The following is a 108,358-nucleotide window of genomic DNA, read 5'->3' as shown; positions in this document are numbered from 1 at the left end:
CGAAGCCGTCGCCGGCCGCTTCCCCCAGGTCTCCGGCCTCGCCTTCGCTTGGGATCCGGCCAAGCCAGCAGGCAGCCGGGTGGTCTCGGTCACGGTCGACGGCAAGCCGCTGGACGACGCCGCCGTCTATCGCGTCGCCACCAACGACTACATGGCCGGCGGCGGTGACGGCTATGCCGCCTTCACCAAGGGCAAGGTGCTGATCGACAGCTCGGCCGGCCGGCTGATGGCGACGGTGGTGATGGACTATGTGACCGCGATGAAGACCGTGGCGCCGAAGGTCGACGGCCGCATCCGGCGGATCTCGTCGTGACCGTGGATATCGGCGGCACCGCTCCGCCGGTCCTGGGCCTGGCCCTCGGTGGCGGCATCGCCCGTGGCTGGGCCCATATCGGCGTGCTGCGGGCGCTCGACGCTGCCGGGATCCGGCCGCAGGTGGTGTGCGGCAGCTCGGTCGGCGCGCTGGCCGGCGCCGCCCATCTCTCCGGCCGGCTCGACATGCTTGAATCGTGGGCACGTGGGCTGAACCGGGAGCGGATGGTCTCCTATCTCGATTTCGGCCTCGGCCTGCCGGCCCTGATCAGCGGCCGGCGGCTCGGCCGGCTCCTGGACCAGAGCTTCGGCGACCTGCGGATCGAGGATCTCGGCGTGCCCTTCGGCGCGGTCTGCGTCGACCTCTTCACCGGGCATGAGGTCTGCCTGCGCGAGGGCCGCGTCTCGGAGGTGCTCCAGGCCTCCTACGCCCTGCCCGGCGTGTTCCCGCCGCGGCGCATCGGCCGCCACATGCTGGTCGACGGCGCCCTGGTCAACCCGGTGCCGGTCTCGGTCTGCCGGGCGCTCGGGGCCGAGGTGGTGATCGCTGTCAACCTCAACGGCGACATCATGGGCCGGACCCGTCTGCCCGAGGGCGGCTATGCCCGCATCGCCGGCTTCGACATCCTCGAGCTGATGCCCGCCGGCGGCCTCTTGAGCGGCATCAACGGCGTCGCGCGCAAGCTATTCCGGCGCGACCCGGACATGCCGAGCCTGTTCGGGGTGATGATGGCCTCGCTCAACATCATCCTCGACCGGATGGGCCGCACGCGCTTGGCGGCGGAACCGCCGGACGTGTCGATCGACCCCAAGCTGGGCCATATCGGCAGCGCCGAGTTCGACCGGGCGGCGGAGTTGATCGAACTCGGCTACCAGGCGGCGGAGGCGGCGATCCCCGACATCCGCGAGGCGCTGCGCGTCACCTCCTACGGTCTGGCGCCGGAGGCGTCGCCGGCCGGGTAACCGCGCCGGCTTTGCTTGGCGCCGCCTCTCCCGCGGTCCGCGGGTCGAGCACTCATTCACTCAACAGAAACGTCATCGCGAGGCGTGCAGCGCCGTGGCGATCCAGAGGACCACTGGATTGCCACGCCCCCGTGAATCGACACCTGTGACTTGCGTTACACGGGTGGCCGGGCCGGTCATGTCACCGTGCGAATTGAAGACAAGACAGCAGCCGCTTCGTTCGTTGTCGCAACTTCGGGATATCCGGATGGATCCCGACCAGCAACAGGGAGGAGCAGGTGCGTCACGGCAGGACATGTGTCCGCTTTGCGATCGCCGCAGCGTCGGCGGCGCTGTCGGTGCAGGCCGCTGCGCAGCAGACGGCATCGACCGCCTCGTCGTCCAGCATGCCTGATTCCGAGGCCCGGCCGGCCTATGGGACGGTTTCTCTGGTCGGCGGTTTCCCTGTCGATCCGTACCCGATCGGCGTTGTTGCCGGCGGTCCGTATTCCGCCGCCGCGCTCGGCACGGACTGCATCGGCAACATCACCCCCACCCAGGCCGACGCCAAGATCGAGTTCGCGAACGGCCACCGCCCCTTGAGCATCTATGCGGCGGCGGGCTCGGATGTCGCCCTCATCGTCCGCACGCCACTCGGGAGGTGGATCTGCGTGGACGACACGGATGATGGCGGCACCAATCCCGCAATTACCTTCGAGAGCCCCTCGAACGGCACCTATGCCGTCTGGGTCGCGGCGGTCGACGCCTCGAACCGTCCGGTTCCGGCGGTGCTGGTGATCAGCGAATTTCCTCCGATCTGGTGAGGATACGTCATGCCTGCCAAGACCATACGCTCCGCGATGCTCCTGGCGTTGATCGCCGCGGGCTGCGCCCAGGTCCCCCAGCAGAAGCCATTCCCCGACTACATCAAGGTGCCGGACGAGCAACTGGGGGCGGGCGCACAGCAACCGATGGGGTCCGGCCCCGACCCTTCGGACGCCGCCGAGATATCCGCTTCGGCCAGCCTTCTTGCCCGCAAGGCCCAGATGACCCGGTCGACGCTGGACCTGGCGGTCGTCACCACCCGGTCGCGCCTGACGCGGCTCAAGCAGCAGATCGTGCAGGCCAAGCAGGCTCTCGACGAAAGCGGGGGGCGCCGCGCCCATCCGGAGCAGTACGCCGCCTTGGACGAGGCGCAGGGCCAGATGAACCTGGCCCTCGCCCGGACGCGCGCGTCGACCAGCCGCCAGGCGGCAACGGTGCCCGAGCAGACCTCGACCGTTCGCGATCTGGGACACCTGATCGCCTCGGTGTCCGGCGTCGTCGACACGATCAGCAGCGGCTCTACCGCGCCCCCCGCGGCCTTGACGGCCGAGGTCGCGATCGCAGCGGCCCCTTCGGCCGCCCCGCCGGCTGGCGCTTCGCCGCTGGCGGCTCAACCGGGACCGGCCGCGCCGTCGGGCGGAACGCCAGCCGGCACTCCCCCGCAGCCGGGCCCGCCGGGGACCGTCGCAACGCCGGCTGTACCGCCGAACACCACTGCCGAGGCCGACCCGGTCTATGCGAGGCTGCTGGCGCGTGCCAAGCCGTCACGGCCTTTGCAGACGACACCGCAGGCGACGGTTCCGCCCGCCGACGGCGCTGTCGGCACGCCCTAGCTGCAGGGTCTGATCAGATCGTTCGGGTTTGCCGCCGGCCTGGTCAGGCCGAAGGGCGACAACGCATAGCGACTGCGACCTGGCGGGTGTTCAGCGTCGGGGTCCCGCCTGACCGAGCGACCGAGACGCCTCCCGATCCGGCGGCACGCGATCTCAAGCGGCGGGAATTGTCCGGCCATCCTCGCCCGCAACGAAGTAGCGGCTGGGCGGCGCACCGAGCAGGCGCTTGAACATGGTCGTAAAGGCGGCGGCGCTGTCGTAGCCGAGGTCGAGGGCGACGGTGGTCACCGGCTCGCCCGCCGCCAGCCGCGGCAGGGCGGCGAACAGGCAGGCCTGCTGCCGCCAGGCGGAGAGGCTGAGGCCGGTCTCCTGCCGGAACAGCCGGGTGAAGGCGCGGCGGCTCATGCCCAGCACGCCGCACCAGTCGTCGATCGTGTCGTGCGGCGTCGGCCCCTCGAGGAACCGCCGGCAGCGCGCCGCCAGGGCCGCATGGCCCGGCAGCGGCAGGTTGAGCGGCAGCACCGGCATCCGCGCGATCTCCTGCAGGATCAGCGCCATGACCAGCCCGTCGCGACTGTCGGGGTCGTATTCCAGCGGCAGGTCGACGGCCTCGATCAACAGGCTGCGCATCAGCGGCGACACGCCGACCACACGGCATTCCGTCGGCAGGCCCGGAACGGCATCGGCCTCGACATAGACGCTGCGGACGCTGACGGCGCCGATCAACTGGACATCGTGGGTGATGCCGCCCGGGATCCAGACCCCGCGCTCCGGCGGCACCACCCAGCGCCCCTGCTCCGTCCGGACCAGGAGCACCCCGTTGGTGCCGTACAGCAGCTGCGACCGCCGGTGCCTGTGCGGCAGGATCGCATAGTTCGCCGGGTAATCATTGCCGATGGCGATGATCGGACGAGGCGTGGCCTCGTAGTCGGGCGGGGCAGCGTTGCGGACCATGGCCCACTCTCGAAGACGATTGACCAAAGCACGAAAGCAGGCTGCCGCGAAAGGCGTATCTTTGCCCGAACCGGAGGCACTCTCGCCTCCGGGTGCCTCTGTGATGGCCGCTCAGCGGTCATCGGGACGATCGGGAATGACGAGTGGAACACTGGGCCGCAGGCCCGAAACCGACGGAACAGTCTTCACAATCCTGGCCGCGATCAGCTTCAGCCACCTGCTGAACGACATGATGCAGTCGCTGCTTCCGGCGCTCTATCCGATGCTGGCCTCGGATTTCGGCCTCGATTTCGGGCAGGTCGGCCTGATCACCTTCGTGTTCCAGCTCACCGCCTCGATCCTGCAGCCGGCGATCGGCCTCTACACCGACCGCAACCCGCAGCCTTATTCGCTTCCGGTCGGCATGGGCTTCACCCTGATCGGCCTCGTCGTGCTCTCGGTCGCCCCGAGCTTTCCGCTGCTGCTGCTGGGCGCGGCGCTGGTCGGGATGGGCTCCGCCGTCTTCCATCCGGAATCCTCGCGCATCGCCCGGCTGGCTTCGGGCGGGCGGCATGGGCTGGCGCAGTCGCTGTTCCAGGTCGGCGGCAATATCGGCTCGGCGATCGGGCCGTTGCTGGCAGCCTTCATCGTTCTGCCCCGCGGTCAGGCCAGCATCGGCTGGTTCTCCGCCGCCGCCCTGCTGGCCATCCTGGTGCTGACCGGCGTCGGTGCCTGGTACCAGCGGCAGCGGCGCAACCTGGCGGCCAAACCGCGCCGCACGGCGCCCCCCGTCGATCTGTCGCGCGGCAAGGTGGGCCTGTCGCTCGGGATTCTCGGCCTGCTGGTGTTCTCGAAATACGTCTACCTGGCCAGCCTGACGAGCTACTTCACCTTCTACCTGATCCAGACCTTCGGCGTGTCGGTGCAGGAGGCGCAGATCCACCTGTTCATCTTCCTCGGCGCCGTCGCCGTGGGGACGGTGGCAGGCGGCCCGATCGGCGACCGCTTCGGCCGCAAGGTGGTGATCTGGGGGTCCATCCTGGGCGTGCTGCCCTTCACGCTGGCCATGCCCTATGTCGGGCTGACCGGCACCGTGATCCTCAGCATCGTCATCGGCCTGATCCTGGCCTCGGCCTTCTCCGCCATCGTCGTCTATGCGCAGGAGCTGGTGCCGGGCAAGACGGGCACCATCGCCGGCCTGTTCTTCGGCTTCGCCTTCGGCATGGGCGGCATCGGCGCCGCGGTGCTGGGCGAGATCGCCGACCTGACCAGCATCGGCTTCGTCTACCACCTCTGCTCCTTCCTGCCGCTGATCGGGCTGCTCACCGCCTTCCTGCCGGATCTGGAGCGGCCGCGGCCGGCAGTCGCCGGAGCGCCGGCGGAGTAGCACACGCCCCGGGGGCAGGCAGTCCCAGCCCGCCCCCGGCCGCCCCTCATCGGGGCTTCGACGCGTCGGAATTCGAGCCTAGCGCCGCAGCTGCTTCTTTGATAGAGCGGCAGGACAATCGTCTTATCCTGCGGTGCACCATGTCGATCGGCTACCGGAAAGACATCGATGGATTGCGCGCGGTCGCAGTCGTTCCGGTGGTTCTATACCACGCTGGCATATCCCTTCTGGGCGGCGGCTTCGTCGGCGTTGACGTCTTTTTTGTCATCTCTGGATATCTGATTACTTCGATACTTGCGAACGATATAGAGACTGATCGCTTTTCCATTGTGTCGTTCTACGAGCGGCGAGCCCGGCGCATCTTTCCAGCGCTGTTCACCATGATGCTGATCAGCAGCATTGTCTTCACTATAATTATGCTGTCGTCCGACCTTCTGGCCTTTGCAAAGAGCATCATCGCCGCGGTGTCATTTACATCAAATATTCTATTTTACAGGGAGTTTGGATATTTTGCAGTGTCGTCCGCCTTCAAGCCGCTACTCCACACCTGGTCATTGGCAGTGGAGGAACAGTTCTACATCTTGTTCCCAATCTTGCTCTATGTCCTGTCCAAGGCAGGACGATGGAAGCGAAACGCAACGCTGACGGCCATTGTCGGCCTGTCCCTCGCCATCAACGTCTGGGGCATCGCCTATCATCCCAACGCCACCTTCTATCTCCTCCCAGCCCGGGCCTGGGAACTGCTGCTCGGATCCCTGCTGGCGCTGAACGTCATTCCCGCCCCAGCGACGCGCGGCCTGCGCGAGATCGCCGCCGCGCTGGGCCTGGCGCTGATCGCCTATAGCGTGCTGACCCTGACGTCGGCCGATCCGTTTCCGGGATGGAATGCCGCCCCGCCCTGCATAGGGGCGGCGCTGATCATCTGGGCGGGAGCCGGTGGAAAGAGCCTCGGCGGCCGCCTGCTGGGACTTAGGCCGGTCGTGTTCATCGGCAAGATCTCCTACTCGCTCTATCTCTGGCACTGGCCGATTATCGTCTTCGTCAAGTACAGCACCAGTCGAGAGCTCTCGGAGGGCGAGACCGGCCTGGTCATCACATTGTCGCTTGCGGCCGCCGTCCTGTCGTGGCGGTACATCGAGCAGCCGTTCCGCGGCAGGGGCAGCCCGTTCAGTCGGCGCTGGATCTTCTCGTGCTCTGCCGCGGCGACAGCGCTGCTCCTGTCGATCGGGGCCGCCACATACGTGGCCAAGGGCTGGCCGCAGCGCTTCCCGGAGGCGATCCCGATCATCGAAAAATACGCAGCCTACAAGCCGGGAGGCGAACTGCTCCGGAGTCGTACCTGCTTCCTGCACGAAGACCAGTCGTTTGCGGAGTATCCGGTCGATACCTGCTACGGCGGCGAGGCGCCAGACATTCTAATCTGGGGCGACAGCCAAGCCGCCCAACTCTACCGTGGCTTGTCCGTCAAGGCTGCCGACGCAGCTCTGTCCGTCGGTCAAGCCACATACGCTGCCTGCCTGCCCGTCCTTGGGCTCGATCACAATACCTATCCCGGCTGTGCAGAGTTCAACGATCGCACTGTCGACCTGATCCGGTCGAGACCTCCGAAGACCGTCGTTCTCGGTGGCCGCTGGGAAACGCTGCAGGATCAACGTGATGTCTCGAAGCTTGAGGATACAATCGCCGCGCTTCGTAAGATTGGCGCTGCGGTCCTCGTCGTCGGCCAATCGCCCTCCTTCTTTGCGCCGGCCTATGCTCTCTACATCCGGGGCATGCGCTCCGGTTCCACGGATGCTCCTGTCGCAGGGAATGACCACACGGAGATCAACCGGTGGATAGCCGATGCTGCTGATCGGGGTGGCGCCAGCTTCTTCGCCCCCGACAGCCTGTTTTGCAACGGCACCATGTGTCGAATCCAGACAGATGGAACGCTGCTCTTTTGGGATCGCCTGCATCTGACGATCGAGGGGTCGGAATACGTCGGAGCGAAACTTTTCGAACAGTACGGCGCAGAGTTGTCGCTACAGGCGCGGGCCAAGCTGTAGGCACGGCGGCGGACGCCACCCCGGGCTGCAGCCTCGGCAGTTCTGCTGCAGGACAACGAAATGGATGCGGCTGTGCCGGGCTCCGGTTCGGTCTATCTTGATCCCTGTTGCCCGTCGATCGGCGGACGGGGGGTCCCAATGGCTCTGTGGGAGCGGCACCGGCGACACGCGCCGGCATGGGTGATCTGGGCGGCAGCGTGCCTCGGGCCTGCGGCGGCGTCGGCGCATGACAGCTGGATCAGCCGCGGCGGCTACGTCGAATACGGCACCACCAATCACTGCTGCGGCGAGAAGGACTGCACGACGTGGCCGCGTGCTGATATCGAGGAGAGCGACGACGGCTACCGGATCCGCTCGACCGGCGAATTCGTGCCACGCTTCAAGAGCCAGAGCAGCGAGGACGGCGACTACTGGATCTGCCGCAAATCGACCAATGCGATCCGCTGCTTCTTCGCACCCTCGCCGGGGGCGTAGGCACAGATCCGATCTACGGCAGAAGAGAGAATGGTGCCCAGGGACAGAATCGAACTGCCGACACGGGGATTTTCAGTCCCCTGCTCTACCAACTGAGCTACCTGGGCGCCGTTGGTCTCCGCGGTGCGGAGGCCGTGCTTATAGGAAACCGAACGCCGCCTGTCTAGCGCTGATCTTCATCCGGCTGCAATGTTTCCTCGGGCTCGTCCTCAGGTTTCGCCGGGATCGAGTAAGCCTCTGAAAACCAATGGCCGAGATCGATATCGGCGCAGCGGCGCGAGCAGAAGGGGCGGTATTGGTGCACCGTCGGCTTGCGGCAGATCGGGCAGCGCCCGCGGGTTTCGGTGGTGGTCGTGGTCATGGTCACCAGAATCGGATCAGAGGGGCGCGGCTTCAAGCCCATCCGGGCTCAGCCATGCACGACATCGGCCAGGGCCTGGCCGCGCCGCTCGCGCGCCAGCTCGGCCAGGCCGAGCGGCGACAGGGATTCGCCGAGCTGGACCCGAAGCGGGTCCTCGGCCAGCGCGGCGCGGAAGGCGTTCAGCAGCGCCGCCCGGTCGGCACCGCGGCGCATCGAGATGAAATCGACCACCACGGTGCCGCCGATATTGCGCAGGCGCAGCTGGCGGGCGATCTCCGCCGCCGCCTCGCGATTGGCGCGGAGATGGTCGGGGGCGCGGCCGCCATCGACGTCGATCACGGTCAGGGCGCGCGTCGCCTCGATGGTGATGCTGCCACCGGAGGGCAGCGGCACCGTCGGCGTCAGCAGTGTGTCCAGCGCGTCGCCCAGCGGCGCCGCGCCGGCGGCGATGCGGGGCGCCAGATCGGGCACCACCGCCGCGGCCCAGCGCTGCAGCGGCAGCAGAAGGGCGGCGCCGTCGACGATGATGCGGGCGGCGTCCGGGTGATCCAGGATCAGCCGGCGGGCGGCGCCCGGAGAGGGTTCCAGCAGCGCCGGTGCCCGGGTCGCCTCGGCGCGGTCGGCGATCGCCTCCCAGCGCCGTTCCAGCCGAGCCGCCTCGGCCAGCACCAGGTCGACCGCCATGCCGGCGGCCGCGGCGCGCACGATCCAGCCGCCGGTCAGGCGCTGCTGCCATTCCCGCTTCGCCGCGGGCCCGAGCCGATTCGACACGGCCACGCCGGCCGAGAAGGGCAGATGGATCAGGCCGGCACCGGGCAGCGCCACGTCGCGGGTCGCCTCCGCCCCCTTCTCCGCCCGCGGATCGGCGACGATCTGGACGATCACCGGCGCGCCGGCCCGCAGCGACTCGGCCTCCGGCCCGCGCAGCGGCAGAAAGGCGCTGCGGCCGGTGCCGATGTCGAGGAAGGCGGCGGCGGAGACGCGGTCGACCCGCTCCACCCGCGCCAGCATCACCGCGCCCGACAGGCTCGGCCGCGACAGGCGCTCGGCGGCGAGGTCGGTCAGGCGGCCGTCGATCACCACGCCGGCCAGCAGCAGGCCGCCCGTAGAGGTGATCTCGACCGCCTTCACCAGCGGTAGCCCGCGCCGCGCAAGAGCTGCGAGGTCTCGAACAGCGGCAGGCCGACGATGTTGGAATAGGAGCCTTCGATCGCCCGGATCAGCGCCGCCGCCCGCCCCTGGATGGCGTAGCCGCCGGCCTTGCCGCGGCCCTCGCCCGAGGCGACATAGGCGTCGATCTCGTCTGGCGTCAGCCGCTTGAAGACGACGATGCTCTCCACCAGCCGCAGCCGCGTGGTGCCGTCCGGCGCGATCAGGCAGAGGCCGCCATAGACCCGGTGCCGACGGCCGGACAGCAGCTCCAGGCACTGCCGCAGCTCGGCGTCGGTCTCCGCCTTGGGCAGGATGCGCCGGCCGCAGCCGACCACGGTGTCGGCCGCGAGGATGAAGACGCCGGGCGCCCTGGCCCGAACCGCCTCGGCCTTGGCCTGGGCCAGGCGCTTGGCGTGCGGGCCGGGCAGCTCGCGCTTCAGCGGGGTCTCGTCGAGATCGGCCGGCAGGACCCGGTCCGGCATGATGCCGATCTGGCGCAACAAATCGAGACGCCTCGGCGAGGCCGAGGCGAGAATCAACGAGTCGATCGCACCCGTCCGATCCGGACCGGGCACGGCTGTTACTTGAAGCGGAAGGTGATGCGACCCTTGGTCAGGTCGTACGGGGTCATCTCGACATTGACCCGGTCCCCCGCCAGCACCCGGATGCGGTTCTTCCGCATCTTGCCCGAGGTGTGCGCCAGGACCTCGTGGTCGTTGTCCAGCTTCACCCGGAACATCGCGTTCGGGAGCAGCTCGGTCACCGTGCCCGAGAACTCGATCAAATCTTCCTTGGCCATCCATGCTCGCCATGTTGGGAATCCGCCCAAGAAGTGGGCGACCGTCTTTGTCGGGTCAAGATGTTTGTGCGGCTCCGTGCCGCGGTCCGGCCATGTTTGAGCGACCGCAGCAGGCCGCTGTCACGCCCGTTCCTTCTCAAGGTCGCCGAAGCGCTCGCGGATGCGGGCCAGGAGCAGGTCGCGGACCTGACGGAACGCGGCCATCCGGGTCTCGCGGTTGCCTTCGATCGCGGTCGGGTCGAAGGTGTTCCAGAACTCCAGGTCGCAAGCCGTGGTGCGGGTCATCTCCACCGCCCGGTGCTGGGCCTCGGGCGACAGCGAGATCACCAGGTCGAAATTGTCGTCCTCGAGGTCGTCGAAGCTCTTCGGCCGGTGGCGGCTGAGATCGATGCCGATCTCCTGCATCACCGCCACCGTGAAGGGGTCGAGCTCGCCCGGCCGCACCCCGACGCTGTCGACGAAGATCCGCGACCCCGCCACATGCTTCAGGATCGCCTCGGCCATCGGCGAGCGGATCGCATTGTGGGTGCAGGTGAAGAGGACGCTGGTCGGCCCCGCCATCGGTCACCCGCGGATCTGCAGGACACAGAGCAGCGTGAACAGCCGCCGCGCCGTCGCGTGGTCCATGGCGATCCGGTCGGCCAGCCTTTCGCCGAGCAGCGTCGAGCCCTCGTCGTGCAGCCCGCGGCGGCCCATGTCGATCGCCTCGATCCGCGACGGCGGCGCCGTCTTGATCGCGGCGTAGTAGCTTTCGCAGACCAGGAAATAGTCCTTGATGATCCGGCGGAAGGGCTGGATCGGCAGCGCGATCCGCTCGATCTCCTCCCCCGAATCGACCGTGATCTCGAAGACCAGCCGGTTCTCCTCCATGCGCAGGCGCAGGCGGTAAGGTCCGGACGGGCCCTCGACCAGGCGGAAGCTGTTCTGCTCGATCAGGTCGTGGATCGCGACCCGGCGCTCATGCGCCACTTCCGGCGACCGGCGGACCGCCGCGCTTTCGTCGATCACCACCTCGACGAGGCGCCCCTCCTCCGCATCGCCGGCCGCGCGGTTCATCCGGCCGCCTTCAACCGCTGCGCGATCGAGAGAGCATGCGCCTCCAGCCCCTCGGCCCGGGCCAGGCGCACCGCCGCCGGTCCGATCCGGGCCAGCCCGGCCGCGCCGCAGCGCACCAGCGTGGTGCGCTTGACGAAGTCGAAGACGCTGAGGCCGCTGGCGAAGCGGGCGCTGCGCGCCGTCGGCAGCACATGGTTCGGCCCGGCGACATAGTCGCCCACCGCCTCCGGCGCGTGGCGGCCGAGGAAGATCGCCCCGGCGTGGCGGACGCGGTTGGCCAGACGGTCAGGATCGGCGATCGCGAGCTCGAGATGCTCGGGCGCCAGCCGGTCGACCAGCGGCGCCGCATCATCGAGCGATCCGACCACGATCACGCCACCCTGGTCGCGCCAGCTGGCCCCCGCGATCTCCGCCTTGGGCAGCCGCGTCAGCACGCGGTCGACCGCCGCGGTCACGGCATCGGCGAAAGCGGCGTCATCGGTGATCAGCACCGACTGGGCGTGGGTGTCGTGCTCGGCCTGGGACAGGAGGTCGACCGCGATCCATTCCGGGTCGTTGCCGGCATCGGCCACCACCAGGATCTCGGACGGGCCGGCGATCATGTCGATGCCGACGGCGCCGAAGACCTGGCGCTTGGCCTCGGCGACATAGGCGTTGCCAGGCCCGGTGATCTTGTCGACCGGGCGGATGCTCTCCGTGCCGTAGGCCAGGGCCGCCACTGCCTGGGCGCCGCCGACGCGCCAGATCTCGGTCACCCCGGCCCGCTCCGCCGCGGCCAGGACCAGCGGGTTCAGCACACCGTCCGGCGCCGGCACCGCCATGGCGATGCGCCCGACCCCCGCCACCTTGGCCGGGATCGCGTTCATCAGCACCGAGCTCGGATAATTGGCGAGGCCGCCGGGCACGTAGATGCCGACCGCGTCGATCGCGGTCCAGCGGGCGCCGAGGCCGATTCCGTCCTCGTCGACATAGGACAGGGCCGGCAGCTCGGTCCGTGCATGGAACGCCTCGATCCGCTGCGCGGCCAGGTCCAGGGCCTCCAGGGTCTCCGCATCGACCTGGGCCCGGGCCGCGGCGATCTCCTCGGCGCTGATGCGCAGGGTCTCGGGCGTCAGCCGCACCCGGTCGAAGCGTTCGGTGAAGTCGATCAGCGCCGCATCGCCGCGCGCCCGGGTCTCGGCCACGATGGCGGCGACGGCGCCGGCGACATCGGCATGGGCCCCGCGGCGGGCGGAGACGAAGGCGTCGAAGGCCTCGGCGAAGCCGAGCGAGCGGGCATCAAAGCGCAGCGGCATGGACGGCATTCCGGAAACGGTCGATCCAGCCGGCGATCTCCTCCGGCCGGGTCTTGAAGGCGGCGCGGTTGACGATCAGCCGCGAGGTGATGTCGGCGATGTGCTCTATCTCGCGCAGCCCGTTCGCCTCCAGCGTCTTGCCGGAGGAGACGAGGTCGACGATGCGGCGGCACAGGCCGAGCGAGGGCGCCAGCTCCATCGCGCCGTTCAGCTTGATGCATTCCGCCTGCACCCCGCGGGCGGCGAAGTGGCGGCGGGTCACCGCCGGGTATTTGGTGGCGACGCGGATATGGCTCCAGCGCCGCGGGTCGTCGGTCTCGGCCAGGTCCACCGGCTCGGCCACCGCCAGGCGGCAGGCGCCGATGCCGAGGTCGAGCGGGGCGTAGAGCTCGGGATAGTCGAACTCCATCAGCACGTCGTTCCCGGCGACGCCGATCTGCGCCGCGCCGAAGGCGACGAAGGTGGCGACGTCGAAGGAGCGCACGCGGATCAGCCGGATATGCGGATGGTTGGTGGCGAAGGACAGGCCGCGATGGCGCGGGTCGTCGAAGGCCGGCTCCGGCTCCAGCCCGGCCTGCGCCATCAGCGGGCGCAGCTCGTCCAGGATGCGGCCCTTGGGCAGGGCGATGGTCAAAGGATCGGGTACGGTCATGGGCCGGCTTCCGCGGGAATGGCCGGCACCATAGCCGAAAGCGGCGCCGCGAGACCAGAAGAGGCCGCGACTCGCCCATGCGCGAAGATCAGCCTTTGAGATCGACTCCCGTCCCCTGCCCCGTCATGGCGAGGCGCGCAGCGCCGTGGCCATCCAGGGGCCGGTGCGAGCGGCCCTGGATGGCCACGCCCCTTCGGGGCTCGCCATGACGGTTAAGATTTCGGGCGGCCAGTATCGAATCCCGGAAGCACCGGCAGCCGCTATCCCTGCCCCGCCGCCGCGAAGGCGCGGCCGATCAAGGCCTTGGCATCCTCCTGGATCTGCCGCAGGTGATCCTCGCTGCGGAAGCTCTCGGCGTAGATCTTGTAGACCTCCTCGGTGCCGGAGGGCCGGGCCGCGAACCAGCCATTGGCGGTCGCCACCTTGATGCCGCCGAAGGGCTGGCCGTTGCCGGGCGCCTTGGTCAGGGTCTGCGTCACCGGGTCGCCGCCGAGCTGGCTTGCCCCGAGCTCTTCCGGCGTCAGGGTCTTGAACACGCGCTTCTGCTCGCTGCTCGCCGGCGCGTCGGTGCGGGCGTACCAGGCGGTGCCCAGCTCCTGCGTCAGGCCGGCATAGAGCTCGCTGGGGTCGCGGCCGGTGACGGCGGTGATCTCCGCCGCCAGCAGGCCGAGGATGATGCCGTCCTTGTCGGTGGTCCACACCGTGCCGTCCATGCGCAGGAAGGAGGCGCCGGCGCTCTCCTCTCCGCCGAAACCGACTGAGCCGTCGCTCAGTCCGTCGACGAACCACTTGAAGCCGACCGGAACCTCCAGCAGGCGCCGGCCGAGCTTGGCCGCGACGCGGTCGATCATGCTGCTGCTGACCAGCGTCTTGCCGATGGCGCTGTCCCGGCGCCAGCCCTTCCGATGCTCGAACAGATAGGCGATCGACGCCGCCAGGAAGTGGTTCGGGTTCATGAGGCCGGCGGTGCGGGTGACGATGCCGTGCCGGTCGGCGTCGGTGTCGTTGGCGAAGGCCACGTCGAACTTGTCCCGCAGCCCCAGCAGCCGGGTCATGGCGTAGGGCGAGGAGCAGTCCATGCGGATCTTGCCGTCCCAGTCCGCCGTCATGAAGCGGAAGGTCGGGTCGACGATGTCGCTGACCACGGTCGCGGCGATGCCGGTGCGGTCGATCAGCGGCGCCCAGTAGCGCACGGCGGCGCCGCCGAGCGGGTCGATGCCGATCTTGACGCCCGCGGACCGGATCGCCTCGAGGTCGATCACGGTGCCGAGATCGCCGACATAGCCGTCGACATAATCGTGGCGATGCGTGGTCGCCGCCTTCAGGGCGCGCGGATACGGCACCCGCTGGATACCATCCAGCGCCTTCTCGATCAGCTCGTTGGCCGTGCGCTCGATCCAGCCCGTCACCTCGGTGTCGGCCGGTCCCCCGTTCGGCGGGTTATACTTGAAGCCGCCATCCTCCGGCGGGTTGTGCGATGGCGTGACCACGATGCCGTCGGCGAGGCCCGAGCTGCGGCTGCGGTTGTAGGTCAGGATCGCGTGCGAGATGACCGGGGTCGGGGTGTAGCCGCCGTCCCGGTCGATCATGGTCTCGACGCCGTTCGCCGCCAGCACCTCCAGGGCGCTGGCCAGCGCCGGCTCGGACAGCGCATGGCTGTCGATGCCGATGAACAGCGGCCCGTCGATGCCGGCGCGCTTACGGTAAAGGCAGATCGCCTGGGTGATGGCGAGGATATGGACCTCGTTGAAGCTGCCGGCGAAGGCCGAGCCGCGATGGCCGGAGGTGCCGAAGGCGACGCGCTGGGCGGGGTTGGCCGGATCGGGCCTGGTCGTGAAATAGGCCGTGACCAGCCGGGGCAGGTTCACGAGATCGGACGGATCGACGGGCTTCCCTGCGATCGGACTCACCATCTGCACCCTCCCCAGGCTGACGTCGGATCGACCGGCAAGTTGCGCCAGCCGGCAGCTCCTGTCGAGAACGCGGCCGCCGGATCGATGTTCCTGCTACCTCGATTTTGCTTTCGTCCGCCCGGCGGCTGGAGGCAAATGGATGAGAGCAGCAGGGGCGAGGCCTTGGACGGGATCGAGAGCGCCGAGGGCAGGACGCGGGTGCGCTGGCAGCGCGACCCGGAAGGCATGCGCCAGCGCATCCTGGATGCGGCGCTGGCGGAGTTCACCCGGCACGGCTACGGCGGCGCGCGGATCGACCGCATCGCCGCGGCCGCCGGCGCCAACAAGCGCATGCTCTACTACCATGTCGGCAACAAGGAGACGCTGTACCTGGCGGTGCTGGAAGCGACCTATGCCCGCATCCGCAGCGCCGAGCGGGCGCTGAATCTGGAGAGCCTGGCGCCGGACGCTGCGATCGCCCGGCTGGTGGAGTTCACCTGGAGCTATTTCCTGGAGAACCCCGAATTCATCATCATGCTGAACCAGGAGAATCTGTACCAGGCGCGGCACTTGCGGAAATCGCCCAATGTCCGCCCCCTGCACTCGCCCTTCGTCGAGATGATCGGCGAGGTGCTGGACCGCGGCGTCGCCGCCGGCGTGTTCCGGGCCGGGATCGACCCGGTGCAGCTCTACATCTCGATCGCCGGCCTCGCCTATTTCTACGTCTCGAACCGCTGGACGCTTGGCGTCATCTTCGATCGCGACCTGTTCGAGGCGAAGGCCCGGCGCGAGCGCCTCGCCCACATGACCGACCTGGTGCTGTCCGCGCTGCGGCCTTGACGGACGGCAGATCCGAGCCACGCTTCGGCTCTTGACCGAACGATCGCTGCACAGCAGGATTTTAACCAACGAGTTAATTTCTGTCGGGCCGTTCAGAAGCCCGAGACCGGGAGACGCCGATGGGATCGCAAAGCGCCCGTGACCGCGCCCCAAGCCGCGCGTTCAACCTGCTGCAGGCAGGCTGGGTCAGGCCCGTCATCCTGCTGCTGATCATCATCGTGCTGTGGGACCTGGCGATCCGGATCTTCCGCCTGCCGCCCTATCAGGTGCCGGCGCCCTGGGACGTGATCGTCACCCTCTGGCGCGACGGGCCGGAGTTGCTGTCGCAATCGGTGCCGACCACTGTGGCGACGGTGCTGGGCTTCCTGCTGTCGGCAGTCATCGGCATCCCGATGGCGATGCTGATCGCCGGGTCGCGCACGGTCGAGGCCTATCTCTACCCGCTGCTGGTGTTCTCGCAGTCGATCCCGAAGGTGGCGGTCGCGCCGCTCTTTGTCGTCTGGTTCGGCTTCGGGCTCGAGCCCAAGGTGATCTCGGCCTTCCTGCTGGGCTTCTTCCCGGTGGTGGTGTCGGCGGTGCAGGGCTTCAAGTCGCTGGATCCCGACACGCTCGACCTGGCCCGGGCGATGGCTGCCAGCCGCTGGCAGATCTTCCGCATGGTCGGGCTGCCGCAGGCGATGCCGGCGATCTTCTCCGGCCTCAAGGTCTCGGTCACGCTGGCGGTGGTCGGGGCCGTGGTCGGCGAGTTCGTCGGCGCCAATTCCGGCATCGGCTTCGTGCTGCAGCGCTCGATCGGCAATTTCGAGCTGCCGACCATGTTCGCGGCGCTGGTGATCCTGGCGCTGCTCGGTGTGGTGCTGTTCTGGCTGATCGACCTGATCGAGCGCCTGGTCATCCCGTGGCACGCCAGCCGGCGGCGCGAACTGATCGTCGCCGCCTGAGGCGGCGCAACCAAACACAAAGGGGAGGAAAAACGATGGTCCGGAGCCTGCTGATTGCCCTCGGCATCCTGCTCGCGGCCGGCTCGGCCCAGGCGGCCGACAAGGTCGTGCTGATGCTGAACTGGTATGTCTATGGCGAGCACACGCCGTTCTTTTACGGCAAGGCCAAGGGATTCTACGCCGACCAGGGCATCGACCTGGAGATCCAGGAGGGCCGCGGCTCGGCCATGACCGCCCAGGCGGTCGCCGCCGGCACCGTCGGCTTCGGCTATTTCGACGTGCCGACGATGATCAAGGCCGCGGCCAAGGGCGCGCCCCTGGTCTCGGTCGGGGTCCTGCTGCAGAAGAGCCCGATGTCGGTGATGGGCTTCGCCGAGAAGAACATCCGCAAGCCCGAGGACATCAAGGGCAAGACCGTGGCCACCACGCCCGGCGATTCGCTGTCGCAGATCTGGCCCTTCTTCCTGCAGAAGACCGGGCTGACGGAGAGCGACTTCCGCACCGTCTCCGGCGACGCCCAGACCAAGCTGAATGCCGTGATCAACGGCCAGGCCGACCTCCTGCTGGGCTATTCCATGGACCAGAGCATGAAGATCAAGGACGCCACCGGGAAAGACGTCTACCCCATCATGTTCGCCGATTACGGGGTCAACATGGTGTCCTCCGGCATCGTCGTGCAGAAGGAGCTGCTGACTGAGAATCCCGACCTGATCCGCCGCTTCATGGCGGCGACGACGCAGGCGATCGAGGCGGCCGAGAAGGCCCCGGCCGAGGCCACCGCCGCGGTGCTGGCGGCGCTGCCCAAGGCCGGCAAGCCGGAGACGCTGCAGGAGGGCTTCGAGCGCACCGTCCCGCTGTACCGGACCGAGGAGACAAAGGGCCAGCGGCCGTTCCGCGTCACCGACGCGAACATGGCCGAAACCGTGAAGCTGCTGATCCAGTACGGCGGGGTCGACGCGTCCGCCGCGGCCGATCCGAAGACCTTCTACACCAACGAATTCCTGCCGAAGTGAGCAAGGGGCGGCGCGTGATGAGCAGGCCGAGGCTGCATCTGGTCGCGACGGCGGAGGCGGCGCCTCGGCCCGCCGTCATCGCCGTCGAAGGCGTGTCCAAGACCTATCGCACCCGCGACGGCGAGGTGCCGTCGCTGGCGCCGCTCGATTTCACCATCGGCGAGGGCGAGTTCCTGGTGCTGGTCGGCCCGTCCGGCTGCGGCAAGTCCACCCTGCTGCGGATGATCGCCGGGCTGCTGCCGCCCAGCACCGGCCGGATCCGCCTCGGCGGGCGCGAGGTCGACCGGCCGCATGGCGACGCCGGCATCGTGTTCCAGAACCCGCTGCTGCTGCCGTGGCGCAGCGTGCTGGCCAATGTGATGATGCCGGTCGAGGTCAAGCGCCTGCCCCGCGCCCCGCATCTGGACCGCGCGCACCAGCTCCTGCGCATGGTCGGGCTGGGGGGATTCGCCGACAAGCTGCCCTGGCAGCTCTCGGGCGGCATGCAGCAACGGGTGTCGCTGTGCCGGGCCCTGGTGACCGATCCGGCGATCGTGCTGATGGACGAACCCTTCGGCGCGCTCGACGCCATGACGCGGGAGCGGATGAATGTCGAGCTGCAGCGGATCCAGCGCGAAACGCGCAAGACCATCCTGCTGATCACCCATTCGATCCCGGAGGCGGTGTTCCTGGCCGACCGGGTGCTGGTGATGACCGAGAGGCCGGGGTCGATCGCGGCGATCTACGACGTGCCGCTGCCCAAGCCGCGCTCGCTCGATGTCATGGGCGATCCGCAATTCGTGGAGCTGACCCAGCGCATCCGCGGCCATTTCCGCGCCCAGGGCGGGCTGGACTGACCGATCGTTCGGTTAATCGTCGGGGTGCCGCGGCCGCTGCGGGGTCGGCCAGGGTTCGCCGCGATCCTCCAGGAGGACGTCGACGCCCTCGCCGACCAGGCGCAGGGTGACATCATCGGCGAAGCTGAGGAGGATGCCGCCCTCCTCCGCGATGATCGCCAGCAGGTCCAGCATCCGCGCCCGGTCATGGAGGTCGAGATTCCGGCTCTGGACCGAATCGATACCCTGGAAGCGCACCCCGCACAGGGTCCGATGCCAGAACTCCTGCCCTTCGATGAGCTGCGCCGGCCGCTCCCAGCAGAAGCGGTTCACCGCCATGACGAAGCAGCGCTCGGGGCGCAGGAAGGTCATGTCGTGCACCGGCACGATCGCGTCCTGCAGCGCCGCGGAGAGGACGGCGAGGTCCTCCGCGTCACGGGCGCGCAGGCGCAGGCGGACGGGCGCGTCGGACGGCATCTCAGTCGCTCTTGAGCCGGGCGACGTCGGCGCCGCAGGCGGCCAGCTTCTCTTCCAGCCGCTCATAGCCGCGGTCCAGATGGTAGACCCGGTTCAGCACCGTCTCTCCCTGGGCCACGAGGCCGGCGATGACCAGCGACACGCTGGCGCGCAGGTCGGTCGCCATCACCGGGGCGCCGGTCAGCTTCGGCACGCCGCGCACCAGCGCCGAGGCGCCGTGGATGGTGACGTTGGCCCCCATCCGCATCAGCTCGGGCACATGCATGAAGCGATTCTCGAAGATCGTCTCGGTGATCATCGAGGCCCCCTTGGCCACGGTCATCAATCCCATCATTTGGGCCTGAAGATCCGTCGGGAAACCCGGATAGGGCTCGGTCATCACGTCGACGCCGATCAGGTCGCCGCTGCGGCGGACCTTGAAGCCGTCCACCGTCGGCTCGAACTCGACCCCGGCGCCGCGCAGCGCGTCGGCCGCCGCCTCGATCAGGTGCAGGCTGGTGCCGACCAGCTCGACCTCGCCGCCGGTGGCGGCCGTGGCCATGACATAGGTGCCGGTCTCGATCCGGTCGGCGACGATGCGGTGCGTCGCCCGGCCCAGCCGGTCGCGGCCCTGGATCCGGATGGTGTCGGTCCCGGCCCCCTCGACCGCGGCGCCCATGGCGTTGAGGCAGGTGGCGAGGTCGATGATCTCCGGCTCGCGCGCGGCGTTGACCAGAACCGTCTCGCCGCGGGCCAGGGCCGCCGCCATCATCAGGTTCTCGGTGGCGCCGACCGACACTTTCGGGAACACGATGCGGGTGCCCTGCAGGCCGTTCGGGGCGCGGGCGTTGATATAGCCCTCGCTGACCTCGATCTCGGCGCCGAGCTGCTCCAGCCCCATGATGTGCAGGTCGACCGGCCGGGTGCCGATGGCGCAGCCGCCGGGCAGCGACACCTTGGCATGACCCTCGCGCGCCACCAGCGGGCCCAGCACCAGCACGCTGGCGCGCATCTTCCGCACCAGGTCGTAGGGGGCGGTGGTGCTGCGGATGCGCCGGGCCGTCAGCTCCATCACCCGGCCCTGGGCCCCGTCGGAATCCGCGCCGTTCAGCGAGATCTCGACGCCGTGCTGGGCCAGGAGGGTCGCGAGGGTGGAGATGTCGACCAGATGCGGCAGGTTGGTCAGGGTCAGGGGCTCGTCCGACAGCAGCGCCGCCGCCATCAGCGGCAGGGCCGCGTTCTTCGCCCCGCTGATCGGAAGCCGGCCCCGCAGGGGCCGCCCGCCCCGGATACGAATCTTGTCCATGATGGCTCCCCCGGACCCTGGAATGAGGTGACGCTAAAGCTTCGGCAGGGTGACGCCGCGCTGGCCCATATACTTGCCGGCCCGGTCGGCATAGGACACCTCGCAGGGCTGGTCGCCCTTGAGGAACAGGAACTGGCAGGCGCCCTCATTGGCGTAGATCTTGGCCGGCAGCGGCGTGGTGTTGGAGAATTCCAGCGTCACATGCCCCTCCCATTCCGGCTCCAGCGGCGTGACGTTGACGATGATGCCGCAGCGGGCATAGGTCGACTTGCCGAGGCAGATCACCAGCACGTCGCGCGGGATGCGGAAATATTCGACCGTGCGGGCCAAGGCGAAGCTGTTGGGCGGGATGATGCAGACCGGGCCCTTGCGCTCGACAAAGCTCTTCGGATCGAAGTTCTTGGGGTCGACCAGCGCGCTGTCGACATTGGTGAACACCAGGAACTCGTCGGACACGCGGGCGTCGTAGCCGTAGCTCGACAGGCCGTAGGAGATCGTGCCTTCGCGCTTCTGCTGCTCGACGAAGGGGTCGATCATTTTGTCCGCCAGCGCCCGCTCGCGGATCCAGATGTCGGACATGATCGCCACGGTCTAACCCCTCGCCTGATCCTCGTCGCGGCCGGGCTCCCGGCCCTCCGCGCGCACCTTCTCCTCGACCGCCGCCCGCCCCCGGCTCTGCGCCTTGCGCCGCGCCAGATTGGCGCGCAACGCTGCCGCCTCGCGCTCCTGGCGCGACGCGGATGCGGGCTTGGCGGTCGGGGGACGACGCTGATCGGTCATTTCGGCTTTGGTATGGCCGATGCGACGCCGTTACGCAACCGGAGCAGAACGGGGGCGGCGCGGAACGGCGGATGATGTGGGCTTCGAACGGACGCGGCTGCGATCATCCAAGCAGCCGCGCGGCCGCCGCGGATGCATCCGGGTGATCATGACTCATGATGTCGACTGACGCCCGTCGCTGGTGCTGCCGGTGAGGATTGAACTCACGACCTCTCCCTTACCAAGGGAGTGCTCTACCACTGAGCTACGGCAGCCCCGCCTTCGAGGCGGCGCGGAACCTGCCATAGCGTCGGGGGTGGTGCAAGCGCTTTTCGAGCTTGGCTTCGATCCGGGCCAGAGAATGAGGATTCGCCTGGGGTTCCGCCCTCAACTCACCCTGCCATGCCGACGGCCGGCCGCAGGGGGGGCAGCGTACGGCCGAGATCGCGCGCGGCGCGCTCGGCGTCCGGTACGGAGCGGAAATCCTGTCCCTCGAGGTGCTGGAACCGGGAATCGGATGCATAGAAGCGGAAGCCGCGCTTCTGGGCGACGACAATGCCGACCGCCTCGCCCGCGACCTCGATCGTGAACGCTTCGGAACGAACCATGGATGGACCTCTGTGACAGCGGCGCCGGACAGGACGGGGCGAACGGGGAACGCGACGTTTGTACCGTCAGTTCCGCCAGCGCCCGGCCGAATGGTCGGAGGTCAGGAGGGTCGGTCTGAGTTCGATCGCCAACATGTCATCCTTCCGTGTCCTGCCGCGTCCTTCGAAGAAAGCGCACGGCTCCTCGCCCTCTCCGGGGCGCGACTCGTCTGCTGGCATCAAGTGCTCGGCGGCCTTGATCGGGGACCGCTCTTGCCGCCGACCCTCGCTCACCCGGCCTTGACTGTCAACGCCTAATACGCGCTAGCGGTGAATAAAATTTCTTGTCAAATGAAATTCATATTAAACCGAAGTATTACTCCACGATCATTCGTTCAAGAGTCTCCAGCCGATCGGCTTCCGCGGCCGGCTTGTCCCAGCGGATGCGGTGGATCCGGGGGAATCGCATCGCGACCCCCGATTTGTGGCGGGTGGAGCGGTGGACGCTGTCGAAGGCGACCTCCAGTACCAGTCGGGGCTCGACCTCGCGCACCGGGCCGAAGCGCTTGACCGTGTGGTTGCGCACCCAGCGGTCGAGCTGCATCAGTTCCTCGTCGGTGAAGCCGAAATAGGCCTTGCCCACCGGCACCAGCCGGTCGCCCTCCGGCTCGCCGCGCCAGCAGCCGAAGGTGTAGTCGGAATAAAAGGAGGACCGCTTGCCGTGGCCGCGCTGGGCATACATCAGCACGGTGTCGAGGGTCAGGGCGCCGCGCTTCCACTTGAACCAGGGCCCCTTCGGCCGGCCGGCGACATAGTCGCTGTCGCCGCGCTTCAGCATCAGCCCCTCGATCGCCTGGGCCCGGGCGCCGTCGCGCAGCGCCGCCAGCTCGTCCCAGCTCTCGAACGGAACCATCGGCGACAGGTCCATGCGCGGCGGCCGCTCCCGCGCTATCCAGGATTCGAGGCGGACGCGGCGGGCGTCGAAGGGCAGCGGCCGCAGATCCTCCTCGCCCTCGAACAGGATATCGTAGAGCCGCACCCAGGCCGGGTACTCCTCCATCATCCGGGCGGTGATCACCTTCCGATTCAGCCGCTGCTGCAGGTCGTTGAACGGCGCCACCGCACCGTCCCGCGCCACCAGCAGCTCGCCGTCGAGCACGGCGTGGAAGCGGATGGTGTCGGCCAGGTCCGGGAAGGCGCCGGTGACGTCGTCGCCGCTGCGCGAATAGATCCGCGGCGGCCGGTCGCCGCGGCCGACCACCTGCACCCGGATGCCGTCCCATTTCCATTCCGCGCGATAGGCGGCGGGGTCCAGCCCGGCGACGTCCTCGGCCTCCAGCGGATGCGCCAGCATCAGCGGCCGGAAGGTGATGCGGTCGCCGAGCTGTGGCTTCGGCCCCTGCCCCGACAGCCAGATGAACAGCTCCTCATAGGGCGGCTCCAGCGCGTGCCACAGCTCCTCGATCTCGTCGACCGGCTGACCGCCCCATTCCGCCAACGCCACTTTGGTCAGCCGCGCCGAGACGCCGATGCGGAGATTGCCGGTGATCAGCTTCAAGAGGGCAAAGCGCTCCGACGCCCCCATCGAATCGAGCCAGCGCTCGACCAGCAGCGGCGCCGCGGCGCGCGAGGTGGCGCGCAGCTCCTCCACCACCTCCGTGATGGTCGGCTCGCGGTTGGCGCCGGGCTTCGGCGGCCAGATCAGCGCCACGGTCTCGGCCAGGTCGCCGACGAAGTCGTAGGACCAGCCGAACAGCGCCTCGTCGACCCGTTCGATCGCCAGGTTGCGGATGGTCGAGGCCTTGGCGGCGGCGAAGGTCAGGGTGCCGGTCAGTGCCGCCAGCGCCCAGCCGCGGTCGGGATCCGGCGTGTGCTCGAAATAATCGGTCAGCAGCCGGATCTTGCCGTTGCGCGAGGGCATGTAGACCAGCCCCTCGATCAGCGCGGCGAAGGGCTTCATGCGCTGTCGTCCTCCTCGAAGCCGATCAGCGCCAGCGCCCGGGCGGCGCGGCCGGATTTCCGGACCTGATGGATCAGCGCCTCCTCGCGGCCATGCGTCACCCAGACCTCGCCGGCCTCGACCTCCTCCATGGTGGCGCAGAGCTCGTCCCAATCGGCATGGTCGGAGATGACGAGCGGCAGCTCGACCCCGCCCTGCCTGGCGCGCTGGCGCACCCGCATCCAGCCGGAGGCGGCGGCCACCACCGGGTCCGGCAGGCGGCGCGACCAGCGATCAGCGCCGGCGGAGGGCGGCGCCAGCACGATCTGCCCGGCCAGCTCGGCCCTGGAGGCGACGGTGGCCGGCAGCAGCGGCCCGAGCGGCACGCCGAGCGATTCGTACAGCTCGCACAGCGCCTGCAGCGCACCATGGATGTAGATCGGCCGGTCCCAGCCGGCCTGACGCAGCAGGCGGATCACCCGTTGGCATTTGCCGAGGGCATAGACGCCGACCAGATGCGCCCGTTCCGGGAACAGGGCGATGGAGTGCAGCAGCTTGCCGACCTCCTCCCCGTCCGGCGGGTGGCGGAACACCGGCAGGCCGAAGGTCGCCTCGGTGACGAAGACGTCGCAGACCACCGGCTGGAAGCTGCGGCAGGTCGGGTCCGGCCGGCGCTTGTAGTCGCCGGACAGCACCACCCGGCTGCCGGCATGCTCCAGCACGATCTGGGCCGAGCCCAGCACGTGGCCTGCCGGCACGAAGGTGACGTCGACCTCGCCGATCCGCATGGTTTCGCCCAGCACCGCCGGCTGCAGCACCCGGCCTGCATCCGCGCCGTAGCGGGCGCGCATGATCGCCAGCGTCTCCGGCGTCGCCAGCACCGCGCCGTTGTGCGGCCGGGCATGGTCGGAATGGCCGTGCGTGACCAGCGCCCGTTCGACCGGCCGGACCGGGTCGACATGGAAGCCGCCGGGCACCACCAGCAGGCCCTCGGGCTGGACTCGGATCCACTGGTCGGGGCGCAGGGTCGGCATGGCCTCAAGGATATGGGACGGATCGAGGCGGCGCCAAACGCGGAGCTAGTTCAGCGACGCCACCGGAATCGGCTTGCATTTCATGTCCTCGCCCTCGGCCCGCTTGGCCAGCCAGACGCCGGCGAACTGGTCGGCGAAGTACCATTTGCCGCTGAACTCGGACCCGCCGTCGCGGAAGGCGAAGGTCACGGTACCGATTCCGAACTTGTCGCTCCAGGTGAAGCGATAGAGACCGCCGCCCAGGGATTCGCCATCGCTGAGCTGGCCGTCATAGGGCCCGGCGGTGGAGTCGACCACGTGATAGCAGCCGCCGCGCCGCTCCGGCATGAAGGTCAGGAGCGAGGGGGACAGCACGCCGCCCGACGTGACCTGCCCGCGATAGGTGCCCGACGGCACGGGCTCATCCTCGGCCAAGGCGGGGCAGGCCAGGGCGAACAGCAGCAGCACGATCAGGGTGGCGACGCGTCGCATGGCCGGGATGCTGCCGGTTGCGGCCGCGCTAGGCAACCCCGGATCTTGCGTTTCGCCGGAGGCGGACGCAGGGTGCGGCCCGATCAACGAGAGACCGCATGACCCTGCCCGTCTGGTGCTTCGGCGCCGCCCATATCGACCGCCAGGCCCGCGCCCACCGCGCCGTGCGCCTGGGCACCTCGAACCCGGTGACGATCCGCACCAGCCTGGGCGGCGTCGCCCGCAATGTCGCCGAGACCTTGGCCCGGCTGGGGCTGCCGGTCGGTCTGGTCAGCCGCATGGGTCACGATCCTTCGGCCGAGCGGATCCTGGCGGAGATGGCGCGGCTCGGCCTCGACCTGTCCCAGGTCACGCGGTCGGAGACCAGCGGCACGGCCAGCTACACCGCGGTGCTGGAGCCGGGCGGCGAGATGGCAGTCGCGATCGCCGATATGGGCATCTATGACGAGATCGGGCCGGAGATTCTGGCCCCGGCCCTGGCGGCGGCGCAGCCGGCCGCGGCCTGGTTCGTCGACGCCAACCTGCCGGCCGAGGGGTTGGCCGCGATCCTGTCCCATCCGGGCCGGCCTGCGCTGGTGGCGGTCGACGCCGTGTCCTCGCCGAAATCCGAGAAGCTGCGCGGCCTGCTCGGCCGCATCGACCTGCTCTGCCTCAACCGCGACGAGGCCGAGGCGATCACCGGCCAGCCGGTCATCGATGAGGCGACGGCCTGGGCGGCGCTGCGCCGGCTGCGTGCCGAGGGCGTCGGCCGGGTCGTGCTGAACCGCGGCGGCGCCGGCGCCCTGATCGCCGACGCGGCGGGAGAGGCCGTGGTCGCCGCTTGCCTGGCCGAGGTGGTCGACGTCACCGGCGCCGGCGATGCCGCCGCAGCCGGCACCCTCTACGGCCTGGTCACGGGCCTCTCTCTGGCCGATGCAGCCGGGCTCGGCCGCGCCGCCGCGGCCCTGGCGCTGGAGGCGCCGACCGCCGTCCCCGAAACCCTGACTGCCGACGCGCTGCGCCGGCGCGCCCTGATCTCCGCGTGAGGACCATGATGAACCGCTTCCTTGCCATCGCCCCCGAGGTCTCCGCCGCCCTGGCCGCCGGACGCCCGGTGGTGGCGCTGGAGAGCACGATCATCTCGCACGGCATGCCCTATCCGCAGAATCTGGAGATGGCGCGGCGGGTGGAGGCGATCATCCGCGAGGAAGGCGCGGTGCCGGCGACGATCGCAGTGGCCGACGGCCGCATCCATGTCGGCCTCGACGACGTTCTGCTGCGGCGGCTGACGACGGCGAAGGACGTGGCCAAGCTGTCGCGCCGCGACATGGGCGCGATCCTGGCCTCGGACGGGCTCGGCGCCACCACGGTGGCGGCGACCATGATCGGTGCCCATCTGGCCGGCATCCGGGTGTTCGCCACCGGCGGCATCGGCGGCGTGCATCGCGGCGCCGAGACCAGCTTCGACATCTCCGCCGACCTCGAGGAGCTGGCGCGCACCCCGGTCGCGGTGGTCTGCGCCGGCGCCAAGTCGATCCTCGACCTGCCGAAGACGCTGGAATATCTGGAGACCCGCGGCGTGCCGGTGATCGGCTACGGCACCGACACCCTGCCCGCCTTCTTCTGCCGGTCGAGCGGCCTGCCGCTGGCGCTGCGCCGCGACACGCCGGAAGAGGTGGCGGCCGTGCTCGCGGCCCAGGCGGCGCTGGGCCTCCCGGCCGGGGCGGTGATCGCCAACCCGATCCCGGAGGCGCGCGCCCTGCCCGAGGCGGAGATCGACGCCGCCATCGCCGGCGCCTTGGCCGATGCCGAGCGCGAGGGCATCGCCGGCAAGGCGGTCACGCCCTATCTGCTGGCCCGGATCGTCGCCTTGACCGAAGGCCGCAGCCTGACCGCCAACATTGCGCTGGTGGAACACAACGCCCGCGTCGCGGCGCGGATCGCGAAGGCCTGGGCCGCGATCGGCTGATCGGCGTCAGAACCGCCAGGACAGGGTGAAGGCCCCGTACTGGGTGAACTGGTTCTTCTGCTCCTCGAACTCCCGCGTCCGGTAGACATGGGTGTAGGCGATCCGGATGTCGTCGATCTGGATCGCGAGGCCGAGCTGCAGGTCGCCGACCAGCGGGTTCTTGGTGACGTGCGGGCTGTCCTCGAAGGTGTTGCCGTCGAGGAAGATGTTGCGGGCCACGGCCCGCCCCTCGACGCTGGCGAAGAGATACCAGCTGAAGCCGCTGGTCGGGATGAAGAAGTCCGATCCCGGCACGCTCGGCCGGATCCGCGGCGGCCCGTAATCGGCCGGCAGGTCGAAGCCGAGCCGCGCCGTGGCGCCGACCGAGGCCTGGGTCAGCACGTTGCCGAGGCTGGCACCGACATAGGGCGAGACGTCGAAGCCGATGCCGAGCGGCGCGGCGACATAGGCGCTGCGCCAGGTGCGCTCGTAGCTCAGGATCACGCCCGGCTCGTTGTGCAGCTGGTGCTTCCAGCCGCGCGCCTTCTGCGAGTCGATGATGCTGTGCACCGTGTTCTGCACCTGCTCGCCGAGGGCATAGGGACCGACGACGCCGATCTGCAGCTCCAGCCGGTCCAGCCGGTCGCCCGAATCCGCCAGGACCGCGGCGCTGCCGTAGAGCCAGGCGGCGTAGGGCCGGTCGTTCGGGTCGGGCTCGCTCCGCGAAATGTCCTTCGGCGTGTACAGGCTCTGGCCGAAGGAGAGGGTCGACCGGATCGGCGCGGCATCGGGGAACAGCGGAAAGGCGCGCGCCGCGTTGGCCAGCCAGTCCGGCGTCCAGGTCTCCGAGCTCGTGAAGGCGAAGCGGAAGCCGTTGGTATAGCCACGGTCGGTGTTGGCGAAGACGTCGTTTTCCAGGCTGAAGCCGATGAAGGCCCCCGGATCCTCCTGCAGCGGGCGCGGCGCCTGCGGCGTCGAGGTCACGATCGCGGGCCGCCTCGGTTCGGCCGGAGCCTCCTGCGCCTGCCCTCCGGCCGGGAGCAGAACGATACCGAGCGCGGCCGAAGCCGAACACCACCAGACGCTGGTGCGCAGACCCATGCTGTCCCCTTCTCTCTCGATCCCGCCGCGCTTCGGCGGGCGTCCTGGCAAACGGAACGACACGACGGCCCAGTGGGTTCCCAGCGGCTGACCAGGACAATAACACGGATAATGGGACTGTCGCCCTCAGCGCGGGCGCTGCATGCTGAAGACGGTGTCCAGCACGCCGTAATCCATGTAGCCGAGGCGCGAGATCGCGCGTCGGGCCGACAGGTCGATGCGGCCGTCGATGATCACCTTGTCGTCGATATGGATCGACACCACCTCGCCGATCACCACGGCGCCCGGCACGGGCTCGCCGGCCGCGGTGGTCAGCGGCACCGACCGGACCCAGCGGCATTCCAGCGCCGCAGCCGCCGCCGCGACCCGCGGCGGCTTGACCAGCCGCGACGGCGCCATCTCCAGCCCGGCCACCTCGGCCTCGCTGACCTCCGGCCCGACCGAGGCGGAGGTGGCGTTCATCGCCTCGCGCAGGTCCCAGGTGACGAGATTGGCCACGAACTCGCCGGTAGCCTCGGCATTGCGCTGCGAATCCTTCGGCCCGCTCGGCGCGAACATCACCATCGGTGGTCGGTCGGCCACTGCGTTGAAGAAGCTGTAGGGCGCCAGGTTGACCACGCCGTCCGGGCTGATCGTGCTGATCCAGCCGATCGGCCGCGGCACCACCAGCGCCTTGAACGGGTCGTGCGGCAGGCCGTGATTGCGCAGCCGGGGTTCGTAGTCCATGGTCTAGTTTTGTGGCTCGTTGTCGTTCTCGCGGATGGTGTACCAATTTGCTCCATATAAATGAAGATGCACTATGAGCTTTTCCTCGGGCGAGAAATCACCCTTCTTACCTGTTGTATAACAGATCGGTTGGTCTGCTTCGCAATATGCTCTACAAGAGAAATCGAACCCTTTGCGAGCCTCTTTCCAACAGTCTCTTCACCGATTGAACCGTGCGCTATTTTGTGCCGTAATGTAAGCAAATCTTCAAGTTTTTGAACGTACTTCGAAGTTGTCCATCTTCCCGTCCCCCAGTTAGCAGAGCAATCTGCTAAACCTAATACCGATGAATACATTTTCCTTATGTTATCGTGATTCGGCGTATTCAGCGAGTTCGCTCTATGTCGTGCGTACTCAATATACTTTGTGCGCCACCCTCGCCCGGAAAGACTCCAGATTTCGGACTTAGTTGTGCCGTTTAGTTTTGACCAACCATTTTTTTCATATAAGAAAGTGACCATAGATTCTCGAACATTTTCGGGGATCACTGAGGGCGAAGCTGCTTTTCGTGCTATATGACCAACGGCGCCTTGAAGAAGGTCTTCAACGAAACCTTCCCAAGCCGCCACAGTCAGTATAATAGCACTCCGATTCAGAGCGTCATATCCATGTCGCCTTCCGCGTGAGTTTCCCGTACATTCTTCATGTATTTCAATTAATCTCCTCGCGTCCCCCAATCTGATATTCAGTCTGTCAAGCGCAGGGATGACAATTACTGGGATCTTTATTATTACCATGATCACCTCTACATTTTCATTATGAAATCATCAACAAAAACCGCATCTGCACTCAACCGCTTAATACAGAACGCCTCTTGTAGATTTGGAATTTCACTCCACACCAACTGCAATATCGAGGATAATACACTCTGGCAGAACGATCTTCTAGTCCGCGTAGATAGAGGAAAGTCATCCTGAGCTTCTACTGCCCGGGCGCCTGACGCAGCCGCAGCAGCCTTGCCACAGGCAGCGCGACGGCGGCGAGGCCGAGCAGGATCAGCACCATGCCGAGCAGCCGGGCCGGACCGAAGCGCTCGCCCAGCACCAAGGCGGCGGAGGCGGCGCCGAAGATCGGCACCAGCAGCGAGAACGGCGCCACCGTCGCCGCCGGATACAGCTTCAGCAGATGGCCCCAGATGCCGAAGCCGAGCAGCGTGGTCGGCACCGCGAGATAGAGCACGGTGCCAATCCCGGTCCAGTTGACCGAAGCCAGGGCGTGTCCGATCGCCGCCGGCCCCTCAATCGCGGCGGACAGGGCCAGGAGCGGCAGCGGCGGCACCAGGCTGAGCCAGACGATCATCGGCAGCATGTCGACTTTGCCTGCGCCACGCAGCAGCACATTGCCACAGGCCCAGCTCAGCGCCGCAGCCAGGGTCAGGGCCAGCCCGATCGCGGTGACGTCGCCGCCGCCCGCGGTCGAGGCGATCACGGCGAGCCCGGCGAAGGCGATGGCGCCGCCGCCGATCTGCCGGCCGGTCGGCCGTTCGCGTAGCGCCGCGGCCGCCACCAGCATGGTGAAGAAGGCCTGCGACTGCAGCACGATCGAGGCCAGCCCGGCCGGCATGCCCAGCAGCATGCCGGGGAACAGGAAGGCGAACTGGCCGACGAAGAGTGTCAGGCCGATCGCAATCATCCGCGGCCAGGGCACCTGCGGGCGTGGCAGCAGGACCACCGGCAGCGCCGCCAGGATGAAGCGCAGGGCGGCCAGCAGCAGCGGCGGGAAGCTGCCGAGGCCGATGCGGATGACGACGAAGTTGAAGCCCCAGATGGCGGCCACCAGCAGGGCGAGCAGGATGTGGCGGGGTTTCACGGTACGGCGCTCCGGTCGGACGCTGCGGTCGTCCCCGGCATCCTCGGGCTCCGGCCCGGGCCTTGGCAAAGCCGGAACGCGCGCGACGCATGACGCCGGCTCCGGCCTGCCATGCGTCCGCCCAGCGCGTCCCTAGAATCCCACCCTGGACGATCGCGCCTTGGCGTCGCGGAATCGGATCGCGACGATCTCCGACCGCAGGATGACGGTTTCGCTGGCGTCGTGGGTCAGATAGACGAGGTCGCGCGCGGTCCGGACGCTGTGGGCGGCGTGCTCGTGCCCGCCCCGGGTGAACAGCACCAGCGACGCTCCGGCGCCGGCGGCTCTCAGCTTCTGTGCGTATTCCTCGATGAGCGCTGCGTCCATGGCCTCCTCCGTTCCTGCCCCGTCCGGGCTTCGACGGTTTCCGCCATGATGTCATCCTCGGCGCGCCTGTCGAGACCATGCCGCACCGAACCGTGTCGGGTCTGGGCGTCGGCCGTCGCTCAGAGCACGACGCTGATCGCCAGCGCCAGGAAGCCGATCGCCGCCAGGGCGGCGCGGATGACGTGCGAGCGTTCCCATTGGTCGCGATAGGCCATCCAGCTCTCCTCGCCCGGATCGGCCGATCCCGCGCGCCGCAGCGGGTCGCGGGCGAAGAAGCTGGCGCCGGCCCGACCCAGGGTCTCGTGTCGCAGCCAGACCTGGTTCACCGGATGGGTCACCAGCCAGTAGACGGCGTGCATCGCCACCAGGGCCAGCAGGGCGGCCGCCACCCACCAGAACGCGGCGCCGTCCACCGGCGTCATCACCAGCAGGATCAGCACGGCGACGATGCAGGCGACCTCGCCCAAGCCGCCGACCCAGGTGAAGCCGGGATAGTAGATCGGCTGGACCGCCAGATACGCCTCCCGGCCGAGGCGCATCTTGCCGGGCCGTTCGAGCGCATGCGCCAGCGCCGGCGTCAGGGCCAGAGCGACCAGGCACAGGCTGACCACCTGCAGGATCGGGAGCATGCCCCGCCTCCTCCGGCATCCGCTGCGGCGCCGGTCGGCGGCGCCGCCTCTGGAGGCAAACAGGCCGATGCTGCCTGAAGTTCGGTTGCGGGTTGATCTGCGTTGCCGGGCCGGCGGCTACAGCACCGTCGAGATCCGCCCGACGACGCGGGCGGCGATGCGCGCGGCGGTGTCGAGGAAGGCGCGGAAATCCATGTGGCTCTCGGTGCCCGCGAGATCGCTGAGCGCCCGCACCACCACCGCCGGCACGCCGAAGCGCTCCGCCACCGCCGCCACCGCTGCGCCCTCCATCTCGATCGCGACGCCGTCGAACTCCCGGTGCAGCCGCTCGCGCTCCTGCGCGTCGTTGAGGAAGATGTCGCCGGTCAGGACAGTGCCGAAGATCAGCCGGGACTGGTGCGGCTCTCCGCCAGTCGCGGCCGGGCCAAATCCGCCGATGTCAATGCCTTCGAGCGCGTCCTTGATCTTTTCTCTGAGCTCCTGGCTCAGCGCGTATCCGGTCTCCTCCGGAAATCCCGGCAGCGGCGGCACGCCGGGCTGGTACGGCTTCAGCCGGCCGCCGACGCGGGCGCCGTAATCGTGCATGATCAGCCGGTCGGCCACCACCACGTCGCCGATGGAGAGGTCGGGGTCGAGGCCGCCGGCGACGCCGGAGAACAAGAGCGAGCTGCAGCCGAACTCCTGCAGCAGCAGGGTCGCCACCATGGCCGCATGGCTCTTGCCGATGCCGGCCTCGACCGCCACCAGATCGCGGGTGCCGAGACGGCCGAGCCGGAATCGGCAGCCGGCGATCTCGCGCTCGGTGCGCACCACCAGATCGTCATGGGCGGCCAGCTCCTGCGGGATCGCCGCCATCAGCCCGATCGGTCCGTCCGCGCGCATCGCTGTCCTCCGCTGTTCGTCCCGCCCCTTATGCGCCGGTCCCGCAACCGGCGCAAAGGGTTACGGCCCTCAGGAGAGGCCGAACGCGGGCTGCCGGCGGCGGCCGATCAGGAGATATCCCGCGATCAGCAACACGAACCACACCGGGGCGACATACAGCGCAACGCGGGTCGACGGGTCGAAGCCGAGGAACACCGCGACCAGCACCAGGAACGCCACCACCAGCCAGTTGGCGACCGGCGCGCCCGGCATGCGGAAGCCGACCGGCGCGGCCTGTCCCCTGGCCACGGCGCGGCGGTAGCCGAGATGGGCGATCATGATGATGCCCCAGGTCCACAGGCTGCCGACCAGCGAGATGCTGGTGACCCAGACGAAGGCTTCTTCCGGCACCAGGTAGTTCAGGACGACGCCGATCAGCATCACCGCGGCCGAGGCGGCGATGCCGGCCACCGGCACGTGGTTGCGGCTGACCCGGGCGAAGGCGCGCGGCGCCTGGCCGGAGCGGGCCAGGGTGAACAGCATGCGGCCGTTGCTGAACAGCCCGCTGTTGCAGGACGAGGCGGCGGCGGTGATGACCACGAGGTTGATCACGTCGGCCGCGGCGGTCAGCCCCAGCTTGTCGAACACGAAGACGAAGGGGCTGGCGTTCGGGTCCAGCTGGGTCCAGGGCAGCAGCGCCATGATCACCGCCAGCGCGCCGAGATAGAAGATCAGGATGCGCCAGATGATGCCGTTGGTGGCGCGCGGCAGCACCCGGGCCGGGTCCTCGGCCTCGCCGGCGGTGACGCCGATCAGCTCCACCCCCTGATAGGCGAACATCACCATCTGCAGCGCCAGCACGGCGCCGAACAGGCCGAAGGGCAGGAAGCCGCCATGCGACCAGAGGTTTGAGACGCCGGCCCCCTGCCCCAGGTCGCCGATGCCGAAGACGATCACGGCGAGGCCGCCGAGGATCAGCGCGACGATGGTCACCACCTTGATCAGCGCGAACCAGAACTCGAGCTCGCCGAACAGCCGCACCGCCACGATATTGACCAGGGTCAGCACCGCCAAGGTCACCAGCGCCGGCACCCATTGCGGCACCTCCGGCAGCCAGTAATGGACGTAGACGCCGACGGCGGTGATCTCGGCCATGCCGATCACCACCCACATGAACCAGTAGGACCAGCCGGTGGCGAAGCCGGCGAAGGGGCCGACGAACTCCTCGGCATAGGTGGCGAAGGATCCGGCCACCGGCTTGTGCAGCAACAGCTCGCCCAGCGCCCGCATGATGAAGAAGATGGCGAGGCCGCCGATGGCATAGCTCAGCAGCAGCCCCGGCCCGGCCTTGGCGATCGCCTTGCCGGAGCCGAGGAACAGCCCGACGCCGATGGCGCCGCCGATCGCGATCATGTGGATATGGCGGCTCTTCAGCCGGCGGGCGAGATCGCCGCCCTCGGCCGCATCGCCGGACGATTGGCTCACATGGCCCATCGCACTTCCTCCTGATGTCTTCTTCGGGCCTGAAGCCCGTCGGCCAGCATTTTAGGAGAGGCGCCAAAAAACGCATCCAGCTTGCCCTATCCTTTTATGTCTTATTACTGTGCAGACCGGAACAACGACACACTGGCACCATTGGGAATTGATGATTTATTTTCTCCGATGAAAGCGGGTCGAACCAGAACAGCAGAAATCCGGGCGCCATTGTCTCGATTCATTTTGGTCCATAACGAGCGGACCGAAGCAGCCGATTCGGTAAGAGCGGCGAGAACAAACACTAAACGCTTGCACGGCCGAGGGGCATAGGCTGATCTGGTGTGGTGCCGTGACGGCTGGATGTCGAGACCCATGACCGCGCTGGCGGAGATCGCCGAACCGCTGCTGCCGCCCGCCTTCGCCGGCTGGTTCCGGCACAAGGGCTGGACGCCGCATCCGCATCAGCTGGAGATGGTGGCGGCGGCGCGCGACGGCGCCCATGCCCTGCTGATCGCCCCGACCGGCGGCGGCAAGACCCTGGCCGGCTTCCTGCCGACGCTGATCGAGCTGGCGGAGCGGCCGCGCGAGGGGCTGCACACGCTCTACATCTCGCCGCTCAAGGCCCTGGCGGTCGACATCCACCGCAACCTCGAGCGGCCGATCGCCGAGATGCGGCTGGCGGTCCGGGCCGAGACGCGCACCGGTGACACGCCGCAGATCAAGCGCGAGCGCCAGCGCCGGCACGCGCCGCAGCTGCTGATGACGACGCCGGAGAGCCTGGCGCTGATGCTGTCCTATCCGGATGCGGGCCGGATCTTCGGCAGCCTGCGTTGCATCATCATGGACGAGCTGCACGCTTTGGCCGGCACCAAGCGCGGCGACCTGCTGGCGCTCGGCCTGGCCCGCCTCGCCGCCCATGCACCGGAGGCCCGCCGGGTCGGGCTGTCGGCCACGGTGGCGCATCCGGACGCGCTGGTCGCCTGGCTGTCGCCGAGCGGCCGGCCCGACCCCGCCCTGGTGCGCACCGTGCGCGGGCCGCCCGGGATCAAGCCGGTGGTCGAGATCATGGTGGCCGAGGGCCGCTTGCCCTGGGCCGGCCATATGGGCACCTATGCAGCCGCCGAGCTGTACGAACGGATCCGCAAGGCCGGAACCACGATCCTCTTCGTCAACACCCGGGCGCAGGCGGAGCTGGTGTTCCAGGCGCTGTGGCGGATCAATGAGGAGGTGCTGCCGATCGCGCTGCATCACGGCAGCCTGGCGGCGGAGCAGCGCCGCAAGGTCGAGGCGGCGATGGCGCGGGGCGAGCTGCGCGCCGTGGTCGCCACCTCCTCGCTCGACCTCGGCATCGACTGGGCGGCGGTCGACCTGGTGATCCAGATCGGCGCGCCGAAGGGCGCCAGCCGCCTGCTGCAGCGCATCGGCCGGTCGAACCACCGCTTCGACGCGCCCTCGGTCGCGGTGCTGGTCCCGGCCAACCGCTTCGAGGTGCTGGAGTGCCGCGCCGCCTCCGACGCGATCGAGGCGATGACGCTGGACGGCGACCCGCCCGCCCCGGGCACGCTGGACACGCTGGCGCAGCACCTCCTGGGCTGCGCCTGCTCCGCCCCTTTCGATGCCGATGCAATGTATGCCGAGGTGCGCCGGGCCGCGCCCTATGCCGGCCTGCCGCGCCGCGACTTCGACGACGTGCTGGAGTTCGTGGCCCATGGCGGCTACGCGCTCCGGACCTACGACCGCTTCCACCGGCTGAAGCATGACGCCCAGGGCCGCTGGAAGGTGGCCAGCGCCGTCGTGGCCCGGCAGTACCGGATGAATGTCGGCACCATCGTCCAGGAGGAGATGCTGAAGGTCCGCCTCTCCGGCGGCTTCGGCCGCGTGCTGGGCGAGGTCGAGGAGTATTTCGCCCAGGGTCTGGTGCCTGGCGACACCTTCATGTTCGCGGGCCAGCTGCTGCGCTTCGAGGACATCCGCGAGATGACCGTGATCTGCAGCCGCGCCGCCCGCGGCGAGCCGAAGGTGCCGGCCTATGCCGGCGGCCGCATGCCGCTGACCACGCAGCTGGCAGATCGGGTACGGCGCCTGCTCTCCACCCCCGCCCACTGGCCCGGGCTGCCGGACGACGTACGCGAATGGCTGGAGCTGCAGCGGTACCGCTCCGGCCTGCCCGGCCCGGGCGAGCTGATGATCGAGACCTTCCCGCGCGGCGGCCGGCACTACATGGTCGCCTATTGTTTCGAGGGCCGGCAGGCGCACCAGACGCTGGGCATGCTGGTGACCAAGCGGATGGAGCGCGCCGGGCTGGGGCCGATCGGCTTCGTCGCCACCGACTATGTGCTGGCGACCTGGAGCCTGGAGCCGGTGACCGACCCGGCGCCGCTGTTCGACGAGGACATGCTGGGCGACGACCTGGAGGCCTGGATGGGCGACTCCAGCCTGCTGCGCCGCACCTTCCGCAACGTCGCCGTGATCGCCGGGCTGATCGACCGCCGCTCGCCCGGCGAGCGCAAGACCGGACGCCAGGTCACGGTCAGCGCCGACCTGATCTACGACGTGCTGCGCCGACACCAGCCGGACCATGTGCTGCTGCGCGCCACCCGCGCCGACGCGGCGCGCGGCCTGGTCGATCTCTCCCGTGTCTCCCTGTCGCTGAAGCGCGCCCGACGCAAGCTGACGCATCGCGCCCTCGACCGCATCTCGCCGTTGGCCGTGCCGGTGCTGCTGGAGATCGGCCGCGAGAGCGTCGCCGCCGGCGCCATTGACGCGATGCTGGAGGAAGCCGCCGCCGAGATGATCGCCGAGGCCGCGCCGAAGCGGGGCGAGAGAGGGAGGCGGCGGGCGTAACTCCCTTTGTGGCCAGGGCTCGGCTTTGCTAAAATTGCATCCTTCGGGGCGAGGAGAGCCCATGGAACGGCCGGAGGTCCAGCGCAGGCTGGCGGCGATCCTGGCGGCGGACATGGCGGGCTACAGCCGGCTGATGGAAGCCGACGAGACCGGCACACTCGCGCGGCTGAAGACCCATCGGCTCGAGCTGATCGACCCGGCGATCGCCAAGACCCGCGGCAGCATCGTCAAGACCACGGGCGACGGCCTCCTGGTCGAATTCGCCAGCGTCGTCGACGCCCTGGCCTGCGCCACGGAGATCCAGCGCCGCATGGCCCGGCGCAACGCCGACGTCTCGCCGGCGCGCTGGATCCAGTTCCGAATCGGCATCAATCTCGGCGACGTCATCGTCGAGGACGGCGACCTGTTCGGCGACGGCGTCAACGTCGCGGCGCGGCTGCAGACGCTGGCGGAGCCCGGCGGGATCTGCGTGTCCGGCGCGGTGCGCGACCAGGTGGGCGACCGGCTCGACATCGGCTTCGAGGATCTCGGCGAGCAGACGGTCAAGAACATCTCCCGGGCGATCCGCGTCTACCGGGTCCGGCTCGACCCGACGGCGGCGGAGGTCCCGCCCAGCGCCGCCGCCAATGTTCCGGCCGCGACCAAGCCCTCCCTGGTCGTGCTGCCCTTCGTCAACATGAGCGGCGACCCGGAGCAGGAGTTCTTCGCCGACGGGCTGACCGAGGACATCATCACCGAGCTGTCGCGCTTCCACGACCTGCTGGTGATCTCGCGCAACTCCGCCTTCGTGCACAAGGGCAAGGCGGTGAAGGTGCAGGACGTCGCCCGCGAGTTCGGCGTCCACTACGTGATCGAAGGCAGCGTCCGCAAGGCGGGAGGCCGGGTGCGGGTGACGGTGCAGCTGATCGACGCCGAGACCGACCGTCACATCTGGGCCGAGCGCTACGACCGCGACCTGGCCGACATCTTCGCCATCCAGGACGAGGTGACGGCCGCGATCGCCGCCACCCTCCCCGGCCGGGTCGAAGCCGCGGCGCGCGACCGGGCCAAGCGGAAGACCACGGACAATCTGGAAGCCTATGAATGCCTGCTGGCCGGCAAGGTGCTGCACCACCGGTCGACACGCGAGGACAACGCCCAGGCGCTGGCGATGCTGGACCGCGCCATCGCCCTCGACCCGAAATACGCCCATGCCCATGCCTGGCGGGCCTGTGTGCTGGGCCAGGGCTGGGTCAACGGCTGGTGCGCCGACCGCGACGCCACCTGGGACGCCGTGGTCGGCGCGCTGGAGACCGCCGTCGCCCTCGACGACAACGACGCCGATGTCCATCGCATCCTGGCGGCCGTCGCCCTGACGCGGGACGAGTTCGACCGATCCGTCTACCACCAGGAGCGGGGGCTCGGTCTGAACCCGAACTATGACCTGATCGTGGTGCAGCAGGGCGAAATCCTGACCTGGCTCGGCCGGCCGGAAGAGGGCATCGACTGGATCCGCAAGGCGATGCGGCTCAATCCCTATCACCCGGAACGGTTCTGGAGCCATCTCGGCCGGGCCTATTACACCGCCCAGCGCTATGCCGAGGCGGTGGAGGCGTATAGCCACATCAACCGCCAAGACCACACCCACCACGCCTTCCTGGCCGCCGCGCTGGCGCAGATGGGCGACGCCACGGCCGCCGGCGCCCATGCGCAGGCGGTGCTGCGGATCGAGCCGGGATTCACGGCGGAAGGATTCCTCGCGACCCTGCACTACAAATATGACGAGGACCGCGCGCATTGCCGCGACGGCCTGCTCAAGGCCGGGCTGCCGGGCTGAAAAGGATCGTCAGGCCAGGTCGTCGAGCGCGACGCCGAGGGCGTCGGCGATCTTGCGGAGCGTCGAAACCGTCCCCTCGCGCTTGCCGCTTTCGATCTGACTGATGTAGGCGGTGCTGACATCGGCCTTTTCAGCCAGTTGCTGCATGGAAAGGCCGCGATGTTCGCGCCAGACGCGCACGGCATTCTCGCCGCCGATCAGCCGGTCGACCATGGAGGAGGGCAGCATCTCTTCATCACCGGAAGCCAGCTTGCGCTTGGCCTCGTCGTAAGCCGCGACATCCTCGTGCTCCTCGGCGGCCTCGACCAGGCGGTCATAATCGGCGCGGGGCAGAATGACCATCTCCTCGCCGCCGGGGGTGGTGAAGTGGGTTGCAGCGCCCATCTTGAGCCTCTCAGCCATACGCGCCGCCGCGCGGCAGGATTGCCAGAATCGCGATCACTCTGCCGTCCTCATCGAAGATCACCCGCCAATCACCGACCCGAAGGCGATAACCAGGCCGACCTTGCAGCTTCTTGACGTTGTTCGCCAGACTGGCCGGGTCGGCTGCGTATTGCTCGATCTTGCCGCGGACGATCCTGGCGGTATTGGCCGGCATGCGGGCCAGCGCCTTGGTCGCTGCCTTGGTGTAGATGATTGTTTTCATGACAATCTATAGCAGATCGTCAATTTTTGCTATTAGCAATATGCTATCCGTGCAGATTCGCTCTGTCATCAGGTCACGAGAAGTGCCCTGCCCCAGCGCACCGGATTCGATAGGATCGATCCGTGCGGCGGAATCGGGGAGAGGCGATGGCGGAGGATGCGGAGAGGCAGGAGCGCCTGGCCAGGGCCAAGGCGGCGCTGGCGACCGACGCCTCGCCGGCCAGCCGGGCCCGGATCGAGGCCGGCTACGAGGCGCTGTGCGTCGACCTGGTCAGCGAATGGGTGCTCGGCGAGCCGCGCTACGAGAGCCAGGGGCAGCAGGCCGAGGCCTGGATCGCCCGCTTCTACGACAGGCTGCACAGCGACGAGCAGCCGGACGCCAATCGGATCTATGCCCGGTTCCAGCTCGGCCTGCCGCGGGCGCAGTACCTGGCGCGGCTGCTGCGGGCCCGCCGCACCGCGCAGTGGCGGGCCGCCGCCCGGGCGGAGCTGCGCCAGGTCCTGGAGCAGTCCGAGGCCGATGCCCGCGCCGCGGCTGCGGCCGGCCGGGCCCAGGTGCAGCGCTTCGAGCTCAGCCTGTCGCGCGGCGGCTATGACGAGCTCGTCACCCTCTATGATTCGGTCGCGGCGGCGGTGACCAATGGCGGCCGCCCGGCGCCGCCGGCGAAGAAGCCCTCCTCGCCCACGCTCACCTGGTTCTCGATCACGGCGGAGACGATCCTGGCCCTGCTCGACGCCCTGCGCCGGGAGGACCGGCCATGACCCCGGTCAACCCGCTGTCGCTGCTCAGCCCGCTGCTGACCTTGGCCGGCCTCGTCGGCAGCTTCTTCTACATCCAGCTCAGCCAGTGGCTGCGCGACCTGCTGGCGCTGCGCCAAAAGATCGAGCTGAACCGCTTTGCCGGCGACGAGGTGCAGAAGCGCGCGATCGTGGAGTGCCGGATCGAGTACCACCGCCTGGCCACCTGGCACACCACCGCGGTCAATCTCAGCGTCATCGGCTTCGTGCTGTTCGTCCTCGTGCTCGGGCTGCTGATGATCCGTGAGGCGGCAAGCGACCCGATGCACGGCTACATGGCCACCGCGCTGTGGGTCTTCCTGGTCCTATTCGTCGGACTCGCCTCCGTACTGCTCTGGCTCGGCCACAGCAAGGCGAAGGAGATTGGAGAGATCCTGGATGCGATCGCGCCGCAGCCGAAGGGCTAATCGGGACGCAGCATCGGAGCGGTTCCGTGGTCGCTCCGCCGAGGGCGGACCGTGCCGCCGAGCTCACTCACGATCGCCGAAAAACCCGAGACCAGGCACCGGCGATTGGATCTTCCGGCGCTCCTCGGCCGGAGTCTCCGTCAGCGCCGCGGCCAGGGTGGATTGCAGCAGCGTCTGCAGCGCCCCGGTCCGGGCCCGGACCTCGGCCATGGCCGCGTCCAGCGCGGCGCGGTCTAGCGGATCGGCCCGCATCAGAGCGAACATGCGCTGCCGCGCCTCGCGCAAGCCCTCGACCGCCGCCCGCAGCTCCGCCCGGTCCTGCAGCAGCCGGCGCAGCACGTCCCGGCGCAGCTCCGGCGGATAGGGCCGCATCACCGAGGCGGTGGCGGCCTCCACGCGACGGTCGAGCCAGCGCCCGGCCAGCCAGGCGCCGCCCGCGAACAGGTTCAGGCACAGCGAGGCCGCCAGCGCGATGGCGAGGATGAGCGTGGTCTTCCGGCGCGGCGCGGTGGTCACAGCAGGCCTCCGGCGTCGCCCTGGCCGGCGGCCAGACCGAGGACCGCGAGCGCCATGTCGAGATCGGCGCGGCCGGGCAGCGTCGCCAGCACCAGCACGGCGCCGGCCGCGAGGGACAGCAGCGAGGCGCCGGCGCTCGCCGCCCAGAAGCGCCAGCCCGGCCGCCAAGCCCCCTCCTCCGCCTCGACGGCCGCCAGGATCCGGCCGATCTCCGCGGCGCCGAAGGACGGCGGGCGGACCGCGTCGCCGACTGCCTCCTCGAAGGCCACGAACTTCGCCAGGATGGCCACAGCCTCCGGGTCGTCGGCCAGAAGCCGCCTGGCGGACTCGGCCAGCTTGGGCGGCCAGCGGTCGAGATCGGCCCCGAAGCGGAGCAGCGCATCGTCCAATTCGGCCCTGGTCATGGCCCCGTCTCCCTTTCCTCGATCATGGCCCGCAGCGTCCGCCGGGCGCGGACCAGAAGCTGCTCCGCCGCGCCCTCGCTGACGCCCAGGATGGATGCGATCTCGGCATTGCTCCGCCCGCCCTGGACGGCCAGCAGCAGCGCCAGGCGCTGCCGCTCCGGCAATGTCCGGATCATCCGGGCGACCGCGGCGAGACGGTCGCGGCCGGCCAGCCCGGCCAGCGCGCCCGGCGCGTCGTCGGCCGGCTCCGGCGCCTCCGCGAAAGGCAGCCAGCGTCGCAGGCGCCGCCGCCGCGCCTGGTCCAGGCAGCGATTGGCAACGACCCGGTACAGCCAGGTCGTGAACGCCGCCTGGCCGGGCGTCCAGGCGTCGGGCCGCCGCCACAGCATCAGGAACACGTCCTGCACGATGTCGTCGGCCTCCGCCGCCCGGCCGCCGAAGGCCAGGGCCAGCCCCCGCACCCTGTCGCCATGGCGGCGCATGAGGGCGGCGAAGGCGCGCCGATCCCCATCGGCGATGCGGGCCAGCAGATCCGCATCGGCCAGCGCCTCCTCCCCCTCCGCCATGCCGCCATTCCGCGATTTGTCAGAACCGGCGCCAGACCCGCCCCACGGCAAAGCCGCGGCCGGCAGGCCCGGTGACGGTGCGATAACCGTAGCTGCGGAACGGGCCCTGAACCACCCCGCCGGAGCGGGACCAGGACCGGCCGCCGGGGCCGACGGCCTGCACCGAACGACTGCAGGAATGGGCGCCGCACTGCCCGGTGATCGTCCGGGTCCCTCCGTTCGGCCCGGTCCAGCTGCGCGACCAGTCGTCGGCGGCAGCCGGGTCGGCGGCCAGAAGCATTCCGGCCGCCGCCACGGCCGTCATGGTGAGCTTGATCATGATTCCTCCTCTCCGCCCGTCTCAGCGGGCCTGCCCGAGGGCCGCCGCGAACTGCGTCCTGGTGACGCCGCGGCCGGTGGTGTCGAGACGGTCGAACCAGGATGTCCCGGCCACGAACTCGTCATGCGAGACCAGCCCGTCGCGGTTCCGGTCCAGCGCGGCCAGGCGTTCGCCCTGCCCTCCGGCGAAGCGCTCGAACCGTCTGGCGCGCGACTGGGCCTGGTTCCGGGCCGCCTCGGCCTCGGCGGCCGTCAGCACGCCGTCATGATCGGCGTCGAGGCGGTCGAACATGCGGCTGCGGGCGGCCTGGACCTCGGCCCGGGTCAGGACGCCGTCGTGATCGGCGTCGATGCGCTCGAACATCCGGTCCGCGAACCGGCCCGGCTGCTGCGCCTGGGCGGCGTCGCCGCCCAGGACCGCCGCAGCCAGGGCGATGGCGAGCCTTCTGGCGATGTGCATGACTGCTGTCTCCTCCGCTTTGCGTCCGGGACATCCGGATCACGGGCCCTTGAACGCCGCCGGGTGGAGGTCCCTACGCGGATTTTTTGCCGACGCCGGGAGCAAGAACAGAAATCGAACAAGAGCATTGCCTCGGTCGCCGGTTCGGGGCTACATCCGAATGATGCCGACGCGAACCATCCTGCTCCGCGACCACGCCTTCCGCCCCGACCCGTCGGGGGTGCTGTGGTGGCCGGAGCGGCGCTGGCTGCTGGTCGCCGACCTGCATCTGGAGAAGGCGACGGCGCTGGCGCAGCGCTCGCGCCGCCTGCTGCCGCCCTATGACAGCACCGCGACCCTGGCCCGGCTCGGCGCCGCGATCGACCGGCTGGATCCGGCAGCCGTGGTCGCGCTCGGCGACAGCTTCCACGATTCAGAGGGCGCCGACCGCCTCGCCGCAGACGATCTGGCGATGCTGACCCGACTGGCGCGGGGGCGCGACTGGACCTGGGTCCTGGGCAACCACGATCCGGACCTTCCGGCGACCCTCCCCGGCGACCGGACCGAGGAGCTGCGGCTCGACGGCTTGGTCTGCCGCCACGTCGCCCGGCCGGGCGACGCCGGCGAGATCTCCGGCCATTACCATCCCAAGGCGGCGGTCGACGGCCGCGCCGGCCGGGTGACCGGGCGCTGCTTCGTCGCCGACAGCGACCGGCTGGTGCTGCCGGCCTTCGGCGCCTATACCGGCGGCCTCGACGTGCTCGACCCCGCCATCCGCGGGCTGCTGGCCCCGGCCTTCCATGTCTGGCTGATCGGCCGCGCCGGGCTGCACCGCTTCCCCGGCGCCCGCCTGTCGCCGATCGCGCTGCGGTTCGTCGACGGCGTCGCCTGAGGGCTCTCTCCACAACGGGAAGAGCCGTCATGGCGAGCCCCGAAGGGGCGTGGCCATCCAGGCGGCACCGTTGTCTGGTTCACGCCCCGGCGCGGAATCCTCGTCAGCGATCCGCCAGGATCGAGCGCACCAGCGGCAGAGTGATCGAGCGGCCCTGGGCCAGGCTGGCGGCGTCGATGGCGGCGACCAGCCGCCGCGCCTCGGCGAAGCTGCGCTCCATCCGCGCCAGCATCGCTTGCACGATCTCCGGCCCGACCGCGAGCTGGCGGTCGGCGAACAGCTTGGCCAGCACCTGCGCCAGCAGCACGTCGTCGGGCTCGCCGAGGCCCGCCGCTGGCGCCGCCTTCAGCCGCGAGGCGAGGTCGGGCAGCGCGACCGGCCAGCGCGCCGGCGGCTCGCGCGCCGCCAGCAGCAGGAAGCCGCCGGCCTCCTTCAGCAGGTTGTGCAGGTGGAACAGCGCCCGTTCCGCCGCCGCGTCGCCGGCCACTTGGTCGGCGTCGTCCAGCGCCACCGCCCCGTCGGCCGCGAGCCCGGCGGGATCCGCCGCGGCCAGCTCGGCCCCGGTCAGACGCCGGGCTTCGGCGCGCTGCGCCCAGATGCCGAGCAGATGGCTCTTCCCCGCCCCCGGCGCGCCGTGCAGGGCCAGGACCGGTCCCGGCCAGTCCGGCCAGCGCGCGATCCAGTCCGCGGCCTCGCGGTTGCTGTCGGCGACGATGAAATCCTCGGGCCCTAGGGCGGGGGGTAGCGACAGGTCGAAGACGAACTGCGCCACCTCTCCGGAACGCTTGCTCATGAGACGGTGGGAAGATCCATGTCCGGCGGATCGGCGGGCGGCTGCCGGTACAGCGCGCTTTGTCGATAGCGTTGCAGGGCGAACCGCGTCAGCACGCCGATCACCGCCGCCACCGGCACCGCCAGCATCACGCCGGTGAAGCCGAACAGGCTGCCGGCGGCGAGCAGCGCGAAGATCACCCAGACCGGATGCAGGCCGACGGAATCGCCGACCAGCTTCGGGGTGACGAAGTTCCCCTCCAGGAACTGGCCGAGGATGAAGATGCCCAGCACCAGCGCCCACATCGTCCAGTCATCGTATTGGACGAGCGAGATGCCGACCGAGCTGACGAGGCCGACCAGCGAGCCGACATAGGGGATGATCGACAGCACGCCGGTCACGAGGCCGACCAGCAGGCCGAAATTCAGCCCAACCATGCTCAGGGCGATGGCGTAGAACAGGCCCAGCAGCAGGCAGACGGTGAGCTGGCCGCGGATGAAGCGCGACAGGGTCTGGTTCACCTCGCGCCCCAGGCCGCGGATGGTCTCGCGATGCGCCACCGGCAGGTTGTGGTCGATCACCCCGACCATGTGGTCCCAGTCGCGCAGCATGTAGAAGGCGACCACCGGGGTGATGAACAGCAGCGACAGCAGATCGATCAGTGCCATGCCGCCCTGCCACAGGCTGCCGAGCACGGTGCCGACCCAGGACACGGCAGTGCCGACATATTGGCTGACCGCCCGCTGGATCTCATTGAAGTCGGATTCCGAGACGCGGTGGCGCAGCTCGGCGATCAGCGGCTGCAATCGCGCCCCGGCGCGCGCCACGTAGTCGGGCACGGCCGAGAGCAGGCCGGTGAGCTGGTTCACCAGGATCGGGACCACGATCAGCATCGCCAGGATCGCCAGCAGCACGAACAGCAGCAGCAGCACCGTCGTCGCCAGCCAGCGCACCATGCCCAGGCGCTGCAGCCGGTCGCACACCGGGTCCAGCAGATAGGCGATGATCATGCCGGTGACGAAGGGCGCCAGCACGCCCCGCAGCAGCCACACCAGGAGGCAGAAGACGACGAAGCCGATCAGCCAGAATCGGATTTGGACCGATCCGTTCACGCGTGCGCCCCGACCGGGGTGAAGAAACGGCGGATGGTCTCGCGCAGATAGCCGATCGCCGAGAGCGTGGTGGTCGCCGCCACCACCCAGATCAGCACGGCGATGGCGCCGCTGGCGTCGACATGAAGCCCGGGCGCCGCCATCACCAGCACCACCAGCGCGATCTGCATCACCGTGTTCAGCTTGCTGATCATCGACGGGGTCAGCGAACGGGTGCCGCGGCCGGCGAAATGCAGCACCACCACACCCAGCACCAGGCCGATGTCGCGCGCCACCACCAGCGCCACCAGCCAGACCGGCAGCGCCGCCATCCAGGTCAGGGCGAGATAGGTGCCGACCAGCAGGGACTTGTCGGCGATCGGGTCGAGATAGCTGCCCAGCGCCGTGCGCGCCTGCAGCCAGCGGGCCAGGATGCCGTCGATGGCGTCGGTCAGCGCCGCCGCCGCGAACATCCAGAAGGCCGTGACCAGGCGTCCGTCCAGGATCAGCCAGATGGTGACCGGGGCCACGGCGAGCCGGGCCAGGCTGAGCAGGTTCGGCAGGTATCGGACCAAACGGCGCAAGGGGACCGACCTCGATGATGAAGGTGTCGTCACGCCAGGGTTACATCCCGCCAGTGCGATGCAGCTCGAGCGACTGGGCGCCCTGCTGCACCGCCAGGCCCTGCTGCGCCAGGATCTGGTTGAGCTGGGTCTGGTCGCCCGGGAAGCGCAGCTCCAGCACCGCCTGCCGCGCCGTCAGGCTGACCAGAGAGGACGAGACCACGCCGCCGAGGCGGGTCAGCCGGCCCTGGACGTCGTACCAGTCCGCCGGCGCCGCGATCGGCACCACGACGGTGACGGATCCCCGCGCCGCGAAGCCCGGCGCGGCCCCGGGCTGCGGCAGGGTCCCGGGCGCGCCGGGCGTCGTCGTGGTGATCTGCGGTGCGCCGCCGCCCAGGAGTTGCTGCACCCCGGCGCTGCGGAAGGTGTAGGCCAGGGTGGCGGCGTAGCGCCCGGGCGAGGCCTGCTCGGACTTCACCTGGAAGCTCTGCACCAGCCGCTCGACATCGGCGTCGGACATGCCGGAGACGCGGCCCGGATCGGCGCCGATCTGCTGCAGCAGCAGCTGCAGCGCCTTGCGCGGCCCCTGGGCGAAGGCCTTGGTGCGGGCCTCGGTCGCATTCGCGGCCGTCGCCTCGACCGCGACATTGTCGACGGAATAGCCGGAGGCGCTGCCCGCGATCGGCGCCCCGCCCGGCGTCGGGGTTTGGGCGCGGACCGGCGCCAGCCCGGCACAGAGCACCGCAGCCGCCAGAGCCAGGGTCGATCCGATGCGAAGCATCATTGCAAAGCCTTCCGGTTCCGCTATGGTCCGCGCCCATCCGCACGGATAATCCGCCTTTATATAGCACCCCTCTTTGCGAGGTCATCATGTGCCCGCCGGTCGACCCCAAAGACAGCTCCGACGCCTATGCCCGGGCCGGCGTGAACATCGCCGAGGGCGAGGCCTTTGTCGGCGACATCAAGCCCCTGGCCGAAAGCACCCGCCGGCGCGGCATGATGGAGGGGCTGGGCGGCTTCGGCGCGCTGTTCGACCCCAAGGCCGCAGGCTTCCGCGACCCGATCCTGGTCGCCGCGACCGACGGCGTCGGCACCAAGCTGAAGGTGGCGATCGAGACCGGCCGGCACGACACGGTCGGCATCGACCTCGTCGCCATGTGCGTCAACGACCTGGTGGTGCAAGGCGCCGAACCGCTGTTCTTCCTCGACTATTTCGCCTCCGGCAAGCTCGACCGCTCGGTCGGCGTCGGCGTGCTGCGCGGCATCGCCGAGGGCTGCCGTCAGGCCGGCTGCGCCCTGATCGGCGGCGAGACGGCGGAGATGCCGGGCATGTACGCCGCCGGCGACTACGACCTGGCCGGCTTCGCCGTCGGCGCGGTCGAGCGCGACCAGGCCCTGACCGGCCGCGACGTGCGCGCAGGCGACGTGGTGCTCGGCCTGGCCTCGACCGGGGTCCATTCCAACGGCTATTCGCTGGTCCGCCGCACCGTCGCCGAGGCCGGCCTGTCCTGGGACGCGCCGGCGCCCTTCGCCAACGACACCTCGGTCGGCGAGGCCTTCCTGACTCCGACCCGAATCTATGTGAAGAGCACACTGGCCGCGGTCCGCGCCGGCGGCGTTCACGCCATGGCGCACATCACCGGCGGCGGGCTGACCGAGAACATCCCGCGGGTGCTGCCGGACGGGCTGGGCGTCGCCCTCGACGCCGGCGCCTGGCCCCTGCCCCCGGTGTTCCGCTGGCTGAAGGCGCAAGGCGGCCTCAGCGCGGCGGAGATGGCCCGCACCTTCAACTGCGGCATCGGCATGGTGGTGATCGTTGCGCCGGACCGGGTCGAGGCGCTGTCGGCCCTGCTGGCCGGAGAGGGACAGACCGTGCACCGGATCGGCCGGGTCGTCGCCGATGCGTCCCATTCGGTGGCGATCGCAGGCGCGGAGGCGGCATGGGCCGTCTGAAGGTCGGTGTCCTGATTTCGGGCCGGGGCAGCAACATGGCGGCCCTGGCCGAGGCCTGCGCCGCGCCGGACTTCCCGGCCGAGATCGCGCTCGTGCTCTCCGACATCCCCGGCGCCGGCGGCCTGGCCACGGCATGCGGGCGCGGCCTCGCCACCGCCATGGTCGACCGCAAGGCCTATGGCTCGAAAGCCGAATTCGAGGCGGCGATGGACGCGGCGCTGCGCGCCGCCGGGGTCGAGCTGATCTGCCTGGCCGGCTTCATGCGGGTGCTGAGCGCCGATTTCGTCGGCCGCTGGCACGACCGCATCCTCAACATCCACCCGTCGCTGCTGCCGGCCTTCCCCGGCCTCGACACCCATGCGCGGGCGCTGGCCGCCGGGGTCAAGCTGGCCGGCTGCACCGTCCACATCGTCCGTCCTGTGGTCGATGACGGGCCGATCCTGGTCCAGGCGGCGGTCCCGGTGCTCGATGGCGACGACGCCGCCAGCCTGGCGGCGCGCATCCTCGTGGAGGAGCACCGCTGCTATCCGCTGGCGCTGCGCTGGGTGGCCGAGGGGCGGGTCAGGATCGAGAATGGCCGGGTCCGGATCGACGGCGTTGACGCCGCCGCAGGGGCGCTTCGCAACCCCTTGTGAATCCTTGTCACAAAGGCCAATCGACGCTGCGACAATTAAACCCTATTTCACTGGACAAGGCCGGGGGGCATCCGTAAATGGTGCCCTCGATCGCAAACATACGAAAGCGGATGAGGATGGGCGCGATGGCCAGCGAAGGCTCGAATCAGGTTCCGGATGAACTGCTGGCGCCGCGCAAGCAGATGTATGCCAGCTTCGTCCGATTCAGCACCTGGGGCATCGTCGCCGTGGCCATCCTGCTGATCGGCATGGCGCTGTTTTTGCTCTGATTTCGCCGCCGGCAAGAAAAAGGGCCGGTCCCGCGGGACCGGCCCTTTCTGTTTGCAGCGATGGCGCCGGATCAGCCGACGATCTCGGTGCCGGCGAAGAAGAAGGCGATCTCGATCGCCGCGTTCTCCAGCGAATCGGAGCCGTGCACCGAATTCGCCTCGATCGACTCCGCGAACTCCTTGCGGATCGTGCCCGGGGCGGCGTTGGCCGGATTGGTGGCGCCCATCACCTCGCGGTTGCGGGCCACGGCGTTGTCGCCCTCCAGCACCTGGACCACGACCGGGCCCGAGATCATGAAGGCGCAGAGGTCATTGAAGAACGGCCGCTCCTTGTGCACGGCGTAGAACGCCTCGGCCTGGGCGCGGGTCAGCTGGATCCGCTTCTGCGCGACGATGCGCAGGCCGGCTTCCTCGAACTTGGCGTTGATCTTGCCGGTCAGGTTGCGGCGGGTGGCGTCCGGCTTGATGATGGACAGGGTGCGCTCGGCCATGGAGTCCTCGGTTTTCAGGCGTTGGCGATCGGAATTGCGCGGCCTTATAGACGGGCGGCCCCGATCCGGCAACCGGAGCGCGCGAAATCCCGATTCCCGTGTTATCACCGCGGCGCCATGCTTCAGATCCAGGACGTCACCATCCGCATCGCCGGCCGCACCCTGCTCGACTCCGCCTCGGTGTCGGTGCCGGCGGGGCACAAGGCCGGGCTGGTCGGCCACAACGGCACCGGCAAGTCGACCCTGCTGCGCGCCATCCGGCAGGAGATCGCGCTGGACGGCGGGCAGATCGGCATCCCGGCGCGCTGGCGCATGGCCAGCGTGGCGCAGGAGGCGCCGTCCGGCCCGGTCAGCCTGCTCGACACCGTGCTGGCCGCGGACACCGAACGTGCCAGCCTGCTGGCGGAGGCCGAGACCGCCGAGGACCCGCACCGGATCGGCGAGATCCACACCCGCCTCGCCGACATCGACGCGCACACCGCCCCGGCCCGCGCCGCCACCATCCTGGCCGGGCTCGGCTTCGACACCGAGGCCCAGGCGCAGCCGGTCGGCGACCTGTCCGGCGGCATGCGCATGCGCGTGGCGCTGGCCGCGACGCTTTTCCTTCAACCCGATCTTCTGCTTCTCGACGAACCCACCAACCATCTCGACCTCGAGGCGACGCTGTGGCTGGAGGGCTGGCTGAAGGCCTATCCGCACACCGTGCTGATGGTCAGCCACGACCGCGACCTGCTGAACCGGGTGGTCGACATGACCATCCATCTCGAGGCCGGGAAGCTGACCGCCTACAGCGGCGGCTACGACCAGTTCGAGCGCACCCGCCGGATGCGGCTCGAGCACCTGGCCGCGCTGCAGAAGCGGCAGATCGCCCAGCGCGCGCACATGCAGAGCTTCATCGACCGGTTCAAGGCCAAGGCCACCAAGGCCCGCCAGGCGCAGAGCCGGATGAAGGCGCTGGAGAAGATGGAGCCGATCGTGGCGCTGGTCGAGGACCAGTCGATCAGCTTTGACTTCCCGCAGCCGGAGGAGCTGTCGCCGCCGATCCTGGTGCTGGACAAGGTGGCGGTCGGCTATGACGGCCAGCCGGTGCTGCGCAATGTCGACCTGCGGATCGACATGGACGACCGCATCGCCCTGCTCGGCGCCAACGGCAACGGCAAGTCGACCCTGGCCAAGCTGTTCGCCGGCCGGCTGCAGCCGATGGGGGGCGAGCTGCGAAAGTCCTCCAAGCTCAAGGTCGGCTATTTCGCCCAGCACCAGGCGGAAGAGCTGGACCTGTCGCTGAACGCCATCGCCCAGGCGCGGCGGGTGATGCCGAACGCGACCGACGAGAAGATCCGCGCCCATCTCGGCCGCTTCGGCTTCGTCCAGCGCCGCGCCGAGACCCGGATCGGCGACATGTCGGGCGGCGAGAAGGCGCGCCTGCTGCTGGCCCTGATGGCCCGCGAGGCGCCGCAACTGCTGCTGCTCGACGAGCCGACCAACCATCTCGACGTCGACAGCCGCCAGGCGCTGGTGCAGGCGTTGAACGAGTATGACGGCGCGGTGGTGCTGATCACCCACGACCCGCATCTGATCGAGCTGACCGCCGACCGGCTGCTGCTGGTCAAGGACGGCGCGGTGCGGCCCTTCGACGGCGATCTCGACGACTACCGCCGCCTCCTGGCCGAACAGCGCCGGCAGGAGCGCGCCGGGCGCCAGGCCGAGAAGGTCAGCCAGGCCGACCGCAAGGAGCAGCGCCGCGCCGCCGCCGAGGCCCGCGCCCAGCTGGCCCCGCTGCGCCAGGAGATCCGCGAGATCGAGAAGCGGATCCAGGGGCTGGAGCGGGAGAAGCAGAAGATCGAGGCGAAGCTGGCCGACGGCGCGCTCTACAGCAACCCGGCCGCGGCAACCGAGCAGCAGATCGCGCTGCACGAGGTCCAGACCAGGCTGGACGCCGCCGAGGAGGCCTGGCTGGAGGCCAACGGCAAGCTTGAGGAGGCGCAACAGCTCGCGGGGTGACGGCTTAGGTCGGCTCCGGCCAGCGGATCAGTCCGCGGGTGAAATCGCGCCAAGCCGCGGCCGTGCTCCAGCGGTCGAACATCAGGGTGTGCAGCCCGGCGCTGACCAGCAGGATGACGGCGGCGGCGAAGACCACGTCGCTGAAGAAATGCCCGCCCATGCCGACGCGCAGAAGGCCGAGCGCGCCGCCCAGCGCCATCGATCCCCAGAAGATCCGGCGGCGGCGCCGCGCCGGCACGACATAGGCCGCGCTGTGGACGACGAAACCTATGGTGGGGTCGCCGGCGACGAAGGAGCAGTTGCGGCGGCACTGGTCGGCCGGGACCAGCGGCGGCGTGAAGGCGGCCGTCCCGCCGAAGGCCTCGACCTGGCGCGGCCGTGCCCGGCCCCAATGGTCCTTCAGCACGGCATTGGCCACCAGCCCCGGCCCGATGGCGAGCGCCAGGAGCATGAAGGTCCAGCGCCGGGCGTCGAGCCCGAGCAGCCGCCGCTGCCGCAGCCATGTCCAGACGGCCGCAAGCAACAACAGGACGGCGGCCATGCGGACCAGGATCTGCACCGCCTCGTGGATCGCCTCCGCCAGGGGCGCGCCGGCCCAGGCGAAGCCGCTGCCGGGGGTGTAGAACCAGCCGGAGACGACGAGGTCGATGCCCGGCGCGAGGACCAGCACGGCACCGACGGTGACCGCGAACCAGAGTGCTGTCCGGGGCGTCACCCGCCCACCCGCTGCTTCTCGCTCCAGGCCCCGGCCTCGTCCTGCTGGTAGTAGACGAGCGTGTGGCCGGCGTCGCGGAAGCGTTTCCAGCGGCCGCGGGCCGCCTGCACCGCCTCCGGGTCGTTGCCGTCGAACAGGTCGCACACCGTCGCGAAGGCGCCACCGCCGTCCGACTCCGCGCCGTCGCCCAGGAACAGCACCTGGGCGCCGTTCGGGTTCTCGACCTGGTCAGTGATCCAGACCGGCTGCTCCTCGGCGAAGCCGTCGCGCCGGGTGCCGTGCGGCAGGAAACCCTCCTTGGAATAGGTCCAGAGATAGCCGGCCAGACTCTCCGCCCGCTCCTCCGAGCCGACGCAGACAACGGCACGCCAGCCGCGCTGCAGCGTCCGCTCGAGCAGCACCGGCAGGGTCTGCTCGAACGTCCGCGCGGTCAGGTGATAGAACCGGATCTCGGCCATCAGCCTTCGTGGTTGTCGGCCACGAACCGATCCAAGAGGCGGACGCCGAAGGCGGTGGCGCCCTTCGGCACGGTCGGCGTGTCCTTGCCCGACCAGGTCGTGCCGGCGATGTCGAGATGGGCCCAGGGCACCTTGTTGACGAAGCGCTGCAGAAACTGTCCGCCGACGATCGAGCCGGCATCGCGGCTGCCGGTGATGTTCTTCATGTCGGCGATGTCACTGTCGATCTGCTTGTCATAGGCGTCGCCCAGCGGCATGCGCCACAGCTTCTCCTCCACCGCCTTGCCAGCGGCGATCAGCTTCTCGGCCAGCGCGTCGTCGTTCGAGAACAGCCCGGCATGCTCGTTGCCGAGCGCAATGATGATCGCTCCGGTCAGGGTGGCGAGGTTGATCATCGCCTTCGGCTTGAACCGGTCCTGCGTGTACCAGAGCGCGTCGGCCAGCACGAGCCGGCCCTCGGCGTCGGTGTTCCAGACCTCGATGGTCTGGCCGGACATCGAGGTGACGATGTCGCCCGGCCGCTGCGCGTCGCCCGAGGGCATGTTCTCGACCAGGCCGAGCACGCCGACGGCGTTGACCTTGGCCTTGCGCAGCGCCAGCGCCTTGAACAGCCCGGTGACCACGCCGGCGCCGCCCATGTCCCACTTCATGTCCCACATGCCCTGGCCGGGCTTGAGCGAGATGCCGCCGGTGTCGAAGGTCACGCCCTTGCCGACGAAGGCGATCGGCGCCTCGGCCTTGCGCTTGCCGCCGGCACCCTTCCACTGCAGCACCACGAGCTGGCTCTCGCGCGTCGACCCCTGGCCGACGCCGAGCAGCGCGCCCATGCCGAGCTTGCGCATCTGCTTCTCGCCCAGGATCTCGACCTCGACGCCGAGATCCTCCAGCTCCCTCGCCTTTGCGGCGAAGCTCTCCGGATGGAGGACGTTGGCCGGCTCGGACACCAGCTCGCGGGTCAGGAACACGCCCTGGGCGACCGCGTCGGCGCGGGCGAAGGCCTTCTTCGCCGCCGCGGCGTCACCGGTCTGCACCGTCAGGTTCTTCAGGGTCGGCTTCGCCTCGGGCTTCTCCTTGGTGCGGTAGCGCTCGAAGCGCCAGGCGCGGAGGCGGGCGCCGAAGGCGAATTCGGCGGCCGCGACTCCCGCGCCCTGGCCGGGAAGGACGATGCCTTCGAGCTGCGCCGTCGCCGCGGCGGCGCCGGTGCCGTTCAGCAGCGCCGCGACCGAACCGCCCGCCCGCTGCAGCCGCACCGCGTCGACCTCCTCCGGCTTGCCGAGGCCGAACAGCACGATCTGGTCGGCGCCGACGCCGTCGATACCGTACAGCGCCAGAGTCTCGTCGCGGCCGCCCTTGAACTTCGGCGCGGCCTTCAGCGCCCGGGACAGGGCGCCCTTCGATCGCCGGTCGACCGCGGCGGCGGCGTTCGACAGCACGCCGTCGGCGAACACGCCAAGGACCAGGACGCCGGCTTCGACGGAAGCGGGCGGGGCGAAGGAGATCTGCATCTTGTCGTCTTCCGGGCGATTTCCGATAACCGCGGCAAGCCGGCGGAACCCGCAAGGTAACAGCGGGTTTCACAACCGTCACCGGTCGAAACGGCCCCGCCGCCCGGCTGCGACCTCCTTAGCGGTCGCGGCGGCGGGCCGTCTGATGTAGAAGATCCGCCCGACCCGCCTTCGGCACAACAGGCCTGTCCGCACCCGATGCTCCGTTCCCCCACCCTCTACGCCTATATCGTGCGGCAGTTCCTGTTCTGGTTCCTGGCCGTGCTGCTGGTGCTGAGCGGCGTGATCGCGGTGTTCGAATTCGTCGAATACGTGCGCCAGGTCAGCTCCATCCCTGAGCTGCCGGTGAGCCTGGCTTTCACCCTGGCCGCCTTCAAGCTGCCGAGCGACGTCGAGATCCTGTTCCATTTCGCCGTGCTGATCGCGGCCATGGTCACCTTCTGGCGCATGACCCGCAGCCGCGAGCTGGTGGTCGCCCGCGCCGCCGGCCTGTCGGCCTGGCAGTTCCTGGCGCCGGTGATCGCCGCGGCGATGGTGCTGGGCGTGGTCAAGATCACGCTGGTCAACCCGATCTCTGCGGCGATGTACAGCCGCTTCGAGCGCCTGGACCTCGACTTCCTCGGCGGCACCGGCGACGTGATGAAGGTGGCCAAGACCGGCTTCTGGCTGCGCCAGAAGGACGAGGACGGGATCGTCGTCATCCATGCCGAGAAGGTCGGCAGCAACGGCGACCAGCTGCAGAACGCGATGTTCCTGCTGCTGAACCCGGACGAGAGCTATCGCGGCCGGATCGATGCCGCCAGCGCCCAGCTGCAGGACGGCAAATGGGTGATCAGCGACGCCTGGGTGATGAACGGCGAGACGCCGGCGCAGCATGTCGATACCACCTCGATCCCGAGCAACCTGACCCGCAACGGGATCCAGGAACGCTTCGCCTCGCAGCAGACCATCTCGTTCTGGGACCTGCCGGACTACATCCGCAACCTCGAGGCCACCGGCTTCTCCTCGGTCCGCTACCGCATCGCCTACCAGTCGCTGCTGTCGCAGCCGCTGCTGATGGCGGCGATGATCCTGGTCGCCGCGGCCTTCAGCCTGCGGCCCGGGCGCCGGGTCGACACTGTGCTGATGATCGTCGGCGCCATCGTCACCGGATTCTCGATCTTCGTGCTCGGCGACATCGTCGCGGCGCTCGGCCGCGCCGGGACGCTGCCGGTGCCGATGGCGGCCTGGGCCACCTCCTGCGTCGCCCTCATGTTCGGCGCCGCCGCCCTGCTGCACCTTGAAGACGGCTGATCCCGGCTGCTTTTGCCTTGAGTCGGCCAAACTCACGTGCTGTATCTGCGCCTTTCAACAGCGAGGCCGTGTCGCCCTCATGATCCGTCGTCTGTCGGCCCCGATCGTCGCCCTGGTCCTGGCCATCACCTCCCTCGTCGCTCCTGCCGCCGTGGCGCAGACTCGTCCTGCCCCGGCATCCGCCGTCGGCAAGATCGCCGCGGTGGTCAATGACGATGTGATCACAGTGGCCGACCTGCAGATGCGCCTCAGGCTGGTGCTGATGAGCAGCGGCCTGCCGGCGACGCCGGAGAATCAGCAGCGGCTCCTGCCGCAGGTGCTGCGCCTGCTGATCGACGAGAAGCTGCAGGGCCAGGAGGCCAGGCGCGCCGGCATCAGCGTGCCCGCAGAGGATGTCGACCGGGCGCTGGGGGCGATCGCCAGCCAGAATCGCATGTCGACGCAGCAGCTCTTCGGGATGCTGAAATCCACCGGCGTACCGCAGACCGCGCTGGAGGATCAGGTTCGGGCCCAGCTCGCCTGGCGCCAGCTGGTCCAGCGACGCTTCGTCTCCCAGGTCGAGGTCTCGGACACCCAGGTCGATGAGGTGGTGGAGCGGCTGAAGGCCAATCAGGGCAAGCCGCAATACCTCGTCGCCTCGATCTTCCTCGCGGTCGACCAGGACGCCGGCGAAGGCCAGGTCAAGGCCTTGGCCGACCGGCTGGTCTCGGAGATCCGCCGCGGCGCCCCCTTCCCCGCCGTGGCGCGCCAGTTCAGCCAGGCCGCCGGCGCCCAGACCGGCGGCGACATGGGCTGGGTGCTGGCGGGGCAGCTCGAACCTGCGCTCGACCAGGTGCTCAGCACCATGCAGCAGGGCCAGGTGTCGGCCCCGATCCGCACCCTGGGCGGCTATAACATCCTGCTGCTGCGCGACAAGCGGACGGTCAATGTCAGCACAGCCGGCGGCGTCAAGGTCCGCCTGAACCAGATCGTCGTCCCGGTGCCTCCGACCGCGCCGCGCAATCGGGTCGAGACCGTTGTCGCGCAGATGCGCAACGACTTCTCCGGCGTGAACGGCTGCGAGGCCTTCCGCGCCAAGGCCAGGGAGCTGGGCGTGACCGCCAATCCGGATCTCGGCGACGTCCTGCTCAGCCGCCTGCCCGACGTCCTGCGCCAGGTGGTCAGCGCCCTGCCGGACGGCCAGGTCAGCAGCCCGGTGCGGGTGCCGGACGGTGTTGCCGTGATGATGGTCTGCTCCCGCGAGGATGCCGGCGGCGACGGCGTCGACCGCGACCAGATCCGGAGCACCCTGGCCGAGCAGAAGCTCGACATGATGCAGCGCCGGCTGCTGCGCGACCTGCGCGGCAACGCCTATATCGACATCCGGCTCTGAGCCCGTCCCGCGACAGCCTGCGCGACGCCATCGCCGCCCTGCCGCCGCTGCGCGAGGTGATCGCGCGGCACGGCCTGGCGGCGAGGAAGTCGCTCGGCCAGAATTTCCTGCTCGACCTCAACGTAACCGCCCGGATCGTCCGCGAGGCCGGCGACCTGGCCGGCGCCCATGTGGTCGAGATCGGGCCCGGCCCCGGCGGTCTGACCCGGGCCCTGCTCGCCTCCGAGGCCGACAGCGTGACCGTGATCGAGCGCGACCGGCGCTTCCGGCCGGCGCTCGAGGAACTGGCGGCCGTCGCCGGCGACAGGCTGCGGATCGTCGAGGCGGATGCGCTGCAGACCGACATCCCGGCGCTGGTGCCGGCGCCACGCGCCGTTGTCGCCAACCTGCCCTACAACGTGGCGACGCCGCTTCTGATCGGCTGGCTGCGCCGGATCGACGAATTCCGGTCGCTGACGCTGATGTTCCAGAAGGAGGTGGCGGACCGCCTCGTCGCCGCGCCGCGCAGCGGCGACTATGGCCGGCTGTCGGTGATCGCCCAGTGGCGGGCCGAGGTCGATCCTCTCCTCACCCTGCCCGCCCGCGCCTTCACGCCGTCGCCGAAGGTCGATTCGACCGTGGTCCGGCTGCGGCCGCGCCGGGACCGGGAGGACGTGCCGTTCGAGGCGATGGAAGCGGTCACGGCGGCCGCCTTCGGCCAGCGCCGGAAGATGCTGCGCGCCAGCCTGCGCAGTCTGGGCGGGGCCGAAGCCCTGCTGGCCGAGGCGGACCTGCCGCCGACCGCCCGGGCGGAGGAGATCGACGTTGCCGGCTTCATCCGCCTGGCCCACGCCGTCGCGGCCCGCGAGGCCGGCTGATCGGCCAACGGCGCATCGTCGAGGCTGCCTGAAGGTCGCGGCGCCCTCGACCTTCGCTGCAACACTTCCAAGATAATCTTTGCGCGGGTCGGCTTCGACGCGATGGACGTCCGCAGCCCGCCCCGATTGCCGGAACTGACGCGCCCTCGCGCCTCGGAGGACCTGTCATGAACGATACGCAGCATCCGGAGACCGCGGATCCCTCCATTCCGTTCATTGAGCGGATCGGAGGCTACGCCGGCGTCATCCATTACGTGACCGGTGCCTATCCCGCCCTGTTCTTCCCCCTCCGCCGGCTGGGGGGAAAGATCGGAATCGGCCCGGCAGTGGCGCGCGACACCGATCTCGTCATCGAGGGATTTCCGCGTTCCGGCAACACCTTCGCCGTCCATGCCTTCCGGCTGGCGCAGCCCCATCCGGTGAAGACGGCCGATCATATCCATGTGCCGGCCCAGGTGATCCGGGCGGCGCGCTACCGCGTGCCGACCTGCATCCTCGCCCGGCGCCCCGAGGACGCGGTGCGGTCGCTGGTGGTCAAATATCCGTTCCTGAACCCGCGGCATGTCCTGCGGGGCTATGCCGGCTTCTATGAGCGATGCCTGCCTTACCGGGAGCATTTCGTCGCCGCCACCTTCGACCAGGTCGTGGCGGATTTCGGCGGCGTCATCGACCGCATCAACCACCGCTTTGGCACCAGCTTCCACCGGTTCCAACCGACCGAGGAGAATCTCCGCCGCGTCTTCCAAGGCATCGATGACCAGAACGCCGAAGAGTCGGTCGATCCGATCTTCGGCAGCGCCCGGCCCAACCACTCGAAGGAGGCGGCAAAGCTCCGCATCCACCTGCGCGAGGACGATCCGCTGCTCGACCGGTGCCGGGCGGTCTTCGAGATCTATCGGCTCCTCGCCCGCGACGTCGACACCGCGGAGGTCGCCAGCCGGGCCAGGGAGCTGCGCATCCGGACGTGGCGGATGGTCTGGTGAGCCGTCAGCTCACTTCACAACAGAGAACTCGTAGCGCGTATCCTGGAACACGAATACGTATTCGTTCAGTCCTTCGCGCGTGCCGCCAGGGTTGCGGAACAGTGCGCCGCAGCTGCCAAGGAACCTGGGATAGGCGCCGCACAGGAAGTTGGACTGCGTCCAGCTTTGCCCTTCTCGGCGTTGCGAACCAATGTCAATGGTGGTTCGCCCGTCGGTTTCGGTGATGCGGCGATAGTCCGCCTCGTCCGGCGCAACCCGCCGTCCCCGGAATTCGTGACCGAAAACCAGGGACCTGATTTCCGCGCTCGTCAGCCGGTCCTGCGGGCGGAGGTCGATGCGCTTCGGTACATCTGGCACGCCCGCTTTGCGCAGGCCCTCGATGAGCCGCTCGGCATCTAAGGGGTTCTTGAACACGAATTTTTCCAGCGCGTACACGATCGTGAGTTCGTCCGGCCCCATATCGTTCAGAATCGGTCGAAGGACGTCATGCGCAGCCGCGGCCTCCGCGCTCCGCCCGAGATGACCGGCCGCCGCGATCCGCGTGACCAGCCCCCAGAAGTTGGCCCAGCGTCCGCCGGTCTTGGGGTCGATCCTCGCGAGGGAGGCAATCGCATCTTCGAAACGGTCCATACCGAAATAGGCGAGGCCTGCGAGATAGTGTCGCCAGCCAGTCCAGCCGGGATCAACCCGCATTGCCGCATCGACGTATTTGAGCCCTTCCTCCGGGCGCCCATTGAAGATGAGCGCGGCGCTCATATCCTCGTAGCTCCATGAATCACTAGGATCGAGGGCAATGGCAGTCTGCATCGCCGCGATCGCCTCGTCAGATTTCCGCTCACGAACCAGCAAATGAGCAAGGATCTGATAATAGGTGGGCGAGGGATTCTTGGCGGCCGCTTCGAGATGTCGATAGAGCTTGTCCAACAACTGCGAGCCCGACAGCCCGAGCGCTTGTTCTCTTGGGTAGTCGGTATTCCAGTATATCCAGGCCAGCGCTGCATCGGCTCGGCCGAACTTCGGATCCAGGGCGAGCGCCTGCTCATAGAAGGCGACGGCCTTGACGAAATCCTCCGGCGTGTCGCGCAGCTCATGTTCAAGTCCGCGAAGATAGAGGTCGTAGGCAGCGGCGTTGCTGGTGCCGCCGGCGATCTCCTTATCCGCATGGCTGACCAGCCGCACCTTCAGCGCGCCGGCGACGCTCGCGACCACCTTGTCCTGCAACGCAAATATATCGGCCCATGGGCCGTCGAAGCGCTCGGCCCAGATGTGCCCGCCGGTCTGGGTATCGATGAGCTGGGCGTTGATGCGCATGTCATCGGCCACGCGACGGGTGCTGCCTTCGAGGAGATAGCGCACGCCCAGTTCCCTGGCGATCTGGGCCGGTGGTGTCGCCTTGCCCTTGTAGGTGAAGGCGGCGTTGCGGGAGATGACGAAGAGGCCGGGAATCCGCGCGAGCTCCGTCGTCAGATCTTCGGTGAGTCCATCGGCAAGATAGCCCTGCTCAGCATCCGTGCTCAGATTCGCAAAAGGCAGTACGACGATGGATGGCTTGTCGGCCAGTGGGAGCATGGCCTTCTCGACCGGTGCGGCCCCGGGATCCGCATCCCATAGAGGCCGCCATGCCGTGACGCCTGCAGCCACCATGACGATGAGACCGGCGGCGACGGCTGCCGGCCAGCGCCACCAACGTGGCGCTTTTCGCTCCCGGATGGTCTTGCCGGCGGCCTTCGCGTCCATCACCACTCGATAGACCCGGATGGGCTCGGAGATGTTCTTGACGCGCTGCTCCCCTAGAAATGCAAAGCCGAAGGGGAGCTTCGTCTTCACCTGATCGTAAGCGGCTCCGGCGATGGCGATGCCCCCACCCTCAGCCAACTGCTGCAGTCGGGCAGCGATGTTGACGCCGTCGCCGTGGATGTCCTCGCCCTCGACGATCACGTCTCCCAGATTGATGCCGACGCGATAGAAAAGGCGTTCATGCTCCGGCGCCCCGGCGTTGCGCTCAGCCTTGGCACGCTGTACGTCGGCTGCGCAGCGCAATGCATCGACGACGCTGTGGAACTCGACCAGCAGCGCGTCGCCCATGGTCTTGACCAGCCGACCATGGTGCTCGGCGATCTTCGGCTCGAAAACCTCGTGCAAATCGGCCTGGAACCGGGCGCGTGTGCCTTCCTCGTCGGCTTGGCTATGGCGGCTGTAGCCGACGACGTCGGCGATCATGACGGCGGCGAGCCTGCGCTCCATGCCACCTGTCCCCCAGCTGGCCCGGAGATGAACCCGGGCGAAGCCCGACGAGTATGGGCCATACCATCAGGTGTGGAAATGGGTTTCGCTTCCCGCAGTGCGGGCGCCTGCAGGCCCGGCTCGCGCCCCTTAGAGCTTGGCCTGCAGTGAGCGGACGAAATCCGGCAGGCCGGTCTGGCGGCTTCGGCGCAGTCGTTCCGCCGCCAGGATCGCCTGGACCTGGGCGATGCTGGCGTCGAGATCGCGGTTGACGATCACGTAGTCGTATTCCGGCCAGTGGCTCATCTCGTCCGCCGCCTTGGCCATGCGGCCGGCGATCACCGCGTCGCTGTCCTGGGCGCGGGCGCGCAGCCGCTGTTCCAGCGCCTCCACCGTCGGCGGCAGCACGAAGACGCTGACCAGATCGGTCCGCGCCTTCTGCGCCAGCTGCTGGGTGCCCTGCCAGTCGATGTCGAAGATGACGTCGCGGCCTTCGGCGAGCGCCGCCTCGACCGGGGCACGCGGCGTGCCGTAGGCGTTGCCGAACACGCGGGCGTATTCCAGCAGCGCGTCGTCACGCACCATGGCGTCGAAGGTCGCCTGGTCGATGAAGTGGTAATGCGTGCCGTCGACCTCGCCCGGCCGTTGGGCCCGGGTGGTGACCGAGACCGAGATGGTCAGGTTCGGATCCTGCGCCAGCACGGCCCGGGTGATCGAGGTCTTGCCTGCCCCCGAGGGCGAGGACAGGACGAGCATGAGCCCGCGCCGGGGAATCTCGGTGGTCATTCGATGTTCTGGATCTGCTCGCGGAACTGTTCGATCACGGCCTTGAGGTCGAGGCCGATCCGGGTCAGCGCCACATCCGCCGCCTTCGAGCACAGGGTGTTGGCTTCCCGGTTGAGCTCCTGGCACAGGAAATCGAGCCGGCGCCCGACGCCGCTGCCGGCGGCCAGCAGGCCGCGCGCCTGGCCGATATGGGCGTCGAGCCGGTCGAGCTCCTCGCGCACGTCGCAGCGTCCGACCAGCAGCGCCAATTCCTGGGCCAGCCGATCCTCCGGCAGGGGCGGCCGCGCCTCGAGCAGCAGGTCGAGCTGGGCCTTGAGCCGCGCCTTCAGCGCTTCCGGCTGGGCCGCGGCGCTGGCCCGGGCGCCGCCGACCAGCCCGGCGATGTGATCGATCTGGGCGGCCAGCACGTCGCGCAGCCGCCCGCCCTCCTCCAGCCGCGCCGCCTGCAGGTCATCGAGCAGCGGCGCGATCGCCGCCGCCGCCTCGGCCTCGACGGCTCTGTTCAGCTCGGAGGAGACGGCGTCGCCGCTCTCGACCACACCGCGGACGCCGAGCAGCGCGTCGACCTGGATCGGCGCGGTCTCGCCGTTCAGCTCCCGCACCAGGGTGACGAGCTGGTCCAGCACCTCGCGATTGATGCGCAGCGCCGGCGCCGCCTCGCTGCGGCCGAGCGACAGGTTGAGGGTGACGTTGCCGCGGCGGAAGCGCTTGGCCAGCTCGACTCGCGCGATGGATTCCAGCCGCTCGAAGCCGGCCGGGGTGCGCAGGCGCAGGTCGAGAGACTTGCCGTTGACGCTGCGCGCCTCCCACACCCAGGACAGCCCGTCGATGCCGCCCTCCTTGCGGGCGAAGCCGGTCATGCTGGAAAGCCGGGCCGAGGCGGTCATATCCTGGGTCATGGGGGGCTTATAGCCGTCGCCCGGACGGATCGCCAAAGGGAAATAGCCATTTTGCCGAGCAGAGATCCATGACGGCGCCGGCCGCGATCCTGATCACCGGCGCCTCGAGCGGGCTCGGCGCGGCGCTGGCAAAGGCCTATGCCGCACCCGGCGTGCGGCTGGTGCTGCTCGGGCGGAACCGGGAGCGGCTGGAAGCGGCGGCCGAAGCGACGCGAGCGCTCGGCGCCGCGGCGGAGACGGTGGCGGTCGATGTCACCGACCGGGCGGCGATGGCGGCGGCGGTGGTCGCGGCCGACGAGGCCGGGCCGCTCGACCTCGTCATCGCCAATGCCGGTGTCGCCCCGGGTGGGGCGGAAGGCGCGGACGCGGCCGAGAAGGGACGCCGGATCCTCGCGGTCAATCTCGACGGCGTGCTCAACACCGTCGACCCGATCCGGCCGCGCATGGCGGCGCGCGGTGCCGGCCAGATCGCGCTGATGAGTTCGCTGGCCGGCTTCCGCGGTTTTCCCCGCATGGGAGCCTATGCTGCCTCCAAGGCGGCGGTGAGGATCTATGGCGAGGCGATCCGGGCCGAGCTGCGGCCGCGCGGGGTGCGGGTTTCGGTGATCTGCCCCGGCTTCGTCCGCACCCCGATGACCGACGGCGCCGATTTCCCGATGCCGATGCTGATGGAGGTGGAGGACGCCGCCGCGGCGATCCGGCGCGGCCTGGCGGACAACAGGCCGCTGATCGCCTTCCCCTGGCCGATCCATGCCGGCACGCGGCTGTTGGCCACCCTCCCCGCCGCCTGGGCCGACGCCCTCATCCGCCGCTTCGTCCGGGTGTGACTGCCGTCACGGTGCGTTCACGCAAGATCGAGCATTGTGCGGCTTGCCCCGTGAGAGTGCGACGACCATGCATCTGATCCATGACGACGACGACAGCGACGGCCCGTTCGACCTGGTCCGCGAGATCGTGACCATCGTCGGCTGGGTGGCGACCAGCTTCGCCCTTCTGCTGGTCGCCTACGCCGCGTTCGGCTGATCCGAGGACGGACGGTCCGGCGGCGGCTGCGTCGCGGCGCCCGGATCGGCGGCCGACGCCTCCTGGATCTCCCCCATCATCAGCGCGGCCTGGCGCTTGAGATGGGCGTAGCGCCGGATGCTGAAGAGCAGGCTGCCGACATAGATCAGGCCGAGCGCGACCAGCGTCGGCCAGGTGGCGGTGACCAGCAGCGTGGCCACCAGCCCCACCCCGATCAGCACCGGCACGATGTAGTCCGGCGGGATCCGCACCACCTTCATCGAGAAGGTCGGAATCCGGCTGACCAGCAGCAACGCCACCGCCACGGTCCAGAGGCCGACCAGCAGCGGCGCCGCCCAGAAGCCGGATGAGAACTCGAAGCTGATCATCACCGGCATCAGGATCAGGATGGCGCCCGCGGGCACCGGCACGCCGGTGAAGTAGTTGTAGGCGAAGGCCGGCAGGGTGGTGTCGTCCAGCGCCGTGTTGAATCGGGCCAGGCGCAGCGCGGCGCAGACCGCATAGGCCATCACCGCCACCCAGCCCAGGCTGCCGGCGTCCTGCATCATCCAGAGATAGAGGATCAGCGCCGGGGCGACGCCGAAGCTGACGATGTCGGCCAGGCTGTCCAGCTCCGCCCCGAACTTGCTCGACCCGCGCAGGAGGCGGGCGACGCGGCCGTCCAGCCCGTCCAGCACGGCCGCCACCAGGATCGCCGTCACCGCCTGCTCCCAGCGCTCGTGGATGGCGTAGCGGATCGCGGTCAGCCCGGCGCACAGCGCCAGCGTGGTCAAGATGTTCGGCAGCAGCCGGTTGATCGTCAGGCCGCGAATGCGGACGACCGGCCGGCGGCGGAAGGGTCGCCGATGCTGGCGATGCTCGGGCCTCATCATCGCGCGACGGCGACCGGGTTGACGACGGTGGCGGCCAGGTCGGCCAGCACGGTCTCGCCGCCGATCATGGTCTGGCCGACCGCGACCAGCGGCTCGACCCCCTCCGGCAGATAGATGTCGGTGCGGCTGCCGAAGCGGATCAGCCCGTAGGGCTCGCCGGCCACGACCGGCTGGCCGGGAGAGAGGTCGCAGATGATGCGCCGGGCCACCAGCCCCGCGATCTGGACGAAGACCAGCATCCGGCCGTCCGGCAGGCGCAGCGACACGGCACAGCGCTCATTCTCCTCGCTGGCCTTCTCCAGATTGGCGTTCAGGAACTTGCCCGGACGGTACTTCACGTCGACCACCGCGCCGTCGGCCGGGACGCGGTTCACATGGACGTTGAACACGTCGAGGAAGATGCTGATCCGGGTCAGCGGCCGGTTGCCGAGCCCGAGCTCCGCCGGCGGTGCCGCCTGCACCACCATCTGCACCCGGCCGTCGGCCGGCGCCACCACCAGATCCGGCCGATTCGGCGTCACCCGCGGCGGATGACGGAAGAAATAGGTGCACCAGGCGGTCGCCAGCACGCCCAGCCAGCCGACCGGCTCCCAGGTCAGGAACAGCATCACCGTGACCACGGCGAACACGCCGATGAACGGGTAGCCCGCCGGGTGGATCGGCACCAGGACACCGCGAATCGTGTGCAGCAGATGCGAATCCTCTCTACCGTTCAAGGCGTGCTGTCTCCGGTCTCCGGGGCCGCGTCGCCGGGTTTCGGCGGAGCGGCCTGTCGCCGCTTCTGCCAATCAGCGACGTTGCGGTTGTGCTCTTCGAGCGTCCGGGCGAAGACGTGCCCGCCCGACCCATCGGCCACAAAGTAATAATAGCTCGTGACCGCCGGGTTGAGCACTGCGGCAAGTGAGTCGCGTCCCGGATTGGCGATCGGTCCCGGCGGCAGGCCAGGCACAAGGTAGGTGTTGTAGGGCGAGTCCAGCTTCCAGTCGGCCCGGGTGAGCGCCCGGCCGAGCGGCTTCCTGCCCTCGGTCAGGGCGTAGATCACCGTCGGATCGGATTGCAGCGGCATGCCGGCCTCGAGCCGGTTCAGGAACACGCTGGCGACCACCGGCCGCTCTGCCGGCACGCCCGTCTCCTTCTCCACGATCGAGGCCAGGGTGACCGCGTCCTGCACGGTCTTGAACGGCAGGCCGTTGGCCCGCTTCGCCCACAGCGCCTCCTCCTCCTGCCGCATCGCCTTGCGCATCCGCTCGATCACCGCAGCGCGCGTGTCGCCGCGGATGAACTGGTAGGTCTCCGGCAGCAGCGCCCCCTCGGTCGGCGTCTCCCCGACCTCGCCGGACAGGAGCGGCTCGGCCTGCACCAGGGCCACGATCTCGGCCGAGGTCAGGCCCTCCGGGATGGTGATCTTGTGCGACACGTTGCTGCCGCGGGCCAAGAGGTCGGCCGCTCCGACCGGCGAGGTTCCGGGCGCGAAGGCGTATTCTCCGGCCTTCAGGCTGCGATCGCCCCCCTCCAGCGCGATCCCCGCCAGGAACACCCAGCGGTTCTCGATCACCCCCGCCGCCTCCAGCTGCGCCGCGATCGCGGTCAGGCCGCTGCCGCGCTCGACCACCAGCGTCACCGGGGCCGTCAGCGGCCCCGGTGAGCGATAGGCGTGAAGGAACCAGGCGACGCCGCCAGCGACAACGGCCGCCAGGACCACCAGGAAGACGAGCGCGCGGGCGAGAGCCCGAAGCATGAACTCAGACGTACTCGCGGAAGATCAGCGACGCGTTGGTCCCGCCGAAGCCGAAGCTGTTCGACAGGGCGGCCCGCACCGGCCGTTCCTTGGCCTGCTTCGGCACCAGGTCGACGCCGAGGCAGGTCTCCGACGGATCCTCGAGGTTCAGCGTCGGCGGCACCACGTCATGGTTGATCGCCAGCACCGAATAGATCGCCTCGACCGCGCCGGCGGCGCCGAGCAGATGGCCGATGGCAGACTTGGTCGAGGACATCGACACCGTCTCGATCGCGTTGCCGAACAGCCGCTTGACCGCGCCGAGCTCGATCTCGTCGCCGAGCGGCGTCGAGGTGCCGTGGGCGTTGACGTAGTCGATGTCCGACGGGGTCAGGCCGGCCCGCTTCAGCGCCGCCGACATCGCCCGGTAGCCGCCATTGCCGTCGTCCGGCGGGGCGGTGATGTGATGGGCGTCACCCGACAGGCCGTAGCCCACCACCTCGGCATAGATCTTCGCGCCGCGTGCCTTGGCGTGCTCCAGTTCCTCCAGCACGACGACGCCGGCGCCCTCGCCCATGACGAAGCCGTCGCGGCCCTTGTCATAGGGGCGCGAGGCACGGTCCGGGGCGTCGTTGTAGCCGGTGGACAGCGCCCGCGCCGCCGCGAAGCCGGCGAGCCCGAGCCGGCACACCGCCGCCTCCGCCCCGCCTGCCACCATGACGTCGGCATCGTCCCACATGATCAGCCGCGCCGCGTCGCCGATCGCGTGCGCGCCGGTCGAGCAGGCCGTGACCACGGCATGGTTCGGACCGCGGAAGCCGTGCTGGATCGAGACCTGACCGGAGGCCAGGTTGATCAGCGCCGCCGGGATGAAGAAGGGGGAGATCCGGCGGGGCCCCTTCTCCTCCAGGGTCAGCGAGCCCTCGGCGATCCATTGCAGGCCGCCGATGCCCGAGCCGATCATGACGCCGGTGCGGTCGCGCGCCTCGTCGCTCGGCGGCTGCCATCCTGAATTCGCGATCGCCTCGTTGGCCGCGGCGATCGCGTAATGGATGAACACGTCGTTCTTGCGCTGGTCCTTGGAGGGGACCGCGCTGTCGACGTCGAAATCACCCGGGCCGGTGCCGCGCGGCACCATGCCCGCGATCCGCGCCGGCAGATCCGAGACGTCGAAGGTGGTGATCGCCCCGATCCCCGACTTGCCGGCGATCAGCCGATCCCAATTGGTCTTCACACCGGCACCGAGAGGCGTGACCATCCCCATGCCGGTGATTACGACACGTCGCATCATTTCATCCGGTTCTGCGGCGGAACGTGTGGCAAGGCCCTGCGATCAGCCGGCCGAATGCTGCTCGATGAACTGGATCGCGTCCTTCACCGTCAGGATCTTCTCGGCCGCGTCGTCCGGAATCTCGCAGCCGAACTCCTCCTCGAACGCCATGACCAGCTCGACGGTATCGAGGCTGTCGGCGCCCAGGTCGTCGATGAAGCTGGCCGACTCGGTGACCTTGCCTTCCTCGACGCCGAGATGTTCGACGACGATCTTCTTAACGCGATCGGCGATGCTTTCGCTCATTCTTTCTACCTTTCAAGAGAGCGGAACGGGGCTGAATTCCGCAGTGCTACCCCCGCACAAGTGACCGCCCCGTAGACCCGCGGTCACATAACACACCTGATCGAACATGGCCAAGCATCTGGCCATGTCCAGCCCGGCAACGTCAGACCATCGCCATCCCGCCATTCACATGAATGGTCTGGCCGGTGACATAGGCGGCCTCGTTGCTGGCGAGATATAGGACCGCGGCCGCGATCTCGGCCGGCTCGCCCATCCGCGCCATCGGGATAGTGGCGGAGATCCGCGCCTTCTGCTCCTCGTTCAGCGCATCGGTCATGGCGCTGGTGACGAAGCCCGGCGCGACGCAGTTGACGGTGATGCCGCGGCTCGCGACTTCCTGCGCCAACGCCTTGGTCATGCCGGTCAGGCCGGCCTTGGAGGCGGCGTAGTTCGCTTGGCCCGGATTGCCGGTGTGGCCGACGATCGAGGTGATCGACACGATCCGGCCCCAGCGCTTCTTCATCATGCCGCGCAGCGCCGCGCGCGCCAGGCGGAAGCCGGACACCAGGTTCACGTTCAGGACGGTCTCGAAATCCTCGTCCTTCATCCGCATGGCGAGACCATCGCGGGTCAGGCCGGCATTGTTCACCAGGATGTCGATGCCGCCGGCCGCCGCCTCGGCCGCCTTAGCCACCGATTCGGCGCCCTCGGCGCTCGACAGGTCGCCCGGGACGACATGGGTCCGCTCGCCCAGATCACGGGCCAACGCCTCCAGCTTCTCGACCTTGGTTCCGGACAGCGCCACGGTGGCGCCCTGGGCATGCAGCAGGGTCGCGATGGCGCGCCCGATATCGCCGGAGGCGCCGGTGACGAGCGCCGACTTGCCGCTCAGATCGAACATGCTCTCTTCCCTCGTGCTTCAGGCGCCGGTCGATGCGATCCAGGCATCGATCTCTTCCGGCGTCTGCAGCGACACCGCGGCGAGGTCGCGATCGATGCGCTTGGCGAGGCCGGCCAGCACCTTGCCGGCCCCGAGCTCGACCAGTTCCTGCACGCCCTCGGATTTCATGTAAAGCACGCTCTCGCGCCAGCGCACGGTTCCGGTCACCTGCTCGACCAGCAGGCGGCGGATCTCATCGGGGGCTGTGACCGGCGCCGCGGTGACGTTGGCGACCACCGGCACGGCCGGTGCCTTGACCTCGACCTCGGCCAGCGCGGCACGCATCGCCTCGGCCGCCGGCGCCATCAGCGGGCAATGGAACGGGGCGCTGACCGGCAGCAGGATGCTGCGCTTGGCGCCGAGCTCCGCCGCCAGCGCGATCGCCCGCTCCACCGCTTCCTTATGGCCGCTGACCACGACCTGGCCGGGGGCGTTGTCGTTGGCCGCGGTGCAGATCGAATCCGCGGTCGAGGCGCGGGCAGCGACGTCGCGCGCCTGATCGAGGTCCAGCCCCAGCAGCGCCGCCATGGCGCCGACGCCGACCGGCACCGCCTTCTGCATCGACCGGCCGCGCAGGCGCAGCAGCCGGGCCGCGTCGGCGACGCTGATCGCGCCCGCCGCGGCCAGGGCGGAATATTCGCCGAGGCTGTGGCCGGCGACGAAGCCGGCGAAATCGGTCAGCGGGCGGCCGGACCGCTCCGCCAGCGTCCGCGCCGCGGCGATCGAGGCGGCCATCAGCGCCGGCTGGGCGTTCTCGGTCAGGGTCAGGGTCTCGATATCGCCGGCGAACATCAGCTCGGACAGCTTCTGGCCCAGAGCCGCATCGACCTCGGCGAAGACCTCGCGGGCAGCGGCCGAACCGTCGGCCAGCGCCTTGCCCATGCCAACGGCCTGGCTGCCCTGTCCCGGAAACACGAAAGCGCGCGCCATGGCAAAACCCCCGCATCGCGATAAGGGCGCCCGTCATAGAGCCTCGCGACCGCAAGTCAAGCCTGATCGATGATCCAGGATCCGATCGCGCTTGATCTTCGGCCGCTCCTGTGTATAGTGCGCGCCTTCGTCGATGCTCCTTGCCGGTCGCGTGGCATAGCGGCCGGCTGTGGCATGGGCGGCTGACGGGTCACCGGACAGCGCCATGCCGGGAACAGCCATAAGGAGTCACCATGCCACTTTACGAGAGCGTGTACATCGCGCGGCAGGACGTGTCCGCCGCGCAGGTGGAGGCCCTGACCGAGGGCTTCTCCAACATCATCGCCGAGAACGGCGGCAAGGTCACCAAGACCGAGTATTGGGGCCTGAAGAGCTTCGCCTACCGGATCAAGAAGAACCGCAAGGGCCACTACGTCCTGATGAACATCGACGCCCCCGCGGCCGCCGTGGCCGAGATGGAGCGGCTGATGGGCATCAACGAGGACGTGCTGCGCACGCTGACGCTGCGCGTCGACGCCCTCGAGGAGGGTCCGTCGGTGATGATGCAGAGCCGTGCCGGCCGCGACCGCGATGGCCGCGACCGCGATGGTCGGGGCGACCGCGGTGACCGCCGCGACCGTGGCTTCGGCCGCGAGCAGGCTGAAGGTGAAGGAGCCCAGGCATGAGCGCGATGGGTGCACGGCGTCCGTTCTTCCGCCGCCGGAAGACCTGCCCGTTCTCCGGCGCCAACGCGCCGAAGATCGACTACAAGGACACCAAGCTGCTGGGCCGCTTCATCTCCGAGCGCGGCAAGATCGTCCCGAGCCGCATCACCGCGGTTTCGGCCAAGAAGCAGCGTGAGCTGGCCCGCGCCATCAAGCGCGCGCGCTTCCTCGGCCTCCTGCCCTACATCGTGAAGTAAGGGGAGGATCCGATGGAAATCATCCTGCTGGAGCGGGTCGAGAAGCTCGGCCAGATCGGCGACGTGGTGAAGGTGAAGCCCGGCTTCGCCCGCAACTACCTCCTGCCGCAGAAGAAGGCGCTGCGCGCGACCAAGGCCAACCTGGCCGTGTTCGAGAAGCAGCGGGCGCAGATCGAGGCCAACAACCTCAAGGCCAAGGGCGAGGCCGAGAAGGTCGCGGCGCGCATGGACGACGTCTACATCGTCGTCATCCGCCAGGCCGGCGACACCGGCCAGCTCTACGGCTCGGTGACGGCCCGCGACATCGCCGAAGCCCTGACCGCCGACGGCTACACCGTCTCGCGCGGCCAGGTCGCGATCGAGCATCCGATCAAGACCCTGGGCCTGGAGAAGGTCCGGATCCGGCTGCACCCCGAGGTCAGCGTCATCGTCACCGTGAACGTCGCCCGCTCGGCCGAAGAGGCCGAGATGCAGCGCGAGCGCGGCGGCATGATCGTGTCCTCGGTTCTCGAGGAGGAAGAAGCGGCGGCCGAGGCGGCTGCTGCGGCCGCGATCGCCGAAGCCGAGACCGAGAGCACCGAGGGCGAGCCGGCGTAACCCGGCTCCTTCCGGTCTGTATCGAAGAGGCGCGGACCTTCGGGTCCGCGCCTTTTTGCTGGGCGTTCCCCGTCCTTACCGGCGGCGGAACCTGAACTGTTCGTTGCAAAGTCTTAACGTGATCCGGGGCCCGGGCGGGATTAGCGTCCGGTCCGTCCGGTCCCATCGAGTTTCCTGTCCATGTCCACGGCACAGCCGCAGGCGGTTTCCGTTCCGACTGCCGACGCGGCCGGCGTCTCCGACGGCGCGGCCCTTCGGCCCATACGCCAGCGCCTCAAGCCGGCCCTGCTGACGATCGTCACCCTGCTGCTGTTCGCCGGCGCCGCCTATGCGATCCGGCAGGAGCTGGCGGCGATGAGCTGGCACGAGCTGATCGTGCGGATCCGCGCCCTGCCCTGGACCTCGGTCGGCCTGGCGCTGCTGGGCACCATCGGCAGCTTCATCGCGCTGATGGGCTATGACTGGTCGGCGCTGCGCTATGTCGGCGCCCGCGTGCCGCTGCGGACCATGGCGCTGGCCAGCTTCTGCGGCTACGCCGTCGGCAACACCATCGGCGGCCTCGTCACCGCCAGCTCGGTGCGCTACCGCGTCTACACCGCGACCGGCCTCGAATTCGGCGATATCGCCAGGGTCGCCGGCTTCTGCGCCCTCGCCTTCGGCTTCGGCATCGCCACCGTCGGCGCCGGGGCGGTGCTGCTGCAGCCGCAGCTGCTGACCCGGGCGCTCGGCATCCACAGCGGCTGGACCACCGCCGGGGCCGCCGTGATCCTGGCCGGCGCCGGGCTGTTCCTGCTGGCCTGCGCCCGCCGCCGGCCCGGCCAGCCGTTCCTGGGCCGGGTTCCGCTGCCCAGCTTCGGCATCGCCGCGGGCCAGCTCCTGATCTCGACGGTCGAGCTGCTGTTCGCCGGCTTCGCCTTCTGGGTCCTGCTGCCGCACGGCAGCGTTCCGTTCGGCGCCTTCTTCGTCGTCTTCGTCGTCGCCACCGTGGCCGGCATCCTCAGCCATGTGCCGGGCGGCGTCGGCGTGTTCGAATCCGTGATGCTGCTCGGCCTCGGCCCGGTGCTGCCGCCGCAGGCCATCGCCGCGGCGCTGGTCGTGTACCGCGCGGTCTATTTCCTGATCCCGGTGATCCTGGCGGTCGGCATCCTCGCCGGCGCCGAGACGATGCGCGGCCTGCGCCGGCTGCAGGTCCACGCCCCGACCCGGTTGACGCTCGACGTCGCCGGCCGGCTGATGCCGTCGGTGATGGCGGCGCTGATCTTCGTCGTCGGCACGCTGCTGCTGGTCTCGGCGGCCACGCCGACGCTGAAGAGCCGCATCGAGATCCTGGAGAACCTGCCGGTCGCGGTGGTCGAGCTGTCGCACATCCTGGCGGCCGTCACCGGCCTCGCGCTGCTGGTCGTCGCCTGGGGCCTGTTCCGGCGGCTGATCGCGGCCTACTGGCTGACCCTGCTGCTGCTCGCCGTCAGCGCCGTGCTGGCGCTGGGCAAGGGCTTCGCCTGGCGCGAGGCGTTGCTGCTGCTGCTGTGCCTCGTCATCATGCTGCCCTGCCGGGAGGAGTTCTGGCGCCGCTCCGCCCTGTTCGATCAGCCGATGACTCCGGGCTGGCTGATCGCACTCGGCAGCGTGGTCGGCGGCATGGCCTGGCTGACCTTCTTCTCCTTCCGCCACGTCGCCTATGCCAACGACCTGTGGTGGACCTTCGCCGTCCATGACGAGGCCTCGCGTGCGCTCAGGGCCATGGTCGCGGTCAGCCTCCTGGCCACGCTCTACGGTCTCTGGCACCTGGTCCGGGCCCATCACGGCCGGATGGCGGCGCCGACGGCGGCCGAGATTCGCCAGGCCGAGCAGATCCTGCGGCAGCAGCCGCGCGCCGAGGCCAATCTGGTGCGCATGGGCGACAAGGCGCTCCTGTTCTCGGACAGCGGCCGCGCCTTCCTGATGTATGCCATCCAGGGCCGGACCTGGGCCGCGCTGGGCGACCCGGTCGGCGCGCGCGAGGACTGGCCGGAGCTGATCTGGCGCTTCCGCGAGATGACCGAGGCGACCAGCGGCCGCCCGGCCTATTACGGCGTCCGGGCGGAGACCCTGCCGCTCTATCTCGACACCGGCATGACGCTGTCGAAGCTGGGCGAGGAGGCGCGGGTGCCGTTACGGAGCTTCACGCTGGAGGGCAGCGGCCGCAAGAAGGCGCTGCGCTATGCCCTGTCCCGCGGCGAGAAGGACGGGCTGACCTTCGAGATGGTGCCGGCCGGCGCCGGCACGGCGCTGATCAGCGAACTCGCCGCCGTCTCCGACGACTGGCTGCACAAACAGGCGGCGAAGGAGAAGCGGTTCTCGCTCGGCGCCTTCATCCCTGACTACGTCAACGGCTCACCGGTGGCCCTGGTGCGCGAGAACGGCCGGCTGGTGGCCTTCGCCACGCTGATGGTGACGGAGGAGAAGAGCGAGGCCGCCATCGACCTGATGCGGCACACCGAAGCGAATTCCAAGCTGGTGATGGAGTTCCTGATCACCAAGCTGATCCTGCACTTCCAGGAACAAGGCTACGAGACGCTCAGCCTCGGCATGGCACCGCTGTCGGGCCTGGAGAGCCACCCGCTGGCGCCGCTCTGGCACCGCATCGGCGGCTTCGTCTACCGCAGCGGCGCCCGCTTCTACAATTTCGAGGGGCTGCGCGCCTTCAAGCAGAAATTCGACCCGGTGTGGGAGCCGCGCTACCTGGCGACGCCGAGCGGCCTGGCCCCGGCCCTGGCCATCTCGGACATCGCGGCGCTGATCGGCGGCGGAATCAAGGGGCTGGTGGCGCGATGAAACGGACCTCCTGGCTGGTCGCTGGCGGGCTGGCGGTGACCGCCGGGATCGCCCTGGCCGCGGCGGCCTGGCTGATCCCCGACCAGCGTGCCTCGGCCGCGCCGCCGCGCAGCTATGACGGCGGCACGCTCGGCTCGGTCCGCCTGTGGCAGCCGGACGGCCAGCCGAGTTCCATGGTCTTCCTGCTGTCGGACGACACCGGCTGGTCCCCGGAGTTCGACGCGGCCGCGCAGCGGCTGCAGGGCAGCGGCGCCTTCGTCGTCGGCGTCGACCTGAAGCGCTATCTCGACGGGCTGGAGCATGGCGACGACCAGGACTGCCACTCCCCGGCCGGCGATTTCGAAGAGCTGAGCCAGCGGCTGGAGCGCGAGTTCAAATTCGCCTCCTATCACGCCCCGATCGTGGTCGGCCGTGGCCAGGGCGCGACCATTGCCTATGGCGCGGTGGCCCAGGCGGCGGCGAAGACCACGATCGAGGGCGGCGCCAGCATCGGCCCGATGCCGCCGCTGAAGACCCGGCTACCGCTCTGCACCGGCCCGGGAGACGCCCCGGCCGCGACGCCGGCCCCGGGCGGAGGCTTTACCTATGGGCCGCAGCCGCACATCCCGGGCTGGTGGCGTGTCGGCCTCTCCCAGTCGGACCCGGCCACGAGCGCCTTCGCGGCGGCGTCCGGCGGCGAGGTGGTGACCCTGCCGAAGGACGCGCCGCTGGCCGACCAGGCTGCGGCCATGCTGCAGCGGGATACGCCGGCAGATGCCGACGCCTCCGCCGTCGGCAGCCTGCCGCTGGAGGAGCTGCCGGCGGCGTCCCCCTCGCCCACGCTCGCGATCATCTATTCCGGCGACGGCGGCTGGCAGGATCTCGACAAGACCATCGGCGAAGCCCTTCAGCAGAAAGGGATTTCCGTCGTCGGCGTCGACAGCCTGCGCTATTTCTGGAGCGAGCGTACGCCGGAGCAGACGGCCAAGGACCTGGCCCATATCATCGACCATTATGGCAAGGCCTGGGGCGCCCAGCGTGTGGTCCTGATCGGCTATTCCTTCGGCGCCAATATCCTGCCCTTTGCCTACAACCGGCTGCCGGCCGCCGAGAAGGCGAAGGTCGACCAGATCAGCCTGCTGGGCCTGGCCGAACGGACCGATTTCGAGATCCGGGTCACCGGCTGGCTCGGCGTCTCCGCCGCCGACGACGCGCCGCCCGTGGCGCCGGAGCTGAAGTCGATCGACCCGGCCCGCCTGCAGTGCTTCTACGGGGAGGAGGAGGACGACACCGTCTGCCCGACCCCCGCCCTGGCCGGCGCCGAGGTGATCAAGACCACCGGCGGACACCATTTCGACGGCGATTACGACAGCCTCGCGCGTATCATCATGGATGGCGCCGCGAAACGGCAGCAGGCCGGCCCCACGGCGGCCACAGCCAAGCCGACAAATCCTTGATCTGACAGGCTGATTCCAACTATCCACAGATCTGTACACATTCGATCCCGCTATCCACAGGAGAGCGGGACCGTCGTTCCTGGCGGTGCCCCGCCCGGCTGCGGTAGGTTGAGCCGATGGAGAAGTCGCGTCCCGAATCCCCCCTCACCCTCGTTCACAGCGCCGACACGATGGCGAGCCCGACCTACCGCCGGATGCCGGCGAACGAGGAAGCCGAACAGGCGCTGCTCGGCGCCATCCTGGCCAACAACGCCGCGCTGGAGAAGGCGTCGGACTTCCTGCGGCCGGAGCATTTCTACGTTCCGGCGCATGGCCGGATCTACGCTGCCGCGCTGCGACTCGCGGAGCAGAACCGGATCGCCGATCCGATCAGCCTGAAGCAGTATTTCGAGACCGACAACGAGCTGGAGGGCGTCGGCGGCGCCCAATACCTGACCGACCTGGCGGCCAGCGTGGTCTCGGTGATGAACGCCGAGGACTACGCCCAGACCATCTACGACCTGTCGCTCCGGCGCCAGTTGATCCTCGCCGGCGAGGAGATCGTCAACGAAGCCTACAAGCTGGACAACGAACTGGACGGCCCGGCCCAGATCCAGCAGGGCGAGGAGAAGCTGTACCGGCTGTCCAGCTCGGGCGTGCTGCGCAAGGATTTCGAGGCCTTCGGCGACATCCTGGCGCGTGCGGTCGATGCCGCCGGCAAGGCGCTGGAGCGCGACACGCCGCTGACCGGCGTGACCACCGGCCTGGCCGAGATCGACAAGATGATGGGCGGCCTGCAGCCCTCGGACCTGATCGTCCTTGCCGGCCGGCCGGGCATGGGCAAGACGGCGCTGGCGACCAACATGGCCTTCAACGCCGCCACCGCCTATCTGCGCAAGCACGGCAAGGAAGGCGCCGTGGTCGGCTTCTTCTCCATGGAAATGTCGTCCGAGCAGCTTGCCGTCCGTATCCTGTCCGAGGTGGCCGAGATCGCCTCGGAGCGGATCCGCAAGGGCGACATGAAACGGTCCGATTTCCCGCGCGTGGTCGAGGCGGCGAATCTGATCCGGCAGACGCCCTTCTTCATCGACGACACTGCCGGTGTTTCGATCAGCACCTTAAGAACGCGCGCCTTACGCCTGAAAAGACAACATAATCTCGGCCTTCTGGTCGTCGACTACATCCAGCTGATGAACGCCAGCGGCGGGGGCAAGAAGACCGACAACCGGGTGCAGGAGATCTCGGAGATCACCCGCGGCCTGAAGATCCTGGCCAAGGACCTGAACATCCCGGTCGTCGCCCTGTCCCAGCTCTCCCGTCAGGTCGAGAACCGCGAGGACAAGCGGCCGCAGCTGGCCGACCTGCGCGAATCCGGCTCGATCGAGCAGGACGCCGACGTGGTCATGTTCGTCTACCGCGAGGCCTACTACCTGTCGAAGGCCGAGCCGCCCGAGGGCACGCCGGAGCACCAGGACTGGATGGCGGCGATGGACCGGGTGCACAACATCGCCGAGGTGATCATCGCTAAGCAGCGCCACGGCCCGACCGGCACCCGGCGGCTGCATTTCGAGGGCCAGTACACCAAGTTCTCCAACCTCCAGGCCGATCCCAGCTTCGATGACCAGTGAAGCGGCGGCGCTCGGCCGGGCCGGCGCCCTGCTGACTATTGACCTCGACGCCATCGTCGGGAACTGGCGGAGACTCTCGGCACGCAGCGCGCCATCGGAATGCGGCGCCGTGCTCAAGGCCGATGCCTATGGCCTGGGCGCCGCGCCGGTCGGCCGCGCCCTGTTCGCCGCCGGCGCCCGGAGCTTCTTCGTCGCGCATCTGGAGGAAGGGATCGCGCTGCGGGCGGTGCTCGGCGAAGCGCGCATCGTTGTCCTCAACGGCCTGCTGCCGGGCCTGGCCGCCGACTACACAGCCCACAGCCTGATCCCGGCGCTGAACCACCCGGCGGAGATCGCCGCCTGGGCCGGCCATGCCCGGGCGCTTGGCACCGCCCTGCCTTGCTTCGTCCATCTCGACAGCGGCATGAACCGCCTCGGTCTCGCGCCTGAGGACCAGGATCGGCTGGCCGCCGACCCGAGCGCCCTGGACGGCATCGCGCCGCTGACCTGGATGACGCACCTCGCCTGTGCCGAGGAGCCGGGGAACCCGATGAACCGGGCGCAGCTCGACCGGTTCCGCCGGGCCGTGGCGAAGCTGCCGAAGGCGCCGGTCAGCATCGCCAACTCCTCCGGCATCTTCCTCGGATCCCGATTCCACGGCGATCTGACCCGTCCCGGCGCCGCCCTCTACGGCATCAACCCGACGCCTGGCCGGCCGAATCCGATGGCCGATGTGGTGCGGGTCGAGGCTCGAATCCTGCAGACCCGCCGCGTTGACACCCCCATGACCGTTGGATACGGTGCCGCGCACCGCGTGGAGGGTCCGGCCCGGCTCGCGACGATCGCCGTGGGCTACGCCGACGGCGTTCCAAGGGCCGCCAGTGGCCGCGGCGCCGTGCGCATCGCAGGCTTCACCGCGCCGATCACCGGCCGAATCTCGATGGATCTGATCACGGTGGACGTGACCCACATTCCCGAAACGCTGGCCGCACCTGGCGCCCTGGTCGAGGTCATCGGCCCGGAGCTGCCGCCCGACCGGCTGGCCGAGAGCGCCGGCACCATCGGCTACGAGATCCTGACCAGCCTCGGGCGGCGCTACGCCCGGCGCTATCTCGGCGGCGCCGAATGAACTTCCTCGCCACGATCGGCCGCACCTTCCTCGCCTTCCTCGCCGCCGTCGGCCGCCTCGCCCTCTTCACCCTGAACGCTTTGGCGCAGTGCCTGCGGCCGCCCTTCTACCCGCGGCTGTTCCTGCGCCAGGTGATCGACATCGGCTACTACTCCCTGCCTGTGGTCGGGCTGACGGCGCTGTTCACCGGCATGGTGCTGGCGCTGCAGACCCAGGCGGGCTTCAGCCGCTTCGGCGCCGGCGGCTTCGGCGCCAATGTCGTGCTCCTGTCGGTTGTACGCGAATTGGGGCCTGTCCTGGCCGGGCTGATGGTCGCCGGCCGCATCGGCGCCTCGATGGCGGCCGAGATCGGCACCATGCGGGTGACCGAGCAGATCGACGCGCTCAGCACCCTCTCGACCAACCCGTACAAATACCTGGTCGCGCCGCGGCTGATCGCCGGGCTCCTGATGCTGCCCTGCCTGGTCGTCGTGGCCGACATCATCGGGGTGTTCGGCGGCTTCCTGATCAGCGTCTACCGTCTGGGCGAAAATCCCTCGGCCTATATCACGGCGACCTGGCAGGCCCTCGAGGTCGAGGACGTCGTGCTCAGCCTGCTCAAGGCCGCGGCCTTCGGCTTCGTCGTGGCGCTGATGGGCTGCTACCACGGCTACAATTCGCGCGGCGGGGCCCAGGGCGTCGGCGCGGCCACCACCAATGCGGTGGTCTCCGCCTCGATCCTGATCCTGCTGTTCGACTTCATGATCACCGGCCTGTACGTGGGGTGACGGCCATGACGACCACCCCCAAGATCCGACTGGAGGGCGTGCACAAGGCCTTCGGCCCGAAGCAGGTGCTGCGCGGCATCGACCTGGAGATCGTGGCCGGCGAATCCCTGGTCGTGATCGGCGGCTCCGGCACCGGCAAGTCGGTGCTGCTGAAGTCGATCCTCGGCCTGATCCGGCCGGACCGCGGCCGGATCCTGATCGACGGCGCCGAGACCCACGACCTGTCCGGCGGCGACCGGGTGGATCTGATGAAGCGCTTCGGCATGCTGTTCCAGGGCGCCGCCCTGTTCGACAGCCTGACGGTGTGGGAAAATGTGGCCTTCGGCCTGATCCAGGGCCGCGGCGAATCCCGCAGGCGAGCGAAGGAGATCGCGGTCGACAAGCTGGCCCAGGTCGGGCTGGGCCCCGACGTCGCCGCGCTCTATCCGGCCGAGCTGTCGGGCGGCATGCAGAAGCGCGTCGGCCTGGCCCGCGCCATCGCCGCCGAGCCGGAGATCATCTTCTTCGACGAGCCGACCACCGGCCTCGACCCGATCATGGCCGACGTGATCAACGACCTGATCGTGAAATGCCGCCGCGACCTGGGCGCCACCACCCTCTCGATCACCCACGACATGGCCAGCGCCCGCAAGATCGCCGACCGCATCGCCATGATCTATGAGGGCCGGATCATCTGGGCGGGGCCGGCGGCGCAGGTGAACGACTCCGGCAATCCCTATGTCGACCAGTTCGTGCACGGCCGCGCCGAGGGGCCGATCCAGATGCAGGTCCGGATTTCCTGACGTGAAGGCCGGCTGCGGTGTGACAGCCCACTCTCACACCGTCATTGCGAGCCCCGCAGGGGCGTGGCAATCCAGAAATCGAGCCGCTGGATCGCCACGTCGCTTCGCTCCTCGCGATGACGGTTTGGTAGTGAAGGCAGCTCACTCCTTGCGACGCCGGAACATTTGGTAGAAGTCCCCCCGTGGCGAAGAACGCGACCCGCTATGTCTGCCAGAACTGCGGCGCCAGCTACGCCCGCTGGGCCGGACGCTGCGATTCCTGCGGCGAGTGGAACACGCTGGTCGAGGAGATCGTCGAGGCCGCGCCGAAGGCGTTCGGCGGGGCCAAGGCCGGCGGCGGGCGCGCCATCGCCTTCACCGACCTGGCGTCCGCCACGATCGACGAGCCGCGCTGGCTGAGCGGCAATGACGAGTTCGACCGGGTCTGCGGCGGCGGCATCGTTCCCGGCTCGGCCATCCTGATCGGCGGCGACCCCGGCATCGGCAAGTCGACCCTGCTGCTGCAGGTGCTGTGCCGCCTGGCCGGCACCATAGACTGCGCCTATGTCTCGGGCGAGGAGGCGGTCGATCAGATCCGCATGCGGGCCCAGCGCCTCGGCCTGTCCCAGGCGCCGGTCCGCCTTGCCGCCTCCTCCAACGTCCGCGACATCATCGCCGCGATGGACCGGCCGGACGGACCGAAGGTCGTGGTGATCGATTCGATCCAGACCATGTTCCTCGACGCGCTGGAGAGCGCGCCGGGCACCGTCGCCCAGGTCCGCGCCTCGGCGGCCGAGCTGATCCGCCACGCCAAGCGCCGCGGCGCCGCGCTCCTGATCGTCGGCCACGTCACTAAGGACGGCGCCATCGCCGGGCCGCGGGTGCTGGAGCACATGGTCGACACCGTGCTCTATTTCGAAGGCGAGCGCGGCCACCAGTTCCGCATCCTGCGGGCGGTAAAGAACCGTTTCGGCGCGACCGACGAGATCGGCGTGTTCGAGATGACCGATGGCGGCCTGGCCGAGGTGCGCAACCCGTCCGAGCTGTTCCTGGCCGACCGCAGCGGCGACGTCTCCGGGGCCGCGGTCTTCGCCGGGCTCGAAGGCACCCGGCCGGTGCTGGTCGAGATCCAGGCTCTGGTCGCGCCGTCGCCGCTCGGCACTCCGCGCCGCGCCGTGGTCGGCTGGGACAGCGCCCGCCTGGCCATGGTCCTGGCGGTACTGGAGGCGCGCTGCGGCGTCGCCATCGGCATGAACGACGTCTATCTCAACGTCGCCGGCGGCCTGCGGATCGCCGAGCCGGCGGCGGATCTGGCGGTGGCGGCCGCCCTCCTCTCCTCCCTCACCGGCGTGCCGGTGCCGCGCGACACGGTGGTGTTCGGCGAGATCGGCCTGTCCGGCGAGGTCCGCGCCGTGGGGCAGAGCGATGCGAGGCTGAAGGAAGCGGCGAAGCTTGGATTCGCCGCGGCGATCGTGCCACAAGGGCACCCGAAGAGGGGCCGCGCCGCCAGCCGCGACGCGCTGCCGATCGAGCGGCGCAGCATCGCCCGGCTGGAGGAGCTGTTGGCCCTGTTCAACGTCGATGCGCGCGCCGTTTCGGCCGGGCGCCGCAGGAGCCTCGAGGAGACCGATCCTGGATAGCCTTCCCATCGCCGCCGGCGACATCGCGATCCTGATCATCCTCGCCATCTCCGCCTTCCTGGCGCTGGCGCGCGGCTTCGTGGCCGAGGTGCTGTCGATCGCCGGCTGGGCCGGCGCCGCCCTGGTCACGCTGTGGACCTTCAACGACGCCAGGCCCTATCTGCGCCAGTACATCGAGATGCAGCTGCTGGCCGACATCCTGACCGGCGCCGGCATCTTCGTCGTGGCGCTGGTGGTCTTCTCCACCATCAGCCACATGCTGGCCCGGGTGGTGAAGGGCTCGGCGCTCAACGCCGTCGACCGGTCGCTCGGCTTCCTGTTCGGAATCCTGCGCGGCGCCGTTCTGGTCTGCCTCGCCTACCTGCTGCTGACCTGGATCTTTCCGGAAACCCGGCGGCCGCCCTGGCTGGAGAACGCCCGGATGCTGCCCTGGGTGCAGGCCGGTGCCGAGCATCTGAAGAGCCTGGTGCCGCAGGAGGCGCTGGCGGGTGCGATCGACAAGGCCAAGCAGGAGGCTCCGGCGCTCGCGCCGAAGGTGGTCACCGACCCGATCGGCAGCCTGCTCAACGGCCAGGGCCAGCCAACGGCGCCGGCTCCGGCCCAGCCCCAACAGACGCAGCCGCCGGCCCCTGACCCGGCCGCGCCCGGCGTCACCCCGACATCCCCGACGCAGACGCATCCGGCCCCCCCGCCGAACGCGGGTGCAACCGGTGGCGGTTGACACTATATAGGCGCCAAGACTTCCAACGGCGCCGATGGCGCCCAGGGCCCAGGACCCTCCGCAGCGGCATGCTGACGACCGATCCTTTCGACCTCTACGGCGACACGCTCCGTGAGGAGTGCGGCATCTTTGGCATCATGGGGCATCCCGAGGCCGCCGCGATGACCGCGCTGGGGCTGCACGCGCTGCAGCACCGGGGCCAGGAGGCCTGCGGCATCGTCTCCTATGACGGCGAGCAGTTCCACGCCCACCGCGCCAACGGCCTGGTCGGCGACGCCTTCTCGTCGCAGGCGGTGGTCGGCCAGCTCAAGGGCAACGCCGCGATCGGCCACGACCGCTACGCCACCACCGGCGGCGCGGGCCTGCGCAATGTCCAGCCGCTGTTCGCCGATTTCGAGTTCGGCGGCTTCGCCATCTCCCACAACGGCAACCTGACCAATGCCGGGCGCCTGCGGCACCAGCTGGTCAGCCGCGGCTGCCTGTTTCAGTCGACCTCGGACACCGAGGTGTTCCTGCACCTGATGGCAACCGCCCGCGGCGGCAACGTGATCGACCGGCTGGTCGAGGCGATGCGCCAGGTCGAGGGCGCCTATTCCCTGATCGCCCTGTCGCCGGAGCACGTCATCGGCATCCGCGACCCGATGGGCTTCCGCCCGCTGGTGCTGGGCAAGCTGGAGACCGCATCCGGCACCAGCCATGTGCTGGCGTCGGAAACCTGCGCCCTCGACATCATCGGCGCCGAATTCATCCGCGATGTCGAACCCGGCGAAATGGTGGTGCTGACCGCCGAGGGGGTGAGCAGCATCAAGCCGTTCCAGCCGGCCGAGCGCCGCTTCTGCATCTTCGAGTACATCTACTTCGCCCGGCCCGACAGCGTGGTCGAAGGCTCCTCGGTCTACGAGGCGCGGCGCCGGATCGGGGCCGAGCTGGCGGTCGAATCGCCGGTCGAGGCCGACGTCATCATCCCGGTGCCGGATTCGGGCGTGCCCGCCGCCATCGGCTTCGCGTCGCAGAGCGGCATCCCCTTCGAGCTCGGCATCATCCGCAACCACTATGTCGGCCGCACCTTCATCGAGCCGACCGACCAGATCCGCCATCTCGGCGTGCGCCTGAAGCACAACGCCAATCGGGCGATGATCGAGGGCCGCCGGGTGGTGCTGGTCGATGATTCGATCGTCCGCGGCACCACCAGCCAGAAGATCGTGAAGATGGTGCGCGACGCCGGCGCCCGCGAAGTCCATATGCGGATCTCCAGCCCGCCGACGACCAACCCCTGCTTCTACGGCATCGACACGCCGGAGAAGACCAAGCTGCTGGCGCACAACTACTCGGTCGAGCAGATGGCCGAGCTGATCGGCGTCGACAGCCTGGCCTTCATCTCGATCGACGGCCTGTACCGCGCCATGGGCGCGCCGAAGCGGGCCGGCAACGCCCGCCAGTTCTGCGACGCCTGCTTCACCGGCGACTATCCGACGCCGCTGACCGACCATGCGGCCGCCCCGCGCCGCAGCTCCGCCCTGTCCGAGCGCGTCTGATCCATGAGCGACAACGGGAGGCCCCTGGAGGGGCGCATCGCGCTCGTGACCGGGGCCTCGCGGGGCTTCGGCGCCGCGGTCGCGGTCCGGCTCGCCGCCGCCGGCGCCCATGTCGTCTGCGCCGCCCGCACGGTCGGCGGGCTGGAGCAGACCGACGACGCGATCAAGGCCGCGGGCGGCAGCGCCACGCTGGTGCCGATGGACCTCTCGAAGTTCGAGCAGATCGACCTGCTCGGCGCCTCGCTGGCCCAGCGCTTCGGCCGGCTCGACCTTCTGGTCGCCAGCGCCGCCATGCTCGGCCATCTCGGTCCGGTCGCCTACAGTGACGAGAAGGTCTGGGCCCGGGTGCTCGACCTGAACCTCAACGCCAATTACCGGCTGATCCGCTCGGTCGACCCGCTGCTGCGTGCCGCGGAGGCACCGCGGGCGGTCTTCGTCACCGACCGTATCGCCCGCAGCGGCACCGCCTATTGGAGCGCCTATGCCGTGGCCAAGGCGGGGCTGGACACAATGGCCGGGCTCTATGCGGCGGAGACGGCGAAGACGCCGCTGCGCGTGGCGCTGTTCCATCCGGGGCCGATGGCGACCCGGCTGCGCGAGCAGGGCTTCCCGGGCGAGCCCGCCGGCAGCCAACCGGCGCCCGACGCCGCGGCCGACCGGCTGGTCGGCCACATCTTGGCCGAGGACGGCCTCGTCGCCGGCAAGGCCGCGGACTGGGACTGACCCCTCGTCATGGCGAGCCCCGAAGGGGCGTGGCCATCCAGGGATCGTGCCGCTGGATCGCCACGTCGCTTCGCTCCTCGCGATGACGATCGGGTTATCCCCGCTTCCGCCGTTTATTCCCTGAAGATCTTCTGCAGGAAATCGGCCAGGGACGGGCGCCACACCGCCATCTCGTGCCAGAGGCCCGGATATTCCTTGTAGTCGTAGCGGATGCCGGCGGCGTCCAGATCCTTGCGCAGCCCGGCGATGTCCTTGCCGGTGATGGTGTCGTCGCTGCCGACCGTCACGGTGAAGTTGCGCAGGCCGGCGTTCACCTTGGCCGGATCGGCCAGCGCGCGGGCGATGCCGTCGTTCGGCACCGTGGTTTGCGAGACGCCGCTGAAGGTCGCCAGCCAGGCGAAGGTGCCGGGATGGCCAAGGCCCGAGACCAGCGCCTGGTAACCGCCCTGCGACAGGCCGGCCAGCGCCCGCCCCGCCGCGTCGGTGCGCACCCGGTAATGCGCCTCCATGTAGGGGATGATGTCCTCGATCAACTCGCGGTCGGCCGCCATGGCATTGGGCGTGTAGAAGGTCTGGCGCCGGGTGACGGCCGCGAAGTCCTCCGGCACCGCCTCGGCCACGTCGGTCTCGGTGTCCGGGATCACCACGATCATCGGCACGATCTTCTTCTCGGCCAGCAGATTGTCGAGGATCTGCGGCGCCCGGCCCTGAGTCACCCAGGACCAGACCGTGTCGCCGAAGCCGTGATAGAGGTACAGCACCGGCAGCGGCGCCAACGCCTCGCTGTAGCCGGGCGGCGTCCACACCAGCATCTGCCGTTCGGACTCCAGCGTCTTGCTTGTCAGGGTCACGACCCGCAGGTCGCCATGCGACACCGGCCGGGTGTCGAGGATGCTGCCCGGCACCAGCACCAGGCTGGTGTTGACCTGGCGCTGCGGCTTCGGCGCGTTGCTGCCGGTGTCGGTCGCGCGGAAGCCATCGACGTTGAAGTAGTACTCGTAGAGGTCGGGGGCGACCGGGCCGATGGTGACCGTCCAGACGCCGCGGTCGTCCTTCGTCATCGGCGTCGCCTTGGCCTTGGCCGGATCGGTCGAGCCGAAGACCAGCCCGACCGACTTCGCCGCCGGCGCGAACAGCCGGAAGGTGATGCGGCGGTCCGCCTCGACCCGGGTGATGAAGTCGCGCAGCGGCTGGTCGGTCGGCGGCAGGGCGGGAATGCCGGAATCGGCGGCCATCGACGGCGCTCCGCTCAGCGACAGGACAAGAACGGCGATCGACGCGGAAATCTTGCGCACGGGGCCCTCCCGAGTCGTTGGGCTGCGATTATGCCCGACGAACCGAAGGGAACCGGCTCACTTTCTCGCTGGCGATGATCCGATCACGCCTTGAAGATCTTCTGCAGGAAACCGGCCAGCGACGGACGCCACACCGCCATCTCGTGGCCGAGCCCCGGATATTCCGTGTAGTCGTAGCGGATGCCGGCCGCGTCGAGGTCCCTGCGGAGGCCCGCGATGTCGCCACCCGTGACGCCGTCGTCGCTGCCGACCGTCACGGTGAAGTTGCGGAGCCTGGCATTCACCTCGGCCGGGTCGGCCAGCGCCCGGGCGATGCCCTCGTTCGTCACGGTGGCCTGCGAGACGCCGCTGAAGGTCGCCAGCCAGGCGAAGGTGCCGAGGCGGCCGAGGCCCGAGACCAGCGCCTGGTAGCCACCCTGGGACAGGCCCGCGATCGCCCGCCCCGACGCGTCGGTCCGGACGCGGTAGCGCGCCTCCATATAGGGGATGATGTCACCGATCAGCTCGCGATCGACGGCCGCAGCATTGGTCGGATAGAAGCTGCGGCGGGGGATGGGCTCCGGGAAGTCCTCCGGCATCATGCCGGGACTATCCGCCTCCGTGCCCGGGATCACCACGATCATCGGCACGATCGTCCCCTCGGCCAGCAGGTTGTCGAGGATCTGCGGCGCCCGGCCCTGGGTCACCCAGGACCAGACCGTGTCGCCGAAGCCGTGATAGAGATACAGCAACGGCAGCGGCGCCGACGCCTCGCTGTAGCCGGGCGGCGTCCAGACCAGCGTCTGGCGCTCCGTTTCCAGCGCTGCGCTATGCATGGTGACGATCCGGAGATCGCCATGCGGCACCGGCCGGGTGTCGAGGATGCTGCCCGGCACCAGGATCAGGCTGGCATTGACCTGCCGCTGCGGCTTCGGCGTGCCGCTGCCCGTATCGATCGACCGAAACCCGTCGACACTGAAGCCGTATTCGTAGAGGCCGGGCTCGACCGGGCCGATCGTCGCTTTCCAGACGCCATGCTCAGCCTTCGCCAAGGGTATGGCCGCAAGCGAGCCGAACATGACGGAGACGGATCCCGCTGCCGGGGCGATCAGCCGGAAGGTGATCCGGCGGTCGTCCCAGACCCGCGTGAGGACATCGCGCCGCGGCCGCTCGCCGGCGGACGGCATCGGCGTCACTCGCCAGAGATCATCTTGAAGATCCCAGAAAAATCAGTGTCTTTCTCACCTTCGTTCACAAACAAGGTGTAGAGCGCAGTCGCTGCCGCGCCGAGCGGAGTGGCAGCGCTGGTGGCTTGGGCCGCGGCCTGCGACAGGCGCAGATCCTTCAGCATCATCGCCGCGGTGAAACCGGGTTTGTAGTCGCGATTGGCCGGCGAAGTCGGCACCGGCCCCGGTACCGGGCAATAGGTGGTCAGCGACCAGCACTGGCCGGAGCTCTTCGATGCCACGTCGAACAGCTTCTGCCGCTCCAGCCCCAGCCTGTCGGCCAGGGCGAAGGCCTCCGACACCGCGATCATCGAGATGCCGAGCACCATGTTGTTGCAGATCTTCGCCGCCTGGCCGGTGCCCGAACCGCCGGTGTGGATCACGGCCTTGCCCATCGCCTGCAGCACCGGCTCGGCCCGGGCGAACGCGTCATCGGGGCCGCCGACCATGAAGGTCAGGGTGCCGGCCGCGGCGCCGCCGGTGCCGCCCGACACCGGTGCGTCGACCATGGCGAAGCCGCGCGACGCCGCCTCCTTCCCGAGCAGGCGCGCGGTCTCGACGTCGATAGTCGAGCAGTCGATCAGCAGCGCGCCCGCGGGCGCGCTGGCGCACACCCCGTCGGCGCCGAGATAGGCGTCGCGCGCGTGGGCGCCGGTCGGCAGCATGCTGACCACCACCTGCGCCTCGTCCACCGCCGCGGCGATCGAGGGCTTGGCGGCGATGCCTTCCTTCGCCACCGCCTCGCGCACCGAGTCCACGGGGTCGAAGCCGGACACACGGTGCCCGGCCTTCACCAAGTTCAGCGCCATCGGCCGACCCATATGGCCGAGCCCGAGAAAGGCAATCCGCAGCGACATAGGGTTCCTCCCAAACCGGGCGTGGACCGCCCGTCCTGTCGTTCAGTCGAAGCTCAGCTCGCGGCCGGGCAGCGGCTGGAAATAGGCGGCGACCGCGGCGTCGTCCACCTCGGCCAGCGTCGCCGGCCGCCATTTCGGGTCGCGGGTCTTGTCGACCAGCTGCGCCCGCACGCCTTCGAAGAAGTCCGGCTTCGTCAGGAAGCGGTGGACCATGCGGAACTCCATCGCCGCCACCGCGTCGTAGATCATGGTCTTGCCCTGGCGGATCTGGCGCAGCGTCACCTTCAGGCTGGTCGGCGACCCGGCGCGGATCTGCGCCGCCGCGGTCTTCGCCCAGTCGCCCTCCTCGGCGTCCAGCGCCGCGAGGATCTCCTCCACCGTGTCGTGGCGGAAGCAGCGGTCGATCGCCGGGCGCAGAGGCGCCAGCGTCGGCACGCCGGGATCGGCGGCGAAGCGCTGCAGCACCGCCTCCGCCACCAGCCCGCCATTGCCGATCCAGCCGGCCTCGGCCAGCGCGGCGACCAGGTCGTCGACCCGGGCCGAGGCGACGTGATGCGTGCCCATGCGGGAGAAGAGCATGTCGGCGGCGCCGATGCGCGCGCCGGTCAGGGCCAGATAGGTGCCGATCTCGCCCGGGCAGCGTGACAGGAACCAGCCGCCGCCGATATCCGGGAACAGGCCGATGCCGCATTCCGGCATGGCGCTCAGCGTCTTCTCGGTCGTCACCCGGTGCGAGCCGTGCACCGACAGGCCCAGCCCGCCGCCCATGGTGACGCCGTCGAGCAGCGCGATCCAAGGCTTGGGGAAGTGATGGATGGCGTGGTTCAGCCGGTACTCGACCCAGAAGAAATCGTCGTCCGGGTCGCCGTCCGGCAAGCCGTTCTGCGGCCCCCGCTCATATACCGCGCGGATGTCGCCGCCGGCGCAGAAGGCGCGGTCGCCGGCGCCGCGCAGCACCACGGCATGCAGCTCCGGATCTTCGGCCCACTCCGCAATCTTCGGCAGGAGCGCCCGACACATCGTCAGGGTCAGCGCGTTCAGGGCCTTCGGCCGGTTCAGCGTCGCGATGACGATCGGCCCCTCGCGGTCGAACAGGATCTCGTCGGTCATCCGTCTCTCATTCGGCCAGGAGGCGACGGGCCACGATCAGCCGCATGATCTCGTTGGTGCCTTCCAGGATCTGGTTGACGCGGACGTCGCGCAGGAAACGCTCCACCGGATACTCCTTGATGTAGCCGTAGCCGCCATGCAGCTGCAGCGCATCATTGCAGATCCGGAAGCCGGCATCGGTGGCGAAGCGCTTGGCCATGGCGCAATGCTGGGTCGCGTCCGGGTCGCCCCGGTCGAGCGAATCCGCGGCGCGGTGGATCATCAGCCGGGCGGCGTCGAGATCGATCGCCATATCGGCCAGCTTGAACTGCAGCGCCTGGAACTCGGCGATCTTCCGGCCGAACTGGCTGCGCTGCAGCATATGGCTGCGCGCCGCCTCCAGGCAGGCGCGGGCGCCGCCGACCGAGCAGGCGCCGATATTGACCCGACCGCCGTCCAGCCCCTTCATCGCGAATTTGAAGCCCTCGCCCTCCTCGCCCAGCCGGTTGGCGACCGGGACGCGGCAATCCTCGAAGATCACCATCGTGGTCACCTGGCTGTTCCAGCCCAGCTTCTTCTCCTTCTTGCCGAAGGACAGGCCGGGCGTGCCCTTCTCGACCACGACCGCCGAGATCCCCTTCGGCCCCGCCTCCCCGGTCCGCACCATCACGACATAGACATCGGAGGTCGAGCCGCCGGAGATAAAGGCCTTGGAGCCGTTCAGGACATAGTGGTCGCCGTCGCGCACCGCGCGGGTGCGCAGCGACGCAGCGTCGGAGCCGGAGCCGGGCTCGGTCAGGCAGTAGCTGGCGAAACGCTCCATCGTCATCAGCGACGGCAGGAAGCGCGCCTTCAGCTCCTCCGACCCGAAGCTGTCGATCATCCAGCCGACCATGTTGTGGATCGATATATAGGCGGCGGTGGAGACGCAGGCGGTCGCCAGCTCCTCGAACACGATCGCGGCGTCGCGTCGGGTCAGGCCGCTGCCGCCATGCGCCTCGCCGCAATAGATGCCAGCAAAGCCCAGCGCCGCGGCCTGGCGCAGCGTCTCGACCGGGAAGATCTGCTCCTCGTCCCAGCGGGCGGCATGGGGCGCCATCTGCTCCGCGGCGAAGGCGCGCGCGGCATCGCGGATGGCTTCCTGTTCGGCGGTCAGCGTGAAGCTCATGGAATGAGCGTGGCCGCAACCGGCCGCGGGATCAAGTGGGCGGGTGTACGATTCTTTCGCACTGCGGCAGGCGGCCCCGACGCTGCTATGCTGGCAGGGCCGACACCGCCGGAGACCGCCATGCCCGACACCGCCCCTGCCCTCGCCGAAGCCCAGGCTGTGCTGGCAACCGCCCTGGCCGAGGCCGGGCGGCGCGAGCAGCAGATCGCGGCGGTGGTGGTGGATCGCGGCGGCCACATCGTCGCCGCAGCGCGGATGGATGGTGTCGGCTATCTCACGCTTGAGATCGCCCGGCGCCGGGCGGCCGCGGCGCTCTATCTCGGCGAGCCGACCCGCGATCCCGCGCTGCGGCTCGGCCGCGACCCGGCCGAGGCGGCGCAGCTGGCCGGGCTGGCCGAGATCCTGGTGCAGCCCGGCGGCTTCCCCTGGCGCGATGCCGGCGCCGTGATCGGCGCTCTCGGCATCGCCGGCGCCGGGGCGGAGGACGACCACGCCATCGGCGATATTGCGATCGACATGCTCTAGACGTTTTGCCGATTGCCTTTCCCGCCGCTTCCACGACATTGATAGGGCAAGGCATCCGTGAGAGGTGCCCGACGCGAACAGGGGGAGAGAGCATGCAGGCTGCGGCCACGCCGCCCGCACCGGGAGATGCGCTTCTGACCGCGGACTCGGTCAGCCTCGCCTTCGGCGGGGTGAAGGCCCTGACCGATGTCGGCTTCACCGTCCGGCGCGGCGAGCTGTTCTCGATCATCGGCCCGAACGGCGCCGGCAAGACCTCGATGGTCAACTGCATCTCCGGCCGCTACAGCCCGACCGCCGGCCGCATCCACTACAAGGGCCGCGACATCACCCGGCTGAAGCCCAGCGCCCGGGCCGATCTCGGCCTCGGCCGCACCTTCCAGAACCTGGCGCTGTTCGCGCATATGTCGGTGCTCGACAACATCATGGTCGGGCGCCACCACCTCTTGAAGAACAACGTGCTGACCGGCGCGCTGTGGTGGCTGGGCGGCGCCCGGGAGGAGGAGTTGCAGCACCGCCGCGCGGTCGAGGAGATCATCGATTTCCTTGAGATCCAGCATGTCCGCCGCGCCCTCGCCGGCACCCTCTCCTACGGGCTGCGCAAGCGGGTGGAGCTGGCCCGCGCCATCGCGCTGAAGCCCGACCTGATCCTGCTCGACGAGCCGATGGCGGGGATGAACCTCGAGGAGAAGGAGGACATGGCCCGCTACATCGTCGACCTCAACGCCGAATGGGGCATGACGGTGATCATGATCGAGCACGACATGGGCGTGGTGATGGACATCTCGCACCGCGTCATGGTGCTGGATTTCGGCCGCAAGATCGCCGAGGGCAGCCCGGAGGACGTCCTGGCCGACCCGCATGTCCGCCGCGCCTATCTCGGCGAGATCGACGACGAGAGCACGGAGGCGGCGGCTTGACCGAGGCCGCGTTGGACACCTTCCCCAAGCTCCTGGCCCGCAACGCGCGGCAATGGCCGGACGAGGTGGCGCTGCGGGAGAAGGATTTCGGCATCTGGCAGGAGATCACCTGGGCTGGCTTCCACGCCCGGGTGCGCGACTTCGCCCTGGCGCTGCGCGGCCTCGGCATCGGGCCGGGCGCGGTGGTCGGGCTGATCGGCGACAACCGGCCGGACTGGGTGGCGGGCGAGATCGCCGCCCATGCCGCCGGCGCCATGAGCCTCGGCCTCTATCGCGACGCGCTGGACGAGGAGGTGGCCTATCTCATCGACCACGCCTCGGTCGCGATCGTCCTGGCCGAGGACGAGGAGCAGGTCGACAAGCTGCTGGGCCTCGGCGACCGGATCCCGAGCGTCCGCCACATCGTCTATTCCGACCCGCGCGGCATGCGGAAATACGAGGACTCTCGGCTGCTGCCGGTCGAGGACTTCATCGCCCTCGGCGCGCCGCTGCTCGCGGCCGATCCCGGCCTCTACGACCGCATGGTGGCGGAGACGCGCGGCGAGGATGTCGCGGTGCTGTGCACCACCTCCGGCACCACCGCCCATCCGAAGCTCGCCATGCTCTCGGCCGGGGCGGTGATCCGGCACACCGCCAGCTACCTCGCCGTCGACCCGCAGGGGCCGCAGGACGAGTACGTCTCGGTACTGCCGCTGCCCTGGATCATGGAGCAGGTCTACGTCTTCGGGAAGGCGCTGCAGTGCCGGATGACGGTGAACTTCGTCGAGGAGCAGAGCACCACCTGGGCGGATTTCCGCGAGATCGGCCCGACGTTCGTACTGCTGGCGCCGCGGGTCTGGGAAGGGCTGGCCGCCGATGTCCGCAGCCGGATGATGGACGCCTCCTGGCTCAAGCGCCGCTTCTTCGACCTCGGCATGAAGATCGGCCTGAAAGCGCTTGATCAGAAGAAGAAATCACCGCTCTCGAAGATTCTGCTATTCGCCGCGCTGCGCGACCGTCTGGGCTTCTCCCGCCTGCGCTCGGCCGCGACCGGCGGCGCGGCGCTGGGGCCGGAGACGTTCCGCTTCTTCCTCGCCATGGGGGTGCCCCTGCGCCAGCTCTACGGCCAGACCGAGCTGCTGGGCGCCTACACCATCCACCGGCCGGGCGAGGTCGACTTCGACACGGTCGGCGTCGCCTTCGACGACAGCATCCAGCTGCGGATCGAGGCGCCGGACCAGAACGGCGTCGGCGAGATCGTCACCCGACATCCGAACATGTTCCACGGCTACTACCGCAACGAGGAAGCATCGAAGGCCGATCTGCGCGACGGCTGGCTGGCGACCGGCGACGCCGGCTACATCGACGGCAAGGGGCACCTTGTCGTCATCGACCGGATGAAGGACCTTGCCACCACCAGCGGCGGTGACAGGTTCAGTCCGCAATACATTGAAAACAAGCTGAAATTCTCGCCCTTCGTGGCCGAGGCGGTGATCCTCGGCCACGGCCGGCCGGACCTGGCGGCGATCATCTGCATCCGCTTCCCGATCGTCTCGAAATGGGCGGAGAAGAACCGCATCGCCTTCACGACATACACCGACCTGTCGGCGCGGGAGGAGGTCTACGCGCTGATCCGCCGCGAGGTCGAGACGGTGAACGCCGGCCTGCCGGAGGCGCAGCGCATCCGCCGCTTCCTGCTGCTGTACAAGGAGCTGGACGCCGATGACGGCGAGTTGACCCGCACCCGCAAGGTGCGGCGCGGCGTGATCGGCGAGAAATACGGCGACATCATCGACGCGATCTATCGCGGCGACCCGGCGATCCCGGTCGACGCCACCATCACCTTCCAGGACGGCACCCGACAGCGGATCCGCACCACGCTCAAGGTGGTCGACGTCGCGCCCGGCCGTCCCGGGCAGCGCCACGCGGCGGAGTGAGCCCATGAACCTGGCCTTCCTGTTCCAGCTCCTGGTCAACGGCGTGATCGTCGGCACGCTCTACGGCGTCGTCGCCATGTCCTTCGTGCTGATCTACAAGGCCAGCCGGGTGGTGAATTTCGCCCAGGGGGAGTTCCTGCTGATCGGCGCCTGGATCTGCTGGTGGGCGCTGACCGAGTACCAGGTGCCCTTCGTACTGGGCTTCGCCATCACCCTCGTCTTCATGCTGGTCTTCGGCATCCTGCTGCAGGTGGTGGTGCTGCGGCCGCTGATCGGCGAGCCGGTGATCTCCGTCATCATGGTCACGATCGGCCTGTCGCTGGTGTTCCAGCCGCTGATGGCCTGGATCTTCGGCGTCTCCGCCCAGCCCTTCCCGCCGGTGTTCGAGACCCAGTCGGTCGACATCCTCGGGCTGCAGGTGCAGACGGTCTATATCCTGTCGATGGCGATCAGCCTGTTCATCATGGGCGGCTTCGCCTGGTTCTTCAAATTCTCGCGCATGGGCCTGGCGATGCGCGCCACCGCCTTCGACCAGCAGGTGGCGCAGTCCATGGGCATCTCGGTGAAGCAGGTGTTCGCCATGGCCTGGGCGATCTCGGCCATGGTGTCGGCGGTAGCCGGCATCGTCGTCGGTGTCGTCAACGGCGTGTCCTCCGCCCTCTCCGTCTTCGGCATCAAGGTGTTCCCGGCGGTGATCCTGGGCGGGCTCGACAGCATCGTTGGCGCGGTGCTGGGCGGGCTGATCATCGGCGTGCTGGAGCATTTCGCCCACTGGCTGGACGTCACCTTCCTGGGCTGGGGCAACATGCTGAAGATCGCCCCCTTCTACGTCCTGATCGTGATCCTGATGATCAAACCCTACGGCCTGTTCGGCACCCGGGACATCGAGAGGGTGTGATGATGCCGGGACTGCGGCGATCAATGATCGAGAAACGGCAGATCGGCCAGGTCGCCGATCAGGTCATGCGGATCGGCCGGCTTCTCCCGCGTCAGGATCACCTGAAGCGAGTAGGCGCCCCGGATACCCTTGCTCGTTACCACCATCCAGTCCGAGACGGAGTCCGGCCGGACCTTGATCCGCTGTCCCTCCTTGTAGCCGGAGACATACTCGATCCGGTTCGCGATCGTGCCGACGAACCCGTCGCCTTGGGCGGCGACGTCGGCCAGCCAAACATGTTCGTTCTCGTCGCCGCTGGTCAGGCGGACCTTCAGCTGGATCGAGGCGACATCCGCCGATGGATGCGACAGGTACTTGCGGAAGACCGGGAGCGTGTTGCGGGCCTTCCAGATCGCCCAGTTCATCGCCGGGTCGGATTCGCGAAACCAGGCGATTCCCTTTTCCGGGTCCATCTGCGCACGCGCCGTGCCAGGCAGCGCCACGGTCACTGCCAGCAGCAGGACCTCGATCCAACGGCGATACATGGCAATCCCCCCACCCAGCGTGCCAGCGCCGGGATCATAGCACCGCGCCCCGGCGCCGGAGGACAGGCCTGATGGCCAACGCCTATGCCCGCCCCTGCGGCGACTTCCGCACCAGCTACGGCGCCGACACGACCATCTTCGACGACGCGTTCAGCCGGCGCAGCGTGCTGGTCATCCTGGCGCTGCTGGCGTTCTCGCCGATCGCGGTACAGCTCGGCTGGCTGTCCAAGGGCTGGATCGACAGCTTCATCGAGACCGGCTACCTGGCCGTCGCCGCGCTCGGCCTCAACATCCTGGTCGGCTTCACCGGCCAGATCTCGATCGGCCATGCCGTGTTCTTCGGCTTCGGCGCCTTCGCCTCGGCCTGGCTGAACCGCACCACCGGCATCCCGGTCTTCTTCTGCATCCCGCTGGCCGGGCTGATGACCGCGGCCGTCGGCCTCGTCTTCGGCGTGCCGGCAGCGCGGATCAAGGGGCTGTACCTCGCCATCGCCACCCTGGCCGCGCAGGTGATCCTGGAGGACTTCTTCGCTCGCGCCGGCTGGTTCACCGGCGGCGTCGCCGGCGCCCATGCCGCCCCGGTCACCCTGTTCGGCTGGGAGGTCGACCGCGTCAACTACTTCTATGTCGTGCTGTTCTGGGCCGCCCTGCTGTACCTGGCCGCGACCAACCTGATGCGGTCCCGCGACGGCCGCGCCTTCGTCGCCGTGCGCGACCACTACCTGGCCGCCGAGATCATGGGCATCAACCTGACCCGGTACCGGGTGCTGTCCTTCGGCATCGCCGCCTTCTACGCCGGGGTCGGGGGCGCGCTCTACGCCCATTACCTGCAGGTGGTCTCGGTCGAGGAGTTCACCATCCTGAAGTCGATCGAGTTCCTCGGCATGATCATCATCGGCGGCCTCGGCTCGATCATGGGCACGATCCTCGGCACCGTCTTCATGGTGTCGCTGCCCGACGTGATGGACTGGCTGGTGCGGCTGATCCGCGGCACCTGGCTCTACAAGACGCTCGATCTGCGCGTCGGCATCAACTTCCTGAAGGAGATGGCGATCGGCATCGCCATCATCCTGTTCCTGATCTTCGAGCCGGACGGGCTGGCGCATCGCTGGCGCCAGATCAAGGCCTACTGGAAGCTGTACCCCTTCTCGTACTGAACCCGGCCGCGACAGAACGGCCGCCATGGAGGACACCCGGATGTCGAGACGATCCCTTCTCACCGCCACCGCCTTGATCGGCTTCTGCGCCGCCCCCGCAGTCTCAACGCAGGCTTGGGCCGACGACATCCCGGTCGGCCACATCGCCGACCTGACCGGCCCGACCGCGTCGATCGGCGTGCCCTATGCCGACGGCGTCGCCGACACGCTGAACTGGGTGAACGAGAATGGCGGGGTCGACGGCGACGACATCGCCTTCGAGACCTACGACTACGCCTACAAGGCGCCGCAGGCGGTCTCGGAATACCAGCGGCTGGTGGCGAACGAGCAGGTGGTGGCGATCGCCGGCTGGGGCACGGCCGACACCGAGGCGCTGATCGAGTTCATCGCCAAGGACCAGATCCCCTACTATTCCGGCTCCTATTCCGGGGCGCTGACCGACCCGATCGGCAAGGCGCCGAAGGCGAGCAAGGCGGCACCGTTCAACTTCTTCTACGGCCCCTCCTACTCCGATGCCTGCCGGGCGCTGGCGCAATGGGCGGCGGAGGACTGGAAGAAGAAGGGCGGCCAGGGCAAGCCGAAATGGGTCCATATGGGCGACAACCACCCGTATCCGAACTCGCCCAAGGTCGCCTGCAGCGAATACGCGCAGGAGCTGGGCTTCGAGGTGCTGGACCCGATCCAGTACACGATGGCGCCGGGCGACTTCACGCCGCAATGCCTGACCCTGAAGGAGAAGGGCGCCAACTACGCCTATGTCGCCAACATCGCCGGCTCGACCACCTCACTGCTGAACGCCTGCGCCACCGCCGGCACCAAGGTGCAGTTCGTGGCCAATGTCTGGGGCTATGACGAGAACGTCATGAAGGCGGCCGGCCAGAACGCCGACGGCGTGGTGGTCGCGGTCCGCACCGGCTCGATCTGGACCGACAGGAACGCCGGCATGGACCGGATGCGCGAGATCTCGAAGATCAGCGATTCGAGCGGCGAGACCTATCGGCCGCTGAGCTATCTCGCCGGCGTCTGCGCCACCTCCTACATGGTCGAGGCGATCAAGGCGGCGAAGGCCAAGGGCGAGGTCACCGGCCTCGCCATCCGCGATGCCATGTACGAGAAGAAGGACTGGGTGCCGGCTGGGCTCGAAGGGGTGTGCCTGCCCTCGACCTGGACCCCGACCGACCATCGCGGGCTGATGACCGTGCCGATCTACCAGGGCCATGTGAAGGGCACGACCCAGGGCAAGGAGGTCACGGCGCTGATGGCCGACGGCACCATGTCGCTGGAGAAGGTGGCCGAGATCACCCTGCCCCGCCGCCAGGAATGGCTGGGATATTGAGCCCGTCGGCATGACCGCCCCGTCCCTACTCTCGGTCGAGAACATCGAGGTCGTCTACAACGACGTCATCCTGGTGCTGCGTGGCCTCAGCCTTGCCGTGCCGAAGGGGGCGATCGTGGCGCTGCTGGGCGCCAACGGGGCCGGCAAGTCGACGACGCTGAAGGCGATCTCGGGCCTGCTGCGGACCGAGGACGGCGCCGTCACTCGCGGCGCCGTCACCTATGAGGGGCAGCCGATCCACCACCTCGACCCCGGCGCCGTGGTGCGCCGGGGCATCTTCCAGGTGATGGAGGGGCGCCGCATCGTCGCCGACATGACCTGCCTGGAGAATCTCCGGCTCGGCGCCCATACGCGGCGCGACCGCGAGATCGCCGACGACATCGACCGGGTCTACGGCTATTTCCCGCGGCTGCGCGAGCGGAACGGCCTGGCCGGCTATCTGTCGGGCGGCGAGCAGCAGATGCTGGCGATCGGCCGGGCGTTGATGGCGCGGCCGAAGCTGATCCTGATGGACGAACCGTCCATGGGCCTGTCGCCGCTGATGGTGAAGGAGGTGTTCGGCATCATCCGCCAGCTCAACGCCGATCTCGGCATCTCGATCCTGCTGGTCGAGCAGAACGCCCGCATGGCCCTCTCCTGCGCCGGATACGGCTACATCATGGAGAACGGCAAGGTGGTGCTGGACGGCACCGCCGAAGCCCTCGCGGCCAACGAGGACGTCAAGGAGTTCTACCTCGGCGGCGCCGGGGAGCAGCGCAAGAGCTTCAAGAACCTGAAGAGCTTCAAGCGCCGCAAGCGCTGGCTGTAGGAGAGTTTGCCTCCCGGCATTGTGCGGCCCGGCGGGCGGCGTCATGCTGGCCGCGAGTCATCGACCTGGAACGTGTCGGAACGGGGAATCCCCATGGCCGAGTATTACGACGATCTCGAAACCAGGCCGGCCGAGGAGCGCGAGGCGGCGCTGCTGGCCGAGCTGCCGGCCCAGATCGCCCATGCCAAGGCCTCGGCGCCGGGCTACGCCAAGCGCCTGGCCGAGGTCGACCCGGCGGCGGTGACCAGCCGGGCGGAGCTGGCGGCGCTGCCGCTGACCCGCAAATCCGAGCTGCCGACGATCCAGGCGGTCGACCTGCCCTTCGGCGGCCTGACCACGATCGCACCGGGTCAGTTCCGCCGGATCTTCGCCTCCCCCGGCCCGATCTACGAGGGCGAGACCCACGGCATCGATTATTGGCGCACCGCCCGCGCCCTGTTCGCCAGCGGCTTTCGCGAGGGCGACATCATCCAGAACTGCTTCGCCTACCACTTCACCCCGGCCGGGGCGATGTTCGAGACCGGGGCCGAGGCGCTGGGCTGTGCCGTGATCCCAGCCGGCACCGGCAACACCGAGCTGCAGGCCCGGGCCATGGCCGACCTGAAGCCGCGCGGCTATGTCGGCACGCCCGATTTCCTGAAACTGATCCTGGAGAAGGCCGACCAGCTGGGCCACGATATCAGCTCGGTGAAGCTGGCCCATGTCTCCGGCGGGCCGCTGCTGCCGGCATTGCGCGAGTTCTACTCGGCCCGCGGCATCGATGTGTTCCAGAGCTATGGCACCGCCGATCTCGGCCTGATCGCCTATGAGACCGAGGCGCATGAGGGTCTGGTGCTGGCCGAGGGCATCCTGGTCGAGATCGTCCGCCCCGGCACCGGCGACCTGGTGCCGGAGGGTGAGGTCGGTGAGGTGGTGATCACCAGCTTCGACCGCTGCACGCCGCTGATCCGCTTCGCCACCGGCGACCTCTCCGCCATCCTGCCCGGGCGCAGCCCCTGCGGCCGCACCGCGCCGCGGCTGCGCGGCTGGCTCGGCCGAGCCGACCAGAGCACCAAGGTGCGCGGCCTGTTCGTCCATCCCGGCCAGATCGCCGAGGTGCTGAAGCGCCACGGCCTCGAGCGCGGAAGGCTGGTGGTGGCGAGCCGCCAGGGCATCGACGACGTCGTGCTGCAGGTGGAGAGCGCCGATGCCTCGGTGGCCGACGCCGTGGCCGAGACCGTGCTCGACGTCACCAAGCTGCGTGCCGCGGTGGCGGCGGTGCCGCCTGGCAGCCTGCCGAACGACGGCAAGGTGATCGACGACACCCGCAAGTTCGAGTGAGCGGAGGAGCCGCTGGCCGCCGCTTGCGATCCCCCGCATCGTCGCGCTAGCCTTCCGCATCGACACAGCACTGGACCGCGGTCGACTCCGGTCGGCAACCGGCAGGCACAGCCACCGGGAGACGCGCCATGGCCGAACCAGGCGTCCATTACGGATCCTATCTCCAGCTCGACAAGCTGCTCGCCCTGCAGGCCCGCGAAAGCGAGAAGGCCGGACGGCCGGCGCATGACGAGATGCTGTTCATCATCGTCCACCAGGCTTACGAGCTATGGTTCAAGCAGATCCTGTTCGAGCTCGACGCCGTCCAGGCGGTGTTCGCGGCCGACCGGGTCGACGACCGCGCCATCGCCCGCGCCACCCGAGCCCTGCACCGCATCCACGAGATCCTGAAGCTCGGCGTGCATCAGCTCGACGTGCTCGAGACCATGACGCCGCTCGACTTCCTCGATTTCCGCGACCTGCTGCGCCCGGCCTCGGGCTTCCAGAGCGCGCAGTTCCGGCTGATCGAGATTCGGCTCGGCCTGCGCGGGGCGGACCGGCTGGCCTATGACGGCCGATCCTTCGAGGCCCGGCTGGACTCCGCTTCCCGCAAGCGGGTTGCGGCCGCGCTGGCCCAGCCCAGCCTGTTCGACCAGCTCGACGCCTGGCTGGCCCGCACGCCCTTCATCGAGCTCGGCGGCTACCGTTTCCGCGAGGCCTACCGCCAGGCGGTGGTGGCGATGCTGGAGGGCGATATCGGCCACCTGACCGCCCATCCGACCCTGGACGAGACGGCGCGGGAGGCGGAGGTGGCGGCGCTGCGCCAGGCGCTGTCGCGCTTCGACGCCCTGTTCGACGAACAGCGCCATGCCGAGGAGGCGGCGCAGGGCGCCTGGCGCATGTCATGGCGGGCGCTGCAGGCGGCGCTGTTCATCACCCTCTACCGTGACGAGCCGGCGCTGCAGGTGCCGTTCGGCCTCCTGAGCCTGCTGATGGACATCGACGAGACCATGACGCTCTGGCGCTACCGCCACGCACTGATGGTGCAGCGCATGATCGGGCTGAAGACCGGCACCGGCGGATCGTCCGGCCACGATTATCTCAGCCGTACCGCCGAACGGCACCGGGTGTTCGGCGACCTGTTCACGCTGTCGACCTATCTGATCCCTCGCTCGGCCCTGCCGCCGCTGCCGGAGGAGATCACCCGCCGCACCAGCCTGTCCTACGACAAGGAGGCCGGGGCATGAGCTTCAAGCCGCTGTTCTCCCGCTTCCTGACGGCGGCGCCGGAGCGGCTGCACCTGGCCGCGCACAGCCACCACCTCTGGCCCGACGTCGTGTTCGGGGCCCAGTCCCGCTATGTCGAGGACAGCGCCCGCCTGGCCGACCACAAATGGGAGCATGTCTTCGGCACAGTGGTGCCGCGGCTGCAGGCCCGCATCGCCGCGGTGCTCAACCTGCGCGATCCGGCCTCCCTCGCCTTCGCGCCGAACACGCATGATTTCGTGCGGCGGCTGCTGTCCTGCCTGCCGGCGGACCAGCCGGCCCGGGTGTTGACAACCGATTCCGAGTTCCACAGCTTCCGCCGCCAGATCGCACGGCTGGAGGAGGACGGGCTGGTCCGGGTCACCCGCGTGGCGCAGGAGCCGGTCGCCGACTTTCCCGCCCGCTTCGCCGCGGCGGCCCGGGAAGGCGGCCACGACCTGGTGTTCTTCAGCCAGGTGTTCTTCAACTCGGGCTATGCCGTGCCGGACCTGGCGGCGCTGGTGGCCGCAGTGCCGGACCAGAAGACGCTGGTCGCCATCGACGGCTATCACGGCTTCATGGCGCTGCCGACCGATCTGTCCACCATCGCCGGCCGCGCCTTCTACATCGCCGGCGGCTACAAATACGCCATGGCCGGCGAAGGCGCCTGCTTCCTGCACGTCCCGCCAGGCTACGGCCCACGGCCGCGCGACACCGGCTGGTACGCCGCCTTCGGCGCGGTCGCCGGAGCGCAGGACGGGCGGGTGCCCTACGGCACCGACGGCAGCCGCTTTCTCGGCTCGACCTTCGACCCCTCCGGCCTCTACCGCATGCTCGCCGTGCTCGACCTGCTGACGGAGCGTGGCATCGGCGTGCCGGCGATCCACGCCCATGTGCTGGCGCTGCAGGAGGCCTTCGCCGAAGCGCTGGACCGGGCCGGCCTGCCTGACCTCGCCCTCGACCGGCTGCTGGTGCCGCTCGACACGCCGGTGCGCGGTCATTTCCTGACCTACCGGACCGAGGCGGCCGGCGCGATCGACGATGGCCTAAGAGAGGCGAGCATTGTCGTCGACCACCGGGACGACCGGCTGCGCTTCGGCTTCGGCCTCTATCACGATCTCGCGGAGGTGCCGACGATGGCCGATCGTGTCGCACGCGCCCTGAGCCGGTAGACGGGATCGTGCGCGAGAGCTGGTTGAGGCCGTATCCGGCGGTCGCCCTCAGCCCGGAGGCGGCGACTGCCCTGGCCCGGTCCCTTCCAGGCCGACCGACGGTGCTGCGGGTCACCGAGCTATCGGGCGGCCTGGTCAACACCAATCTCCGCCTGGACCTCGACTGCCATCCGCCGGCGGTGCTGCGGCTGTTCCAGCGCGACCCGGCCCAGGCGATGAGGGAACGGGCGATCCACGCTCTCGCCGCCGAGCGGGGCCTTCCCGCGCCGCGGCTGCTGGGCAGCGGAGAAGACCCGGCCACGGGCCTTCCCTTTGCCCTGCTGGAATGGATCGACGGGCGGCGCCTTGACGAGACCGCCCGCGGTCTGGACGACGCAGTGCTGCAGCCCCTCGCCCGCTCCGTCGGCGCGGCGCTGGCGGCGATCCATGCCGTGCGGTTCGACTGCACTGGATTCCTCGACGGGTCGCTCGCCGTGGCTGAGCCGGTCGATGTCGGCGCTGCCGGGCTGATCGGTTTCCTGCGCCATGTGCTGGTCGACGGGCCCGGCGGCGATCGCCTGGGCCGCGACCTGGCGGATCGGCTGGTCGTCTTCGCCGAGCGCGAGGCCGGGCTGCTCGACCGATGGACGGGGCCACCCTGCCTCACTCATTCGGATTTCGGCGGCACCAACATCCTGGTCCGTCCAGAGGCGGATGGCTGGGCGGTGGCTGCCGTGCTGGACTGGGAGTTCGCCTTCGCCGGCAGCCCGTTCTTCGACTTCGGCAACCTGCTGCGGCCGCCGCTCGGAACGCGTCCCGGCTTCGCCGAGGCTGTCGCTGCGGGCTATCGCGCGGCCGGCGGGGCGCTGCCGGCGGAGTGGCACCGGATGGCGGCGCTGGCGGACCTGTTCGCCTGGGCCGAATTCCTGATCCGCCCGAATGTGTCCGACGCGGTGATCGCGACGGCGCGGCAGCGGATCACGGACACGATGGCGCTCTGGGGCTAATCCCGACGGCCGGAAATACAGACCCGTCATGGCGAGCCCCGCAGGGGCGTGGCCATCCAGCGACACCGGCCCCCTGGATGGCCACGGCGCTACGCGCCTCGCCATGACGAAAAATGGCCGAAGAGTCGATCTCAAAGGCCGCTGGTATAACCTTCCGCCACTCGCCGCAGCAGGAAGGCCCGCATTGCCGGGTCCTCGCACAGGCCGATGGCGCGGTCATAGGCGGCTGCGGCCTCGGCCACCTGGCCCAGCCGCCGCAGCAGATGGGCGGCCAGCGCCCAATAAGGCTGATAGGCGGCAACGGCTTCGGCAGGAATGTCCTGCAGCAGCGCCCACCCCGCCGCCGCGCCGCGCGCCTCGGCGACGGCCGCGGCGCGGCCGACCAACGCGCCGATCGTGGGCGCGATCCGCACCAGCCCTTCATACAGCAGGGCGATCGTCTCCCAGTCGGTCCGGCCGGTCCGGGCGCGCCGGGCGTGCACCGACTGGATCGCCGCCTCCAGCTGGAAGCGCCCCATGCGCCGGTCCTGGGCGGCCGCCGCAAGGATCCGCTCCGCCTCCGCGATCAGCGGCTGCGACCACCGCGCCGTGTCCTGCTCCGACAGCGGGACGTATTCGCCCGCCGGACCCCGGCGCGCCTCCCGCCGGGCTTCGCAATGCAGCATCAGGGCCAGCAGCCCTTCCACCTCGGGCTCGGCCGGCATCAACGGCCGCAGCATCCGGCCGAGGTCGATCGCCTCCGCCGCCAGCCCGCGGCGGCGCGGATCGGCGCCGGCGACATCGTCCCAGCCGCTGCCATAGGCGGCGTAGATCGCCTGCAGCACCGCATCGAGCCGCGGCGGCAGCTCCTTCGCCTCCGGCACCTCGAAGGCGATACCGGCGTCGCGGATCTTCACCTTGGCCCGGGACAGGCGCTGCCCCATGGCGGCGGGGCTGACCAGGAAGGCCGAGGCGATGCGCGCCGCGTCCAACCCCAGCACGGTCTGCAGCATCAGCGGCGTGTGGATGGCCGGGTCGATCGCCGGATGGGCGCAGACGAACAGCAGCTTCAGCCGCTCATCCGGGAAGCGGTCGGCCTCGGCCAATTCCTGCGCCTCGTCGGCCACCACCCGGAGGTCTGGGACGGCGTCCGCCCGCACCCGGCGGTGGCGGGCGCCGTCGATCAGCCGCCGCCGCGCCGCGGTAAGCAGCCAAGCCTCCGGCCGGTCTGGCACGCCGTCGCGCGCCCAGGTCTCCAGCGCCGCGCGGAAGGCATCGGCCAGCGCGTCCTCCGCCGCCGCGATATCGCGCGACCGGGCGGCAAGGAAGATCACCAGCCGGCCATAGGAGTCACGCGCCACCCGTTCGACCGCGTGGCGCGTGTCCGTGCTCACTGCTGGGGCTTCGGCGGCGCCACCGGCCGAACTTCGACCCCGCCGCCCGGGCCGCCCGGATAGCGCGAGGCCCAGTCGAGCGCCGCGTCCAGGTTCGGCACCTCGATGATGAAGAAGCCGGCGAGCTGCTCCTTGGTGTCGGCGAAGGGACCGTCCTGCACCTGCCGCCCGCTGCCGCTGATGCGGACCGAGGTGGCGGTGGCAGGCGGCTCCAACCCGGCGCCGGCGACCACGACGCCGGCCTCCTTCAGCGCCGTCATATAGGGCATGAAGGCGGCCCAGAAGGCGGCGTGCTTTTCCGGGTCGCGACGAGCGGCAAATTCCTCGGGGGTCTGCTGGAACAGCAAGGCGTACTGCATGATCGTCTCCATCGCATGGGTCGAGCGCGTCTCGCTCGCCCCCATGACGGGCCGGCCATCGGGCTTTCGACATCGTCGGCGAAAAAATTTGCGGCGGCTACACCCGCCGGCGGCGCGACTTGGCGAAGGTGTCGAAGGCCACGGCCAGCACGATGATCACGCCGATGATGATCTGCTGGATGTAGGAGGAGACGTTCATCAGCACGAGGCCGTTCAGCAGCACCCCGATCAGCACGGTGCCGATCACCGTGCCGAAGATGGTGCCGATGCCGCCGAACAGGCTGGTGCCGCCGATCACCACCGAGGCGATCACCGTCAGCTCGTAGCCCTGCCCCGCCACCGCCTCGGCCGAGTTCAGCCGGGCCGACAGGACGAAGGCGCCGAGCCCGACGAAGAAGCCCATGATGACATAGACGCCGAGCAGCACCCGCCGCACCTTGAGACCGGACAGCCGCGCCGCCTCCGGGTTGCCGCCGACGGCATAGACCTGGCGGCCGAAGCGGGTGTAGCGCAGCACCAGATGCGCCAGCACGGCGAAGCCGAGGAAGATCAGCACCGGCACCGGGATCTCCAGGACCTTGCCCTGGCCCCAGTAGCGGAAGCCGGCGTCGAAGCCGCTGATCGGGCCGCCGCCGGACAAGAGCAGCGCGGCGCCGCGGAAGGCCGACATGCCGCCCAGGGTCACCACGAAGGGCGGCACCTTCAGCCGGGTGATGGCGACGCCCTGCACCGCCCCCGCGGCCATGCCGAGCAGGATCGAGACCAGCGCGGCGGCGCCCCAGCCCCAGCCCTGCGCCTCCTCGGCACCGAGCGCGAAATTGCCGGTGGCGCTGCCCTTGGCGACGATCGCGGCGGCCAGGCCGCAGAAGGCCAGCACCGCACCGATCGACAGGTCGATGCCGGCGGTCAGGATGACGAAGGTCATGCCGATCGCCAGCAGCCCGTAGATCGAGACCTGGCGCAGCACGTTCAGCAGGTTGACGGTGGAGATGAAGCGCGGCTCGGCCAGGGCGAAGCCGGCCATCAGCACCGCCAGGAAGATCAGCGGCGCGAACCGCGCCAGCAGGCCGAACAGGTCGAAGCCGCCGCCCCGGTCCGATATGGTCGTCTGCTGCGCCATCTCTGGTCCTCTCCTAGGCCGCCCGGCGCGGCGTCATCAGCCGCATCAGCGATTCCTCGTCGGCATCGCGGCGCTCGACCTCGCCGGTGAGCCGGCCCTCGCACATGGCGACGATGCGGTCGCTGATCGCCAGCACCTCCGGCAGCTCCGAGGAGATGGCGATGACCGCGATGCCCTCTCGCGCCAGGCGGCCGAGCAGCTGGTGCACCTCGGCCTTCGCCGCGACGTCGATGCCGCGGGTCGGCTCGTCGACGATCAGCACCTTGGGCCGCAACGCCAGCCAGCGGGCCAGCACCACCTTCTGCTGATTGCCGCCGGACAGGTTCGCGATCGGCTGCTCCGGCCCCGCCATGCGGATGCCGAGCGCCCGCCGGTACTCCTCGACCAGCCCCCTCTCCTTGCTGTCCGGGACATAGCCGAACAGCCCCGTCAGCTTGCCCAGCGCGGCGATGGCCAAGTTGTTGCGGATCGCCAGCGACAGGAACAGCGCCTGCTGCTTGCGGTCCTCCGGCACCAGGCCGATGCCGTGGCGGATCGCGTCGGCCGGGGAGCGGATCTCGACCGGCCGGTCCTCGACCAGGATGCGGCCGCCGGCCCTGGCATCGGCGCCGAAGATGGCGCGGGCCAGCTCGGTCCGCCCGGCGCCGACCAGCCCGGCGATGCCCAGGATCTCGCCGCGGCGTACGGCCAGCGAGACGTTGTGCAGCACCGTGGCGTGGGGATTCAACGCGCTGCGTTCGGTCGCGATGCCCTCGACCCGCAGCGCCGGCGGGCCGTCCTGGGCAGCGCCGCCGTCGATCCGGGCCAGGGCGCCGAGATCGCGGCCGACCATCATGCGGATGATGTCGTCGACCGTGACCGAGGCGATGTTGGCGCTGCCGACAAGCCGGCCGTCCCGCAGCACGGTGATCCGGTCGCAGATGGCGATCACCTCGTCCAGCCGGTGGGTCACGTAGATCACCGCGATGCCGTGGTCGCGCAGGGCGCGGATGATCGCCATCAGCCGCTCCACCTCAGCGGCGCTGAGCGCCGAGGTCGGCTCGTCCATCACGATCAGCCGCGAGTCCATCGACAGGGCGCGGGCGATCTCGACCATCTGCTGCTCGGCGACGCTGAGGTCACGCACCAGCCGGCGCGGGTCGATGGCGAGGCCGATCCGGTCCAAGGCCGCCTTCGCCGCCCGGTGCATCGCCGGCCAGTCGACCAGCCCGGCCCGCCCCGGCTCGCGCCCGATCAGGATGTTCTCCGCCACGGTCAGGCTCGGGATCAGGTTGAACTCCTGATAGATCGTGACGATGCCGCGCCGCTGCGCCTCATACGGCGCGGCAAAGCTCACCGTCTCGCCGGCGAAGACGATGCTGCCGCCGTCCGGCACCTGCGCCCCGGACAGGATCTTCAGCAGCGTCGACTTGCCGGCGCCGTTCTCGCCGAGCAGACCGTGCACCTCGCCCGCAGCGACCTCCAGCCCGACCCCGTCCAGCGCCACCACGCCGGGGAAGCGCTTGGTGATCGCGGTCATGCGCAGCAGCGGTTCGGTCATGATGCGGCGGGCCCGATCTTCGTCTACTTCACCTCGCCGATGCGCTCGGCCTTGTCGAGATTGGCCTTGGTGATGACGATGGGCTGCAGCAGGATCACCGCCGGGTCGGGCTTCTTCTCGCTGTTCAGATAGTCGACCATCACCTCGACCGCCTTGCGGCTCTGCCCGCCCGGGAACTGCTCGATGGTGCCGGCCAGGCCGCCGTCGCGGATGCTGCCCAGCGCCTCCGGCAGCGCGTCGAAGCCGATGACCTTGATCTTGTCCTGCAGGTTGCGGCCGCGAACCGCCTCGAGCGCGCCCAGCGCCATGTCGTCATTGGCGGCGACGATCACGTCGGGCGGCGCCGACAGGCCGGCCAGGATCGACTCGGTGACGCTCAGCCCCTGGTCGCGGGCGAAATTCGCGGTCTGCTCCGCCACGAATTTGTACTTGTCCTTGTGCTGGTCGAGGACGTTGTGCAGGCCCTTGTTGCGGTCGATCGCCGGGCTGGCGCCCGGCTGGCCCTGCAGGTTCACGATGGTGGCGCCGTTCGGATAGGTCTCCATCAGCCACTTCGCCTGGGCCTCGCCGCCCAGCACGTTGTCGGCGCCGACATGGGCCAGGATGCCGTCGACCCCGGTGACGCGGCGGTCGATGGTGACGACCGGCACGCCCGACTCCACCGCCTCGGTCAGCACCGGCGCCATGGCGTTGACGTCGATCGGGCTGATGACGATGCCGTCGACCCTCTGCACCAGCGCCGCCTCGACATCGGCGGTCTGCTTCGGCGCGCTGTTCTGGCCGTCGGATTCCACCGCGGCGACGCCCTGCCGCTGCGCCTCGCCCTTCAGCTCCTTCATCATGTGGACGAAGAACGGGAAGCCCAGGCTGGGCACCGATGTCAGGATGGTCTTCTGGTCCTGCGCCGCGGCCGGCAGGGCGACCGCGACCGCCAAAACCGCGCCTAAGAGGGCGCGCTGCAACGTACCCATCATGAGCTCTCCTCCACGGCGATTTGATGGCCGGGGGCGGTGCCGTGCCGCGATCCCGGTCTTTCTGCGACAGAATTGTCAGATGATTGCTCGGGCCCTGTCAACGGACCGCCCGGATGGTGGGCTTGAACCAGCCGGGCCGGATGGCCGATAAGCGTCGGATCGAGACTGGACGAGACGAGTGAGCGATGGCGAAGACGGTCGAACGGCCGGTGACGACGGCGAAGGCCGGCAGCCAGGCGGTGGTGCCGGTGGTGTTGTCGGGCGGGTCCGGGACGCGGCTGTGGCCGCTGTCGCGGGCGGGCTATCCCAAGCAGTTCCTGCCGCTGGTGTCGGGCCGGACGATGATCCAGGAGACGGTGGTGCGGGTCGGCGAGGCCGACGGCTT

At 69.3% G+C, this 108,358-nt stretch carries 114 protein-coding genes, 2 tRNA genes and 1 pseudogene (1 of these 117 cut by a window edge); 53 read left to right on the top strand and 64 right to left on the bottom strand.

Features of this window, described 5'->3' with window-relative positions; translation table 11 throughout:
• The 4 genes from KXR53_RS12465 to KXR53_RS12450 all read left to right on the top strand — a co-directional run.
• A protein-coding gene (locus KXR53_RS12465) for a bifunctional metallophosphatase/5'-nucleotidase (RefSeq protein WP_437375488.1) crosses the window boundary here: on the top strand, positions 1–313 show its 3' end. The gene continues 1,211 nt to the left of window position 1, outside the view; only the last 313 of its 1,524 coding nucleotides appear in the window; its start codon lies off the left edge, out of view; the stop codon is at positions 311–313.
• Positions 310–1,275: a patatin-like phospholipase family protein gene (locus KXR53_RS12460; RefSeq protein ID WP_437375487.1), complete on the top strand. Its 966-nt coding sequence runs from the start codon at positions 310–312 to the stop codon at positions 1,273–1,275. The genes KXR53_RS12465 and KXR53_RS12460 overlap by 4 nt, the downstream gene beginning before the upstream one ends.
• Positions 1,276–1,553: 278 nt before the next feature.
• Positions 1,554–2,078 carry a hypothetical protein gene (locus KXR53_RS12455; RefSeq protein ID WP_437375486.1) on the top strand — a complete coding sequence of 175 codons (525 nt, stop codon included), beginning with the start codon at positions 1,554–1,556 and terminating at the stop codon, positions 2,076–2,078.
• Between the two features lie 9 nt (positions 2,079–2,087).
• Complete coding sequence (locus tag KXR53_RS12450; protein ID WP_437375485.1) at positions 2,088–2,912, top strand: hypothetical protein; 825 nt, start codon at positions 2,088–2,090, stop codon at positions 2,910–2,912.
• Positions 2,913–3,065: 153 nt separating this feature from the next.
• Here KXR53_RS12450 and KXR53_RS12445 read toward each other — a convergent pair whose 3' ends face one another.
• Positions 3,066–3,866 carry an AraC family transcriptional regulator gene (locus KXR53_RS12445; protein ID WP_437375484.1) on the bottom strand — a complete coding sequence of 267 codons (801 nt, stop codon included), beginning with the start codon at positions 3,864–3,866 and terminating at the stop codon, positions 3,066–3,068.
• A gap of 136 nt (positions 3,867–4,002) precedes the next feature.
• Between KXR53_RS12445 and KXR53_RS12440 the strand changes: the two genes are divergently transcribed.
• The 3 genes from KXR53_RS12440 to KXR53_RS12430 all read left to right on the top strand — a co-directional run bounded on the left by KXR53_RS12440 (position 4,003) and on the right by KXR53_RS12430 (position 7,751).
• On the top strand, positions 4,003–5,232 hold the full coding sequence (locus KXR53_RS12440) for an MFS transporter (RefSeq protein WP_437375483.1): 1,230 nt from the start codon (positions 4,003–4,005) through the stop codon (positions 5,230–5,232).
• A gap of 140 nt (positions 5,233–5,372) precedes the next feature.
• Complete coding sequence (locus KXR53_RS12435) at positions 5,373–7,277, top strand: acyltransferase family protein (RefSeq protein WP_437375482.1); 1,905 nt, start codon at positions 5,373–5,375, stop codon at positions 7,275–7,277.
• Between the two features lie 138 nt (positions 7,278–7,415).
• Positions 7,416–7,751 (top strand): hypothetical protein, encoded by a 336-nt coding sequence (locus tag KXR53_RS12430; RefSeq protein ID WP_437375481.1) that lies wholly within the window; start codon positions 7,416–7,418, stop codon positions 7,749–7,751.
• 31 nt (positions 7,752–7,782) lie between these two features.
• Here KXR53_RS12430 and KXR53_RS12425 read toward each other — a convergent pair.
• The 10 genes from KXR53_RS12425 to pgm form a co-directional block, all read right to left on the bottom strand.
• Positions 7,783–7,858: transfer RNA gene (locus KXR53_RS12425), tRNA-Phe, on the bottom strand.
• Positions 7,859–7,914: 56 nt separating this feature from the next.
• The gene (locus tag KXR53_RS12420; protein ID WP_437375480.1) at positions 7,915–8,112 is read right to left on the bottom strand and encodes a DNA gyrase inhibitor YacG; all 198 of its coding nucleotides are present in this window, start codon (positions 8,110–8,112) and stop codon (positions 7,915–7,917) included.
• A gap of 48 nt (positions 8,113–8,160) precedes the next feature.
• Positions 8,161–9,243, bottom strand: coding sequence for a ribonuclease E/G (locus KXR53_RS12415; RefSeq protein ID WP_437375479.1), 1,083 nt, complete (start codon positions 9,241–9,243; stop codon positions 8,161–8,163).
• Positions 9,240–9,812: a Maf family protein gene (locus tag KXR53_RS12410; protein ID WP_437375593.1), complete on the bottom strand. Its 573-nt coding sequence runs from the start codon at positions 9,810–9,812 to the stop codon at positions 9,240–9,242. Before KXR53_RS12410 ends, KXR53_RS12415 begins: the two co-directional genes overlap by 4 nt.
• Before the next feature lie 32 nt (positions 9,813–9,844).
• Positions 9,845–10,063, bottom strand: coding sequence for a translation initiation factor IF-1 (infA, locus tag KXR53_RS12405; RefSeq protein WP_026870679.1), 219 nt, complete (start codon positions 10,061–10,063; stop codon positions 9,845–9,847).
• Positions 10,064–10,183: 120 nt separating this feature from the next.
• Positions 10,184–10,624: an arsenate reductase ArsC gene (locus KXR53_RS12400; protein ID WP_437375478.1), complete on the bottom strand. Its 441-nt coding sequence runs from the start codon at positions 10,622–10,624 to the stop codon at positions 10,184–10,186.
• 3 nt (positions 10,625–10,627) lie between these two features.
• Positions 10,628–11,119: a UPF0262 family protein gene (locus KXR53_RS12395; protein WP_437375477.1), complete on the bottom strand. Its 492-nt coding sequence runs from the start codon at positions 11,117–11,119 to the stop codon at positions 10,628–10,630.
• On the bottom strand, positions 11,116–12,414 hold the full coding sequence (gene hisD, locus KXR53_RS12390; RefSeq protein ID WP_437375476.1) for a histidinol dehydrogenase: 1,299 nt from the start codon (positions 12,412–12,414) through the stop codon (positions 11,116–11,118). The genes KXR53_RS12395 and hisD overlap by 4 nt, the downstream gene beginning before the upstream one ends.
• The gene (gene hisG / locus KXR53_RS12385) at positions 12,398–13,066 is read right to left on the bottom strand and encodes an ATP phosphoribosyltransferase (protein ID WP_437375475.1); all 669 of its coding nucleotides are present in this window, start codon (positions 13,064–13,066) and stop codon (positions 12,398–12,400) included. The genes hisD and hisG overlap by 17 nt, the downstream gene beginning before the upstream one ends.
• 260 nt (positions 13,067–13,326) lie before the next feature.
• On the bottom strand, positions 13,327–14,979 hold the full coding sequence (gene pgm, locus KXR53_RS12380; RefSeq protein WP_437375474.1) for a phosphoglucomutase (alpha-D-glucose-1,6-bisphosphate-dependent): 1,653 nt from the start codon (positions 14,977–14,979) through the stop codon (positions 13,327–13,329).
• A gap of 135 nt (positions 14,980–15,114) precedes the next feature.
• Here pgm and KXR53_RS12375 point away from each other — a divergent pair, with 135 nt between their 5' ends.
• From KXR53_RS12375 to KXR53_RS12360, 4 genes are all read left to right on the top strand, one after another.
• Positions 15,115–15,798: a TetR family transcriptional regulator gene (locus KXR53_RS12375; RefSeq protein ID WP_437375473.1), complete on the top strand. Its 684-nt coding sequence runs from the start codon at positions 15,115–15,117 to the stop codon at positions 15,796–15,798.
• A gap of 119 nt (positions 15,799–15,917) precedes the next feature.
• Positions 15,918–16,739 (top strand): ABC transporter permease, encoded by an 822-nt coding sequence (locus KXR53_RS12370; RefSeq protein WP_437375472.1) that lies wholly within the window; start codon positions 15,918–15,920, stop codon positions 16,737–16,739.
• A 35-nt stretch (positions 16,740–16,774) separates the two neighbouring features.
• Entirely contained in the window at positions 16,775–17,752 is a 978-nt protein-coding gene (locus tag KXR53_RS12365) for an ABC transporter substrate-binding protein (protein WP_437375471.1), read from the top strand.
• 17 nt (positions 17,753–17,769) lie between these two features.
• Positions 17,770–18,588 carry an ABC transporter ATP-binding protein gene (locus KXR53_RS12360; RefSeq protein ID WP_437375470.1) on the top strand — a complete coding sequence of 273 codons (819 nt, stop codon included), beginning with the start codon at positions 17,770–17,772 and terminating at the stop codon, positions 18,586–18,588.
• Between the two features lie 12 nt (positions 18,589–18,600).
• On the opposite strand, the gene KXR53_RS12355 is transcribed toward KXR53_RS12360, so the two are convergent.
• From KXR53_RS12355 to KXR53_RS12315, 9 genes are all read right to left on the bottom strand, one after another.
• Positions 18,601–19,044, bottom strand: a complete 444-nt coding sequence (locus tag KXR53_RS12355; RefSeq protein WP_437375469.1) for a DUF2948 family protein — start codon at positions 19,042–19,044, stop codon at positions 18,601–18,603.
• Between the two features lies 1 nt (position 19,045).
• Positions 19,046–20,329: a UDP-N-acetylglucosamine 1-carboxyvinyltransferase gene (murA, locus tag KXR53_RS12350; protein WP_437375468.1), complete on the bottom strand. Its 1,284-nt coding sequence runs from the start codon at positions 20,327–20,329 to the stop codon at positions 19,046–19,048.
• A 33-nt stretch (positions 20,330–20,362) separates the two neighbouring features.
• The gene (gene dcd / locus KXR53_RS12345; protein WP_437375467.1) at positions 20,363–20,908 is read right to left on the bottom strand and encodes a dCTP deaminase; all 546 of its coding nucleotides are present in this window, start codon (positions 20,906–20,908) and stop codon (positions 20,363–20,365) included.
• A 12-nt stretch (positions 20,909–20,920) separates the two neighbouring features.
• Positions 20,921–21,109, bottom strand: coding sequence for a hypothetical protein (locus KXR53_RS12340; protein WP_437375466.1), 189 nt, complete (start codon positions 21,107–21,109; stop codon positions 20,921–20,923).
• Between the two features lie 179 nt (positions 21,110–21,288).
• Positions 21,289–21,363: transfer RNA gene (locus KXR53_RS12335), tRNA-Thr, on the bottom strand.
• A gap of 117 nt (positions 21,364–21,480) precedes the next feature.
• Positions 21,481–21,696 carry a hypothetical protein gene (locus tag KXR53_RS12330; RefSeq protein WP_437375465.1) on the bottom strand — a complete coding sequence of 72 codons (216 nt, stop codon included), beginning with the start codon at positions 21,694–21,696 and terminating at the stop codon, positions 21,481–21,483.
• Between the two features lie 355 nt (positions 21,697–22,051).
• Entirely contained in the window at positions 22,052–23,635 is a 1,584-nt protein-coding gene (locus tag KXR53_RS12325; RefSeq protein ID WP_437375464.1) for a cisplatin damage response ATP-dependent DNA ligase, read from the bottom strand.
• Positions 23,632–24,648 carry a ligase-associated DNA damage response exonuclease gene (locus KXR53_RS12320; protein WP_437375463.1) on the bottom strand — a complete coding sequence of 339 codons (1,017 nt, stop codon included), beginning with the start codon at positions 24,646–24,648 and terminating at the stop codon, positions 23,632–23,634. The genes KXR53_RS12325 and KXR53_RS12320 overlap by 4 nt, the downstream gene beginning before the upstream one ends.
• Before the next feature lie 45 nt (positions 24,649–24,693).
• A complete protein-coding gene (locus tag KXR53_RS12315) occupies positions 24,694–25,119 on the bottom strand; it encodes a hypothetical protein (protein WP_437375462.1) in 426 nt (141 codons plus the stop codon).
• A gap of 98 nt (positions 25,120–25,217) precedes the next feature.
• Between KXR53_RS12315 and KXR53_RS12310 the strand changes: the two genes are divergently transcribed.
• Together KXR53_RS12310 and KXR53_RS12305 are read left to right on the top strand one after the other, a co-directional pair.
• Positions 25,218–26,144: a PfkB family carbohydrate kinase gene (locus KXR53_RS12310; RefSeq protein WP_437375461.1), complete on the top strand. Its 927-nt coding sequence runs from the start codon at positions 25,218–25,220 to the stop codon at positions 26,142–26,144.
• 8 nt (positions 26,145–26,152) lie between these two features.
• Entirely contained in the window at positions 26,153–27,067 is a 915-nt protein-coding gene (locus KXR53_RS12305; protein ID WP_437375460.1) for a pseudouridine-5'-phosphate glycosidase, read from the top strand.
• 6 nt (positions 27,068–27,073) lie between these two features.
• On the opposite strand, the gene KXR53_RS12300 is transcribed toward KXR53_RS12305, so the two are convergent.
• The 8 genes from KXR53_RS12300 to KXR53_RS12265 all read right to left on the bottom strand — a co-directional run bounded on the left by KXR53_RS12300 (position 27,074) and on the right by KXR53_RS12265 (position 34,071).
• Entirely contained in the window at positions 27,074–28,147 is a 1,074-nt protein-coding gene (locus tag KXR53_RS12300) for a lipid A deacylase LpxR family protein (protein WP_437375459.1), read from the bottom strand.
• A 126-nt stretch (positions 28,148–28,273) separates the two neighbouring features.
• The gene (locus KXR53_RS12295; RefSeq protein WP_437375458.1) at positions 28,274–28,873 is read right to left on the bottom strand and encodes a flavin reductase family protein; all 600 of its coding nucleotides are present in this window, start codon (positions 28,871–28,873) and stop codon (positions 28,274–28,276) included.
• Positions 28,874–28,944: 71 nt separating this feature from the next.
• Positions 28,945–29,649, bottom strand: coding sequence for a HEPN domain-containing protein (locus tag KXR53_RS12290; protein ID WP_437375457.1), 705 nt, complete (start codon positions 29,647–29,649; stop codon positions 28,945–28,947).
• Positions 29,650–29,833: 184 nt separating this feature from the next.
• On the bottom strand, positions 29,834–30,721 hold the full coding sequence (locus KXR53_RS12285; protein WP_437375456.1) for an EamA family transporter: 888 nt from the start codon (positions 30,719–30,721) through the stop codon (positions 29,834–29,836).
• Between the two features lie 132 nt (positions 30,722–30,853).
• Complete coding sequence (locus tag KXR53_RS12280; protein ID WP_437375455.1) at positions 30,854–31,087, bottom strand: hypothetical protein; 234 nt, start codon at positions 31,085–31,087, stop codon at positions 30,854–30,856.
• Between the two features lie 119 nt (positions 31,088–31,206).
• Positions 31,207–31,716 carry an anthrone oxygenase family protein gene (locus KXR53_RS12275; RefSeq protein ID WP_437375454.1) on the bottom strand — a complete coding sequence of 170 codons (510 nt, stop codon included), beginning with the start codon at positions 31,714–31,716 and terminating at the stop codon, positions 31,207–31,209.
• 117 nt (positions 31,717–31,833) lie between these two features.
• Positions 31,834–32,598 carry a 5'-methylthioadenosine/adenosylhomocysteine nucleosidase gene (locus tag KXR53_RS12270; RefSeq protein WP_437375453.1) on the bottom strand — a complete coding sequence of 255 codons (765 nt, stop codon included), beginning with the start codon at positions 32,596–32,598 and terminating at the stop codon, positions 31,834–31,836.
• A 69-nt stretch (positions 32,599–32,667) separates the two neighbouring features.
• Positions 32,668–34,071, bottom strand: a complete 1,404-nt coding sequence (locus KXR53_RS12265) for an amino acid permease (protein WP_437375452.1) — start codon at positions 34,069–34,071, stop codon at positions 32,668–32,670.
• 354 nt (positions 34,072–34,425) lie between these two features.
• On the opposite strand from KXR53_RS12265, the gene KXR53_RS12260 reads away from it, so the two are divergent.
• The gene (locus tag KXR53_RS12260) at positions 34,426–36,897 is read left to right on the top strand and encodes a ligase-associated DNA damage response DEXH box helicase (RefSeq protein WP_437375451.1); all 2,472 of its coding nucleotides are present in this window, start codon (positions 34,426–34,428) and stop codon (positions 36,895–36,897) included.
• A 61-nt stretch (positions 36,898–36,958) separates the two neighbouring features.
• The gene (locus KXR53_RS12255; protein WP_437375450.1) at positions 36,959–38,713 is read left to right on the top strand and encodes an adenylate/guanylate cyclase domain-containing protein; all 1,755 of its coding nucleotides are present in this window, start codon (positions 36,959–36,961) and stop codon (positions 38,711–38,713) included.
• 9 nt (positions 38,714–38,722) lie between these two features.
• On the opposite strand, the gene KXR53_RS12250 is transcribed toward KXR53_RS12255, so the two are convergent.
• A complete protein-coding gene (locus KXR53_RS12250; protein ID WP_437375449.1) occupies positions 38,723–39,097 on the bottom strand; it encodes a helix-turn-helix domain-containing protein in 375 nt (124 codons plus the stop codon).
• Positions 39,098–39,107: 10 nt separating this feature from the next.
• Positions 39,108–39,359, bottom strand: coding sequence for a type II toxin-antitoxin system RelE family toxin (locus KXR53_RS12245; RefSeq protein ID WP_437375447.1), 252 nt, complete (start codon positions 39,357–39,359; stop codon positions 39,108–39,110).
• Between the two features lie 146 nt (positions 39,360–39,505).
• On the opposite strand from KXR53_RS12245, the gene KXR53_RS12240 reads away from it, so the two are divergent.
• Positions 39,506–40,120: a hypothetical protein gene (locus KXR53_RS12240; RefSeq protein WP_437375446.1), complete on the top strand. Its 615-nt coding sequence runs from the start codon at positions 39,506–39,508 to the stop codon at positions 40,118–40,120.
• Positions 40,117–40,563 carry a hypothetical protein gene (locus KXR53_RS12235; protein ID WP_437375444.1) on the top strand — a complete coding sequence of 149 codons (447 nt, stop codon included), beginning with the start codon at positions 40,117–40,119 and terminating at the stop codon, positions 40,561–40,563. The genes KXR53_RS12240 and KXR53_RS12235 overlap by 4 nt, the downstream gene beginning before the upstream one ends.
• Before the next feature lie 63 nt (positions 40,564–40,626).
• Here KXR53_RS12235 and KXR53_RS12230 read toward each other — a convergent pair whose 3' ends face one another.
• From KXR53_RS12230 to KXR53_RS12210, 5 genes are read right to left on the bottom strand one after another with little or no spacing between them, the layout of a single operon-like run.
• Positions 40,627–41,079 (bottom strand): periplasmic heavy metal sensor, encoded by a 453-nt coding sequence (locus KXR53_RS12230; RefSeq protein ID WP_437375443.1) that lies wholly within the window; start codon positions 41,077–41,079, stop codon positions 40,627–40,629.
• The gene (locus tag KXR53_RS12225; RefSeq protein ID WP_437375441.1) at positions 41,076–41,483 is read right to left on the bottom strand and encodes a hypothetical protein; all 408 of its coding nucleotides are present in this window, start codon (positions 41,481–41,483) and stop codon (positions 41,076–41,078) included. Before KXR53_RS12225 ends, KXR53_RS12230 begins: the two co-directional genes overlap by 4 nt.
• Positions 41,480–42,049 (bottom strand): sigma-70 family RNA polymerase sigma factor, encoded by a 570-nt coding sequence (locus KXR53_RS12220; protein ID WP_437375439.1) that lies wholly within the window; start codon positions 42,047–42,049, stop codon positions 41,480–41,482. The genes KXR53_RS12225 and KXR53_RS12220 overlap by 4 nt, the downstream gene beginning before the upstream one ends.
• A gap of 19 nt (positions 42,050–42,068) precedes the next feature.
• Entirely contained in the window at positions 42,069–42,368 is a 300-nt protein-coding gene (locus KXR53_RS12215; protein WP_437375437.1) for a hypothetical protein, read from the bottom strand.
• Positions 42,369–42,389: 21 nt separating this feature from the next.
• Positions 42,390–42,827 (bottom strand): hypothetical protein, encoded by a 438-nt coding sequence (locus KXR53_RS12210; RefSeq protein ID WP_437375436.1) that lies wholly within the window; start codon positions 42,825–42,827, stop codon positions 42,390–42,392.
• 160 nt (positions 42,828–42,987) lie between these two features.
• On the opposite strand from KXR53_RS12210, the gene pdeM reads away from it, so the two are divergent.
• Positions 42,988–43,698, top strand: a complete 711-nt coding sequence (gene pdeM / locus KXR53_RS12205) for a ligase-associated DNA damage response endonuclease PdeM (protein WP_437375434.1) — start codon at positions 42,988–42,990, stop codon at positions 43,696–43,698.
• Positions 43,699–43,801: 103 nt separating this feature from the next.
• Here the strand turns inward: pdeM and KXR53_RS12200 are convergent, their stop codons facing one another.
• From KXR53_RS12200 to KXR53_RS12185, 4 genes are read right to left on the bottom strand one after another with little or no spacing between them, the layout of a single operon-like run.
• A complete protein-coding gene (locus tag KXR53_RS12200) occupies positions 43,802–44,491 on the bottom strand; it encodes an HdaA/DnaA family protein (RefSeq protein WP_437375432.1) in 690 nt (229 codons plus the stop codon).
• Positions 44,488–45,582, bottom strand: a complete 1,095-nt coding sequence (locus tag KXR53_RS12195) for an AI-2E family transporter (RefSeq protein ID WP_437375430.1) — start codon at positions 45,580–45,582, stop codon at positions 44,488–44,490. Before KXR53_RS12195 ends, KXR53_RS12200 begins: the two co-directional genes overlap by 4 nt.
• The gene (locus KXR53_RS12190; protein WP_437375428.1) at positions 45,579–46,145 is read right to left on the bottom strand and encodes a CDP-alcohol phosphatidyltransferase family protein; all 567 of its coding nucleotides are present in this window, start codon (positions 46,143–46,145) and stop codon (positions 45,579–45,581) included. The genes KXR53_RS12195 and KXR53_RS12190 overlap by 4 nt, the downstream gene beginning before the upstream one ends.
• 40 nt (positions 46,146–46,185) lie before the next feature.
• Positions 46,186–46,908 (bottom strand): hypothetical protein, encoded by a 723-nt coding sequence (locus KXR53_RS12185; protein ID WP_437375426.1) that lies wholly within the window; start codon positions 46,906–46,908, stop codon positions 46,186–46,188.
• An 86-nt stretch (positions 46,909–46,994) separates the two neighbouring features.
• On the opposite strand from KXR53_RS12185, the gene purM reads away from it, so the two are divergent.
• From purM to KXR53_RS12170, 3 genes are all read left to right on the top strand, one after another.
• Positions 46,995–48,077, top strand: coding sequence for a phosphoribosylformylglycinamidine cyclo-ligase (gene purM / locus KXR53_RS12180; protein ID WP_437375424.1), 1,083 nt, complete (start codon positions 46,995–46,997; stop codon positions 48,075–48,077).
• Positions 48,065–48,712 (top strand): phosphoribosylglycinamide formyltransferase, encoded by a 648-nt coding sequence (gene purN, locus KXR53_RS12175; protein WP_437375423.1) that lies wholly within the window; start codon positions 48,065–48,067, stop codon positions 48,710–48,712. The genes purM and purN overlap by 13 nt, the downstream gene beginning before the upstream one ends.
• A 125-nt stretch (positions 48,713–48,837) precedes the next feature.
• Positions 48,838–48,981, top strand: a complete 144-nt coding sequence (locus KXR53_RS12170; protein ID WP_437375421.1) for an aa3-type cytochrome c oxidase subunit IV — start codon at positions 48,838–48,840, stop codon at positions 48,979–48,981.
• A 71-nt stretch (positions 48,982–49,052) separates the two neighbouring features.
• Here KXR53_RS12170 and ndk read toward each other — a convergent pair whose 3' ends face one another.
• Positions 49,053–49,472, bottom strand: coding sequence for a nucleoside-diphosphate kinase (ndk, locus tag KXR53_RS12165; RefSeq protein WP_437375420.1), 420 nt, complete (start codon positions 49,470–49,472; stop codon positions 49,053–49,055).
• 117 nt (positions 49,473–49,589) lie between these two features.
• Here ndk and KXR53_RS12160 point away from each other — a divergent pair, with 117 nt between their 5' ends.
• Positions 49,590–51,473: an ABC-F family ATP-binding cassette domain-containing protein gene (locus KXR53_RS12160; protein ID WP_437375419.1), complete on the top strand. Its 1,884-nt coding sequence runs from the start codon at positions 49,590–49,592 to the stop codon at positions 51,471–51,473.
• 4 nt (positions 51,474–51,477) lie between these two features.
• Here the strand turns inward: KXR53_RS12160 and KXR53_RS12155 are convergent, their stop codons facing one another.
• Genes KXR53_RS12155 through KXR53_RS12145 form a run of 3 tightly spaced genes read right to left on the bottom strand, consistent with a single transcriptional unit; the run spans position 51,478 to position 54,151 of the window.
• The gene (locus KXR53_RS12155) at positions 51,478–52,188 is read right to left on the bottom strand and encodes a phosphatase PAP2 family protein (RefSeq protein WP_437375418.1); all 711 of its coding nucleotides are present in this window, start codon (positions 52,186–52,188) and stop codon (positions 51,478–51,480) included.
• Positions 52,185–52,646 (bottom strand): DNA polymerase III subunit chi, encoded by a 462-nt coding sequence (locus KXR53_RS12150; protein WP_437375416.1) that lies wholly within the window; start codon positions 52,644–52,646, stop codon positions 52,185–52,187. Before KXR53_RS12150 ends, KXR53_RS12155 begins: the two co-directional genes overlap by 4 nt.
• Positions 52,646–54,151 (bottom strand): leucyl aminopeptidase, encoded by a 1,506-nt coding sequence (locus KXR53_RS12145; RefSeq protein WP_437375414.1) that lies wholly within the window; start codon positions 54,149–54,151, stop codon positions 52,646–52,648. The genes KXR53_RS12150 and KXR53_RS12145 overlap by 1 nt, the downstream gene beginning before the upstream one ends.
• Before the next feature lie 198 nt (positions 54,152–54,349).
• On the opposite strand from KXR53_RS12145, the gene lptG reads away from it, so the two are divergent.
• The 4 genes from lptG (at position 54,350) to KXR53_RS12125 (ending at position 58,656) form a co-directional block, all read left to right on the top strand.
• Entirely contained in the window at positions 54,350–55,444 is a 1,095-nt protein-coding gene (gene lptG / locus KXR53_RS12140; protein WP_437375412.1) for an LPS export ABC transporter permease LptG, read from the top strand.
• A 79-nt stretch (positions 55,445–55,523) separates the two neighbouring features.
• Positions 55,524–56,816 carry a peptidylprolyl isomerase gene (locus KXR53_RS12135; RefSeq protein WP_437375411.1) on the top strand — a complete coding sequence of 431 codons (1,293 nt, stop codon included), beginning with the start codon at positions 55,524–55,526 and terminating at the stop codon, positions 56,814–56,816.
• Positions 56,813–57,673 (top strand): 16S rRNA (adenine(1518)-N(6)/adenine(1519)-N(6))-dimethyltransferase RsmA, encoded by an 861-nt coding sequence (gene rsmA / locus KXR53_RS12130; RefSeq protein ID WP_437375592.1) that lies wholly within the window; start codon positions 56,813–56,815, stop codon positions 57,671–57,673. Before KXR53_RS12135 ends, rsmA begins: the two co-directional genes overlap by 4 nt.
• Positions 57,674–57,840: 167 nt before the next feature.
• Complete coding sequence (locus KXR53_RS12125) at positions 57,841–58,656, top strand: hypothetical protein (protein ID WP_437375409.1); 816 nt, start codon at positions 57,841–57,843, stop codon at positions 58,654–58,656.
• A gap of 9 nt (positions 58,657–58,665) precedes the next feature.
• Here KXR53_RS12125 and KXR53_RS12120 read toward each other — a convergent pair whose 3' ends face one another.
• The 3 genes from KXR53_RS12120 to KXR53_RS12110 form a co-directional block, all read right to left on the bottom strand.
• Positions 58,666–60,900: an adenylate/guanylate cyclase domain-containing protein gene (locus KXR53_RS12120; protein WP_437375407.1), complete on the bottom strand. Its 2,235-nt coding sequence runs from the start codon at positions 60,898–60,900 to the stop codon at positions 58,666–58,668.
• Between the two features lie 129 nt (positions 60,901–61,029).
• The gene (gene gmk / locus KXR53_RS12115) at positions 61,030–61,665 is read right to left on the bottom strand and encodes a guanylate kinase (protein ID WP_437375406.1); all 636 of its coding nucleotides are present in this window, start codon (positions 61,663–61,665) and stop codon (positions 61,030–61,032) included.
• Complete coding sequence (locus tag KXR53_RS12110) at positions 61,662–62,564, bottom strand: YicC/YloC family endoribonuclease (protein ID WP_437375404.1); 903 nt, start codon at positions 62,562–62,564, stop codon at positions 61,662–61,664. Before KXR53_RS12110 ends, gmk begins: the two co-directional genes overlap by 4 nt.
• Positions 62,565–62,632: 68 nt before the next feature.
• On the opposite strand from KXR53_RS12110, the gene KXR53_RS12105 reads away from it, so the two are divergent.
• Both KXR53_RS12105 and KXR53_RS12100 read left to right on the top strand, forming a co-directional pair.
• Entirely contained in the window at positions 62,633–63,391 is a 759-nt protein-coding gene (locus KXR53_RS12105; RefSeq protein ID WP_437375402.1) for an SDR family NAD(P)-dependent oxidoreductase, read from the top strand.
• Positions 63,392–63,458: 67 nt separating this feature from the next.
• Positions 63,459–63,587 (top strand): hypothetical protein, encoded by a 129-nt coding sequence (locus KXR53_RS12100; RefSeq protein WP_437375401.1) that lies wholly within the window; start codon positions 63,459–63,461, stop codon positions 63,585–63,587.
• On the opposite strand, the gene pssA is transcribed toward KXR53_RS12100, so the two are convergent.
• From pssA to fabD, 7 genes are all read right to left on the bottom strand, one after another.
• Positions 63,569–64,459, bottom strand: coding sequence for a CDP-diacylglycerol--serine O-phosphatidyltransferase (gene pssA, locus KXR53_RS12095; protein ID WP_437375399.1), 891 nt, complete (start codon positions 64,457–64,459; stop codon positions 63,569–63,571). The two genes, KXR53_RS12100 and pssA, sit on opposite strands and share 19 nt — an antisense overlap.
• Positions 64,456–65,175, bottom strand: a complete 720-nt coding sequence (locus KXR53_RS12090; protein WP_437375398.1) for a phosphatidylserine decarboxylase — start codon at positions 65,173–65,175, stop codon at positions 64,456–64,458. Before KXR53_RS12090 ends, pssA begins: the two co-directional genes overlap by 4 nt.
• Entirely contained in the window at positions 65,172–66,197 is a 1,026-nt protein-coding gene (gene mltG / locus KXR53_RS12085) for an endolytic transglycosylase MltG (protein WP_437375396.1), read from the bottom strand. Before mltG ends, KXR53_RS12090 begins: the two co-directional genes overlap by 4 nt.
• Positions 66,198–66,201: 4 nt before the next feature.
• A complete protein-coding gene (fabF, locus tag KXR53_RS12080) occupies positions 66,202–67,464 on the bottom strand; it encodes a beta-ketoacyl-ACP synthase II (RefSeq protein ID WP_437375395.1) in 1,263 nt (420 codons plus the stop codon).
• A gap of 45 nt (positions 67,465–67,509) precedes the next feature.
• Positions 67,510–67,752, bottom strand: coding sequence for an acyl carrier protein (locus KXR53_RS12075; RefSeq protein ID WP_026872739.1), 243 nt, complete (start codon positions 67,750–67,752; stop codon positions 67,510–67,512).
• 142 nt (positions 67,753–67,894) lie between these two features.
• Positions 67,895–68,632: a 3-oxoacyl-[acyl-carrier-protein] reductase gene (gene fabG / locus KXR53_RS12070; protein ID WP_437375394.1), complete on the bottom strand. Its 738-nt coding sequence runs from the start codon at positions 68,630–68,632 to the stop codon at positions 67,895–67,897.
• An 18-nt stretch (positions 68,633–68,650) separates the two neighbouring features.
• Complete coding sequence (fabD, locus tag KXR53_RS12065) at positions 68,651–69,601, bottom strand: ACP S-malonyltransferase (RefSeq protein WP_437375392.1); 951 nt, start codon at positions 69,599–69,601, stop codon at positions 68,651–68,653.
• A gap of 233 nt (positions 69,602–69,834) precedes the next feature.
• Here fabD and rpsF point away from each other — a divergent pair, with 233 nt between their 5' ends.
• The 13 genes from rpsF to KXR53_RS12000 all read left to right on the top strand — a co-directional run bounded on the left by rpsF (position 69,835) and on the right by KXR53_RS12000 (position 84,211).
• The gene (rpsF, locus tag KXR53_RS12060) at positions 69,835–70,266 is read left to right on the top strand and encodes a 30S ribosomal protein S6 (protein ID WP_437375391.1); all 432 of its coding nucleotides are present in this window, start codon (positions 69,835–69,837) and stop codon (positions 70,264–70,266) included.
• Between the two features lie 5 nt (positions 70,267–70,271).
• Positions 70,272–70,502 (top strand): 30S ribosomal protein S18, encoded by a 231-nt coding sequence (gene rpsR, locus KXR53_RS12055; protein ID WP_306770208.1) that lies wholly within the window; start codon positions 70,272–70,274, stop codon positions 70,500–70,502.
• Between the two features lie 12 nt (positions 70,503–70,514).
• Complete coding sequence (gene rplI, locus KXR53_RS12050; RefSeq protein WP_437375390.1) at positions 70,515–71,099, top strand: 50S ribosomal protein L9; 585 nt, start codon at positions 70,515–70,517, stop codon at positions 71,097–71,099.
• A gap of 180 nt (positions 71,100–71,279) precedes the next feature.
• A complete protein-coding gene (mprF, locus tag KXR53_RS12045) occupies positions 71,280–73,913 on the top strand; it encodes a bifunctional lysylphosphatidylglycerol flippase/synthetase MprF (RefSeq protein WP_437375389.1) in 2,634 nt (877 codons plus the stop codon).
• Positions 73,910–75,349 (top strand): virulence factor family protein, encoded by a 1,440-nt coding sequence (locus tag KXR53_RS12040; RefSeq protein ID WP_437375388.1) that lies wholly within the window; start codon positions 73,910–73,912, stop codon positions 75,347–75,349. The genes mprF and KXR53_RS12040 overlap by 4 nt, the downstream gene beginning before the upstream one ends.
• A 116-nt stretch (positions 75,350–75,465) precedes the next feature.
• Entirely contained in the window at positions 75,466–76,956 is a 1,491-nt protein-coding gene (locus KXR53_RS12035) for a replicative DNA helicase (RefSeq protein WP_437375387.1), read from the top strand.
• Complete coding sequence (gene alr, locus KXR53_RS12030; RefSeq protein ID WP_437375386.1) at positions 76,946–78,064, top strand: alanine racemase; 1,119 nt, start codon at positions 76,946–76,948, stop codon at positions 78,062–78,064. The genes KXR53_RS12035 and alr overlap by 11 nt, the downstream gene beginning before the upstream one ends.
• Entirely contained in the window at positions 78,061–78,831 is a 771-nt protein-coding gene (locus KXR53_RS12025) for an MlaE family ABC transporter permease (RefSeq protein WP_437375384.1), read from the top strand. The genes alr and KXR53_RS12025 overlap by 4 nt, the downstream gene beginning before the upstream one ends.
• A gap of 5 nt (positions 78,832–78,836) precedes the next feature.
• Positions 78,837–79,613, top strand: coding sequence for an ABC transporter ATP-binding protein (locus tag KXR53_RS12020; RefSeq protein WP_437375383.1), 777 nt, complete (start codon positions 78,837–78,839; stop codon positions 79,611–79,613).
• Positions 79,614–79,795: 182 nt separating this feature from the next.
• Complete coding sequence (radA, locus tag KXR53_RS12015) at positions 79,796–81,232, top strand: DNA repair protein RadA (protein WP_437375381.1); 1,437 nt, start codon at positions 79,796–79,798, stop codon at positions 81,230–81,232.
• Positions 81,174–81,953 (top strand): CvpA family protein, encoded by a 780-nt coding sequence (locus KXR53_RS12010; RefSeq protein ID WP_437375379.1) that lies wholly within the window; start codon positions 81,174–81,176, stop codon positions 81,951–81,953. Before radA ends, KXR53_RS12010 begins: the two co-directional genes overlap by 59 nt.
• 68 nt (positions 81,954–82,021) lie before the next feature.
• The gene (purF, locus tag KXR53_RS12005; RefSeq protein ID WP_437375378.1) at positions 82,022–83,488 is read left to right on the top strand and encodes an amidophosphoribosyltransferase; all 1,467 of its coding nucleotides are present in this window, start codon (positions 82,022–82,024) and stop codon (positions 83,486–83,488) included.
• Positions 83,489–83,491: 3 nt separating this feature from the next.
• Positions 83,492–84,211: an SDR family NAD(P)-dependent oxidoreductase gene (locus KXR53_RS12000; RefSeq protein WP_437375377.1), complete on the top strand. Its 720-nt coding sequence runs from the start codon at positions 83,492–83,494 to the stop codon at positions 84,209–84,211.
• Positions 84,212–84,324: 113 nt separating this feature from the next.
• Here KXR53_RS12000 and KXR53_RS11995 read toward each other — a convergent pair whose 3' ends face one another.
• From KXR53_RS11995 to KXR53_RS11975, 5 genes are all read right to left on the bottom strand, one after another.
• Positions 84,325–85,506 (bottom strand): alpha/beta hydrolase-fold protein, encoded by a 1,182-nt coding sequence (locus tag KXR53_RS11995; protein WP_437375376.1) that lies wholly within the window; start codon positions 85,504–85,506, stop codon positions 84,325–84,327.
• 83 nt (positions 85,507–85,589) lie between these two features.
• Complete coding sequence (locus KXR53_RS11990; protein ID WP_437375375.1) at positions 85,590–86,672, bottom strand: alpha/beta hydrolase-fold protein; 1,083 nt, start codon at positions 86,670–86,672, stop codon at positions 85,590–85,592.
• Positions 86,673–86,677: 5 nt separating this feature from the next.
• A complete protein-coding gene (gene mmsB, locus KXR53_RS11985) occupies positions 86,678–87,568 on the bottom strand; it encodes a 3-hydroxyisobutyrate dehydrogenase (RefSeq protein ID WP_437375374.1) in 891 nt (296 codons plus the stop codon).
• Positions 87,569–87,610: 42 nt separating this feature from the next.
• Positions 87,611–88,678 carry an enoyl-CoA hydratase/isomerase family protein gene (locus tag KXR53_RS11980; RefSeq protein ID WP_437375373.1) on the bottom strand — a complete coding sequence of 356 codons (1,068 nt, stop codon included), beginning with the start codon at positions 88,676–88,678 and terminating at the stop codon, positions 87,611–87,613.
• Between the two features lie 7 nt (positions 88,679–88,685).
• Positions 88,686–89,825 carry an acyl-CoA dehydrogenase family protein gene (locus KXR53_RS11975; RefSeq protein ID WP_437375372.1) on the bottom strand — a complete coding sequence of 380 codons (1,140 nt, stop codon included), beginning with the start codon at positions 89,823–89,825 and terminating at the stop codon, positions 88,686–88,688.
• A 120-nt stretch (positions 89,826–89,945) separates the two neighbouring features.
• On the opposite strand from KXR53_RS11975, the gene KXR53_RS11970 reads away from it, so the two are divergent.
• From KXR53_RS11970 to KXR53_RS11955, 4 genes are all read left to right on the top strand, one after another.
• Entirely contained in the window at positions 89,946–90,350 is a 405-nt protein-coding gene (locus KXR53_RS11970; RefSeq protein WP_437375371.1) for a heme-binding protein, read from the top strand.
• 92 nt (positions 90,351–90,442) lie between these two features.
• Positions 90,443–91,267 (top strand): ABC transporter ATP-binding protein, encoded by an 825-nt coding sequence (locus KXR53_RS11965; protein ID WP_437375370.1) that lies wholly within the window; start codon positions 90,443–90,445, stop codon positions 91,265–91,267.
• Complete coding sequence (locus KXR53_RS11960; protein ID WP_437375369.1) at positions 91,264–93,183, top strand: long-chain fatty acid--CoA ligase; 1,920 nt, start codon at positions 91,264–91,266, stop codon at positions 93,181–93,183. Before KXR53_RS11965 ends, KXR53_RS11960 begins: the two co-directional genes overlap by 4 nt.
• A 4-nt stretch (positions 93,184–93,187) precedes the next feature.
• The gene (locus tag KXR53_RS11955; protein ID WP_437375368.1) at positions 93,188–94,081 is read left to right on the top strand and encodes a branched-chain amino acid ABC transporter permease; all 894 of its coding nucleotides are present in this window, start codon (positions 93,188–93,190) and stop codon (positions 94,079–94,081) included.
• 20 nt (positions 94,082–94,101) lie between these two features.
• Here the strand turns inward: KXR53_RS11955 and KXR53_RS11950 are convergent, their stop codons facing one another.
• Complete coding sequence (locus KXR53_RS11950) at positions 94,102–94,569, bottom strand: DUF2314 domain-containing protein (protein ID WP_437375367.1); 468 nt, start codon at positions 94,567–94,569, stop codon at positions 94,102–94,104.
• A gap of 107 nt (positions 94,570–94,676) precedes the next feature.
• Between KXR53_RS11950 and KXR53_RS11945 the strand changes: the two genes are divergently transcribed.
• The 7 genes and pseudogenes from KXR53_RS11945 to KXR53_RS11915 all read left to right on the top strand — a co-directional run bounded on the left by KXR53_RS11945 (position 94,677) and on the right by KXR53_RS11915 (position 102,607).
• Positions 94,677–95,762: a branched-chain amino acid ABC transporter permease gene (locus tag KXR53_RS11945; protein WP_437375366.1), complete on the top strand. Its 1,086-nt coding sequence runs from the start codon at positions 94,677–94,679 to the stop codon at positions 95,760–95,762.
• A 40-nt stretch (positions 95,763–95,802) separates the two neighbouring features.
• Positions 95,803–97,098 carry an ABC transporter substrate-binding protein gene (locus KXR53_RS11940; RefSeq protein WP_437375365.1) on the top strand — a complete coding sequence of 432 codons (1,296 nt, stop codon included), beginning with the start codon at positions 95,803–95,805 and terminating at the stop codon, positions 97,096–97,098.
• Positions 97,099–97,108: 10 nt separating this feature from the next.
• Positions 97,109–97,906 (top strand): ABC transporter ATP-binding protein, encoded by a 798-nt coding sequence (locus KXR53_RS11935; RefSeq protein WP_437375364.1) that lies wholly within the window; start codon positions 97,109–97,111, stop codon positions 97,904–97,906.
• A 93-nt stretch (positions 97,907–97,999) separates the two neighbouring features.
• Positions 98,000–99,226 (top strand): phenylacetate--CoA ligase family protein, encoded by a 1,227-nt coding sequence (locus KXR53_RS11930; RefSeq protein WP_437375363.1) that lies wholly within the window; start codon positions 98,000–98,002, stop codon positions 99,224–99,226.
• Between the two features lie 125 nt (positions 99,227–99,351).
• Positions 99,352–100,452: pseudogene (locus KXR53_RS11925) on the top strand (tryptophan 2,3-dioxygenase family protein); the annotation flags it as partial.
• Positions 100,449–101,621: an aminotransferase class V-fold PLP-dependent enzyme gene (locus KXR53_RS11920; protein WP_437375362.1), complete on the top strand. Its 1,173-nt coding sequence runs from the start codon at positions 100,449–100,451 to the stop codon at positions 101,619–101,621. The pseudogene KXR53_RS11925 and the gene KXR53_RS11920, both read left to right, overlap by 4 nt.
• A gap of 23 nt (positions 101,622–101,644) precedes the next feature.
• Positions 101,645–102,607 carry a phosphotransferase family protein gene (locus tag KXR53_RS11915; RefSeq protein WP_437375361.1) on the top strand — a complete coding sequence of 321 codons (963 nt, stop codon included), beginning with the start codon at positions 101,645–101,647 and terminating at the stop codon, positions 102,605–102,607.
• A 131-nt stretch (positions 102,608–102,738) separates the two neighbouring features.
• Here KXR53_RS11915 and KXR53_RS11910 read toward each other — a convergent pair whose 3' ends face one another.
• The 5 genes from KXR53_RS11910 to KXR53_RS11890 form a co-directional block, all read right to left on the bottom strand.
• On the bottom strand, positions 102,739–103,980 hold the full coding sequence (locus KXR53_RS11910; protein ID WP_437375360.1) for an RNA polymerase sigma factor: 1,242 nt from the start codon (positions 103,978–103,980) through the stop codon (positions 102,739–102,741).
• A complete protein-coding gene (locus tag KXR53_RS11905) occupies positions 103,977–104,339 on the bottom strand; it encodes a YciI family protein (RefSeq protein WP_437375359.1) in 363 nt (120 codons plus the stop codon). Before KXR53_RS11905 ends, KXR53_RS11910 begins: the two co-directional genes overlap by 4 nt.
• 97 nt (positions 104,340–104,436) lie before the next feature.
• Complete coding sequence (locus KXR53_RS11900; protein ID WP_437375358.1) at positions 104,437–105,459, bottom strand: ABC transporter permease; 1,023 nt, start codon at positions 105,457–105,459, stop codon at positions 104,437–104,439.
• Between the two features lie 13 nt (positions 105,460–105,472).
• Positions 105,473–106,999: a sugar ABC transporter ATP-binding protein gene (locus KXR53_RS11895; RefSeq protein WP_437375357.1), complete on the bottom strand. Its 1,527-nt coding sequence runs from the start codon at positions 106,997–106,999 to the stop codon at positions 105,473–105,475.
• A 23-nt stretch (positions 107,000–107,022) separates the two neighbouring features.
• Positions 107,023–107,973, bottom strand: a complete 951-nt coding sequence (locus KXR53_RS11890) for a substrate-binding domain-containing protein (RefSeq protein ID WP_437375356.1) — start codon at positions 107,971–107,973, stop codon at positions 107,023–107,025.
• Positions 107,974–108,158: 185 nt separating this feature from the next.
• On the opposite strand from KXR53_RS11890, the gene KXR53_RS11885 reads away from it, so the two are divergent.
• Positions 108,159–108,358: sugar phosphate nucleotidyltransferase (locus KXR53_RS11885; protein WP_437375355.1), on the top strand; the 200-nt coding region annotated here is incomplete at its 3' end.

It is taken from the genome of Inquilinus limosus, from assembly GCF_051487185.1.
GTDB classification, from domain to species: Bacteria; Pseudomonadota; Alphaproteobacteria; order DSM-16000; family Inquilinaceae; genus Inquilinus; species Inquilinus limosus_F.
Note: the sequence above shows the minus strand (reverse complement) of the source record. Positions and strands in the feature narration are given on the sequence as shown.

What these genes read in the sequence shown, in the direction of transcription:
- KXR53_RS12450 (WP_437375485.1), top strand. Translation starts at nt 2,088, where the DNA reads ATGCCTGCCAAGACCATACGCTCCGCGATGCTCCTGGCGTTGATCGCC.
- KXR53_RS12445 (WP_437375484.1), bottom strand. Translation starts at nt 3,866, where the DNA reads ATGGTCCGCAACGCTGCCCCGCCCGACTACGAGGCCACGCCTCGTCCG.
- KXR53_RS12440 (WP_437375483.1), top strand. Translation starts at nt 4,003, where the DNA reads ATGACGAGTGGAACACTGGGCCGCAGGCCCGAAACCGACGGAACAGTC.
- KXR53_RS12435 (WP_437375482.1), top strand. Translation starts at nt 5,373, where the DNA reads ATGTCGATCGGCTACCGGAAAGACATCGATGGATTGCGCGCGGTCGCA.
- KXR53_RS12430 (WP_437375481.1), top strand. Translation starts at nt 7,416, where the DNA reads ATGGCTCTGTGGGAGCGGCACCGGCGACACGCGCCGGCATGGGTGATC.
- KXR53_RS12420 (WP_437375480.1), bottom strand. Translation starts at nt 8,112, where the DNA reads ATGACCACGACCACCACCGAAACCCGCGGGCGCTGCCCGATCTGCCGC.
- infA (WP_026870679.1), bottom strand. Translation starts at nt 10,063, where the DNA reads ATGGCCAAGGAAGATTTGATCGAGTTCTCGGGCACGGTGACCGAGCTG.
- KXR53_RS12400 (WP_437375478.1), bottom strand. Translation starts at nt 10,624, where the DNA reads ATGGCGGGGCCGACCAGCGTCCTCTTCACCTGCACCCACAATGCGATC.
- KXR53_RS12395 (WP_437375477.1), bottom strand. Translation starts at nt 11,119, where the DNA reads ATGAACCGCGCGGCCGGCGATGCGGAGGAGGGGCGCCTCGTCGAGGTG.
- hisD (WP_437375476.1), bottom strand. Translation starts at nt 12,414, where the DNA reads ATGCCGCTGCGCTTTGATGCCCGCTCGCTCGGCTTCGCCGAGGCCTTC.
- hisG (WP_437375475.1), bottom strand. Translation starts at nt 13,066, where the DNA reads ATGACCGTACCCGATCCTTTGACCATCGCCCTGCCCAAGGGCCGCATC.
- pgm (WP_437375474.1), bottom strand. Translation starts at nt 14,979, where the DNA reads ATGGTGAGTCCGATCGCAGGGAAGCCCGTCGATCCGTCCGATCTCGTG.
- KXR53_RS12375 (WP_437375473.1), top strand. Translation starts at nt 15,115, where the DNA reads ATGGATGAGAGCAGCAGGGGCGAGGCCTTGGACGGGATCGAGAGCGCC.
- KXR53_RS12370 (WP_437375472.1), top strand. Translation starts at nt 15,918, where the DNA reads ATGGGATCGCAAAGCGCCCGTGACCGCGCCCCAAGCCGCGCGTTCAAC.
- KXR53_RS12365 (WP_437375471.1), top strand. Translation starts at nt 16,775, where the DNA reads ATGGTCCGGAGCCTGCTGATTGCCCTCGGCATCCTGCTCGCGGCCGGC.
- KXR53_RS12360 (WP_437375470.1), top strand. Translation starts at nt 17,770, where the DNA reads ATGAGCAGGCCGAGGCTGCATCTGGTCGCGACGGCGGAGGCGGCGCCT.
- KXR53_RS12355 (WP_437375469.1), bottom strand. Translation starts at nt 19,044, where the DNA reads ATGCCGTCCGACGCGCCCGTCCGCCTGCGCCTGCGCGCCCGTGACGCG.
- murA (WP_437375468.1), bottom strand. Translation starts at nt 20,329, where the DNA reads ATGGACAAGATTCGTATCCGGGGCGGGCGGCCCCTGCGGGGCCGGCTT.
- dcd (WP_437375467.1), bottom strand. Translation starts at nt 20,908, where the DNA reads ATGTCCGACATCTGGATCCGCGAGCGGGCGCTGGCGGACAAAATGATC.
- KXR53_RS12340 (WP_437375466.1), bottom strand. Translation starts at nt 21,109, where the DNA reads ATGACCGATCAGCGTCGTCCCCCGACCGCCAAGCCCGCATCCGCGTCG.
- KXR53_RS12330 (WP_437375465.1), bottom strand. Translation starts at nt 21,696, where the DNA reads ATGGTTCGTTCCGAAGCGTTCACGATCGAGGTCGCGGGCGAGGCGGTC.
- KXR53_RS12325 (WP_437375464.1), bottom strand. Translation starts at nt 23,635, where the DNA reads ATGAAGCCCTTCGCCGCGCTGATCGAGGGGCTGGTCTACATGCCCTCG.
- KXR53_RS12320 (WP_437375463.1), bottom strand. Translation starts at nt 24,648, where the DNA reads ATGCCGACCCTGCGCCCCGACCAGTGGATCCGAGTCCAGCCCGAGGGC.
- KXR53_RS12315 (WP_437375462.1), bottom strand. Translation starts at nt 25,119, where the DNA reads ATGCGACGCGTCGCCACCCTGATCGTGCTGCTGCTGTTCGCCCTGGCC.
- KXR53_RS12310 (WP_437375461.1), top strand. Translation starts at nt 25,218, where the DNA reads ATGACCCTGCCCGTCTGGTGCTTCGGCGCCGCCCATATCGACCGCCAG.
- KXR53_RS12305 (WP_437375460.1), top strand. Translation starts at nt 26,153, where the DNA reads ATGAACCGCTTCCTTGCCATCGCCCCCGAGGTCTCCGCCGCCCTGGCC.
- KXR53_RS12300 (WP_437375459.1), bottom strand. Translation starts at nt 28,147, where the DNA reads ATGGGTCTGCGCACCAGCGTCTGGTGGTGTTCGGCTTCGGCCGCGCTC.
- KXR53_RS12295 (WP_437375458.1), bottom strand. Translation starts at nt 28,873, where the DNA reads ATGGACTACGAACCCCGGCTGCGCAATCACGGCCTGCCGCACGACCCG.
- KXR53_RS12290 (WP_437375457.1), bottom strand. Translation starts at nt 29,649, where the DNA reads ATGGTAATAATAAAGATCCCAGTAATTGTCATCCCTGCGCTTGACAGA.
- KXR53_RS12280 (WP_437375455.1), bottom strand. Translation starts at nt 31,087, where the DNA reads ATGGACGCAGCGCTCATCGAGGAATACGCACAGAAGCTGAGAGCCGCC.
- KXR53_RS12275 (WP_437375454.1), bottom strand. Translation starts at nt 31,716, where the DNA reads ATGCTCCCGATCCTGCAGGTGGTCAGCCTGTGCCTGGTCGCTCTGGCC.
- KXR53_RS12270 (WP_437375453.1), bottom strand. Translation starts at nt 32,598, where the DNA reads ATGCGCGCGGACGGACCGATCGGGCTGATGGCGGCGATCCCGCAGGAG.
- KXR53_RS12265 (WP_437375452.1), bottom strand. Translation starts at nt 34,071, where the DNA reads ATGGGCCATGTGAGCCAATCGTCCGGCGATGCGGCCGAGGGCGGCGAT.
- KXR53_RS12260 (WP_437375451.1), top strand. Translation starts at nt 34,426, where the DNA reads ATGACCGCGCTGGCGGAGATCGCCGAACCGCTGCTGCCGCCCGCCTTC.
- KXR53_RS12255 (WP_437375450.1), top strand. Translation starts at nt 36,959, where the DNA reads ATGGAACGGCCGGAGGTCCAGCGCAGGCTGGCGGCGATCCTGGCGGCG.
- KXR53_RS12250 (WP_437375449.1), bottom strand. Translation starts at nt 39,097, where the DNA reads ATGGGCGCTGCAACCCACTTCACCACCCCCGGCGGCGAGGAGATGGTC.
- KXR53_RS12245 (WP_437375447.1), bottom strand. Translation starts at nt 39,359, where the DNA reads ATGAAAACAATCATCTACACCAAGGCAGCGACCAAGGCGCTGGCCCGC.
- KXR53_RS12240 (WP_437375446.1), top strand. Translation starts at nt 39,506, where the DNA reads ATGGCGGAGGATGCGGAGAGGCAGGAGCGCCTGGCCAGGGCCAAGGCG.
- KXR53_RS12235 (WP_437375444.1), top strand. Translation starts at nt 40,117, where the DNA reads ATGACCCCGGTCAACCCGCTGTCGCTGCTCAGCCCGCTGCTGACCTTG.
- KXR53_RS12225 (WP_437375441.1), bottom strand. Translation starts at nt 41,483, where the DNA reads ATGACCAGGGCCGAATTGGACGATGCGCTGCTCCGCTTCGGGGCCGAT.
- KXR53_RS12220 (WP_437375439.1), bottom strand. Translation starts at nt 42,049, where the DNA reads ATGGCGGAGGGGGAGGAGGCGCTGGCCGATGCGGATCTGCTGGCCCGC.
- KXR53_RS12215 (WP_437375437.1), bottom strand. Translation starts at nt 42,368, where the DNA reads ATGATCAAGCTCACCATGACGGCCGTGGCGGCGGCCGGAATGCTTCTG.
- KXR53_RS12210 (WP_437375436.1), bottom strand. Translation starts at nt 42,827, where the DNA reads ATGCACATCGCCAGAAGGCTCGCCATCGCCCTGGCTGCGGCGGTCCTG.
- pdeM (WP_437375434.1), top strand. Translation starts at nt 42,988, where the DNA reads ATGATGCCGACGCGAACCATCCTGCTCCGCGACCACGCCTTCCGCCCC.
- KXR53_RS12200 (WP_437375432.1), bottom strand. Translation starts at nt 44,491, where the DNA reads ATGAGCAAGCGTTCCGGAGAGGTGGCGCAGTTCGTCTTCGACCTGTCG.
- KXR53_RS12185 (WP_437375426.1), bottom strand. Translation starts at nt 46,908, where the DNA reads ATGATGCTTCGCATCGGATCGACCCTGGCTCTGGCGGCTGCGGTGCTC.
- purM (WP_437375424.1), top strand. Translation starts at nt 46,995, where the DNA reads ATGTGCCCGCCGGTCGACCCCAAAGACAGCTCCGACGCCTATGCCCGG.
- purN (WP_437375423.1), top strand. Translation starts at nt 48,065, where the DNA reads ATGGGCCGTCTGAAGGTCGGTGTCCTGATTTCGGGCCGGGGCAGCAAC.
- KXR53_RS12170 (WP_437375421.1), top strand. Translation starts at nt 48,838, where the DNA reads ATGGCCAGCGAAGGCTCGAATCAGGTTCCGGATGAACTGCTGGCGCCG.
- ndk (WP_437375420.1), bottom strand. Translation starts at nt 49,472, where the DNA reads ATGGCCGAGCGCACCCTGTCCATCATCAAGCCGGACGCCACCCGCCGC.
- KXR53_RS12160 (WP_437375419.1), top strand. Translation starts at nt 49,590, where the DNA reads ATGCTTCAGATCCAGGACGTCACCATCCGCATCGCCGGCCGCACCCTG.
- KXR53_RS12150 (WP_437375416.1), bottom strand. Translation starts at nt 52,646, where the DNA reads ATGGCCGAGATCCGGTTCTATCACCTGACCGCGCGGACGTTCGAGCAG.
- KXR53_RS12145 (WP_437375414.1), bottom strand. Translation starts at nt 54,151, where the DNA reads ATGCAGATCTCCTTCGCCCCGCCCGCTTCCGTCGAAGCCGGCGTCCTG.
- lptG (WP_437375412.1), top strand. Translation starts at nt 54,350, where the DNA reads ATGCTCCGTTCCCCCACCCTCTACGCCTATATCGTGCGGCAGTTCCTG.
- KXR53_RS12135 (WP_437375411.1), top strand. Translation starts at nt 55,524, where the DNA reads ATGATCCGTCGTCTGTCGGCCCCGATCGTCGCCCTGGTCCTGGCCATC.
- KXR53_RS12125 (WP_437375409.1), top strand. Translation starts at nt 57,841, where the DNA reads ATGAACGATACGCAGCATCCGGAGACCGCGGATCCCTCCATTCCGTTC.
- KXR53_RS12120 (WP_437375407.1), bottom strand. Translation starts at nt 60,900, where the DNA reads ATGGAGCGCAGGCTCGCCGCCGTCATGATCGCCGACGTCGTCGGCTAC.
- gmk (WP_437375406.1), bottom strand. Translation starts at nt 61,665, where the DNA reads ATGACCACCGAGATTCCCCGGCGCGGGCTCATGCTCGTCCTGTCCTCG.
- KXR53_RS12110 (WP_437375404.1), bottom strand. Translation starts at nt 62,564, where the DNA reads ATGACCCAGGATATGACCGCCTCGGCCCGGCTTTCCAGCATGACCGGC.
- KXR53_RS12105 (WP_437375402.1), top strand. Translation starts at nt 62,633, where the DNA reads ATGACGGCGCCGGCCGCGATCCTGATCACCGGCGCCTCGAGCGGGCTC.
- KXR53_RS12100 (WP_437375401.1), top strand. Translation starts at nt 63,459, where the DNA reads ATGCATCTGATCCATGACGACGACGACAGCGACGGCCCGTTCGACCTG.
- pssA (WP_437375399.1), bottom strand. Translation starts at nt 64,459, where the DNA reads ATGATGAGGCCCGAGCATCGCCAGCATCGGCGACCCTTCCGCCGCCGG.
- mltG (WP_437375396.1), bottom strand. Translation starts at nt 66,197, where the DNA reads ATGCTTCGGGCTCTCGCCCGCGCGCTCGTCTTCCTGGTGGTCCTGGCG.
- fabF (WP_437375395.1), bottom strand. Translation starts at nt 67,464, where the DNA reads ATGCGACGTGTCGTAATCACCGGCATGGGGATGGTCACGCCTCTCGGT.
- KXR53_RS12075 (WP_026872739.1), bottom strand. Translation starts at nt 67,752, where the DNA reads ATGAGCGAAAGCATCGCCGATCGCGTTAAGAAGATCGTCGTCGAACAT.
- fabG (WP_437375394.1), bottom strand. Translation starts at nt 68,632, where the DNA reads ATGTTCGATCTGAGCGGCAAGTCGGCGCTCGTCACCGGCGCCTCCGGC.
- fabD (WP_437375392.1), bottom strand. Translation starts at nt 69,601, where the DNA reads ATGGCGCGCGCTTTCGTGTTTCCGGGACAGGGCAGCCAGGCCGTTGGC.
- rpsF (WP_437375391.1), top strand. Translation starts at nt 69,835, where the DNA reads ATGCCACTTTACGAGAGCGTGTACATCGCGCGGCAGGACGTGTCCGCC.
- rpsR (WP_306770208.1), top strand. Translation starts at nt 70,272, where the DNA reads ATGGGTGCACGGCGTCCGTTCTTCCGCCGCCGGAAGACCTGCCCGTTC.
- rplI (WP_437375390.1), top strand. Translation starts at nt 70,515, where the DNA reads ATGGAAATCATCCTGCTGGAGCGGGTCGAGAAGCTCGGCCAGATCGGC.
- mprF (WP_437375389.1), top strand. Translation starts at nt 71,280, where the DNA reads ATGTCCACGGCACAGCCGCAGGCGGTTTCCGTTCCGACTGCCGACGCG.
- KXR53_RS12040 (WP_437375388.1), top strand. Translation starts at nt 73,910, where the DNA reads ATGAAACGGACCTCCTGGCTGGTCGCTGGCGGGCTGGCGGTGACCGCC.
- KXR53_RS12035 (WP_437375387.1), top strand. Translation starts at nt 75,466, where the DNA reads ATGGAGAAGTCGCGTCCCGAATCCCCCCTCACCCTCGTTCACAGCGCC.
- alr (WP_437375386.1), top strand. Translation starts at nt 76,946, where the DNA reads ATGACCAGTGAAGCGGCGGCGCTCGGCCGGGCCGGCGCCCTGCTGACT.
- KXR53_RS12025 (WP_437375384.1), top strand. Translation starts at nt 78,061, where the DNA reads ATGAACTTCCTCGCCACGATCGGCCGCACCTTCCTCGCCTTCCTCGCC.
- KXR53_RS12020 (WP_437375383.1), top strand. Translation starts at nt 78,837, where the DNA reads ATGACGACCACCCCCAAGATCCGACTGGAGGGCGTGCACAAGGCCTTC.
- KXR53_RS12010 (WP_437375379.1), top strand. Translation starts at nt 81,174, where the DNA reads ATGCGCGCGCCGTTTCGGCCGGGCGCCGCAGGAGCCTCGAGGAGACCG.
- purF (WP_437375378.1), top strand. Translation starts at nt 82,022, where the DNA reads ATGCTGACGACCGATCCTTTCGACCTCTACGGCGACACGCTCCGTGAG.
- KXR53_RS12000 (WP_437375377.1), top strand. Translation starts at nt 83,492, where the DNA reads ATGAGCGACAACGGGAGGCCCCTGGAGGGGCGCATCGCGCTCGTGACC.
- KXR53_RS11990 (WP_437375375.1), bottom strand. Translation starts at nt 86,672, where the DNA reads ATGCCGTCCGCCGGCGAGCGGCCGCGGCGCGATGTCCTCACGCGGGTC.
- mmsB (WP_437375374.1), bottom strand. Translation starts at nt 87,568, where the DNA reads ATGTCGCTGCGGATTGCCTTTCTCGGGCTCGGCCATATGGGTCGGCCG.
- KXR53_RS11980 (WP_437375373.1), bottom strand. Translation starts at nt 88,678, where the DNA reads ATGACCGACGAGATCCTGTTCGACCGCGAGGGGCCGATCGTCATCGCG.
- KXR53_RS11975 (WP_437375372.1), bottom strand. Translation starts at nt 89,825, where the DNA reads ATGAGCTTCACGCTGACCGCCGAACAGGAAGCCATCCGCGATGCCGCG.
- KXR53_RS11970 (WP_437375371.1), top strand. Translation starts at nt 89,946, where the DNA reads ATGCCCGACACCGCCCCTGCCCTCGCCGAAGCCCAGGCTGTGCTGGCA.
- KXR53_RS11965 (WP_437375370.1), top strand. Translation starts at nt 90,443, where the DNA reads ATGCAGGCTGCGGCCACGCCGCCCGCACCGGGAGATGCGCTTCTGACC.
- KXR53_RS11955 (WP_437375368.1), top strand. Translation starts at nt 93,188, where the DNA reads ATGAACCTGGCCTTCCTGTTCCAGCTCCTGGTCAACGGCGTGATCGTC.
- KXR53_RS11945 (WP_437375366.1), top strand. Translation starts at nt 94,677, where the DNA reads ATGGCCAACGCCTATGCCCGCCCCTGCGGCGACTTCCGCACCAGCTAC.
- KXR53_RS11940 (WP_437375365.1), top strand. Translation starts at nt 95,803, where the DNA reads ATGTCGAGACGATCCCTTCTCACCGCCACCGCCTTGATCGGCTTCTGC.
- KXR53_RS11935 (WP_437375364.1), top strand. Translation starts at nt 97,109, where the DNA reads ATGACCGCCCCGTCCCTACTCTCGGTCGAGAACATCGAGGTCGTCTAC.
- KXR53_RS11930 (WP_437375363.1), top strand. Translation starts at nt 98,000, where the DNA reads ATGGCCGAGTATTACGACGATCTCGAAACCAGGCCGGCCGAGGAGCGC.
- KXR53_RS11920 (WP_437375362.1), top strand. Translation starts at nt 100,449, where the DNA reads ATGAGCTTCAAGCCGCTGTTCTCCCGCTTCCTGACGGCGGCGCCGGAG.
- KXR53_RS11905 (WP_437375359.1), bottom strand. Translation starts at nt 104,339, where the DNA reads ATGCAGTACGCCTTGCTGTTCCAGCAGACCCCCGAGGAATTTGCCGCT.
- KXR53_RS11900 (WP_437375358.1), bottom strand. Translation starts at nt 105,459, where the DNA reads ATGGCGCAGCAGACGACCATATCGGACCGGGGCGGCGGCTTCGACCTG.
- KXR53_RS11895 (WP_437375357.1), bottom strand. Translation starts at nt 106,999, where the DNA reads ATGACCGAACCGCTGCTGCGCATGACCGCGATCACCAAGCGCTTCCCC.
- KXR53_RS11890 (WP_437375356.1), bottom strand. Translation starts at nt 107,973, where the DNA reads ATGATGGGTACGTTGCAGCGCGCCCTCTTAGGCGCGGTTTTGGCGGTC.